Source organism: Pseudomonas sp. C 49-2 (genome assembly GCF_003970195.1).
Lineage (GTDB): Bacteria > Pseudomonadota > Gammaproteobacteria > Pseudomonadales > Pseudomonadaceae > Aquipseudomonas > Aquipseudomonas canadensis.
The window spans coordinates 1-111,882 of sequence record NZ_RXYG01000007.1; the positions used below are offsets into that span (position 1 = coordinate 1).

116 protein-coding genes and 4 pseudogenes (1 of these 120 only partly in view) are annotated in these 111,882 nt (G+C 60.4%); 59 read left to right on the forward strand and 61 right to left on the reverse strand.

Features of this window, described 5'->3' with window-relative positions; genetic code table 11:
* The 3 genes and pseudogenes from EJ576_RS15130 to EJ576_RS15140 form a co-directional block, all read left to right on the forward strand.
* Positions 1-294, forward strand: a 294-nt coding sequence (locus EJ576_RS15130) for a ribonucleotide-diphosphate reductase subunit beta (RefSeq protein ID WP_178083548.1), incomplete at its 5' end; no start/stop codon positions are given.
* Between the two features lie 65 nt (positions 295-359).
* Positions 360-530, forward strand: a pseudogene (locus EJ576_RS15135) (HNH endonuclease); the annotation flags it as partial.
* Between the two features lie 72 nt (positions 531-602).
* Positions 603-1,247 (forward strand): HAD-IB family hydrolase, encoded by a 645-nt coding sequence (locus tag EJ576_RS15140; protein WP_122728393.1) that lies wholly within the window; start codon positions 603-605, stop codon positions 1,245-1,247.
* Between the two features lie 115 nt (positions 1,248-1,362).
* Here the strand turns inward: EJ576_RS15140 and EJ576_RS15145 are convergent, their stop codons facing one another.
* Positions 1,363-2,322: a LysR family transcriptional regulator gene (locus tag EJ576_RS15145; protein ID WP_126570639.1), complete on the reverse strand. Its 960-nt coding sequence runs from the start codon at positions 2,320-2,322 to the stop codon at positions 1,363-1,365.
* A 193-nt stretch (positions 2,323-2,515) separates the two neighbouring features.
* On the opposite strand from EJ576_RS15145, the gene argH reads away from it, so the two are divergent.
* The 7 genes from argH to EJ576_RS15180 all read left to right on the forward strand — a co-directional run bounded on the left by argH (position 2,516) and on the right by EJ576_RS15180 (position 9,374).
* Complete coding sequence (gene argH, locus EJ576_RS15150) at positions 2,516-3,943, forward strand: argininosuccinate lyase (protein WP_126570640.1); 1,428 nt, start codon at positions 2,516-2,518, stop codon at positions 3,941-3,943.
* 136 nt (positions 3,944-4,079) lie between these two features.
* A complete protein-coding gene (locus EJ576_RS15155) occupies positions 4,080-4,958 on the forward strand; it encodes an amino acid ABC transporter permease (RefSeq protein WP_016979819.1) in 879 nt (292 codons plus the stop codon).
* Positions 4,959-4,982: 24 nt separating this feature from the next.
* Positions 4,983-5,747: an amino acid ABC transporter ATP-binding protein gene (locus tag EJ576_RS15160; RefSeq protein WP_010208290.1), complete on the forward strand. Its 765-nt coding sequence runs from the start codon at positions 4,983-4,985 to the stop codon at positions 5,745-5,747.
* Positions 5,748-5,772: 25 nt separating this feature from the next.
* Positions 5,773-6,594 (forward strand): ABC transporter substrate-binding protein, encoded by an 822-nt coding sequence (locus EJ576_RS15165; RefSeq protein WP_126570641.1) that lies wholly within the window; start codon positions 5,773-5,775, stop codon positions 6,592-6,594.
* Positions 6,595-6,743: 149 nt separating this feature from the next.
* Positions 6,744-7,913, forward strand: a complete 1,170-nt coding sequence (locus tag EJ576_RS15170; protein WP_028617629.1) for an MFS transporter — start codon at positions 6,744-6,746, stop codon at positions 7,911-7,913.
* Between the two features lie 54 nt (positions 7,914-7,967).
* On the forward strand, positions 7,968-8,915 hold the full coding sequence (locus EJ576_RS15175) for a hypothetical protein (RefSeq protein ID WP_123474611.1): 948 nt from the start codon (positions 7,968-7,970) through the stop codon (positions 8,913-8,915).
* Positions 8,916-9,008: 93 nt separating this feature from the next.
* The gene (locus tag EJ576_RS15180; protein ID WP_122728404.1) at positions 9,009-9,374 is read left to right on the forward strand and encodes a helix-turn-helix transcriptional regulator; all 366 of its coding nucleotides are present in this window, start codon (positions 9,009-9,011) and stop codon (positions 9,372-9,374) included.
* A 4-nt stretch (positions 9,375-9,378) separates the two neighbouring features.
* Here the strand turns inward: EJ576_RS15180 and EJ576_RS15185 are convergent, their stop codons facing one another.
* A complete protein-coding gene (locus EJ576_RS15185; protein ID WP_126570642.1) occupies positions 9,379-10,317 on the reverse strand; it encodes a GlxA family transcriptional regulator in 939 nt (312 codons plus the stop codon).
* A 114-nt stretch (positions 10,318-10,431) separates the two neighbouring features.
* Here EJ576_RS15185 and EJ576_RS15190 point away from each other — a divergent pair, with 114 nt between their 5' ends.
* Positions 10,432-11,235 carry an SDR family oxidoreductase gene (locus tag EJ576_RS15190; RefSeq protein WP_126570643.1) on the forward strand — a complete coding sequence of 268 codons (804 nt, stop codon included), beginning with the start codon at positions 10,432-10,434 and terminating at the stop codon, positions 11,233-11,235.
* On the opposite strand, the gene EJ576_RS15195 is transcribed toward EJ576_RS15190, so the two are convergent.
* From EJ576_RS15195 to EJ576_RS15205, 3 genes are all read right to left on the reverse strand, one after another.
* On the reverse strand, positions 11,219-12,583 hold the full coding sequence (locus EJ576_RS15195; protein ID WP_126570644.1) for an amidase family protein: 1,365 nt from the start codon (positions 12,581-12,583) through the stop codon (positions 11,219-11,221). The genes EJ576_RS15190 and EJ576_RS15195 overlap by 17 nt on opposite strands.
* 249 nt (positions 12,584-12,832) lie before the next feature.
* Entirely contained in the window at positions 12,833-13,162 is a 330-nt protein-coding gene (locus EJ576_RS15200; RefSeq protein ID WP_256656612.1) for a hypothetical protein, read from the reverse strand.
* A gap of 538 nt (positions 13,163-13,700) precedes the next feature.
* On the reverse strand, positions 13,701-14,750 hold the full coding sequence (locus tag EJ576_RS15205) for an MBL fold metallo-hydrolase (protein WP_126570645.1): 1,050 nt from the start codon (positions 14,748-14,750) through the stop codon (positions 13,701-13,703).
* A gap of 123 nt (positions 14,751-14,873) precedes the next feature.
* Between EJ576_RS15205 and EJ576_RS15210 the strand changes: the two genes are divergently transcribed.
* From EJ576_RS15210 to EJ576_RS15225, 5 genes and pseudogenes are all read left to right on the forward strand, one after another.
* Positions 14,874-15,500 carry a TetR/AcrR family transcriptional regulator gene (locus EJ576_RS15210; RefSeq protein WP_122728418.1) on the forward strand — a complete coding sequence of 209 codons (627 nt, stop codon included), beginning with the start codon at positions 14,874-14,876 and terminating at the stop codon, positions 15,498-15,500.
* Positions 15,501-15,691: 191 nt separating this feature from the next.
* Complete coding sequence (locus EJ576_RS15215; protein ID WP_126570646.1) at positions 15,692-16,750, forward strand: diguanylate cyclase; 1,059 nt, start codon at positions 15,692-15,694, stop codon at positions 16,748-16,750.
* 261 nt (positions 16,751-17,011) lie between these two features.
* Positions 17,012-17,779, forward strand: a pseudogene (locus tag EJ576_RS30245) (PAS domain-containing protein); the annotation flags it as partial.
* A 117-nt stretch (positions 17,780-17,896) separates the two neighbouring features.
* Positions 17,897-18,331: pseudogene (locus EJ576_RS30250) on the forward strand (methyl-accepting chemotaxis protein); the annotation flags it as partial.
* Between the two features lie 75 nt (positions 18,332-18,406).
* Positions 18,407-18,925 (forward strand): DUF1003 domain-containing protein, encoded by a 519-nt coding sequence (locus tag EJ576_RS15225; protein ID WP_122728426.1) that lies wholly within the window; start codon positions 18,407-18,409, stop codon positions 18,923-18,925.
* Here the strand turns inward: EJ576_RS15225 and EJ576_RS15230 are convergent.
* A complete protein-coding gene (locus tag EJ576_RS15230; protein ID WP_126570647.1) occupies positions 18,922-19,800 on the reverse strand; it encodes a LysR family transcriptional regulator in 879 nt (292 codons plus the stop codon). The two genes, EJ576_RS15225 and EJ576_RS15230, sit on opposite strands and share 4 nt — an antisense overlap.
* Positions 19,801-19,880: 80 nt before the next feature.
* On the opposite strand from EJ576_RS15230, the gene EJ576_RS15235 reads away from it, so the two are divergent.
* Both EJ576_RS15235 and EJ576_RS15240 read left to right on the forward strand, forming a co-directional pair.
* Positions 19,881-20,582: a CTP synthase gene (locus EJ576_RS15235; protein ID WP_178083549.1), complete on the forward strand. Its 702-nt coding sequence runs from the start codon at positions 19,881-19,883 to the stop codon at positions 20,580-20,582.
* Positions 20,579-20,902: an antibiotic biosynthesis monooxygenase gene (locus EJ576_RS15240; protein ID WP_122728432.1), complete on the forward strand. Its 324-nt coding sequence runs from the start codon at positions 20,579-20,581 to the stop codon at positions 20,900-20,902. Before EJ576_RS15235 ends, EJ576_RS15240 begins: the two co-directional genes overlap by 4 nt.
* Here EJ576_RS15240 and EJ576_RS15245 read toward each other — a convergent pair.
* On the reverse strand, positions 20,899-21,222 hold the full coding sequence (locus EJ576_RS15245; protein ID WP_028617644.1) for a DUF2025 family protein: 324 nt from the start codon (positions 21,220-21,222) through the stop codon (positions 20,899-20,901). The genes EJ576_RS15240 and EJ576_RS15245 overlap by 4 nt on opposite strands.
* Positions 21,223-21,454: 232 nt before the next feature.
* On the opposite strand from EJ576_RS15245, the gene EJ576_RS15250 reads away from it, so the two are divergent.
* Both EJ576_RS15250 and EJ576_RS15255 read left to right on the forward strand, forming a co-directional pair.
* The gene (locus EJ576_RS15250) at positions 21,455-22,582 is read left to right on the forward strand and encodes a glycerophosphodiester phosphodiesterase family protein (protein ID WP_122728436.1); all 1,128 of its coding nucleotides are present in this window, start codon (positions 21,455-21,457) and stop codon (positions 22,580-22,582) included.
* The gene (locus EJ576_RS15255; protein WP_122728438.1) at positions 22,583-23,236 is read left to right on the forward strand and encodes a helix-turn-helix domain-containing protein; all 654 of its coding nucleotides are present in this window, start codon (positions 22,583-22,585) and stop codon (positions 23,234-23,236) included.
* On the opposite strand, the gene EJ576_RS15260 is transcribed toward EJ576_RS15255, so the two are convergent.
* A complete protein-coding gene (locus tag EJ576_RS15260) occupies positions 23,228-24,091 on the reverse strand; it encodes a sterol desaturase family protein (RefSeq protein ID WP_126570649.1) in 864 nt (287 codons plus the stop codon). The two genes, EJ576_RS15255 and EJ576_RS15260, sit on opposite strands and share 9 nt — an antisense overlap.
* Before the next feature lie 155 nt (positions 24,092-24,246).
* Here EJ576_RS15260 and EJ576_RS15265 point away from each other — a divergent pair, with 155 nt between their 5' ends.
* From EJ576_RS15265 to EJ576_RS15280, 4 genes are all read left to right on the forward strand, one after another.
* Positions 24,247-24,555, forward strand: coding sequence for a PepSY domain-containing protein (locus tag EJ576_RS15265; protein ID WP_126570650.1), 309 nt, complete (start codon positions 24,247-24,249; stop codon positions 24,553-24,555).
* 173 nt (positions 24,556-24,728) lie between these two features.
* The gene (locus EJ576_RS15270) at positions 24,729-25,901 is read left to right on the forward strand and encodes a GAF domain-containing sensor histidine kinase (RefSeq protein WP_126570651.1); all 1,173 of its coding nucleotides are present in this window, start codon (positions 24,729-24,731) and stop codon (positions 25,899-25,901) included.
* Positions 25,902-26,021: 120 nt separating this feature from the next.
* Positions 26,022-27,044 carry a transporter gene (locus tag EJ576_RS15275; RefSeq protein ID WP_016978332.1) on the forward strand — a complete coding sequence of 341 codons (1,023 nt, stop codon included), beginning with the start codon at positions 26,022-26,024 and terminating at the stop codon, positions 27,042-27,044.
* A gap of 102 nt (positions 27,045-27,146) precedes the next feature.
* On the forward strand, positions 27,147-28,763 hold the full coding sequence (locus EJ576_RS15280; RefSeq protein WP_123474625.1) for an inorganic phosphate transporter: 1,617 nt from the start codon (positions 27,147-27,149) through the stop codon (positions 28,761-28,763).
* Between the two features lie 140 nt (positions 28,764-28,903).
* On the opposite strand, the gene EJ576_RS15285 is transcribed toward EJ576_RS15280, so the two are convergent.
* The 3 genes from EJ576_RS15285 to EJ576_RS15295 are packed head-to-tail and all read right to left on the reverse strand — an operon-like array spanning position 28,904 to position 31,569.
* On the reverse strand, positions 28,904-29,878 hold the full coding sequence (locus tag EJ576_RS15285; protein ID WP_126570652.1) for a biotin-dependent carboxyltransferase family protein: 975 nt from the start codon (positions 29,876-29,878) through the stop codon (positions 28,904-28,906).
* A complete protein-coding gene (locus EJ576_RS15290) occupies positions 29,875-30,753 on the reverse strand; it encodes an allophanate hydrolase subunit 1 (RefSeq protein ID WP_126570653.1) in 879 nt (292 codons plus the stop codon). Before EJ576_RS15290 ends, EJ576_RS15285 begins: the two co-directional genes overlap by 4 nt.
* Positions 30,754-30,810: 57 nt before the next feature.
* Positions 30,811-31,569 carry a 5-oxoprolinase subunit PxpA gene (locus EJ576_RS15295; protein WP_122685439.1) on the reverse strand — a complete coding sequence of 253 codons (759 nt, stop codon included), beginning with the start codon at positions 31,567-31,569 and terminating at the stop codon, positions 30,811-30,813.
* Positions 31,570-31,689: 120 nt separating this feature from the next.
* Between EJ576_RS15295 and EJ576_RS15300 the strand changes: the two genes are divergently transcribed.
* Positions 31,690-32,607 carry a LysR family transcriptional regulator gene (locus tag EJ576_RS15300; RefSeq protein ID WP_122728450.1) on the forward strand — a complete coding sequence of 306 codons (918 nt, stop codon included), beginning with the start codon at positions 31,690-31,692 and terminating at the stop codon, positions 32,605-32,607.
* Here EJ576_RS15300 and EJ576_RS15305 read toward each other — a convergent pair.
* Positions 32,604-33,500, reverse strand: a complete 897-nt coding sequence (locus tag EJ576_RS15305) for a LysR family transcriptional regulator (protein WP_126570654.1) — start codon at positions 33,498-33,500, stop codon at positions 32,604-32,606. The two genes, EJ576_RS15300 and EJ576_RS15305, sit on opposite strands and share 4 nt — an antisense overlap.
* Before the next feature lie 106 nt (positions 33,501-33,606).
* Here EJ576_RS15305 and EJ576_RS15310 point away from each other — a divergent pair, with 106 nt between their 5' ends.
* On the forward strand, positions 33,607-34,365 hold the full coding sequence (locus EJ576_RS15310; protein WP_126570655.1) for an SDR family NAD(P)-dependent oxidoreductase: 759 nt from the start codon (positions 33,607-33,609) through the stop codon (positions 34,363-34,365).
* Here the strand turns inward: EJ576_RS15310 and EJ576_RS15315 are convergent.
* Entirely contained in the window at positions 34,264-34,776 is a 513-nt protein-coding gene (locus tag EJ576_RS15315; RefSeq protein WP_068932343.1) for a multidrug/biocide efflux PACE transporter, read from the reverse strand. The two genes, EJ576_RS15310 and EJ576_RS15315, sit on opposite strands and share 102 nt — an antisense overlap.
* Before the next feature lie 88 nt (positions 34,777-34,864).
* Between EJ576_RS15315 and EJ576_RS15320 the strand changes: the two genes are divergently transcribed.
* On the forward strand, positions 34,865-35,719 hold the full coding sequence (locus EJ576_RS15320) for a LysR family transcriptional regulator (protein WP_028617658.1): 855 nt from the start codon (positions 34,865-34,867) through the stop codon (positions 35,717-35,719).
* Between the two features lie 10 nt (positions 35,720-35,729).
* Here EJ576_RS15320 and EJ576_RS15325 read toward each other — a convergent pair whose 3' ends face one another.
* Complete coding sequence (locus EJ576_RS15325; protein ID WP_126570656.1) at positions 35,730-36,572, reverse strand: LysR family transcriptional regulator; 843 nt, start codon at positions 36,570-36,572, stop codon at positions 35,730-35,732.
* A 111-nt stretch (positions 36,573-36,683) separates the two neighbouring features.
* Here EJ576_RS15325 and EJ576_RS15330 point away from each other — a divergent pair, with 111 nt between their 5' ends.
* Complete coding sequence (locus EJ576_RS15330; RefSeq protein WP_122728455.1) at positions 36,684-37,409, forward strand: SDR family oxidoreductase; 726 nt, start codon at positions 36,684-36,686, stop codon at positions 37,407-37,409.
* A 1-nt stretch (position 37,410) separates the two neighbouring features.
* Here EJ576_RS15330 and EJ576_RS15335 read toward each other — a convergent pair whose 3' ends face one another.
* The 4 genes from EJ576_RS15335 to EJ576_RS15350 are packed head-to-tail and all read right to left on the reverse strand — an operon-like array spanning position 37,411 to position 39,933.
* The gene (locus EJ576_RS15335; RefSeq protein WP_126570657.1) at positions 37,411-38,619 is read right to left on the reverse strand and encodes an RNA polymerase sigma factor; all 1,209 of its coding nucleotides are present in this window, start codon (positions 38,617-38,619) and stop codon (positions 37,411-37,413) included.
* Positions 38,616-39,092 (reverse strand): SRPBCC family protein, encoded by a 477-nt coding sequence (locus tag EJ576_RS15340; protein ID WP_122728459.1) that lies wholly within the window; start codon positions 39,090-39,092, stop codon positions 38,616-38,618. The genes EJ576_RS15335 and EJ576_RS15340 overlap by 4 nt, the downstream gene beginning before the upstream one ends.
* A 34-nt stretch (positions 39,093-39,126) precedes the next feature.
* Positions 39,127-39,471, reverse strand: a complete 345-nt coding sequence (locus EJ576_RS15345; RefSeq protein ID WP_126570658.1) for a YciI family protein — start codon at positions 39,469-39,471, stop codon at positions 39,127-39,129.
* Between the two features lie 42 nt (positions 39,472-39,513).
* On the reverse strand, positions 39,514-39,933 hold the full coding sequence (locus EJ576_RS15350; protein WP_122728464.1) for a nuclear transport factor 2 family protein: 420 nt from the start codon (positions 39,931-39,933) through the stop codon (positions 39,514-39,516).
* Positions 39,934-40,082: 149 nt separating this feature from the next.
* Between EJ576_RS15350 and EJ576_RS15355 the strand changes: the two genes are divergently transcribed.
* Positions 40,083-40,583 carry a GNAT family N-acetyltransferase gene (locus EJ576_RS15355; protein WP_126570659.1) on the forward strand — a complete coding sequence of 167 codons (501 nt, stop codon included), beginning with the start codon at positions 40,083-40,085 and terminating at the stop codon, positions 40,581-40,583.
* A 60-nt stretch (positions 40,584-40,643) separates the two neighbouring features.
* Here EJ576_RS15355 and EJ576_RS15360 read toward each other — a convergent pair whose 3' ends face one another.
* Positions 40,644-41,126, reverse strand: a complete 483-nt coding sequence (locus EJ576_RS15360; protein ID WP_126570660.1) for a GyrI-like domain-containing protein — start codon at positions 41,124-41,126, stop codon at positions 40,644-40,646.
* A 195-nt stretch (positions 41,127-41,321) separates the two neighbouring features.
* Between EJ576_RS15360 and alaC the strand changes: the two genes are divergently transcribed.
* Entirely contained in the window at positions 41,322-42,533 is a 1,212-nt protein-coding gene (alaC, locus tag EJ576_RS15365; protein ID WP_122728471.1) for an alanine transaminase, read from the forward strand.
* Positions 42,534-42,688: 155 nt separating this feature from the next.
* Here the strand turns inward: alaC and EJ576_RS15375 are convergent, their stop codons facing one another.
* Entirely contained in the window at positions 42,689-44,041 is a 1,353-nt protein-coding gene (locus tag EJ576_RS15375) for a GntP family permease (protein WP_068932357.1), read from the reverse strand.
* A gap of 84 nt (positions 44,042-44,125) precedes the next feature.
* Positions 44,126-44,659 (reverse strand): gluconokinase, encoded by a 534-nt coding sequence (locus EJ576_RS15380; RefSeq protein ID WP_122728473.1) that lies wholly within the window; start codon positions 44,657-44,659, stop codon positions 44,126-44,128.
* A 213-nt stretch (positions 44,660-44,872) separates the two neighbouring features.
* Here EJ576_RS15380 and EJ576_RS15385 point away from each other — a divergent pair, with 213 nt between their 5' ends.
* The 5 genes from EJ576_RS15385 (at position 44,873) to EJ576_RS15405 (ending at position 49,404) form a co-directional block, all read left to right on the forward strand.
* Positions 44,873-45,904: a LacI family DNA-binding transcriptional regulator gene (locus EJ576_RS15385; protein WP_028617669.1), complete on the forward strand. Its 1,032-nt coding sequence runs from the start codon at positions 44,873-44,875 to the stop codon at positions 45,902-45,904.
* Positions 45,905-45,944: 40 nt separating this feature from the next.
* Positions 45,945-46,577, forward strand: coding sequence for a glutathione S-transferase family protein (locus tag EJ576_RS15390; protein ID WP_122728477.1), 633 nt, complete (start codon positions 45,945-45,947; stop codon positions 46,575-46,577).
* A 16-nt stretch (positions 46,578-46,593) separates the two neighbouring features.
* Positions 46,594-47,331, forward strand: coding sequence for an NAD(P)-dependent oxidoreductase (locus tag EJ576_RS15395; protein ID WP_126570662.1), 738 nt, complete (start codon positions 46,594-46,596; stop codon positions 47,329-47,331).
* A gap of 8 nt (positions 47,332-47,339) precedes the next feature.
* A complete protein-coding gene (locus tag EJ576_RS15400; protein WP_122728482.1) occupies positions 47,340-48,749 on the forward strand; it encodes an MFS transporter in 1,410 nt (469 codons plus the stop codon).
* Between the two features lie 133 nt (positions 48,750-48,882).
* Positions 48,883-49,404, forward strand: a complete 522-nt coding sequence (locus tag EJ576_RS15405; protein WP_126570663.1) for a hypothetical protein — start codon at positions 48,883-48,885, stop codon at positions 49,402-49,404.
* 150 nt (positions 49,405-49,554) lie between these two features.
* Here EJ576_RS15405 and EJ576_RS30255 read toward each other — a convergent pair whose 3' ends face one another.
* The 3 genes and pseudogenes from EJ576_RS30255 to EJ576_RS15415 all read right to left on the reverse strand — a co-directional run bounded on the left by EJ576_RS30255 (position 49,555) and on the right by EJ576_RS15415 (position 51,911).
* On the reverse strand, positions 49,555-50,124 hold the full coding sequence (locus tag EJ576_RS30255; RefSeq protein WP_371923946.1) for a methyl-accepting chemotaxis protein: 570 nt from the start codon (positions 50,122-50,124) through the stop codon (positions 49,555-49,557).
* Positions 50,098-50,874 (reverse strand): annotated as a pseudogene (locus EJ576_RS30260) (PAS domain-containing protein); the annotation flags it as partial. The pseudogene EJ576_RS30260 and the gene EJ576_RS30255, both read right to left, overlap by 27 nt.
* Positions 50,875-51,041: 167 nt before the next feature.
* Positions 51,042-51,911 (reverse strand): LysR family transcriptional regulator, encoded by an 870-nt coding sequence (locus EJ576_RS15415; protein WP_126570665.1) that lies wholly within the window; start codon positions 51,909-51,911, stop codon positions 51,042-51,044.
* 96 nt (positions 51,912-52,007) lie between these two features.
* On the opposite strand from EJ576_RS15415, the gene gstA reads away from it, so the two are divergent.
* Entirely contained in the window at positions 52,008-52,610 is a 603-nt protein-coding gene (gene gstA / locus EJ576_RS15420) for a glutathione transferase GstA (RefSeq protein WP_028617676.1), read from the forward strand.
* 5 nt (positions 52,611-52,615) lie between these two features.
* Here the strand turns inward: gstA and EJ576_RS15425 are convergent, their stop codons facing one another.
* From EJ576_RS15425 to EJ576_RS15465, 9 genes are all read right to left on the reverse strand, one after another.
* Entirely contained in the window at positions 52,616-54,004 is a 1,389-nt protein-coding gene (locus tag EJ576_RS15425) for an aromatic amino acid lyase (protein ID WP_126570666.1), read from the reverse strand.
* Positions 54,001-55,005, reverse strand: a complete 1,005-nt coding sequence (locus EJ576_RS15430; RefSeq protein WP_123474644.1) for an ornithine cyclodeaminase family protein — start codon at positions 55,003-55,005, stop codon at positions 54,001-54,003. Before EJ576_RS15430 ends, EJ576_RS15425 begins: the two co-directional genes overlap by 4 nt.
* Positions 55,006-55,007: 2 nt before the next feature.
* Positions 55,008-55,934 carry an aliphatic sulfonate ABC transporter substrate-binding protein gene (locus tag EJ576_RS15435; RefSeq protein ID WP_068932369.1) on the reverse strand — a complete coding sequence of 309 codons (927 nt, stop codon included), beginning with the start codon at positions 55,932-55,934 and terminating at the stop codon, positions 55,008-55,010.
* On the reverse strand, positions 55,934-56,947 hold the full coding sequence (locus EJ576_RS15440; RefSeq protein WP_123474646.1) for an ABC transporter substrate-binding protein: 1,014 nt from the start codon (positions 56,945-56,947) through the stop codon (positions 55,934-55,936). Before EJ576_RS15440 ends, EJ576_RS15435 begins: the two co-directional genes overlap by 1 nt.
* Before the next feature lie 161 nt (positions 56,948-57,108).
* Positions 57,109-59,745 (reverse strand): TonB-dependent receptor, encoded by a 2,637-nt coding sequence (locus EJ576_RS15445; protein ID WP_126570667.1) that lies wholly within the window; start codon positions 59,743-59,745, stop codon positions 57,109-57,111.
* A 241-nt stretch (positions 59,746-59,986) separates the two neighbouring features.
* Positions 59,987-60,931: a FecR domain-containing protein gene (locus EJ576_RS15450; protein ID WP_126570668.1), complete on the reverse strand. Its 945-nt coding sequence runs from the start codon at positions 60,929-60,931 to the stop codon at positions 59,987-59,989.
* On the reverse strand, positions 60,928-61,437 hold the full coding sequence (locus EJ576_RS15455) for a sigma-70 family RNA polymerase sigma factor (protein ID WP_016975977.1): 510 nt from the start codon (positions 61,435-61,437) through the stop codon (positions 60,928-60,930). The genes EJ576_RS15450 and EJ576_RS15455 overlap by 4 nt, the downstream gene beginning before the upstream one ends.
* A 108-nt stretch (positions 61,438-61,545) precedes the next feature.
* Positions 61,546-62,337 carry a phosphate/phosphite/phosphonate ABC transporter substrate-binding protein gene (locus EJ576_RS15460; RefSeq protein WP_126570669.1) on the reverse strand — a complete coding sequence of 264 codons (792 nt, stop codon included), beginning with the start codon at positions 62,335-62,337 and terminating at the stop codon, positions 61,546-61,548.
* 9 nt (positions 62,338-62,346) lie between these two features.
* Positions 62,347-63,276 (reverse strand): fatty acid desaturase, encoded by a 930-nt coding sequence (locus tag EJ576_RS15465; RefSeq protein ID WP_126570670.1) that lies wholly within the window; start codon positions 63,274-63,276, stop codon positions 62,347-62,349.
* A gap of 301 nt (positions 63,277-63,577) precedes the next feature.
* Here EJ576_RS15465 and EJ576_RS15470 point away from each other — a divergent pair, with 301 nt between their 5' ends.
* Entirely contained in the window at positions 63,578-64,015 is a 438-nt protein-coding gene (locus EJ576_RS15470; protein WP_122728503.1) for a GNAT family N-acetyltransferase, read from the forward strand.
* 59 nt (positions 64,016-64,074) lie between these two features.
* Positions 64,075-64,893, forward strand: coding sequence for a class I SAM-dependent methyltransferase (locus tag EJ576_RS15475; RefSeq protein WP_126570671.1), 819 nt, complete (start codon positions 64,075-64,077; stop codon positions 64,891-64,893).
* Positions 64,894-65,095: 202 nt separating this feature from the next.
* Here the strand turns inward: EJ576_RS15475 and def are convergent, their stop codons facing one another.
* From def to EJ576_RS15490, 3 genes are all read right to left on the reverse strand, one after another.
* Positions 65,096-65,635, reverse strand: coding sequence for a peptide deformylase (gene def, locus EJ576_RS15480; protein ID WP_028617688.1), 540 nt, complete (start codon positions 65,633-65,635; stop codon positions 65,096-65,098).
* Positions 65,636-65,638: 3 nt separating this feature from the next.
* Positions 65,639-66,589: a YihY/virulence factor BrkB family protein gene (locus EJ576_RS15485; protein ID WP_016975971.1), complete on the reverse strand. Its 951-nt coding sequence runs from the start codon at positions 66,587-66,589 to the stop codon at positions 65,639-65,641.
* Between the two features lie 181 nt (positions 66,590-66,770).
* Positions 66,771-66,956: a CsbD family protein gene (locus EJ576_RS15490; protein ID WP_028617689.1), complete on the reverse strand. Its 186-nt coding sequence runs from the start codon at positions 66,954-66,956 to the stop codon at positions 66,771-66,773.
* A 201-nt stretch (positions 66,957-67,157) separates the two neighbouring features.
* Here EJ576_RS15490 and EJ576_RS15495 point away from each other — a divergent pair, with 201 nt between their 5' ends.
* Positions 67,158-67,535: a hypothetical protein gene (locus tag EJ576_RS15495; protein ID WP_010208214.1), complete on the forward strand. Its 378-nt coding sequence runs from the start codon at positions 67,158-67,160 to the stop codon at positions 67,533-67,535.
* 115 nt (positions 67,536-67,650) lie between these two features.
* Here EJ576_RS15495 and fadD1 read toward each other — a convergent pair whose 3' ends face one another.
* Both fadD1 and fadD2 read right to left on the reverse strand, forming a co-directional pair.
* Entirely contained in the window at positions 67,651-69,342 is a 1,692-nt protein-coding gene (gene fadD1, locus EJ576_RS15500) for a long-chain-fatty-acid--CoA ligase FadD1 (RefSeq protein ID WP_028617690.1), read from the reverse strand.
* Positions 69,343-69,735: 393 nt separating this feature from the next.
* Positions 69,736-71,424, reverse strand: coding sequence for a long-chain-fatty-acid--CoA ligase FadD2 (gene fadD2 / locus EJ576_RS15505; protein WP_068932381.1), 1,689 nt, complete (start codon positions 71,422-71,424; stop codon positions 69,736-69,738).
* Between the two features lie 219 nt (positions 71,425-71,643).
* Between fadD2 and EJ576_RS15510 the strand changes: the two genes are divergently transcribed.
* Together EJ576_RS15510 and EJ576_RS15515 are read left to right on the forward strand one after the other, a co-directional pair.
* Positions 71,644-72,588, forward strand: coding sequence for an alpha/beta hydrolase (locus EJ576_RS15510; RefSeq protein ID WP_123474654.1), 945 nt, complete (start codon positions 71,644-71,646; stop codon positions 72,586-72,588).
* A gap of 57 nt (positions 72,589-72,645) precedes the next feature.
* Positions 72,646-73,116: a MaoC family dehydratase gene (locus EJ576_RS15515; RefSeq protein ID WP_010208208.1), complete on the forward strand. Its 471-nt coding sequence runs from the start codon at positions 72,646-72,648 to the stop codon at positions 73,114-73,116.
* Positions 73,117-73,171: 55 nt separating this feature from the next.
* Here the strand turns inward: EJ576_RS15515 and EJ576_RS15520 are convergent, their stop codons facing one another.
* Complete coding sequence (locus tag EJ576_RS15520; RefSeq protein WP_126570672.1) at positions 73,172-73,639, reverse strand: PA2169 family four-helix-bundle protein; 468 nt, start codon at positions 73,637-73,639, stop codon at positions 73,172-73,174.
* A gap of 205 nt (positions 73,640-73,844) precedes the next feature.
* On the opposite strand from EJ576_RS15520, the gene EJ576_RS15525 reads away from it, so the two are divergent.
* Together EJ576_RS15525 and EJ576_RS15530 are read left to right on the forward strand one after the other, a co-directional pair.
* The gene (locus EJ576_RS15525; RefSeq protein WP_010208204.1) at positions 73,845-74,081 is read left to right on the forward strand and encodes a DUF3820 family protein; all 237 of its coding nucleotides are present in this window, start codon (positions 73,845-73,847) and stop codon (positions 74,079-74,081) included.
* Positions 74,082-74,092: 11 nt separating this feature from the next.
* Positions 74,093-75,268: an aminotransferase class V-fold PLP-dependent enzyme gene (locus EJ576_RS15530; protein WP_126570673.1), complete on the forward strand. Its 1,176-nt coding sequence runs from the start codon at positions 74,093-74,095 to the stop codon at positions 75,266-75,268.
* A 202-nt stretch (positions 75,269-75,470) separates the two neighbouring features.
* On the opposite strand, the gene EJ576_RS15535 is transcribed toward EJ576_RS15530, so the two are convergent.
* Genes EJ576_RS15535 through zwf form a run of 3 tightly spaced genes read right to left on the reverse strand, consistent with a single transcriptional unit; the run spans position 75,471 to position 78,320 of the window.
* Positions 75,471-76,136, reverse strand: a complete 666-nt coding sequence (locus tag EJ576_RS15535) for a bifunctional 4-hydroxy-2-oxoglutarate aldolase/2-dehydro-3-deoxy-phosphogluconate aldolase (protein WP_025858441.1) — start codon at positions 76,134-76,136, stop codon at positions 75,471-75,473.
* Positions 76,137-76,153: 17 nt separating this feature from the next.
* Entirely contained in the window at positions 76,154-76,867 is a 714-nt protein-coding gene (gene pgl / locus EJ576_RS15540) for a 6-phosphogluconolactonase (protein ID WP_126570674.1), read from the reverse strand.
* Complete coding sequence (zwf, locus tag EJ576_RS15545) at positions 76,854-78,320, reverse strand: glucose-6-phosphate dehydrogenase (protein WP_025858439.1); 1,467 nt, start codon at positions 78,318-78,320, stop codon at positions 76,854-76,856. The genes pgl and zwf overlap by 14 nt, the downstream gene beginning before the upstream one ends.
* Before the next feature lie 219 nt (positions 78,321-78,539).
* Between zwf and EJ576_RS15550 the strand changes: the two genes are divergently transcribed.
* Positions 78,540-79,400 carry a MurR/RpiR family transcriptional regulator gene (locus EJ576_RS15550; RefSeq protein ID WP_170039859.1) on the forward strand — a complete coding sequence of 287 codons (861 nt, stop codon included), beginning with the start codon at positions 78,540-78,542 and terminating at the stop codon, positions 79,398-79,400.
* A 114-nt stretch (positions 79,401-79,514) separates the two neighbouring features.
* Here EJ576_RS15550 and EJ576_RS15555 read toward each other — a convergent pair whose 3' ends face one another.
* The 10 genes from EJ576_RS15555 to EJ576_RS15600 all read right to left on the reverse strand — a co-directional run bounded on the left by EJ576_RS15555 (position 79,515) and on the right by EJ576_RS15600 (position 90,654).
* Entirely contained in the window at positions 79,515-80,360 is an 846-nt protein-coding gene (locus EJ576_RS15555) for a D-hexose-6-phosphate mutarotase (RefSeq protein ID WP_028617698.1), read from the reverse strand.
* 102 nt (positions 80,361-80,462) lie between these two features.
* Positions 80,463-81,809 (reverse strand): carbohydrate porin, encoded by a 1,347-nt coding sequence (locus tag EJ576_RS15560; protein WP_122728515.1) that lies wholly within the window; start codon positions 81,807-81,809, stop codon positions 80,463-80,465.
* Between the two features lie 85 nt (positions 81,810-81,894).
* On the reverse strand, positions 81,895-83,055 hold the full coding sequence (locus tag EJ576_RS15565) for an ABC transporter ATP-binding protein (RefSeq protein ID WP_016975396.1): 1,161 nt from the start codon (positions 83,053-83,055) through the stop codon (positions 81,895-81,897).
* Positions 83,056-83,057: 2 nt separating this feature from the next.
* A complete protein-coding gene (locus EJ576_RS15570) occupies positions 83,058-83,903 on the reverse strand; it encodes a carbohydrate ABC transporter permease (protein ID WP_016975397.1) in 846 nt (281 codons plus the stop codon).
* On the reverse strand, positions 83,896-84,804 hold the full coding sequence (locus tag EJ576_RS15575; RefSeq protein ID WP_028617701.1) for a carbohydrate ABC transporter permease: 909 nt from the start codon (positions 84,802-84,804) through the stop codon (positions 83,896-83,898). The genes EJ576_RS15570 and EJ576_RS15575 overlap by 8 nt, the downstream gene beginning before the upstream one ends.
* 180 nt (positions 84,805-84,984) lie before the next feature.
* Positions 84,985-86,271, reverse strand: coding sequence for an ABC transporter substrate-binding protein (locus EJ576_RS15580; protein WP_028617702.1), 1,287 nt, complete (start codon positions 86,269-86,271; stop codon positions 84,985-84,987).
* A gap of 104 nt (positions 86,272-86,375) precedes the next feature.
* Positions 86,376-87,635: an AGE family epimerase/isomerase gene (locus tag EJ576_RS15585; protein ID WP_126570675.1), complete on the reverse strand. Its 1,260-nt coding sequence runs from the start codon at positions 87,633-87,635 to the stop codon at positions 86,376-86,378.
* Positions 87,636-87,749: 114 nt separating this feature from the next.
* A complete protein-coding gene (locus EJ576_RS15590; RefSeq protein WP_122728519.1) occupies positions 87,750-88,595 on the reverse strand; it encodes an ATPase in 846 nt (281 codons plus the stop codon).
* 114 nt (positions 88,596-88,709) lie between these two features.
* The gene (locus EJ576_RS15595) at positions 88,710-89,708 is read right to left on the reverse strand and encodes an NAD(P)-dependent oxidoreductase (RefSeq protein ID WP_122728521.1); all 999 of its coding nucleotides are present in this window, start codon (positions 89,706-89,708) and stop codon (positions 88,710-88,712) included.
* Positions 89,709-89,760: 52 nt separating this feature from the next.
* Positions 89,761-90,654, reverse strand: a complete 894-nt coding sequence (locus EJ576_RS15600; protein ID WP_126570676.1) for a LysR family transcriptional regulator ArgP — start codon at positions 90,652-90,654, stop codon at positions 89,761-89,763.
* A gap of 98 nt (positions 90,655-90,752) precedes the next feature.
* On the opposite strand from EJ576_RS15600, the gene EJ576_RS15605 reads away from it, so the two are divergent.
* The 7 genes from EJ576_RS15605 to EJ576_RS15640 all read left to right on the forward strand — a co-directional run bounded on the left by EJ576_RS15605 (position 90,753) and on the right by EJ576_RS15640 (position 98,270).
* Positions 90,753-91,154, forward strand: a complete 402-nt coding sequence (locus EJ576_RS15605; RefSeq protein ID WP_016975404.1) for an ACT domain-containing protein — start codon at positions 90,753-90,755, stop codon at positions 91,152-91,154.
* Positions 91,155-91,159: 5 nt separating this feature from the next.
* A complete protein-coding gene (locus EJ576_RS15610) occupies positions 91,160-91,759 on the forward strand; it encodes a LysE/ArgO family amino acid transporter (RefSeq protein ID WP_126570677.1) in 600 nt (199 codons plus the stop codon).
* 178 nt (positions 91,760-91,937) lie between these two features.
* Positions 91,938-92,534, forward strand: a complete 597-nt coding sequence (locus EJ576_RS15615) for a superoxide dismutase (RefSeq protein ID WP_003175739.1) — start codon at positions 91,938-91,940, stop codon at positions 92,532-92,534.
* A gap of 73 nt (positions 92,535-92,607) precedes the next feature.
* Entirely contained in the window at positions 92,608-92,880 is a 273-nt protein-coding gene (locus EJ576_RS15620) for a hypothetical protein (protein ID WP_240037364.1), read from the forward strand.
* Between the two features lie 161 nt (positions 92,881-93,041).
* Positions 93,042-95,093 carry a bifunctional diguanylate cyclase/phosphodiesterase gene (locus EJ576_RS15625; RefSeq protein ID WP_123478525.1) on the forward strand — a complete coding sequence of 684 codons (2,052 nt, stop codon included), beginning with the start codon at positions 93,042-93,044 and terminating at the stop codon, positions 95,091-95,093.
* A gap of 127 nt (positions 95,094-95,220) precedes the next feature.
* Positions 95,221-96,564: an imelysin family protein gene (locus tag EJ576_RS15630; RefSeq protein WP_028617710.1), complete on the forward strand. Its 1,344-nt coding sequence runs from the start codon at positions 95,221-95,223 to the stop codon at positions 96,562-96,564.
* A 251-nt stretch (positions 96,565-96,815) separates the two neighbouring features.
* Positions 96,816-98,270 carry a TrkH family potassium uptake protein gene (locus EJ576_RS15640; RefSeq protein ID WP_028617711.1) on the forward strand — a complete coding sequence of 485 codons (1,455 nt, stop codon included), beginning with the start codon at positions 96,816-96,818 and terminating at the stop codon, positions 98,268-98,270.
* On the opposite strand, the gene EJ576_RS15645 is transcribed toward EJ576_RS15640, so the two are convergent.
* Positions 98,227-99,285 carry an AraC family transcriptional regulator gene (locus EJ576_RS15645; RefSeq protein WP_122728533.1) on the reverse strand — a complete coding sequence of 353 codons (1,059 nt, stop codon included), beginning with the start codon at positions 99,283-99,285 and terminating at the stop codon, positions 98,227-98,229. The two genes, EJ576_RS15640 and EJ576_RS15645, sit on opposite strands and share 44 nt — an antisense overlap.
* A gap of 161 nt (positions 99,286-99,446) precedes the next feature.
* Here EJ576_RS15645 and EJ576_RS15650 point away from each other — a divergent pair, with 161 nt between their 5' ends.
* The 3 genes from EJ576_RS15650 (at position 99,447) to EJ576_RS15660 (ending at position 101,592) form a co-directional block, all read left to right on the forward strand.
* Positions 99,447-99,758, forward strand: coding sequence for a DUF962 domain-containing protein (locus tag EJ576_RS15650; RefSeq protein WP_016975413.1), 312 nt, complete (start codon positions 99,447-99,449; stop codon positions 99,756-99,758).
* A 350-nt stretch (positions 99,759-100,108) separates the two neighbouring features.
* Positions 100,109-100,291: a hypothetical protein gene (locus EJ576_RS15655; RefSeq protein WP_095017413.1), complete on the forward strand. Its 183-nt coding sequence runs from the start codon at positions 100,109-100,111 to the stop codon at positions 100,289-100,291.
* 104 nt (positions 100,292-100,395) lie between these two features.
* On the forward strand, positions 100,396-101,592 hold the full coding sequence (locus EJ576_RS15660) for an MFS transporter (protein WP_122728535.1): 1,197 nt from the start codon (positions 100,396-100,398) through the stop codon (positions 101,590-101,592).
* Here EJ576_RS15660 and arfB read toward each other — a convergent pair.
* Both arfB and EJ576_RS15670 read right to left on the reverse strand, forming a co-directional pair.
* Entirely contained in the window at positions 101,589-102,002 is a 414-nt protein-coding gene (gene arfB, locus EJ576_RS15665) for an alternative ribosome rescue aminoacyl-tRNA hydrolase ArfB (RefSeq protein WP_122728537.1), read from the reverse strand. The genes EJ576_RS15660 and arfB overlap by 4 nt on opposite strands.
* Positions 102,003-102,111: 109 nt before the next feature.
* Complete coding sequence (locus EJ576_RS15670; RefSeq protein ID WP_095017415.1) at positions 102,112-103,533, reverse strand: amino acid permease; 1,422 nt, start codon at positions 103,531-103,533, stop codon at positions 102,112-102,114.
* A gap of 638 nt (positions 103,534-104,171) precedes the next feature.
* On the opposite strand from EJ576_RS15670, the gene EJ576_RS29790 reads away from it, so the two are divergent.
* A complete protein-coding gene (locus EJ576_RS29790; RefSeq protein WP_003175756.1) occupies positions 104,172-104,309 on the forward strand; it encodes a hypothetical protein in 138 nt (45 codons plus the stop codon).
* A 73-nt stretch (positions 104,310-104,382) separates the two neighbouring features.
* Positions 104,383-105,342, forward strand: a complete 960-nt coding sequence (locus tag EJ576_RS15675) for a leucyl aminopeptidase (RefSeq protein ID WP_122728541.1) — start codon at positions 104,383-104,385, stop codon at positions 105,340-105,342.
* 193 nt (positions 105,343-105,535) lie between these two features.
* On the opposite strand, the gene rluB is transcribed toward EJ576_RS15675, so the two are convergent.
* From rluB to EJ576_RS15705, 6 genes are all read right to left on the reverse strand, one after another.
* A complete protein-coding gene (gene rluB, locus EJ576_RS15680) occupies positions 105,536-106,747 on the reverse strand; it encodes a 23S rRNA pseudouridine(2605) synthase RluB (protein WP_025858414.1) in 1,212 nt (403 codons plus the stop codon).
* Between the two features lie 144 nt (positions 106,748-106,891).
* Complete coding sequence (locus tag EJ576_RS15685) at positions 106,892-107,083, reverse strand: DUF1289 domain-containing protein (RefSeq protein WP_025858413.1); 192 nt, start codon at positions 107,081-107,083, stop codon at positions 106,892-106,894.
* A 65-nt stretch (positions 107,084-107,148) separates the two neighbouring features.
* Positions 107,149-108,081, reverse strand: coding sequence for an SMC-Scp complex subunit ScpB (gene scpB, locus EJ576_RS15690; protein ID WP_122728543.1), 933 nt, complete (start codon positions 108,079-108,081; stop codon positions 107,149-107,151).
* Positions 108,082-108,093: 12 nt separating this feature from the next.
* A complete protein-coding gene (locus EJ576_RS15695; RefSeq protein WP_164365898.1) occupies positions 108,094-108,792 on the reverse strand; it encodes a ScpA family protein in 699 nt (232 codons plus the stop codon).
* Between the two features lie 120 nt (positions 108,793-108,912).
* Positions 108,913-109,542 carry an L-threonylcarbamoyladenylate synthase gene (locus EJ576_RS15700; protein WP_016975422.1) on the reverse strand — a complete coding sequence of 210 codons (630 nt, stop codon included), beginning with the start codon at positions 109,540-109,542 and terminating at the stop codon, positions 108,913-108,915.
* A gap of 13 nt (positions 109,543-109,555) precedes the next feature.
* Positions 109,556-110,419 carry a PHP domain-containing protein gene (locus tag EJ576_RS15705; protein WP_028617721.1) on the reverse strand — a complete coding sequence of 288 codons (864 nt, stop codon included), beginning with the start codon at positions 110,417-110,419 and terminating at the stop codon, positions 109,556-109,558.
* An 87-nt stretch (positions 110,420-110,506) separates the two neighbouring features.
* Here EJ576_RS15705 and EJ576_RS15710 point away from each other — a divergent pair, with 87 nt between their 5' ends.
* From EJ576_RS15710 to EJ576_RS15720, 3 genes are all read left to right on the forward strand, one after another.
* On the forward strand, positions 110,507-111,103 hold the full coding sequence (locus EJ576_RS15710; RefSeq protein WP_016975424.1) for a septation protein A: 597 nt from the start codon (positions 110,507-110,509) through the stop codon (positions 111,101-111,103).
* Position 111,104: 1 nt separating this feature from the next.
* Entirely contained in the window at positions 111,105-111,404 is a 300-nt protein-coding gene (locus EJ576_RS15715; RefSeq protein WP_015885584.1) for a YciI family protein, read from the forward strand.
* Positions 111,405-111,510: 106 nt separating this feature from the next.
* Positions 111,511-111,882, forward strand: partial view of a translation initiation factor 2 gene (locus tag EJ576_RS15720; RefSeq protein WP_028617723.1) — the 5' portion only. The gene runs 36 nt beyond the window's last position; the window shows 372 of its 408 coding nt (coding positions 1-372); it begins with the start codon at positions 111,511-111,513; the stop codon falls past the right edge of the window.

The following is a 111,882-nucleotide window of genomic DNA, read 5'->3' on the forward strand; positions in this document are numbered from 1 at the left end:
GAGATGAAGGAAGAAGCGACCCAGATGATCCTGCAAGGGACTCAGCTGGAGATCGAATACGCGCGCGACACCATGCCGCGCGGCGTGCTGGGCATGAACGCGGCGATGATGGAGGATTACCTCAAGTTCATCGCCAACCGTCGTCTGTCGCAGATTGGCTTGAAGGAAGAGTATCCAGGCACCACCAACCCGTTCCCGTGGATGAGCGAGATCATGGACTTGAAGAAAGAGAAAAACTTCTTCGAAACCCGTGTAATCGAGTACCAGACTGGCGGCGCGCTGAGCTGGGATTGATTCCTGAGTCCATAAACCCCATTAAGCCCTGACACGTTCAGGGCTTTTTTATGCCCGGTGAATGGCCACTTCTTGAAGCACATCAAGCTGACCACCTCGTCCAGAAGGGTTCGGATCGCATCACCAATGCTGTAGCCTTGTGCCCCAATTGCCATCAGCGTTGTCACCGGTCGAGTGACCGGGAGGCTTTCACCGAGAGGCTTTACGCCAAGGTCGGAAGATTGGCACGGGAGTAAACTCCCGCTGTCACACCTGATGAACACTCAAAAAATACCAGATAGGACCGAGGCCAACCCGTGAACCCAGACATGCTCGAAGCCGGCCCCGCTGATGCCAAAGTACTTTCCGTCTTTGACTTCGACGGCACCCTGACCCACCACGACAGTTTCGTGCCCTTCCTCAAGTTTGCCTTTGGCCCCGGTGAGTTCTATGGCCGGATGGTCAAGCTGGCGGTGCCGGGGCTGCGCTTTTTGGTGCGGCAGATCAGCCGGGATGAGTTGAAGGCGCAGTTGATCCGCACCTTTATGACTGGGGTGCAGAAGACGTGGGTGCAGCAGAAGGCCGAGGAGTATTGCCAGCGCAATTGGGCGCGGTTGATGCGGCCCGCTGGGGTGTTGTCGGTGGAGCAGGAGTTGGGCTCCGGTGCGGAGGTCACGCTGTGTTCGGCGTCGCCGGCGTTGGTGTTGCAGCCGTTTGCGAATCGGCTCGGAATCAAGTTGATTGGGACTGAGCTGGAGGTGGTCGACGGGGTGTTGACCGGTAAGCTCACCGGGAACAACTGCCGTTGTGAAAACAAGGTGCTGCGACTTGAAGCGGTGTATGGGGATTTGGGCGAGTATCGGTTGCGGGCCTGGGGCGATACGCGTGGGGATCGGGAGTTGCTGGCGGCGGCGCAGGATGCGCATTTTCGGCATTTTCATGCGAAGAAGAAGCGGGCTCGATTGCAGCGGTGATGCGGGTGGGTGGGCTCGATAGGTAGCCCGATGTGATCCCTTCGCAGCCTCGCTGAAGCTCGACAGCTCCCACATTTGATCTTCGCCGAGCCCAGATCCGTGTTTGGCAGAAGGTCTATGCAGTGGTTTTGAGGTCTATGCCCAGGGCTGTGACGAAGGCTTTTACCATCGGGCTGCGCGGGGCGTTGTGGCGCAGGATGAGGTTGAAGGCCGTGCTCAGGTGAACTTGCTCCGGGCACAGTGCGCGCAGGCGCCCTTCTCTTACCAAGGGTGTGGCGTAGTGTTCGGGCAAGAAGCCGAGGAAACGGCCAGTAAGGATCAGGATCGCGACGGCTTCGACTTGTGAGGCCGAGGCGGACTGGCTGTCATAGTTGACGAAGTTGGCCTTGTCGCGATGGATCGCATACCGATGGTTCACCCCTTCGTATTGGCGCAAGACCTCGGGCGTGATGTCGTTTGCGTCGAAGAGTGGGTGTCCTACGGCACAGTAGGCGTGGGCTTTTTCTTCGTACAGAGGGAAATAATCGAATTCTTCGCGGCGCTGGTACACCGGCACGATGCCTACGATCAGCCGCCCTTCGACCACGCCACGCTCAACTTCATCCAATTGTGAGGCGTGTAGCCGTAATCTGATTTTCGGCGATTTGCTATGTAACTTCCCCAACGCGGCAATTAGCGGGGAATTAACATCGGACACGGTATTATCAATAACGCCCACACTAAGGTCGCCAATAAGCTCGTTTTGCGCCGAACTAAGCTTGTCGCGAAAACTGTCCACCGAGGTAAATAGCTCGATGGATGCCTGATACACCAACTTGCCTTCTTCCGTCAGCCCGAACCCTTCCCGCCCCCGTGTACACAGGCGCATGCCGATGCGAATCTCGAGGTCGGAGATCTGTTTGCTGATCGCCGCCAGGCCCACGTTCAGCTCGTTTTGCGCGGCGCTGAAGCCGCCGGCTTCGACCACGGCCATGAACACGCGCAGCAATTTGAAGTCCAGCCCGCTCAACTGCAGGGGCGGTCTTGTGCCGGGTTTTGGCGGCAGGTTTCCAGAAGTGGAAAGTGGAGTTTCCATAATACGCGTTGACCTCAAGTGCCATATTCAACAGGCTTCAACCCAGTCCTTGAACATAGCCAGGCGGCGATAATGAACATAAACATCCGCCCTTGGCAACCTTGAATACGGCGCGTCAGACGCTGATTCAGTCTAGTTGAAACCTTATTTTTACTGCCTCCGACTCTTCTAAAAACAAGCGTGAGGAATATCCATGTCCCAGCCCACCGACCGCCTTTGGGGCGCTCGTTTCAAGACCGGCCCGTCTGCTGCATTGGCTGCGTTGTCGCGTTGCCCCGAGCGCTATTTCCGCCTGACGCCCTACGACCTGGCCGGCTCCCGTGCCCATGCCCGTGAGTTGCAGCGCGCCGGGTTGCTGGATGAGTCGGAAACCTTACGCACCCTGGCCGCGCTGGACGAGATCGGTGCGGATTTCGCCACCGGCAACCTGCATCCGACCCTGGATGACGAGGACGTACACACCTTCATCGAGCGCGTATTGACCGAGCGCCTTGGCGCCTTGGGCGGTAAGTTGCGCGCCGGGCGTTCTCGCAACGATCAGACAGCTAATGACCTGCGGCTTTTCCTACGTGACCATGCGCGCACCATCACCACTGAGGTGCTGGGTTTGCAGCAAGCGTTGGTGGAGCAGGCTGAGCAGCATATCGAGAGTATCTGCCCCGGCTTTACCCATTTGCAGCAGGCGCAGCCGATTGTGTTCGCCCACCACTTGCTGGCTCACGCGCAGTCGATGTTGAGGGATGTGCAACGTCTGGTGGATTGGGATGCGCGTACGGCGCTGTCGCCACTGGGCGCAGCGGCAATGGCGGGTTCGGCGATTGCGCGCCAGCCGGAGCATTCGGCCAAGGAAATGGGCTACACCGGGCCGTGCGAAAACTCCATCGACGCCGTCGCCAGCCGTGACCATGTGGCGGAGTTTCTGTTTGTGGCGGGCATGCTCGGGGTGAATATTTCGCGCCTGTCCGAAGAGTTTTGCCTATGGTCGTCACGGCAGTTTCGTTGGGTGGTGTTGGATGATGCCTACGCCACTGGCAGTTCGATCATGCCGCAGAAAAAGAACCCGGACATTGCCGAACTGGCACGGGGCAAGGCTGGGCGGTTGATCGGCAACCTGACGGGGTTGATGTCGACGCTCAAGTCGTTGCCGCTGTCGTACAACCGTGATTTGAGTGAAGACAAGCACAGTGTGTTGGACAGTGTGGATACCTTATTGCTTGTGTTACCGGCGATGGCGGGAATGGTTGCGACCATGAAGGTACAGGTGGAAGAGCTGCGGCGTCAGGCGCCGATGGGCTTTACCTTGGCGACAGAGGTGGCGGATTGGTTGGCGACCCGTGGTGTGCCGTTCAAAGAGGCCCATGAGATTACCGGCGCGTTGGTGCAGGCGTGTGAGAAGCATGAGATTGAACTGTGGGAAGCCTCGCCGGCGATGTTGGCAGAGGTGGATGCACGACTCACCCCCGAAGTGCGCGACTGCTTGACCCTGGAAGCGGCGATTGCGGCGCGCAGTGGTTGGGGGGGCACGGCGCCGGAGCGAGTTCGCGAGCAAATTGAGCGGTTGAAAGTGGCGTTGGCGACCCAACAGCAATGGGCCGACAGCTACACCGGTTTTCGAATTTAACCCACACCTATAGGAGCCCGGCTTGCCGGCGATAGCGTCCACAAGATCGCCATCGCAGGCAAGCCAGCTCCCACATTGAATCGGGTTTCAACAGTTGCACCGAGTACAGCGGTAATCGCTTTTTTGGAGAATCACCATGAACCAAACCCCGGCAGAGCGCTTGGAAGCCGAGCGCAAGTTGTCCGAGAACCAGTTCGATATCACGCAGTACGAACACGTGCCGCGTCGTTATTACGGGCGGATGTTTTTTGCCACGCTGATCGTGATCGTGTTGGCCGCGCTGTTGCGCGCATTCGCCAATGGCCAGATCGAATGGTCCTACATCGGTCAGTTCCTCACGTCTGAGGCCATCCTCTGGGGTCTGGTGAACACCATTGTCATGTCGATTTTGGCGATGGCACTGGGTGTGGTGATCGGGGTGATCACGGCGATCATGCGCATGTCGGCCAACCCGATCCTGCGTTATGTGGCAATCACCTACACCTGGCTGTTCCGAGGCACACCGCTGATCCTGCAGCTGCTGCTGTGGTTCAACCTGGCGTTGATTTTCCCGGTGATCGCGATTCCCGGCCTGTTCAGCATCGACACCGTCGACCTGATGACGCCATTCGTGGCCGCCCTGCTCGGTTTGAGTATCAACCAGGGCGCCTACACCGCCGAGGTGGTGCGCGCCGGCTTGCTGTCGGTGGACACCGGCCAGTACGAAGCCGCCAAGTCCATCGGCATGCCGAGCCTTCAGGCGCTGCGTAGGATCATTCTTCCGCAGGCGATGCGAGTAATTATCCCGCCTGTAGGCAACGAGTTCATCAGCATGGTGAAAATGACCAGCCTGGCCAGCGTGATCCAGTACTCGGAGCTGCTGCACAACGCGCAAAACATCTACTACGCCAACGCGCGGGTCATGGAGCTGCTGATCGTGGCCGGCATCTGGTACCTGGCGGTGGTGACTGTTCTTTCATTTGGTCAAAGCCGCCTCGAGCGTCGTTTTGCCCGCGGCGCCGGCAAGCGTTCGTAAGTCTGGGTTGAGGAGATTTGCCCCATGAGAAGCATCGTCAAGGCCGTCAACCTGAACAAGTATTACGACCAGTATCACGCGCTGCGCGACATCAATATCGAGGTCGAGCAAGGCGAAGTCATGTGCATCATCGGCCCGTCGGGGTCTGGTAAAAGCACCCTGCTGCGTTGCGTCAACCAACTGGAAAAAATCGACAAGGGCGGCCTGTGGGTCGACGGCGAACTGGTGGGTTACCGCGTCGTCGGCAACAAGCTGCATGAGATGAATGAATCGCAGATCGCCCGCCAGCGCCTGGCGACCGGCATGGTGTTCCAGCGCTTCAATTTGTTCCCGCACATGACCGTGTTGCAGAACATCATCGAAGGCCCGTGCCAGGTGCTCAAGCGCTCGCCCAAGGAAGCTATCGAAGATGCGTTGGAACTGCTGGCCCGCGTAGGCCTGGCGGACAAGCGCAATGCTTACCCTGTGGAATTGTCCGGCGGCCAGCAACAGCGGGTAGCGATTGCCCGTGCGTTGGCGATGCGACCCAAATTGATGCTGTTTGACGAACCCACGTCAGCCCTCGACCCGGAGCTGGTAGGCGAAGTGCTGTCGGTGATGCGTGATTTGGCCACCACCGGCATGACCATGATCGTGGTCACCCATGAATTGGGCTTTGCCCGCGAAGTCTCAAACCGCATGGTGTTCATGGATGCCGGCCAGATTGTGGAAGCCGGCAGCCCCGAAGAAATTCTAATAAGCCCACAAAACCCGCGTACCCAAAGCTTTATTTCTGCCGTTCGCACTTAACTAAAAAACAAACGAGAACGCCCCCATGAAAAAATTGTTTATCCCAACGTTGCTCGCAGGCCTGATGGCCTCCTCCGCTGTTTTCGCGGCATTGCCGGCGGCAATCAAGGACAAGGGCGAGATCAGCGCGGCCATCGTGCCGAACTATCCGCCGATGGATTTCAAGGACCCGGCCACCAACAAGATCACCGGCCTGGACTTTGACCTGGGCAACGCCCTGGCCGAGCGCCTGGGCGTAAAGATCAAATGGCAGGAAACCGGCTTCGAGCAGATGCTCAGCGGCCTGACCACCAAGCGTGTGGACATCGTGCTGTCGGGCATGACCGACACCGCCGAACGCCAGAAGTCCGTGACCTTCATCGACTACTTCACCAGCGGCCCGCAGCTGTACACGATGGCCAAGCGTGAAGACCTCAAGGAGTTGACTGACCTGTGCGGTAAAAAAGTCGGCACCAGCCGCCGTACCACCTGGCCGTCGGAAATTGCCGCATGGAGCAAGGAAAACTGCGAAGCGGCGGGTAAGCCGGCGATTGTGGTGATTGGGACTGAAGGCTCGGCGGATGCGCGGGCGCAGTTGCAGCAGAATCGCCTGGATGCCGCGATGCAGGGCAGCGAGACCATTCCCTACTTGATGTCGCTGGACAAGGGCAAGTACAAGCCGGTGGGCCTGGCGATTTCCAAGCAATTCACGGGGCTTGGGATTGAGAAGAGCAACACGGAACTGGTCACGGCGATCAGTGAAGCGTTGCAGGGCATGATTGATGACGGCACCTACGGCAAGATCCTGAAAAAGTGGGACCTGGAGCAAGGCGCCGTCGAGAAGATCACCATCAACTCCGGCCAGTAAGTCGATCCAAGTGTGGGAGCTGGCTTGCCTGCGATGGCGGCAGGTCAGCTTGCATCATCATTGCCTGAACCACCGCTATCGCAGGCAAGCCAGCTCCCACATTTGATGTGTATTGTCTTGAGAAAATAACAAGGACACTTGCCCCCACCGTGGCCACCTACTCCCTGGTAATCCGCCGCCTGATGATCTGCTCGGTGACCATCGTGGTCAGCCGCGCCATGACCAGCCCGTTGCTGGCCCTGTTGCTGAGTACCCGTCTGGGCCTGAACCAGCAGGACATCGGCCTGCTGATGGGCATTGCCGTCTTTATCGCGACCTTGCTGGGCCTGTACGGCGGCTACATCATCGACCGCCTGGAAAAGCGCAAGCTGCTGATCCTGGCCATGCTCTCCAGCTCCATCGGTTTTCTGTTGCTGACTTTTGCCAGCAACCTCTACCTCACTACCCTGACCCTGGTCATCACCGAAGCGGCGTCGGCGCTGTTCCTGATTGGCTCAAAAGCCATCATCAGCGAGAACCTGCCGGTGGGTGACCGTGCCAAGGTGTTTTCCCTGCGCTACACCCTGACCAACGTCGGCTACGCCACAGGCCCGATGGTCGGCGTGGTGATCGCCGGCCACATGCAACTGGCACCGTTCCTGATTGCCAGTGCGATCGCCTTTGGCAGCCTGTTCCTGATGATCGGCATCCCGCCCACCCAACGGGATGACAGCAACAAGCCCTTGAGTTTTCTCACCACCCTGCGCACGTTGCGCAGCGACCGCACACTCATCCTGTTCACCAGCGGCAGCTTGCTGAGCACCATTGTCCATGGGCGCTACACCCTGTATCTGTCGCAGTTCTTGCTGGTGGCCTACAAGCCCGCCGAGGCGCTGAAGATTCTGTCTGCGGTGCTGGCGTGCAATGCCATCACCGTAATTCTGATGCAGTACCAGATCGGCCGTTTTCTCAAGCGTGAACAACTGCGCTACTGGATCGTGCTCGGCACGCTGCTGTTCATTGCCGGGTTGATCGGTTTCAGCCTCGCGGACAGCCTGCTCACCTGGTGCCTGGCGATGTTCGTATTCACCCTCGGCGAGATGATCATCTACCCCTCCGAGTTCCTGTTTATCGACACCATCGCGCCGGATGCACTGCGCGGCAGTTACTACGGCGCGCAGAACCTGGCCGCGTTTGGAGGGGCGATGAGCCCGGTGATTTGCGGCTATCTGCTGATCAATGCGGCGCCGGCCAGCATGTTCTATGCATTGGGGGCGCTGACTGCGGTCGGTGGAACGCTGTGCTTCTTGAGCGGGCGACGGGTTGCAGGTTCTTGCTGATATTTACGCAAGATCCCGCTATTAATAGCGAAACCTCTCACGGACCCGAGCCCGATGAAATTCGACACGGCCTACAGCCTGAGTCTCGATGACAAGTTGTCGATCTACGACGTACGAGACCTGAATTTCGACGAAACAACCGACTTTGACTCAGACAAGGACAGCTTCCTCTGCCCTAATGATGAATGTCGTGCGGCGTTTGATACCAGCAACGCACTGAGCACCTTCAACGCCAAAAACGTCAATTACCTGCGTACGCCGCATTTCAAGAACAAGACCAGCACCCGGCATATAGAGGGTTGTCGTTACACCAGTCGCCATAAAACCGCGACAGATGAAAATGACGACGAGCGTGAGGACAATTTCCCATCGGAGTTTGTCCTCACCCGTCGTCAGTACGAACGCAAGACACCAGTTGTGATTACAGAGGGAAGCGTCCCACACGATCCACTGAAAGTGCCTTCAAACCGAGGCTCTGTATCCCATAGTCCCAATGACAGCACTCCAGACAAAACCAGCGTGTTCGCCCACCCGGTGGAATGTTTCGTGTCCAACATCGACGACAAGGACAAGCTCAAGTCCATGCCGTTGAAGATCGGTGACCACACCGCGAGCTACTGGACGTTTTTCAAGAAGATCGAATACCTGCAAGACAACAAGGGCCTGATCTACTGGGGCAAGATCAAGGCGATCAAGGACTACACCAGTAGCTTTCGCATCGACTTCGAAAAGAAAGTGTGGCTCGACAAGAAGCCCTACTCGGTCAACGTCTACCTGAGCAAAAAGCTGATAGAGAACTATCGCAAGCGCAAAGCGTTTTTAGAGCAGATCAAGGCAGCAGTAGACAGTGAGCGAGCGTTGTACTGCTTCTTCTACGGGGTGACGCCGCAGTTGCAACAGGTGCCGAGTAAAAAGAATCCCGAGCAGACGTTTGGGGTATTCAGCGCGAACATCGAGAACCTCGACCACCTGATCATTCGGGAGGCGCCAGGGGTGGAATAGTGGATGTTCGAGAATCCAGTTGATGAGCGGTCAAAACAACTGTACAAAAACACAGTATAGTTTGTCCTCCCCCGTCGAACCTGGAGAAAACCCATGTCCTCTCTGGCAATGAGCTCTTTCGTAGAACAGCAGATCGTCCTGCATCAATTCACCGCCAAGCACAGCGTGCAGGCCCGCGCGATCTTGGGCTGGAGCCGGGAAGACCTGGCTCACCAGGCCGGAGTGGCGGTTGAGGCGGTTCAACAGTTTGAAAACCAATATGACGTGGGTGATGAAACCCGGCTGGCCCTGGCGTTTCGGTTGGAGGCTGAAGGGTTGGTGTTCTTCCCAGGGTTTGCGCCGGGGTGGGGGATGAGTGTGCGCCGGTTCGACACCGAAGAACCGGCGCCTGTGGGGCAAGGCATCCTCTCTCGCTTGATAGGGGCAACGTCGGCACCACTTGAACCTAGTGGTACATAGAGCTTCAAGCCTGCAGTTGCAGCGCCCGACGCATCATTTGCGGCGGTTGGCCAAAGGCCCTTAGGAAAGCGCGGCGCATGCGCTCCGGGTCGCCGAAGCCGGTCTCGCTGGCGATGATATCGATGGAATGATCGCCAGACTCAAGCAACAGGCGGGCTGCCTCGATGCGCAACCGCTCGATAGCCTTGGCGGGTGACTGGCCGGTTTCGGCACGGAACAATCGGCTGAATTGGCGTGGGCTCAAGTGGGCGACTTCAGCCAACTGCTCTACTGAGAGATCGGCCTGCAAGTGTTGTCGGGCGTAGACCAGGGCGGTTTGCACGCGGTCGGATTTGGGGGCGATTTCCAACAGTGCGGAGAATTGCGACTGGCCACCTGCGCGGCGATGGTAGACCACCAATTTACGCGCCACTGCGCGTGCAACCTCAACACCCAGGTCATGCTCGACCAGTGCCAGGGCCAGGTCGAGGGCGGCGGTCAGGCCGGCGGAGGTCCAGAGCGGACCATCGACGGTGAAGATCCGATCTTCCTCCAGCCGTACATTCGGGTAGGCCTGGCGAAACGTGTGTGCGTGGTACCAATGGGTCGTCGCTTTGCGGCCCTCCAGCAACCCAGCGGCGGCCAGATAAAAGGAGCCGGTGCAGGCCGATGTCACGCGACGCGAGGTAAACATGGCTTGCTGCAAGTAGGTCAGCATCCCGGGCGTGGCTTTCAGCAATTCGTTGTCTCCCACCACCAGCAATGTGTCGTAGTGCTGTTGGCCGAAGGGCACGGTATCGATGGCGAAGCCCATGGAGCTTTTGATTGGCCCACCGTGTTCCGACAACAGGTCCACGCGATAGAACGGCTGGTCCAACTCAAAGTTGGCAAATTCGAACACGGTACTGGTGCCCAGGCTGAGCATCTGGAACCCGGGAAACAGCAGAATACCGATTGATACCATGGCGAGAGCTCACGTCCCAAAAGGAGGGATATACGACATTGCAGCCAATACATTACACCCATAATCTTGGCTCCAACAAGGCCGCCCTTCCCCGGCCCTTCTGGAGCAACTGCAATGACTCAATCCAAAGGTTTCGCCCTGATCACTGGCGCTTCGTCCGGGATTGGCGCTGTGTATGCCGACCGCCTGGCTCGCCAGGGTTACGACCTGATTCTGGTGGCGCGCAACCAGCAACGACTGGACCAACTCGCGGCCCGACTGAAAGCCGAGACCCAACGGGACATCCAGACAGTGGCGGCCGACCTCAACTTGCCTGCCGACCTGGCGCGCATTGAACAGATTCTGCTTGAAGATAGCCGCATCAGCCTGATGGTGAACAACGCCGGCGTCGGTGCAACGGCGCCACTGCTGGCCTCGGACGCGGACAAGATGGACGCCATGATCCTGCTCAATGTCCTCGCGCTCACTCGCCTGGCAAAAGCTGCCGCGACCAATTTCGTTGCCCAGGGTCGTGGCACCCTGATCAACATCGGCTCAATCGTCGCGGTCGCGCCTAAGTTGTTGAATGGTGTGTACAGCGGCACCAAGGCCTTTGTGCAGGCGTTCAGTGAATCCCTCGACCATGAACTGAGCGACAAAGGTGTCAGTGTTCAAGTGGTGCTGCCCGGCGCCACCGCCACCGAGTTCTGGGATATCGCGGGACTACCAGTGAACAACCTCCCCGACACCATCGTCATGACCACGGAAAATCTGGTGGATGCCGCGCTGGCAGGCCTTGCCCAGGGTGAGAAGGTGACAATCCCCTCATTGCCCGACCGCCTGGACTGGGACGCCTATGAAACAGCACGCCTGGCCCTGGGCCCCAACCTGTCACATCGCTCCCCAGCGGCACGTTACGGCGTCAAAGTTCCGGTTTAACCGCTACCTGAGCTGCCTGCTCATACCCATGGGCCACTGCCAGCAAGGTAGGTTCGGCCCATTGGGTACCAAAGAAGTGGGCACTGGTGGGTAGGCCATCCTCATCGACGCCAGACTGTACGGCAATTCCCGGATAGCCGGCCGCTGCGACACCGAAGTAACTGTTGGTGTCGAAATCCGACACCATCGCGTCCAGGTTTTCTGCCTTGATCGGGTCATCGATCGTGTTTCTGAAATCCTGAATGAGCGCATCCCAAAGTGGCTTGCGTTCCTCTGGTGTCAGGGTTGTGGCGCTGATTTCCTTGAGCACTGGCTGATGATCCGTCTCACTGCCGTCACGTAAATCGTTGAACCGGATCAGTTCAGTCAGCGACTTGACCGGCAACCCCGAGCGCTTGCCCAGGTAGGTGTTCAGTTCTTCCTTCACATCCGAGAGCAACAGTTCGTCGTAGCGTGAGGCATCGGCCAGGCGCAGGTTGACCGGCACCAACACCGCGCCTTGCTCGCGAAGCACGTCCAGTGTCCGATTGAACTGCGGGCTGTTCTCCACTGACAGGGTTTCGCCATCTTTGGAGAACGTGGCAGGGTAGCCGATACGCTTGCCTTTCAAGGCCCCTGGTACCAGCAACTGCGTGTAATCGATACCTTGGGGCGCTCCTACGCTTGCCGGGTCCTTAGGATCACTGCCTGACATGGCATTGAGCATCAACGCAGCATCAAACACCGAACGCGTCATCGGGCCCGGTGTGTCCTGGTGATGGCTCGCCGGAATAATCCCGTTACGGTCCAGCAGCCCGACAGTAGGCTTGAACCCGACAATACCGTTGCGTGCTGCCGGCACAATGATCGAACCATTGGTTTCTGCACCCACCGCCAAAGGCGCGAAGCCAGCAGCAACCGCTGCGGCGGAACCGGAACTGGAACCTCCCACGTCGGCATCCGCTTGATGAGGGTTACGGGTTTGCCCGCCTCGACTGCTCCAGCCATCGGCCCCCCCACGGAACCCAGCCATTTCAGTCATATTGGTTTTACCGAGGATCACTGCGCCCTGCTTGATCAGGTAGTCCACCAACGGGGCGTTCTTACCGGCCGTTGCACCGACCAACCCAAACGCACCTGCACTGGTTTGCATACCTTCGGTTTCGATCGTGTCCTTGAGCAAGATGGGAATGCCATGCAGCGGCCCGCGCACGTTGCCGCTGGCCCGCTCACGGTCCAGTTCACGTGCGGTTTCAAGCGCATTTGGGTTGAGTTCAATAACAGCGTTCAGTTGCGGATCCAGCCTGCGAATCCGCTCCTGCAGATGAGTGACCAGATCGGCCGAAGTAAGCCCGCCCGGGAGGGCCATTTGCCTGCTTAGCTCGTTGACACTGAGGTACTCAGTACCGGCGGGCAAGGGTTTTGAAGCAACGGGTGAGTAGCCTCCAGCGAAGGACTGTACGACTTGCAGGGCCATGGAGCCCATGCCATATGCGATTCCTACAGATGCGATGCCCAACATAAGACCTCTTGAAGAGTAAGAAATGAAGAAGGACCAACGTTGATCCGTGGCCAGTCTAAAAACTCCACTCCTCATTGGCTGCGCGACGCGGGTGACTCACCGTGTGGGATAGTTCAGCGCTACGGGTGGCTCGTCCTGCCGTTCCATCAGTCGGCGTCCGTTTTGATACCCCAGCACCAAAACCGGCAACCAATCCTTCGCCCATCGCGCACCGTAGAACCACAGCGTCGCGCCATCCTCGAGCGGTGTGCCAAACCCTGGGTAGCCACTCCAGCACGCGCTGTGGAAGGCGCTGTTGCGGCTGTCGGATACCAGGGCATCCAGTCGGAATGCACGCACCAGCTCATCGATTTCGTTGCGGGTGTGAAGGGTGTGATTGGCCCGGTGGGCAGCCACCGGTATCAGCTCAGCTCCGGATCGACGCAATATGTCAAGGCTCTCAGGAAGGATGAGTTGTGCTTGATCCGCCCATGTTCGTGGTCATCTACAAACCGCTCGGCAAACCCCACGCGCCTGCCGCCCAGCGCGTGATCCGCCGTGAAAGCCGTGTTGTTTTCTACTAGGGGGACTTCAACCATCACCGGCCCGGAAGGATCGACTCCACTCAACGCAATCAATGAAAGCGATGGGTCCCGCAAGGGTTTCAGGGGAAGACTCGGAGCGTCATATCCTGGAACGGGGACGCTTCGCCCAGGGTTTTCACGAGCCAGGGGCTCGACGCCGAAATCGATCCCTTTAGGGCTCGCATGATTGTTGGCTATAGTCGCCAGGCCTGAACATTCAGCGAGAACAGGAACAGGTTGGCCCGTCGGGCAAGTCATACCTGCATGCCAATATTTCTGACATTTACCGTCCATAAAATCCGCCCCCGAGAAATGACTTTCCGGGGATCATCGCACCCTTGGCTGGCGTCTGTCGCAGCTCTGAAACAGCTTGAAAACTCCTTTTTCCGACGCCGCTTACTTCAGTTGGCGAGGCGCTCCTCTGCACCTTGGGTTTCTACCTCCAGCCACCACGCATACCCTCGGTCAGGCTGGTGCAAGCTGAACGCCTGCCCCATCTGCGGTGTGGTGATAAACACGTTACGCTCCCAGGCCAGGGCCATAATGCGGTCGAACGGTTCATGCCAGGCATGGAACGCCAAGTCGAAGGTGCCGTTGTGAATCGGCAGCAACCAGCGGCCTTTGAGGTCGATATGCGCTTGTAGGGTTTGCTCAGGTTGCATGTGCACGTGCGGCCAATCGACGTTGTAAGCACCTGTTTCCATCAGCGTCAGGTCAAACGGGCCGTACTGTTCACCGATACGTTTAAAACCGTCGAAGTAACCGGTATCGCCGCTGAAAAAAATCCGTCGAGCACCATCAATCACCACCCAGGAACACCACAAGGTCTGGTTGGCATCAAACAGGCCCCGCCCGGAAAAATGCTGCGCTGGTGTGGCGACAAACCGGATGCCATCCACTTCGGTGCCCTGCCACCAATCCAGTTGCCGCACTTTGCTGGCGTCCACGCCCCATTTCACCAGGATATCCCCGACGCCCAGAGGCGCGAGAAAGTAGCGGGTCTTATCGGCCAATTGGACGACAGCCTTGCGGTCCAGATGGTCGTAATGGTTGTGGGAAAGAATCACCGCTTCTAACGGCGGCAGCTCTTCAAGACTGATGGGCGGTTGGTGGAAACGCTTGGGGCCGGCCCAACTGAACGGCGATGCACGCTCGGCGAACACCGGGTCGGTCACCCAGAATTTGCCGCGCATTTTCAGTAAAACCGTGGAATGCCCGAGACGAAACACGCTGTGATCCGGCGCCGCTAGCAACTGCTCGCGGGTCAGCGGCTGCACCGGAATCTGTCCTACCGGCCGCGTGGTGCGCGGCTTGTTGAACAGCATGTTCCAGAAAATACGCAAGGTCTTGCCGAAGCCACCCTGCGGCACGGGTGCATCGTTGCTGAAGTGCCCTTGGTCTTGCTTGGGCGCTGCCGGCGAAGAATCAACACGGGACGAAATCGTGGCCATTTACAGGTGACTCCTACAGACCGCTCTTGAATTACACTGCACAGTGTAGTTTCAAGATTGCAACAAAATACACAGCAAGTAAACTACAGAGTGTAACTTTCCTTGACGAACCGAGCGCCCTCCATGACTGCCCCTCAACGCCTCACAGACCGTAAACGCGAAGCCATCGTGGCCGCGGCCATCGCTGAATTTCGCGAAAACGGTTTCGAGGTGACCAGCATGGACAAGATCGCCGCCACCGCCGGCGTTTCCAAGCGCACGGTGTACAACCACTTCCCCAGCAAAGAAGAGTTGTTCGCCGAAATTCTCCATCAACTCTGGGCCAGCAGCGTTGCGCAACTCGACGTCAGCTACGCCAGCGACCGCCCGCTGCGCGAACAATTGCGCGGCTTGCTGGAAGCGAAGATGAAGATGATGGCGGATGCCAATTTCCTCGACCTGGCCCGGGTCGCCATCGCCGCCACCATCCATTCGCCGGAGCGCGCGCAAGACATGGTCACCCGCCTGAGCAAGCGCGAAGAAGGATTTACCCAATGGGTACGCGCCGCCCAGGACGATGGCCGGCTCAATTGCAGTGACCCGGCATTTGCCGCCCACCAGATCCAGAGCCTGCTCAAGGCGTTTGCATTCTGGCCGCAGATTACCCTGGGCCAACCAGTCCTGGACGCCGCCTGTCAGGCCAGTGTCATCGAGTCGGCTATCGACCTGTTCCTGGCCGGCTACGAAGTCACGTCGCCCCGGCAGCCGTAAAAACCTGTTGTGTGAACGACATTCCAGGTCGCTTTTGACATATTCGCACGCTGTCCTGAGCAAATGGCTTGGAAGGACACTGATTATTCCCACGCGAATAACTGACAATATTCACAATTATTATCCGATCAACGGTTCAACCCGCTGACGCACCTTGCCGCACCTGCAGAAAAAAACGGCTCCAGGAATTTATGGAAAACAGACGAGGCAAAGGGCTTTCATTTGCCAGACGTATCTACAAGCCAAGGATTATCGGCTTGGGCATCGGCTGCATCAGTGTCACAGGCGCTCTTTATCCGCTCGCAATGCCGGGGTGGGTCTGGGCATTCCTGTTGTTCAACGGGTTCGCCTGGGCACATGTGGCCTACCAACTCTCAGCACGCTCGCAATTCCCCTACCAGGCCGAGCAACGCAACCTGCTGTACGACTCATTGTTCGGCGGGTTCTGGGCCGCCACCACGCAGTTCACACCACTGACAACCGTTACCATCCTTTCCATGATGACCATGAACAACGTGGCGGCGGGCGGCAAGCGGCTGTTCCTGCGTGGGCTACTGGCGCAAGTGGCCGGTATCGGGGTCGCCTGTGCGCTTTTCGGCATCAAATTCAACCCCAACGTCAGCCTCACCCAGGTCTACACCTGCCTGCCGATGCTGACGCTCTACCCCATGGCCATCGGCATGGTTTGCTATCAGTTGGCGATTAAGTTGTCGGAACACAAACGCGCACTCAGCGCCCTCAGCCGAACCGACAGCCTCACCGGTCTGCTGAACCACGGCTCATGGAAAGACTTGCTGCACCTTAAATTTCATAAGTGCCAACAGCAGCAAAGCCATGCCACCATCGCGTTGATCGATATCGATCACTTCAAGCAGATCAACGACACCCACGGCCACATCGTCGGCGACGCGGTCCTGCGTCAACTGAGCCTGGAGTTGCGACGCAACTTGCGTGAAAACGACCTGGCCGGGCGTTACGGTGGCGATGAATTCTGTGTGATTCTTCCGCAAGTTCCGCTGGAAGACGCGGCACAGATGATGGAACGCATGCGCGAGACCTTCAGCAATTACCGCAACCTGCAGATCCCTGAATTGCGCGTGAGCCTGAGCATCGGCCTGGCTGATTTCCAGCCCTTCTTTACCGACGCCGCCATGTGGCTGAATGCGGCGGATCGCGCGCTGTATGCCGCCAAGGACACCGGGCGTAATCGGGTCAACATCAGCGAAGCAGTGATCGCTCATTCCGCCTGAGGTTGTCCTACGACCCTCGTCTGAATCCTCGTGCCTGCACGCCAGGAGAAAGCATAATGCCACCACTTGTCGGCTACCCAAAAAAGGTCCTGCCCCTGAGGCGAACTTCTTGTCAGGCTGATCACTCTGAACCCGTTGTTCCACCCCCGCTGTCGGTACAAGGAAGCTGACAATGAGCAAGTCAACCGTATAGCGAATGCCTTACGGGGGCAGGCGCATACCCAAGGAAACCCAGAAGCTTGCTTGCCCGAGCCCCCGAACATGCTATTTAAAGCCCATAAAAAAACCATCAACGCCCTGCAACACACCGCCGCCCAACAGGCCAGCCTGCTGGATGCCATCGAGCGCTCCATGGCGGTAATCGAATTCGACCTGTCCGGCACTGTGCTGCGAGCCAATGCCAACTTCCTCCAGACCATGGGCTACCGCGCCGAGCAGATCGAGGGCCAGTCCCACCGTATGTTCTGCACCCCCGCATTCGCCCGCAGCGCCGAGTACAACCAGCTGTGGTCGAACCTGCGTAATGGCCAGTTCCAGTCCGGCACCTTTGAACGGGTGGCGGGCGATGGCCAGTCGGTTTGGCTGGAGGCCAGCTACAACCCGGTGCGTGACGAAGCAGGTCAAGTCATCAAAGTGGTGAAGTACGCAATGGACGTCACGCCGCGCCTGCAGGCCGAAAGCGAAGCCAATGCCAAACTGGCCGCCATCGGCCGCGCCATGGCAGTGATCGAGTTCAACCTCGACGGCACCATCATCACAGCCAACGCCAACTTCCTGCAGCGCATGGGTTACACCCTGGCGCAGATCCAGGGCCAGCATCACCGCATCTTCTGCAGCGCGGCCGTGGCCAGCAGCTCGACCTACAGCGACTTCTGGAAGCGCCTGAACCAGGGCGAAATGTTCAGCGGCCAGTTCGAACGGGTGGATAAGAACGGTCAGGCCGTGTGGCTCGAAGCGAACTACAACCCGGTATACGACGCCGGCGGACGCCTGTGCAAAGTGGTGAAGTTCGCCTCGGACGTGACCGCCATGGTGCAACAACATACCGCCGACGCCGCCAGCGCGGCCCAGGCGTACCACATCTCCCTGAACACCCGGGACATCGCCGAAAAAGGCGCCGAAGTGATCCAGCAAACCGCCAGTGGCATGCGCGACATTGCGGCGGACATCGACGGTTCCTCACAGCTGATCGCCAAGCTGGGCGAGCGCTCGCAGCAGATCACCGCCATCGTCAATACCATTCGTGGCATCGCCGACCAGACCAACCTGCTGGCCCTCAACGCCGCCATCGAGGCGGCGCGTGCCGGCGAGCAAGGTCGCGGGTTTGCCGTGGTGGCCGATGAAGTACGGCAATTGGCGGCCCGCACCAGCGGTTCAACGGCGGAAATTTCCAGCATGATCGCGATGATTCAGGAGGAGACCCGCCAGGCCATCCACAGTATGGACGGCACCCGCGACCGCGCCGCGCAAGGGGTCGACTTGGCAAACCGCGCCGGCACGGTAATCCTGCAGATCCGCGAAGGCACCAGTGAGGCCGTGCAGGCGGTGAGTGCATTCGCCAATGAGCGCGGTGGCAACTGACCCGATCTTCATACGGGCGCAGGGGGCTCGGTCTATAGTGCTTGCTTGTTTTCAAGCAAACGATCCGAGCCCGCCATGACCCCAGAAAAGATCGAAACCGCCGCCGTCGACCACCTGCGCTTCCATCGTCCCCATGCCCACTTGGCGCCAACCTTCGGCAATGACACCTTTGCCCTCAAGGCAGAAGCCTTCGCCCGTTTCTTCGGTACGCCCACCTTCCTCGGCGCGCAAACCGCCATCGTCGTGTTGTGGGTGGTGCTGAACATAACCGGCGTCACGCATTTCGACGTGTACCCGTTTATCCTGCTCAACCTGGCCTTCAGCCTGCAATCGGCCTATGCCGCGCCGCTGATCCTGCTGGCCCAGACACGTCAGGCCGCTCGCGACAAAGCGCAGTCAGACGCCGACGCCCAGCACCGCGAAGCGCTGGCGATTGCCAACGCCGAGCGCCAGGCCCAGGCCGCGCAGACCACCAAACAGTTGCTGGAGTTGCTGGAGCAGAACACCCGACTGACGGAAATGACCAAGCAACTGACAGAGCATATCGAAAGCCTGACCAGCGAAATGCACGAGCATTTTGTGCGAAAAACCTAAGGCAACCGCAGGTGTCGCCCCAGCTCGTCAAACAGTGTCACCACCGAGCGCAGCGCCCGACAATCGGGGCGCGTGAGCAACCATAACGCCGTGTCGTGCCCCGCCAATGCGGGGCCCAGTGGTTGCAGGCGGTCCCCGACTAGAAAGTCCGGCAACGCCGCCACCCCCAACCCTGCACGCACCAGTTCGGTCACCGACAACATGCTGTTGCAGCGATAGCTGGGACGCACGCCGGGCAGGTGCTCGCGGCGCCAGGCTACCGTGGGGTGGTCGGGCAGGAAGTCATCCGGGGCGATCCATGGCAGGTCTGCCAGCTCGCGGCCTTCGTGTTGTTGGGCAAAACCCGGACTGGCGCACACCCGATACGCCACATTGCCCAGGCGCCGGCCCACCAGATGCTCCGGCGGCGTGCGAGTCAGGCGCAGCGCGATATCCGCGTCGCGGCGGCTGAGGTTGGCGAAGTCATTCGACGTACTCAGTTCCAGGGTCAACGCCGGGTACTGCGGCATGAATTGCGCCAGGGCCGGCAACAGCAAGCCTTGCAGCACAGAATCGGTACAGGTCAGGCGCACCGTGCCGCTGATCACCTCACCACCTTGCTCCACACCAATGCGCGCGGCCTCCAGCGCTTGCTCGGCGCGTTCCGCCTGCTGCGCCAGGTTGCTCGCCAGGGTGGTGGGCAGGTAGCCGGCGCGGCTTTTTTCGAACAACGTCTGGCCCAGCGCCGCCTCCAGGCGCCGCACCGCGCGGAACACTGTGGACACGTCCACCCGCAACAACGCGGCCGCCCGTGCGAGTGTGCCGCCGCGCACCAGGGCGAGGATCAGCGATAAGTCGGGGTAGTCAATTGAATAGTGCGTGACTGCATTGAGCATGTGCTAAAACGCCAATATTGATTGCGTGAACGCCAATCTATAGTGCGCCTCAGGACACCACAAGCCATGGGATGTACACGATGAAAACCACGCCTCTGCACCTCGCCCTGATCGGCGATTACAACCCCGATGTCATCGCCCACCAGGCCATCCCCGTGGCGCTGCAACAGGCGGCCGAGACCCTCGGCCTGGGGGTTCACGTGCAGTGGCTCGACACCGATAACCTGCCCCAATCACTGCATGACTTCGACGGTTTCTGGTGCGTCCCCGCCAGCCCTTACCGCGACACTGACGGCGCAATGCGGGCGATCCGGTTTGCCCGCGAGCAACGCCGACCGTTCCTCGGCACGTGCGGCGGTTTTCAGCATGCCGTGCTGGAATACGCGCGCAATGTCCTGGGCTGGAAGGATGCCGAGCATGGCGAACTCGCGCCGCAGGCCAAGCGCGCCGTGATCGCACCACTGAGCTGTGCCCTGGTGGAGGCAACCGACAGCGTGCGCCTGGCGCCCTACACCCGGATCGCCGAGGCCTATGGCACCCTGGATGTGCAGGAAGGTTATCGCTGCCGTTATGGCGTGAACCCCGAGTTCCTCGATGCCTTGCTCGAAGGCGACCTGATCCCCAGCGGCCATGACTCGGCCGGCGACCTGCGCGCGGTGGAACTGCTCGACCACCCGTTCTTCGTCGCCACCCTCTTCCAACCCGAACGCGCCGCGCTGCAAGGTACTGCCCCGCCCTTGGCGATGGCCCTGCTCAAAGCTTGCCAGGCGGTGTCCGCATGATCGCCCGCACACCTTCGCCGCCCTACTATGCGGTGATCTTCAGCTCGTTGCGCACCGAAGGCGATCAAGGCTACGGCCAGGCGGCCAGCCGCATGCTGGAACTGGCGCGTGAACAACCGGGGTTCATCGGCGTGGAGTCCGCACGGGAAGACGGTCTGGGCATCACCGTGTCGTACTGGGAGAGTGAAGCGGCCATCCTGGCCTGGAAGCAGCAGGCCGAGCACCGGGCGGTGCGCGAACAGGGGCGCGCCACTTGGTACTCGGCCTTCCAGACCCGGGTATGCAAAGTCGAACGGGCCTACAGTTTTGAAGCGAGCTAGCTCACCAGACTGCGCAACGCGCTGATCTGCGCAATCTCCACCCGGCGCATATACACCCGCAACGGCTCGGTGATGTTGATGCGCTCGTCGATGTTCTGGTCCAGCAGCAACTGGATGCGCTCGCGGGACAGGGTCATGGTCTGCTCCGGGGCGGGCAGCCAGACGAATTCGGCGGTGGGAATGATGCCGTCATCGGCCACGTCCATGCCGAAGGAGTCTTCGCTGAAACGCACGATGTACTGGCCTGTCTTGCGGTTGAGGCCAACAAACCCGTGGAGTTGGTCGGCGGCCTGGCAGATAAGCTCGGAGGTGATGCGCATGGTAAACCTCACTGAAAAGTCCCACAGGGACTGGAAAGATGGTTTACACGCGTGGCGGAAAGTACCGCCCTCTAATGGGGCAGCTTCGGGCAAGAATACTGCAATGCCAGGGAAAAAATCCGAGAAAATTGAAGCCTGCGCACGTTAATGTCGGTTTGGTGATAGCGCCTTTCGCAATCAATTGTTAAAAAGGAGGCCTTCTCAAAGCTACCTCCACGAAAGGACTTCGCATATGCCTGTCACGTTTACCAAGAGCGCCCTGCTGCTCGCTCTGATGCTCGGCCTTGGCCAAGCGCAGGCTGCCGATCCGATCAGTCCGGCTGAATTGGCAACCAATGAAGGCATTCCGTACCCGGCCGTGATCGCCCACCGTGGCGCGTCCTACGATGCACCGGAGTCCACCGCTGCCGCCTACAAGATCGCCCGCGACCTGGGTGCCGACTACCTGGAAATGGACCTGCAGCGCAGCAAGGACGGCGTGCTGTTCGCCCTGCACGACAACAACCTGCAGCGCACCACCGACGTGGCCACCAAGTTCCCTGATCGCAAGGACGCCCCGGCCAACGAGTTCACCTGGAAAGAACTGCAAACCCTCGACGCCGGCAGCTGGTTCAACGCCGCCTACCCGGACCGCGCACGTCCAGGTTTCGTCGGCCTGAAAATCCAGAGCCTGGACGACATCATCAAGATTGCCGAAGGCAACCCACAGCACAAACCCGGCCTTTACATCGAAACCAAGGAGCCCAAGCAATTCCCGGGCATCGAAGCTGACCTCAAGAACAAGCTGCTCGACAAAGGCTGGCTGAGCTCCGCCGGCTCCAAGCTGGGCAAGAGCAACACCGGCGTCGGCCAGGGCAAGGGTCGCGTGGTGCTGCAAACCTTCGAAGTGGCGAGCCTGAAAGAGCTGCAGAAAGAAATGCCCAACACCCCGAAGATCCTGTTGCTGTGGGTGGGTGAAGGCAGCATCGAGCCGAAGAACAAGCAGACATTTGCTGAGTCCGGCGAAACCACCAAGGCCGCCTACTACGCCAAGCAAGAGCCGAAAGACGCGGCCGAGTTCGAAAAGTGGGTCGACGAAGCCAAGAGCCTCGGCGCCATCGGCACCGGTCCCTCGGCTGAGCTGACAGACCATGGCGACCAGAGCTATTCGGACCTGGTCAAACCGGAAATGAACAAGCTGACCCACGACAAGGGTCTGCTGGTGCATGTCTACACCGTGGACGAGCCGGTGGACTTCGACAAAGTGATGAAGGCCGGCGTGGATGGCATCTTCACCAACCGCGCCGCCGAACTGCTGAAGTTCTACAAGCGCTGGCCGTCCTCCAGCGTGCAGGACCTGCTGCACGACCATAAGTACTGAGTGAAGGCCGAATGGTCAGGCCGCCTATGGTTGGGCCGTGACTACGGCCTGATCCTCGGCGAGCTGGGGCGCACCGCGCCCCATGCGCACTACGCCCATCAGTTGATGGTCTCCAAAGGTTCACCGATCACGGTCAGCCTCGATGGCCAGGTCACCACGGCCCATCGCCTGTTTATCCCGTCGCGACAGACTCACGCCATTCTTGAGACTCAAGGTGAGGTCTCGGTGCTGTACGCCGAACCGGCCGTGTTTGATGTCGCCCCTTTGCTGCACCAGGACCTGTCCCTGGAGGCATTGCGCCGACTCCCTCGGCGCAGCCTGGATGATCCACGTCTGGAGCGCGCCCTCGCCGCACTGGATCAACAACTCAACGGCAAAGTATCAGCCCAGGCCCTGGCCAAGGCCGCGCACCTTTCATTGAGCCAACTGGAGCGACTGTTCGCCCATCAACTGGGTTTACCTGTGCGTCGTTTGGTGCTGTGGCGACGATTGCGCGTCGCCCTGCAACTGGCGCTCGCAGGCGGCACGCTGACCGATGCGGCTCACGGTGCGGGCTTTGCCGATTCGGCGCATTTTTCGCGGACCATGAAGCAGCTGTTTGGCGTCACGGCAGCCGCCTCATTGCGCCAGCTGGATGTTCAACTGTTAACGTAAATCGTCCGGCAGTGACGGCTCCTTGCTCAAGCCAACCGCCTTGAAGGGATCACGCAACTGCGCCCCATAGTCCACCGGAAAGTCCGGACGACTGCCAATCCCCAGATCCCCCGGCCCCATGCGATAGCGTTCGCGGTAATACGCCGTGCCCAGCAGCCAATCCCACAGGTTGAAGAACAAACCGAAATTCACATCCCCGGCGCGGCCATATTTCATATGGTGAAACCGATGCACTGGCGCCCAGGCGAACACCCAGCGCAACGGCCCCAGGCGCATCTCCACATTGGAATGCTGCAGCAGCAATTGCAGGGCAATGGCCAATGCCAGCAACTGGGCCACGTCCAGGGGAATGCCCAGCAGGATCAACGGTAGCAAACCGGCCGTGGCTTCCAGCAACTGGTGCAAGGGATGCTTCATCAACCCGTTGAAACCATAGAGCCGCTGCACGCTGTGATGCACCGCATGCAGTCGCCACAGCGGCCGGACGCGATGGCTGGCGTAATGCATCAAGGTGATGCCGGCATCGGCCAGCACAATGGCCATCAGCAGTTGCTCCCACAACGGCCAGCCACGCGGCCAAATGCCCTCAAACGCCAATAACGCCGTGAGCCCTGGCAGGATCAACAAGCCCACAGCGTTCAGGCTTTCGTTGACCAGGGCGTGCAACGTATCGCGCCGACGATCGCCCAGGCTGCGATTCCACTGCGGTTCATAGGGCAACCATTGTTCTGCCAGGAATGACACCACCACCGCAATCACGAACAGCAGAATCAAGCTGTCCGGCTGCCAAAGCCCGTAACCGAGAAACCCCAGCAGGAATGCAGGGGCGTAGATCCAACTCACTAACCGTTTCATGCCGAGTCTCCTTTGAAGTGAGCCTCCAGCATGAAATTCCCCGCGCGTGACGGATTGAACAAACTGCGCAACCGCTTGAAATAATTAAGGGTGAATTAAGTTGCGCTGGTTAATCTGGCCCCACTTAAACAGCTCACCTGAGAAGGATACACACCATGAAAACCTTGACCGCTTTGTTCGCCGCTACCGCCCTGACCCTGACCGCTGGCCTGGCCCAGGCCGATGTTCGCCCAGACCACATTGAAGGTCTGGTCAAGTCCGGCGCAGTGATGCCTTTCGACAAACTCAACGCTGCCGCCGTGGCCAAACACGCGGGTGCCACCATCACTGACACCGAGTTAGACCATAACAACAGCGGCGTACTGGTCTACGAAGTCGACCTGACCGACACCGCCGGCAAGAAGTTTGAAGTGAAGCTCGATGCCAAGACCGGTGCTGTGCTGGAAGACAAGATCGACAGTTGAGTCACCGCTTCACTCATAGCCGCGCGCCTTCGGGTAGCGCGGCTTTTTCATGCCCACGCATACGAAAAATCCCCACTTAACGAATGAAATTACCCTACAACGCACAAGGTCGCTAAAATCCCACTCATTGGCCGGGGCATAACGCTCACCACCTTCCGGATCGAGAGTGCTGCATGGAGCAAAAAGCCGCCGACATCGCCACCATTGGCCGCATAAGTGCCGTCCCCGCGATGCTCAAGGTCATCAGCGACATGACCGGCCTGCGCTTTGCCGCCGTAGCGCGGGTGACCGACGACACCTGGACCGCCTGCGCAGTACTCGATCATCTGGACTTTGGCCTCGGTGTAGGCGCAGAACTGGACCTGACCACCACCCTCTGCCAAGAAATCCGCGGCTCCCATGTGTCCGTGGTAATCGACAAGGCCAGCGAGGACCCGCTCTACCACGACCACCACACCCCGCGCCTCTACCAATTCGAAAGCTACATTTCGGTGCCGGTGTTCCGCACCGACGGCAGGTTCTTCGGCACAATCTGCGCCCTCGACCCCAACCCGGCCCACCTGCGCAGCAGCAGCATCCAGTCGACCATGGAGTCATTCGCCAGGGTGCTGTCCCTGCAGATCGAAGCCGAAGAAGCCGCGCTTCACACCCAAGCGCAATTGCAGGAAGAGCGCGGCACCGCCGAGCTGCGCGAGCAATTCATTGCCGTGCTCGGCCACGACCTGCGCAACCCGCTGTTTGCGATCAATTTCGGTGCCGAGCGGCTGCTGCGCAAATTCCCTGACCCGGCCACCGACACCCTCGTACGCCATATCCTCGCCAGCGGTCGCCGCGCCGCGCAGTTGGTCGAAGACTTGCTGGACTTTGCCCGTGGCCGCCTGGGCGGCGGCATCCGGCTGAACATCAGCGATTGCCTGGATTTGCAGGAAGCCTTGCTGCATGTGGTATCTGAAGTGCAGAGCGTGCACCCGCAACGGCAGATCCACGCAGACATCGGCGACCTGCAGGGCGTGAGCGGCGACCGTGACCGCCTGGCGCAGTTGCTCTCCAACCTGGTCGCAAATGCCATCCACCATGGCCGTCACGATGGGCCGGTGGAAGTCACGGCAAAGATCGAGCAAGGCCATTTCAACCTGACGGTCAAGAACCCCGGGCAAATCGACGCATTGGCCTTGCCCCGCCTGTTCGAGCCCTACTCACGCCCCGCCAAGGACACACCCCAGGCCGGTCTGGGGCTAGGGTTGTATATCGTCAAGCAGATTGCCGACGCCCACGGCGGCGAGTTGAGTATCTCCACCACCGCCGAGCACGGCACTGAGTTCACATTCCGCCTGCCAACCGCCTGACCAAGCGCCCAGGCGCGCTGTCAACTCAACAAACCGTCACAAAACTGTCAAATCCCCTTGCAATGATTCGCGCATGCGAACCTGTGAAATCTCCTACAGGCGCTTTTTCTGCGAGCCCTCATGAACCACAGCATTGACCACAGCCACCAGGACTCCGACCTGTTTGGCTTGCTTTACGGTTTCCGTTTTCGCCCAGGGGAAAAGGGTGAGCAGATAGATTCGGCGGCGGCGCTCCAGGCGTTGCGCCAACCGGGTGACCCGGAAGAATTCTTGTGGCTGCACCTGAACCTAGCCCACGCCGCGTGCGAGCGCTGGATGCAGGCCCACCTGGATCTGCCGGAAGAGTTCTTCGAAGCCCTGCACGAAGGCTCGCGTTCCACGCGCATCGAACACGTCGACTCGGCCTTGCTGGCGGTGGTCAACGACGTGGTGTTCAACTTCAGCAGCATGGTCTCGTCGGACATTTCCACGCTGTGGGTCTGCGCCCGCAGCCGCCTGTTGATCAGTGCGCGCCTGCAACCGCTGCACTCGGTGGATAAACTGCGCTCGTCGGTAAAAGCCGGTGAAAGCTTTCGCTCGCCGCTGGCCTTACTGGTGCACCTGTTACGCGACCAGGGTGAAGTGCTGACCCAGATCGTGCGCAAGACCAGCATCAGCGTCGACCATATCGAAGACCAGTTGCTGTCCTCGCGCCTGTCCACCAACCGCGCCGAACTCGGCGCCGCACGCCGGGTGCTGGTGCGCCTGCAACGCCTGCTGGCGCTGGAGCCGGGCTCGCTGCTGCGCCTGCTCAACCGGCCGCCGCAGTGGTTGCAAAAGGAAGACGTGAAGGAGCTGCGCAAATCCACCGAGGAGTTTGCGTTGATCATTAACGACCTGATGGCCCTGGGCGAACGCATCAAGTTGTTGCAGGAAGAAATCGCCGCCAACCTCAACGAGCAAAGCAACCGCACGCTGTTCACCCTTACCGTGGTGACCGTGCTGGCGTTGCCCATCAACATCATCGCCGGTTTTTTCGGCATGAACGTGGGCGGTGTGCCGCTCTCCCAAGACCCGGAAGGCTTCTGGATTCTGGTGGCGCTCGTCGCGACCTTCACGTTGATTGCCGGGCGCTGGGCCTTCAGAAAGCGCAAGGATTACTGACCAGCGGCCAGCTCAATCACCTAAACACTGATGTATGGCAGCATCTCTGTAACATTCTGCAATGACTATGAACGACATCCTCATCACACTGGATGCTCCGGCATGGCCACCCCTTCCCTGACTGCCTCCACCCACGCCTCACCTGCAGATCCCAAACCCAGGCTGGACAAGAAACCCGGCCTGGTGACGGTAATCATCTTCTTCGCCGTGCTCGCCATGGGCTTGTTGTTCACCGCCTACAGCCTGATGCATGACATGCACGAAATGGGCGCCCAACTCACCACCTGGACGCCCTTCTTGCTGCTCGGGGTGGCGCTGTTGATCGCCCTGGGGTTCGAGTTCGTCAACGGTTTCCACGACACCGCCAATGCCGTGGCGACGGTGATCTACACCAACTCCTTGCCGCCGCACTTTGCGGTGGTGTGGTCAGGCTTTTTCAACTTCCTGGGCGTACTGCTTTCCAGCGGCGCGGTAGCGTTCGGCATCATTGCGTTGTTGCCGGTGGAGTTGATTCTGCAGGTGGGCTCGTCGGCCGGTTTCTCGATGATCTTCGCCCTGTTGATCGCCGCAATCCTGTGGAACCTCGGCACCTGGTGGCTGGGTTTGCCGGCGTCGTCGTCCCACACGTTGATTGGTTCGATCATCGGCGTCGGCGTAGCGAATGCCTTGATGCACGGGCGTGATGGCACCAGTGGGGTGGACTGGAGCCAGGCAATCAAGATCGGTTACGCCTTGCTGCTGTCGCCGCTGATCGGCTTTGCCTTTGCGGCGATGCTGTTGCTGGCCCTGCGCGCGTTCGTCAAGAATCGCGCGCTGTACAAGGCACCCAAAGGCGACACCCCGCCACCGTGGTGGATCCGCGGCCTGCTGATCGCCACGTGCACCGGCGTGTCTTTTGCCCACGGCTCCAACGACGGGCAGAAAGGCATGGGCCTGATCATGCTGATCCTGGTCGGCACCCTGCCGATGGCCTACGCACTGAACCGCACCATGCCCGCCGAGCAGTCGCTGCAGTTTGCGGCGGTGGCCGAAGTGACCCAAGTGGCGCTGGTGAAAAGCGCGCCGCAGGCACTGGCCGGCGACCCGCGCCCGATCCTCTCGACCTACGTGCGCACCAAGGAAGCTACTCCGGAACTGGTACCCGCCCTCGCCGCCCTGGCCGGGCAGATCGGTGATGAAGTCAAAGGCTACGGTTCCTTGGCCAAAGTGCCCGCCGAGGCTGTGGGCAACGTACGCAATGACATGTACCTGACCAGCGAAACCATTCGCCTGATGGACAAGGGCAAAGTCGGCAATTTCGACGCGGATACCCAGGGCAAGCTGCAACTGTTCAAGCAACAGATCGACAGTTCCACACGCTTCATTCCGCTGTGGGTGAAGATCGCCGTGGCCATCGCCCTGGGACTGGGCACCATGGTCGGTTGGAAGCGCATCGTGGTGACCGTGGGCGAGAAGATCGGCAAGACGCACCTGACCTACGCCCAAGGCGCCTCGGCAGAAATGGTGGCGATGCTGACGATTGGCGCGGCGGATATGTATGGGTTGCCGGTGTCGACGACGCATGTGCTGTCGTCCGGTGTGGCGGGGACCATGGTCGCGAACGGGGGCGGGTTGCAGATGCGCACAATCCGCAACCTGGCGATGGCGTGGGTGCTGACGTTGCCAGCGGCCATCCTGCTGTCAGGTAGCCTCTACTGGCTGTTCACCCAACTCTTCTGACACGCTACAAAAGCAAAATTGAACAGAGAATCAAATGTGGGAGGGGGCTTGCCCCCGATAGCAGTGGGTCAGCTACAGATAGACTGGCTGATACACCGCTATCGGGGGCAAGCCCCCTCCCACATTTTGTCCTGCCGTATTCAGTTGCTGAAGAGTCCAGCCATGGCCTTGCTGCGCTTCTTGTACACCCGCCTTGCCTCCAACGCCTCCTCCAATGTCACCGCCACAAACCCCGCCCGCTGGTTCGGCTGCATCTGGCCGATCAGGTCCAGGTCGGCGCTGATCACCGTACCGATCATCGCGTAGCCACCGCCCGACACCGCATCCCGGTGCAACACAATCGGCTCCAGGCCCGCCGGTACCTGGATCGAGCCAATCGGGTAGCAACTGTCGACGATATTCGACGGATCCGACCCCGCGCCAAACGGCTGCTCCCGTGGCTGGAAACTCAGGGCACTACCGCCTTTGAAGCGATACCCGATGCGGTCGGCTTCGGAACCCACGGTCCACGGTTCGGCAAAAAAACTGCTCTTGGCCGCCTCCGTCAGGCGCTCGTAATACAGCCCCGGCACTACACGCAGAGTCACATCACCGCCCACTGATCGGCGCAGTGCCATCGGCAGGCTGTTGCCCGCCCGGCCCACCCCACTGGCGTCACCGATGGGCAGTTCATCACCTTCCTGCAAGCGCCGCCCATGGAACCCACCGAGGGCGCCAAGGGTGTAAGTCGAGCGACTGCCCAGCACCAACGGCACGTCAATCCCGCCGGCCACCGCGAGGTAGGTCCGTGCGCCCGCCTTGGGAAACTCGAAGCGCAACACCTGCCCGGCGCGCACCTGAAATGCGGTGTCCTGGTGCACCACTTCACCGTCCAGGCGCGGCGACATCAAGGCGCCGCTGAGGGCCACCAGCGCGTCCTGCTGAAACTCCAGTTCGGGGCCGATCAGCGTGCATTCCAGGCCCGCCGCACCGGCCGGGTTGCCCACCAGGTGGTTGGCCGCACTCAACGCGTACTGGTCCAGCGCACCTGACGGCGGGATGCCCAAGTGATAGTAACCTTCGCGGCCAAGGTCCTGCACGGAGGTGGCGAGGCCGGGTTTGAGGACCTTGATCATGCCAGTGCCTCCTGCAGGGATTTCGGATAACCGATGGGGTCGGCGAGAAAGGCGTCGAGGGAAAATTCCACGGGACGGATGCGCAGGTCGAAACGTCCTGCATCCACGTCGGCCACCGCCAAGTCGTAGGCTTCACGGTCCATGGGTTTGAACTGCACGATATCGCCAGGACGGAAGAACACCATGTGTTCCTTGAGGTACGCCAGTTGCTGCGCCGGGTCGTAGATCGGTGCTGGAGTCACGCCAAACATCTGGTAACCGCCGGCACCGCGTACCGAGTAGATGCAGCCAAAACAGCCGCCATGGCCGAGGGTGAGTTTCGGCGTGTCAGTGCGCGGGCGCAGATACTTGGGCACCTGCAATTGCCGCTCACGCTCGACCATCTGGAACATGAATGGCAGGCCCGCCACGAATCCGACCATCGACACAAACCACGGCGCACCACTGTGGGCGGCTATAAACGCCTCGACATCGGCCAGCCCGTTGATGCGCGCGGCGTACTCCAGGTCCGTACCGCTGGGGTCTTGGTGGCGGTCGCGAAAACGCATCAGGGTTTCGTGGGTCCACGGGTCGTTGTACAGCACCGGGATTTCGATGATGCGCGTGTGCAAGGTGCGCTCGGCCACGACCTGGGCTTCGGCGGTCTGCACCGCATCGAGCAGCACATGTGGGGCGATGCGGTCGGGGTCAAAGCGGATCTGGAACGACGCATTGGCCAGGCACACATCCAGCACGCCTTCCAGCGCCAGGCGCTCCACGGCACGGGTCACCGCCATGCCTTTGAAAAAGGCCTCCAGGGACATGCTGTCGCTGACCTCGGCAAACAGGTGTTCATCACCGCCGAAGCTGTAGCGGATGGGAGATGTTTCAGCCATGTCTGTTCCTCTTGGAATCATTGTAGAAAGGCAGGCGAAAAAATTGAGGAATCGTTTTTATTGTGGTGTTTTGACGGTGATGCCCGCTCGGTCCAACGCTTCGCGGGTCGCCTCTACCAACTCAAGGGCACCCGGCGTGTCGCTGTGCAGGCAGATGGAATCGAATTCAATAAACAGGTCTTCGCCTTCCACGGTTCGCACCAGCCCGGTCTGACAAGCCCGCAAGACGCGCGCCGCCACCGTTGCAGGATCCAGCGCTCGCACATTGCGGGTAAACACGATGGAGCCGGTCAGATCGTACTCACGGTCGGCATAAAACTCCCGCACCACCGGCTGCCCCAGCTCCTTGGCCACGCGCCAGATCACCGAGTTGGGCATGCAGTACAACAACAGCGTCGGTTCGATGATTTGCAGGTTCTGCACCAGCAGCCGCGCCGCTTCTTCATCACGGGCCAGGTGCATGTACAGCGCGCCGTGGGGCTTGATGTGTTGCAGGGTCACGCCTTGGGCGCGGGCGATTTCCCGCAGGGCGCCGAGCTGGTAGAGCATGTCGTCGACCAACTCCTGGGCCGGGGCGTTGATGTGACGACGACCGAAGCCGACCAGGTCCCGAAAACCCGGATGCGCGCCGATGGCCACGCCCAGTTGCTTGGCGCGCTCGACCGTACGACGCATGGTGCCGGGGTCGCCAGCATGGAAGCCGGTAGCAATGTTGGCCGAGCTGATGTACGCCATCAGCTCGGCGTCGACGCCATCACCGATGGTCCAGGGGCCAAAGCCTTCGCCCATGTCCGAATTGAAATCCACTGCCTGCATCAGAGTCGCTCCGCCAAAGTGATGGAAGAAAAGTAGGCTGCGGCTTGACCCCTTGGGAAGATCTATTATCAGATGGCCCATCTTCTGAAAATCAGATAGCCCTATGTTTTGGAGAGGCCGATGTCCCTCACCTTGCGTCAAATTCGTTATTTCGTCGCCACCGCCGAAATCGGCCAGATTTCTCAGGCAGCCATCCACCTGAACATCTCGCAATCGGCGGTGACCACGGCGATCAAGGAGCTGGAGGCGATGCTCGGCGTACAGCTGTTCGTGCGATCGGCCCAAGGCATGAATCTGACCGACGCGGGCCGGCACTTTCTCAACCGTGCCTACGTGATCCTGCGCAGTGTCGATGACGCGCTGAACAGCCCACTGCCCGACTACCGCGCCCGCGGCGTGCTGCGCTTGGCGGCCAGTTACACGGTGCTCGGCTACTTCCTGCCCCACCACTTGCAACGCATGGAACACTGGCATCCGGACGTAACCATCGAAGTCTTTGAGCAGGAACGTCAGGCCATCGAACAAGGGCTGCTCGACGGCCAGTTCGACATGGCGGTGGTACTCACTGCCAACCTCACTCACCCGGATATCGTCTCGGAAATCCTGTTCAATTCGGAGCGCCGCCTATGGCTGCCCAGCCATCATCCCCTGTGCGAACGCGGCGCCGTGAGCCTGGCGGATGTGGCCCAGGAGCCCTACATCCTGCTCACCGTCGACGAGGCCGAACACAGCGCCATGCGTTATTGGGAACAAGCCGGGCAGACGCCCAAGGTGCGCCTGCGCACCAGTTCGGTGGAGGCGGTGCGCAGCATGGTCGCCAATGGCAGCGGCGTGGCGATCCTTTCGGACCTGGTGCACAGGCCCTGGTCCCTGGAAGGCAAGCGTATCGAAACACTCACCGTCACCGATCCAGTGACGCCGATGAGTGTGGGCCTGGCCTGGCACCGCGAGCACGCGTTTACCCCAGCGATGCAGGCGGTGCGCGATTACTTCCACGACGCGTTCCTGGCACCGCAACAATTGTCGGCGCGGCGTTAAAGGTGGGCTTGCAACGTCGCCGCCAACCAGTCCATGAACACCCGCACCCGCAACGGTAAGTGACGCTGGCCGGCGTACAGCAGTGACACGTCCAACGGCGGCGCCGGGTAATCCGGCAGCACCGACACCAGTTCTCCATTGGCCAACAAGGTGCGTATCCCCAGCAACGGCACCTGGGTAATGCCGAAGCCGCCCAGGCACGCCGCTTGATAGGCATCCGTGCTGTTGACGGTGACACGCCCGGACATCGGCACCCGCAGTACTTTGCCGCCCGACAGGTATTCGAAGCCGGATGAGCGTGCGCCCAACGGCCTTACGTAATGCACCAATTGATGATCCGCCAAGTCCGCCAGGGTCTGCGGCACACCGTAGCGCTGCAGGTAGGCCGGGCTCGCGCAGTTGACCATCGGCATGCTGCACACCCGGCGCGCTACCACGGTTTGATCGGGCTGGGCGCCTACCCGCAACACGCAGTCGAAGCCTTCGGCGATCAGGTCCACCTGGCGGTCCGAGCTGCTGATTTCCATCTGGATCAGCGGATGGCGTTCCATGAACAGCGGCAGGTGCGGCAGAATCATGCTGCGCGCCATCACGTTGGGCATGTCCACGCGAATCCGTCCGGTCAGTTGCGCCTCATCCTGGCGAAACAACCCTTCCAACTCTTCCATGTGCGCCAGCAAGTCCTTGCTGCGCTCATACAGCACACGGCCATCCTGGGTCGCCTGCACCTTGCGCGTGGTGCGTTGCAGCAAACGCGCGCCGAGCAATTCTTCCAGCGCCTGCACATGTTCCGACACGGTAGAGCGCGGCAGGCCCAGGCTCTCGCCGGCCTGGGTAAAACTCGACAGTTCGGTGACGCGCACGAAGGTGCGCAGCAGCTCAAGTTTGTTCATGGGATTGTTCGCCTTATCCGGCCAGTGATTCCGGTATAGCGCTGTTTATCACGTTAGGGGCGAATAAATACACTCGCTGCCACTGATCACCTGAGAGGACTGCACCATGACCCGTAAAATCGCACTCATCACCGGCGCCAGCCGTGGCCTGGGTAAAAACGCCGCGTTGCACCTGGCGGCACAGGGCGTTGACATCATCGGCACTTACCACAGCGCGGCGGCTGAAGCCCAAGCGGTGGTCGAACAGGTTCAAGCACTGGGTGGCCGCGCCGCCATGTTGCAACTGGATGTAAGCCAGAGTGGCAGCTTCGATGGCTTTGTCGGTGAAGTCGGCCGCTTGCTCAAGGATGTATTTGCACAGGATCACTTCAACTTTCTGATCAACAACGCCGGCATCGGCGCCCATGCCAGCTTTGCCGAGACCACCGAAACGCAGTTCGACCAACTGGTGGCGATTCACTTCAAGGCGCCGTTTTTCCTCACGCAAAAACTGCTGCCGCTGATCAGCGATGGCGGGCGCATCATCAATATTTCCAGCGGTCTGGCGCGATTCAGCCTGCCGGGGTATGCGGCGTATGCGTCGATGAAAGGTGCGATGGAAGTGCTGACCCGCTATCAGGCCAAGGAGTTGGGCGGCCGTGGGATCACCGTGAACATCCTCGCGCCCGGCGCCATCGAAACCGACTTCGGCGGCGGCGCCGTGCGCGACAATGCGGCGCTCAATACGATGGTCGCCAACAACACAGCCCTGGGCCGGGCAGGCTTACCGGACGATATTGGCGGTGCCATCGGCGTCCTGCTGGCCGACGGCAGCAACTGGATCACGGGGCAGCGCATCGAGGCGTCGGGCGGCATGTTTCTGTAGAAACTTCTCGCGCAGTACGTCATAGCCCCAGTGATAGACATAGGTGTACGGCAGGAAAAACAGCAGTACACCGATGTCGAGCATAAACGCCTGCATCAGGCTGATGTTCAGCCACGCCGCGATCAAAGGCACCGCGACGATAATCAGTCCGCCTTCGAACATCAGTGCATGCAACACCCGCGTCCAACCGCCGCCCGAGAGTTGCAGGCGCACCTTGAGGCGGTCGAACAGGCTGTTGAAAATGATGTTCCAGGTCAGCGCCAGCAGGCTCAGACCCAAGGTCACCGCGCCCATTTCCAGCGCCGGCCGGCCGGTGATCCAGACCAGCAGTGGTGTACAGATCAACAACGCCAGGCCTTCAAAACCCAGGGCTTGGCAAACACGTTCAGTAATCGACTTGGTGGGGTGCATGACCCTTCTCCGTGAGTGACGATGGTTGCCATGATTACCCTTTGAATCGATACTTCATAACTAATAACCATCGATCAAGGCGATAGTCATGGCCTCCCACGAAGTGTTGCAAGCGTTTGTCCAGGCCGCGACCCAAGGCTCCTTTTCTGCCGCAGCGCGCAAGCTGGGCAAGAGCCAGTCCACTGTCAGTGCGGCAGTGGCGAGTCTGGAGATTGACCTGGATGTGGTGCTGTTCGACCGCAGCAGCCGCAAGCCGACACTGACCCCCGCCGGGCAGGTGCTACTGCAGCGCGCCGAGCAGGTGCTGGAGGCCAGCAGCCGTCTGGAGTTAGCGGCGAGCCAGTTGGCCCAGGGGTTGGAGCCGAAGGTGACGATCGCCATGTCAGACACCTACCAGTCAGAACGCTTTGAGCTCGCCCTCAAAGCGTTCGAACAACGCTACCCGGACCTTGAACTGGAATGGCTGATCGCCGAGTGCGAAGACTTGATCGCCCTGGTGCAGAGCGGCCGCGCACAGATTGCCTTGATCGAAGCCCAGGAGGTTTACCCGCCCGACCTGACGCGCTCGCCTGTGGCCGAACGCACGGAAATCGCGCTGTTCGTCGCCCCCACCCACGCGTTGACCCGCGTCCAAAACATCGACCCGCAAGCCTTGCAGCAACACCGTGAACTGCGCCTGGGGAGCATCATCAGCCCCAACGAAACGCGCCCCTCGGGCCGTGTATGGTCGGCGCCGAGTTTTCTGATGCTGATGGAGATGGCTCAACTCGGCTTCGGCTGGGCGGAATTGCCGCGCTGGTTGGTGGAGCGTTTTGGTAATGCCGGGCTGGTTGAACTCAACGTCCGGGGCTGGCCACGCTCGGTGGCGGTGGATGCACTGTGGTCGCGCCAACATCCACCAGGGCCGGCGGGAAGCTGGATGTTGAGCCAGATGCTCGAATAACCCTACAGGCTTATGCGGCCGACAATTGCGGCGGGCGGTGGGTCTGGAAATACTCGTGCAGCGCACGTAATGCGGGCGACTCCAAGGCTTGCGCAGCGAAACACAAGCCCACCCGACGCGTGGGGGCCGGCAAATGCCACTCCCGAATCACCACACCGGCCCGCTCCGCCGCCAGCGACTGCGGCAACATCGCCACGCCCACACCCGCCGCGACCATATGCAACGCCTGGGTCAGCGAACCGGCATGCCCGGCCACCGCTTGCGGCGAGCGACCATACAAGGCCATCAAGCGTTGATGGGAATCGTGCTGCGGGCAGGTGATCCAGTCTTCAATCGGCGTCCAGGCCTGTTCCTTGCCCGGCTGCGCCATGGGATGCGCGGCAGGCAACGCCATCACGTACGACTCTTCCCAAAGCGGCAGAAACAACTCGTCCTCGCAGCACATTTCCTCCACGGCCAGGCGCCCTTCGCCTTCGCAGCCTTCCTGCAAGGTCAGCAGCAAACCCGGCAGGCCTTGGTGCGCCATGCGCAGGAAGGTTTCGATCTGGCTGTCGGCAATATCGCCTTCCACCCCCAGTTCCAGGGCGATGCGATTTTCGCGTCCGCGAAACAGGCGGCTCAACGCATCGGCTTCAGCCACCATGCGTCGCGCCTGGGGGTACAGCACACGCGCCTCGGCACTCACCTCCACTCCCCGTGGCTGACGCACAAACAACGCCACGCCCAGTTCGTCTTCCAGTTGTTTGATGGTTACCGACAAGGTCGGCTGGCTGATGAACAAACGCTGGGCCGCCGCAGTGATATTGCGCTCTTCAAAAACCGCGAGAAATGCCTTGAGGTGACGAACATCCATAGCTGAATCCGATGGCTGACAGAGAAATAAGGCATTTTTCAGCCTTTGCGACGGTAAATATACTGCGACCACGATTCAGTTATCGGTTTTTCTTATTCCAGGAGTTCATGCATGAGCAAGCCATTGATCATCATCACCGGCGCCAGTTCCGGTATCGGCGAAGCCACCGCCCGCCTGTTGTCGGCCGCCGGCCACCCGCTGTTGTTGCTGGCGCGTCGCATTGATCGCCTTAACGATCTGGGCCTGCCAAACACCTTGAACCGTGGCGTCGACATCACCGACCGCGCGGCCCTGGTCGCCGCCGTGCAAGAAGCCGAAGCCCAGTTCGGCCCAGCCGATGCGCTGATCAACAATGCCGGCGTAATGCTGCTGGGCGCAGTCAGCGAGCAAGACCCGGCGCAGTGGGAACAGATGCTGGATGTGAACGTAAAAGGCCTGCTCAACGGCATCCACGCCGTGGCCGGCAGCATGGTTGCGCGCCGAGGCGGCACCATCATCAACGTCAGCTCGGTGGCCGGGCGCAAGACCTTCCCGAATCATGTGGCGTATGTCGGCACCAAGTTCGCAGTACACGGGATTTCGGAAAACCTGCGCGAAGAATTGTCGCCGAGCAACGTGCGCGTCATCACCATTGCCCCAGGTGCAGTGGAAACCGAATTGCTCAGCCACACCACCGATGAGGCGATCAAGACCGGCTATCAGGCGTGGAAACAGGACATGGGCGGCACCGTACTCAGCGCCCATGACGTGGCCTCGGCGATTGCCTATGCCTACCAGCAGCCGCAGCATGTGTGCATTCGCGAAATCGTATTGGCGGCAACGCGTCAGCAGCCTTGATTCAGAGTCCAGCCAAACGCTTTTCGATAAACCTGCGTTCGGGTGCTTGTTGGGCCAAGGCCAGCGCCCGTTCGTAGGCGACTCGCGCCTCTTCGACACAGCCCAACTGCCGGTAAAACTCCCCGCGTGCCGAGTGCGCCAGGTGATAATCCAGCAACTCGCCACGCGCCAGAATCCCTTCTACCTGCTGCAATCCCGCCAAGGGGCCATCGCGCATGGCCAATGCCACGGCACGGTTCAGTTCGATCACCGCTGACGGCATCATCCTGAGCAACACATCGTAAAGCCCGACGATCTGCGGCCAGTCGGTTTCACCCGCACTGGACGCTTCGGCGTGTACAGCCGCAATCGCGGCTTGCAGGCAATACGGACCAAAGCGCCGTGTGCCAAGTGCATGCTCCACCAGTGCGCAGCCTTCGCCGATCATGGACACATCCCACAGCGAGCGGTCCTGTTCATCCAACAACACCAACTCCCCACTGGCCGTGGTGCGTGCCGGGCGACGGGATTCGTGCAGCAGCATCAACGCCAGCAGGCCCATGACTTCCGGTTCGGGCAGCAGCTCCGTCAACAAACGCCCCAGGCGAATGGCCTCACGGGTCAAATCCTCGCGGGTCATATCGGCCCCCATGGACGCCGAATATCCCTCGTTGAACACCAGGTAAATCACCCGTAACACGCTGTCCAGCCGCTCGGGCAATTCGTCTCGGGATGGCACTTGATACGGGATCTTCGCCTCGCGGATCTTGCCCTTGGCCCGCACGATGCGCTGGGCGATGGTGGCCGGCGTGGCCAGGAACGCCCGGGCGATTTCTTCGGTGGTGAGGTCACAGATCTCGCGCAAGGTCAGCGCCGCCTGGGCGTCGGCCGCCAGTGCCGGGTGGCAGCAGGTGAAAATCAGCCGTAGGCGATCGTCTTCCACGTCTTCATCGCTCCAGTCAGCCGCTTCCAGCGCATCGGCCTGCTCCTGCAACAACGGGGTGAACCGCGCCTGGCGGCGCAAACGATCGATGGCCTTGAAGCGCCCGGTCGACACCAGCCAGGCGCGTGGATTGTCCGGCACACCCTCCTGCGGCCAACGCTGCACCGCCACAAAAAACGCTTCGTGCAGGGCTTCTTCGGCCAGGTCGAAATCGCCCAGCAAGCGAATCAGCGTCGCGAGGACTCGACGTGATTCGCGGCGATAAATGGCCTCGACCGGCTGGGTCAATCGGGCATGCCCTCGGTCACCAGGGTGACCAGCCGATCCAGGCTCTGGCCCCAGCCATCATGAAAGCCCATGGCTTCGTGGGCCTGCTTGTCTTCGGCACTCCAGTGCATGGCGCGGGCGGTGTAAAGCGTCTTGCCGTCGACCTCTTCGAAGGTGACTTCGGCGCTCATGAACGGCTTGCCCGAGGGTATCCAGCCGGGCATGAAGGCGTCGGTAAACACCAGCCGATTGGGCGCATCAATTTCCAGAAACACACCTTGGGTCGGGTACTCGGCACCGTCCGGCGCCCGCATCAAGGTGCGAAACAAACCACCGACCCACAGGTTCATTTCGCACTCGGGGGTGGTCATGCCGTGAGGCCCCCACCATTGCTGGAGCAAGGCGGGCTCGGTCCAGGCACGGAACACGCGGCTGGGCGGTGCATCGATCACACGGCGGATGGACAATTCAAACTCGGCAGGTTGCGTAGACATGGTGTAAACCTCTTGAGTCTTAGGGTTGTTGTATTCAGAGATTCAATTCACGCACGGGGCGCACTTCCACACTGCCGACCCGAGCGGCCGGAATACCACCGGCCACCTGGACCGCTTCATTCAAGTCACGGGCCTTGATCAGGTAGAAACCGGCGAGCTGCTCCTTGGTCTCGGCAAACGGCCCGTCGGTGATCGACAACTTGCCATTGCGCATACGCACGGTGGTGGCGGTGCTCACCGACTGCAGCGGCTCGGCAGCCAGAATGCGACCGCTGGCCTGAACGGACTGCGCGTAGGCGAAGCACTCCGGGTCTGCCGGGCTATCCGGCGAGGTGTGCAGCACCTGTTCGTTGCTGTAGATCAGGCAGAGGTATTTCATGGGCTTCTCCGTTTTCGGACTACTGACTATAGATCGCGCAGGTCAAGGTTTCAGGTCGAACAGACCGGCGCCGGTTTCCATGTCGAACGGCGCGGACCAGTGCTCATGCACCACTTTCCATTGGCCATCGATGCGTTGATAACCGGCGCTGACGCGCATCCAGCACGTCTTGAGCACGCCGTCCGGCCCGGTGCCGCCGCAGTGGGCCAGCCAATGGGCAAAGGCGCTGTCTGCTCCGGCAACGATATGCAGCTCATGAAAGTCGAAGACGCCGGGGCCAGGGCAGAATTCCATGCAGGCCTGCCAATGCGCCTGGTACGCAGCCTTGCCCTTGAACTGCAGGGCGCCAACGGCGTCGAACGCGACGATATCGTCGGCGTAATAGCTGACAATTTTCTCGACATCCTTGGCGGTGACCGCTTGTTTCCATTGTTCGATCAGGGTGTTGATGGCAGTGCTCATGGCGATACTCCTTGGGGTAGAAAACATCACGGAAGACACCCTTAGTCGAATGGCCAACCGGCAAATCGACAAGCCGCTTAAAAATAATTTCGCCCCCGGCAAACCCGCTAGAATCGACGCCTCTTTGTAGGATTTCGGATACGCCCCCGATGGAAACCCGCCTCGCCCTTTATGAGACGCTGAGCCTTGCGCAGAAACAGCAACTCGACACCCTGCAAGTGCACCCCGAACAACTGGCGTATTCCGGCGATATCTACTGTGCGCTGAACAGCCTGCTGGTCAATCCCCATCCCGATGCCATCAAAGGCTTCGCCCTGCTCGCCGACGAAACGCCCGTGGCATTCCTACTGCTCAAACGCCCGCCTTGCCTGCCCCACTGGGCGGATGCACACAGCGCAACCTTGCATGCGTTGCAGGTGGATCGGCATCAGCAAGGGCGTGGGTTTGGCAAAGCCTGCCTGCAAGCGCTGCCCGCAGCGGCATTGCAGGCGTGGCCGCAGATCAAGGGACTGGAGTTGTCGGTGGATGCGCACAATGTGACGGCGATGAGGCTGTATCTGGGGGCTGGGTGGGTGGATGGCGGAGAGGCGTACAAGGGGCGGATTGGGTATGAACGGAGGTTGCGGTGGGTGTTTAACCGGGCCCATTGATGTCACGTAAACATGACCTTCAGACGTCAATGTCCTGTTTACGTGACATCGCCTAGGGCGTCAGCCTCTTTCGCCCACCGGCAACCAGATCTCCACGGTCCCGGTGCCCTTGCGCGCATGGAAATCCGCGCTGTAGCGCTCGAAATCCGCGCCCATCACCTTGTATCCCGAGTGCGGCAGCCATTCGAACATGATGCGCTCGTAGGTTTGCTCAAGCGCCTGCACCGGCCCGTAATGCGGGAACACGGCATAGTTGAGCGGTGGGATTTCGATGCATTCGAAGTTGCCTGGCACATCGGCTTTGGTCGGGACTTCGACACCGGCCATGTAGTCGAATTCGCCATGCTTGGGGTTATAGCAAACGCCATACGTCACACCGCCCACACGCTTCTTGATGCCCTCGATGCAGGTATCGAACAACTCCCACAGTTTGGGGATATCCCCCACGGTGGCCTTCGAATAACGCCCTTGCACCCCGGCGATCACCAGGGCTTTACCGGCTTCCATGCGTGGCTCTAACGGTTGTTTTGTCTGCTGATCCATACGAACAGTCTCCTTCTTATGAGGGAACAAACCCGCAACGAGTATAGGGGCATATCCACGTCGTACTCCATGTAGAAAATTTTTCTGCGCATCTGGACAACGGGCCATCATCGACCGTATTGTCTGCCCCGCAGGCCACCGCAGTGGCCGACGTCGCTCGGACGGTTCCGGGCGCTTACGTACTTCGAGGCAACAATGGCAGACCAAGGTTCGCCGCGCCGCTTTGCGCGCATAGATCGACTCCCCCCGTATGTTTTCAATATCACTGCCGAGCTGAAGATGGCTGCGCGTCGGCGCGGCGAAGACATCATCGACTTGAGCATGGGCAACCCTGACGGCGCCACGCCGCCGCACATTGTCGAAAAGCTGGTGCAAGTTGCCCAGCGTGAAGACACTCACGGCTACTCCACGTCCAAAGGTATTCCGCGTCTGCGCCGGGCGATTTCGCGCTGGTACAAGGACCGTTATGAAGTGGACATCGACCCCGAGTCGGAAGCCATCGTGACCATCGGTTCCAAGGAAGGCCTGGCACACTTGATGCTGGCCACCCTGGACCAGGGCGACACCGTGCTGGTGCCCAACCCCAGCTACCCGATTCACATCTACGGTGCGGTAATTGCCGGCGCGCAAGTGCGTTCGGTGCCGCTGGTGCCTGGCGTGGACTTCTTCGCGGAGCTGGAACGGGCGATTCGCGGCTCGATCCCCAAGCCGAAGATGATGATCCTCGGCTTTCCGTCCAACCCCACCGCGCAGTGCGTGGAACTGGACTTCTTCGAACGTGTGATCGCGCTGGCCAAGCAGTACGACGTGCTGGTGATCCACGACCTGGCCTACGCCGACATCGTCTACGACGGCTGGAAAGCCCCGTCGATCATGCAAGTGCCGGGCGCCAAGGACATCGCGGTGGAGTTTTTCACCTTGTCCAAGAGCTACAACATGGCCGGCTGGCGCATCGGTTTCATGGTGGGCAACCCGGAACTCGTCAACGCCCTGGCACGCATCAAGAGCTACCACGACTACGGCACCTTCACTCCGCTGCAAGTCGCGGCGATTGCGGCATTGGAAGGCGATCAGCAGTGCGTTAAAGACATCGCCGAACAGTACCGCCAGCGCCGCAATGTGCTGGTCAAGGGCCTGCATGAACTGGGCTGGATGGTCGAGAACCCGAAGGCGTCGATGTACGTCTGGGCGAAGATTCCCGAAGCATATGCCGCCATGGGTTCGCTGGAATTTGCCAAAAAGCTGCTGCTGGAGGCGAAGGTGTGTGTGTCGCCGGGCATCGGTTTTGGCGAGTATGGCGATGACCATGTGCGCTTTGCGCTGATCGAGAACCAGGACCGGATTCGCCAGGCGGTGCGGGGGATTCGCGGGATGTTCAGGGCGGATGGACTGGTCACTAAAGCCTGACGCAATCCACCTGTAGAAATGTGATCAAAAATGTGGGAGCTGGCTTGCCTGCGATAGCATCACCTCGGTGTATCTGCTACACCGAGGTGTCTGCATCGCAGGCAAGCCAGCTCCCACACTTGATCGGGTTACCACATGGGTAACGGTGGTGCGGCTTACACCACCAACGACAACAACATGATGAAGATCAACGCCACAATCGACAGAATCGTCTCCATCGCCGTCCACGTCTTGAACGTCTCGGCCACGGTCATGTTGAAGTACTGCTTCACCAGCCAGAACCCCGCATCGTTGACGTGAGACAGGATCAACGAACCCGCCCCCGTTGCCAACACCAGCAGCTCACGGTTAACCCCCGGAATCATCCCCACCACCGGCACGACAATGCCCGCGCCAGTAATGGTCGCCACCGTGGCCGAACCGGTTGCCACACGGATCACCGCCGCCACCAGCCACGCCAGCAGGATCGGATTGATCTGCGCGTTCACCGCCATATGGCCAATCACGTCGCCCACACCGCTGGTCACCAGCATCTGCTTGAAGCCACCGCCGGCACCGATGATCAGGATGATCGCAGCGGTCGGCGCCAGGCTGGCGTCGAGCAATTTGAGGATCTGCTTGGAGTGAATGCCTTGGCGATGGCCAAAGGTGTACAGCGACAGCAGCAACGCCAGCAACAGGGCGGAGATCGGGTGACCGATCATGTCCATCCAGTTGCGCACGATGTGGCCGTCCGGCAAGCCGATATCGGCGAAGGTTTTGAGCAGCATCAGGAACACCGGCAACAGCACGGTAATCAGGGTGATGCTGAAGCTCGGCAGGTTCTTGTGTTCCGACTCGCGGGCCAGTTGATCGACCAGTTCCTGGGACGGGTTGCCCGGGATGTACTTGGCGATGAACGTACCGAAGATCGGGCCGGCGATGATGGCGGTCGGCAGTGCGACGATCAGGCCGTAGAGGATGGTCTTGCCGATGTCCGCGCCAAACACGCCGATGGCCAGCAGCGGGCCCGGATGCGGTGGCACCAGCCCGTGTACCGCCGAGAGGCCGGCGAGCAGCGGGATACCGATCTTGATCAGCGACACGCCGGTGCGGCGCGCGACGATAAACACCAGCGGGATCAGCAGCACAAAGCCGATCTCGAAGAACAGCGGGATGCCCACCAGGAACGCGGCAAACATCATGGCCCACTGGACCTTCTCTTTGCCGAAGGCGCGGATCAGGGTCTGGGCGATCTGATCGGCACCGCCGGATTCGGCCATCATCTTGCCGAGCATCGTGCCCAGCGCGAGGATGATGCCGACAAAGCCGAGCACCCCGCCGAAGCCGTCCTGGAACGCCTTGATGATCTTGTCCACGGGCATGCCCGAGGTCAGGCCGAGGAAGCCGGCCGCGATGATCAGTGCAATGAACGGATGCACCTTGAACTTGGTGATCAGAACGATCAACCCGATGATAGTGACCACTGCATCAAGCAGCAGGTAAGACTCGTGGGACATGCCAAACATGGGGGGTCTCTCCTGTTTGTTGTTGTTATTAAAGCGGGTGTTGAATTTCCTGCCGGGGATAGCGCTATCTTTTCCGGCAAAAAATTAATAAGTAGGTTCAAAGCCGTGTTGCAGCCACCAGGCGTTGGTCTGCTCGGCCAGTTCCTCGATGCTGTCTTCGCTGGCGTTCAGAGCCAGGGTCAGCGGTTCGCCTTTGGGCGATTCAAGGGTGGCAAACTGGCTGTCGATGAGGCTGGCCGGCATGAAATGCCCAGGGCGATGGGACACGCGGTCGGCGGCCACGGCGCGGGTCAGCTCCAAAAAGACAAAACCCAGGCCCGGCGCGGCTTCGCGCAGGTGGTCGCGGTATTTCTTTTTCAGGGCGGAACAGGTGAGCACAGGATGCTCGCCCGCTTTGAGAGAACGGCGCAGTTCATCGCAGAGGATGTCGAGCCAGCCGGCGCGGTCGTCGTCGTTGAGGGGGTGGCCGGCGCTCATCTTTTCGATGTTGGCGGCTGGGTGAAAGCTGTCGCCTTCAATGGCGGTAGCGCCGTTCAGGCGGCACAGGGCCTCGCTGACGCTGGACTTGCCACAGCCGGAAACACCCATGATGACCAGGGCGGTAACAGGTTGACTCATGAAACACCTCAGGACGCAGATAGCGCTACCTTTGCACGCTGTAAGGCTAGTGCAAAAACAGGCTTTTCCCGCGCCGTCTTGTCTTTTTTTATGGAGTGACGCGTGCATCCGCTCCAACGCTTTGAACAGGATCAGGCAACCCTTTGTTCAAGAATTTGCAGCCTTTTGGAGACAGCGCTACCTTAGTGCCTCGATTTTTGTTTGGCAAGCCGCCTGATGACCTCCAAGAACGATAAAAAATTGCGCACCACGGGTCGCCCGACCCTAAACGAAGTCGCCCGCCTGGCTGGCGTCAGCCCGATTACCGCGTCCCGCGCGCTGCGCGGCATCAGCACCGTCGCCACCGAACTGGTGGAAAAAGTGCAGCAGGCCGCCGCCGAACTGAACTACGTGGTCAACCCCGCCGCCCGCGCCCTGGCCTCAGCCCAGAGCCATTCGGTGGTGGTGTTGGTGCCGTCGCTGTCCAACCTGCTGTTTATCGAAACCCTCGAAGCCATCCACCAAGTGCTGCGACCCAAGGGCTTTGAAGTGCTGATCGGCAACTTCCATTATTCCCGCGATGAAGAAGAAAACCTGCTGCGCAACTACATGGCCTACCAGCCACGGGGTTTGCTGCTCACCGGATTTGATCGCACCGAAAGCGCCCGACGGATGGTCGAGGCCAGCAATGTGCCGTGCGTGTACATGATGGACCTGGACCCCAACGCCGGGGTGAACTGCGTGGGTTTCTCGCAACTGAGTGCGGGCGAAACGGCGGCGGCGCATCTGTTGTCCCGTGGGTACAAACGCCTGGCGTATATCGGCGCGCAACTGGACCAACGCACGTTGCTGCGCGGCGAAGGTTTCCGTCGAGCGCTGCAACACGCCGGCTTGTACGACCCGGCGCTGGAACTGCTGACACCCCGCCCTTCCTCAGTCGGCCTGGGTGGCGAACTCTTCCTGCAACTGCTGGCCGCCCATCCCGACGTGGATGCAATCTTCTTCGGCAACGACGACCTGGCCCAGGGCGCCTTGCTGGAAGCCATGCGCCATGGCATCAAAGTGCCGGAGCGCGTCGCGGTGCTCGGTTTCAACGACCTGCCAGCCTCGTCCTTCATGGTGCCGCGCCTGAGCAGCATCAGCACCCCGCGTGAGGCGATTGGGCGGCGTGCGGCGGAGCACTTGTTGACAATCATGGCAGGCAACAAGATCGCCAAGCCGGTGGTGGACATGGGGTTTGAGTTGCAGGTGCGGGAGAGTACCTGACCCTGCTAGATTGGTTGCTCTCCACCGCTAGGAAAGCACCATGGGACACTCACTGAAAATCTTGGGCCGCACGTCCTCCATCAACGTGCGCAAAGTGCTTTGGACCTGCCAGGAACTCGGCATCGACTACCAGCGCGAAGACTGGGGCATCGGCTTCAAGCCCACCCAATCCGCCGACTTCCTCGCCCTGAACCCCAACGCCCAGGTGCCGGTGTTGATCGATGACCACGGCGTGTTGTGGGAATCCAACACCATCTGCCGTTACCTGGTCAGCCTCTATCAACGCCACGACCTGCTCCCCGCCGAACCCGCGCCACGGGCCCGGGTCGAGCAATGGATGGACTGGCAAGCCACCGAACTCAACCCGTCCTGGGGCTACGCGTTCCATGCGCTGGTGCGCCAGAACCCGGACTACCAGGACCCACAGCGCCTCCAAGCCGGCGTGCAGGCCTGGAACGACAAGATGGGCCTGCTCGAACAACAACTGATCAAGACCGGCGCCTACGTCACCGGCGCTGAATTCACCCTGGCGGACATCCTCGTCGGCCTCTCGGTACACCGCTGGCGCAACGCCCCGCTGGAACATCCGCCCTACCTTGCGGTGGAGGCGTATTACCAGCGCCTCAGCCAGCGCCCTGGCTTTAAAACCTTCGCCCTCGACGGCCATAACTAAAAACAAGGACGCCACTGTGAAAGGACTCAACGTACTGCTCACCGGCGCCTGCGGCAGAATCGGCAAGACGTTTTTCGACGCCTCGAAAGACCGTTACCGCTTCACCCTCACCGACCGCATCGCGCCGGATTTCGACTTGGGCGAGCACCGCTTCGTGCACGCCGACCTCAGCGACAAATCCAGCCTGGCGGCCTTGCTCGACAGCATCGACGTGATTGTGCATTTGTCGGGCATTCCCCACGCCAGCGCGTCGTTCGATGAGTTGCTGCCCAATAACATCCTTGCCACCACCTACCTGTTCGAAGCCGCCGCGGCCGCTGGCGTGAAACGTTTGGTGTTCGCCAGCAGCGCGCAAACCATCGAAGGCTACCCGGTGGACCGCCAGATCACGCCCGGCATGCAGGTGATGCCCGCCAATCTGTATGGCGTGAGCAAATGCTACGGCGAAGCGTTGTGCGGCTATTACGCGGCCAAAACCCCGCTGTCGACCATTGCCCTGCGCATCGGCGCTTTCGAACTCCCCGAAACCCACGACCTCAATAACGCCCGCGACCTCAGCGCCTGGCTCAGCCCACGCGATGCCGTGCAGTTGCTGCAACGTTCGGTGGAGGCTGAGGGCGTGAAGCACCTGATCGCCCATGGCATATCCAATAACCGCTTCAAGCGCCTGGACCTGAGCGAAACCACGCGGGTGCTGGGTTACCATCCCCAGGATGATGCGTTTCAGACATTTGAGATTCCGATCACTTATTGAGTTTTCCCATGCCCGCACTCTCTACCACCGACGGCATCGACCCCATCCGCGCCGCCCACATCAGCGCACGTATCGACCGCCTCCCCGCCGTCGCCACCGTCTGGCGCCTGGTGGCGTTACTGTCGATTGGCGGTTTTTTCGAGCTGTATGACCTGTTCCAGACCGCCTACATCAGCCCCGGCCTGATCAGCGACGGAATCTTCCACACCGGCAGCGAGGGCGTATTCGGCTTCTCGGACCAGGCTGCATTCGCCTCGGCAACTTTTCTCGGCCTGTTCCTCGGCGCCAGCCTGCTCAGCCCCATCGCCGACCGCTTCGGACGGCGGGCGATCTTCACCTTTGCGTTGATCTGGTACACCGTCGCCACAGTATTGATGGGCATCCAGACCTCGGCCGTGGGCATTATCTGCATGCGTTTCCTGGTCGGCATTGGCCTGGGCATTGAACTGGTGACCATCGACGCCTACCTCTCGGAACTGGTGCCCAAGCGCATGCGCAGCTCGGCGTTTGCCTTTGCGTTTTTTATCCAGTTCCTGTCGGTGCCGGCGGTGGCGTTGATGTCATGGTGGCTGGTGCCGCAAGCGCCGTTCGGCGTGTCAGGTTGGCGTTGGGTGGTGTTGTCGAGCGCCGTGTTTGCGCTGTTTATCTGGCAATTGCGCAAGCGTTTGCCGGAGTCGCCGCGTTGGCTTGCACAAAAAGGGCGTTTTGAAGAGGCCGGTCTGATCATGGACAACCTCGAAGCGCGCTGCCAGAAAGACCATGGCAAACCCTTGGATGAGCCCGAACCCGAAGCCGTCAGCGTGCAAGGCAGCGGCCGCTTCGCCGATATCTGGCAGCCCCCTTACCGTCGCCGCGCCTTGATGCTGATCGTATTCCATGTGTTCCAGGCCATCGGCTTCTTCGGTTTCGGCAACTGGCTGCCGGCGTTGCTGTCCGGCCAGGGTGTGAGCGTGACCCACAGCTTGCTCTACGCCTTCATCATCACCCTCGCCTATCCGCTGGGGCCGCTGCTGTTCGTGAAGGTGGCCAACCGTTTTGAAAACAAATGGCAGATCGTCGGCTCGGCCCTCGGCGCGATGATCTTCGGCAGCCTGTTTGCCCTGCAAACCACGGCAGTGGGGCTGGTGATCTGTGGGGTGATGATCACCTTCTGCAACGCCTGGCTGAGCTTCAGTTATCACTCGTACCAGAGTGAATTGTTCCCCACCAACATCCGCGCACGGGCGGTAGGCTTCTGTTACTCGTTCAGCCGCTTGTCCACGGTGTTCAGTAGTTTGCTGATCGGTTTTATCCTCGAACACCTGGGCACGCCGGGCGTGTTGGCGTTCATTGCCAGCAGCATGTTGATCGTGATGATCACCATCAGTTGGTTCGGGCCGCGCACGCGGAACCTGGCGCTGGAAAACATCGCCCACTGACGGCAATGGTTGGCCGCCTGCGGGACAATGCTTGCCGCAGCGGCCAAACGATCCCCAATAGAACCGGGCACTTCACGCCCGGCACGCTATTTGCTCCACCTGTGGCACCGAACATTCCCCCAGGTGACCGATCATGCTGGTTAACAACAACACCCAAGCCGTTTCGACTGTTCAACAGATCAAGCGGCCCGACATGGACCCCGCCAACGCCGCCGCCAGCGCGCTGTACAGCGGTGCCCTGCAAGCCGCGCAGCAAAGCGTGACCGTGCCCGCCGCGCAGAAGGAACTGGACAAGGCCGCCGACCGCATCGACGAAGCCTTTGCCAAGACCCGCGTGCAGTTGCAGACCACCACAGAAGCCGTCACTGCCTCTACCACGACGCCGGACGTACCAAAAACCGGTTCGACCGCCAGCTCCGCGCGCTCCGAGTTCACTGACTACATGAATAAAACCCCGGCCGAACGTATCCGTGAGCAGTTGCTCAAGGAGCAGGGTTTGACCGAGGCGGACGTACAGAACATGTCCCAGGAAAAGCAGGACGCGATTTCCAAGCAAGTGGCTGAACGCCTGAAGCAACAACAAGAGCAACAGGTAGCGGCCAAAACCGTTGACCCGCAGGTGCAGGCAGTGAAAGAAACCCTGGCTGCGATCTAAACAGCACCGCACATCAACTGTGAAAACAGCCTTGTGTGGGAGCTGGCTTGCCTGCGATGCGGATCACTCGGTGTTCCTGATGTACCGAGGTGATGCTTTCGCAGGCAAGCCAGCTCCCACCGTGATCGGGTTATCAAGCTGACAATGGGTTTATTGCAGTTGCAGCGTCGAATTGAATTGCCCGATCGCATCCACCACGTGCCGTGACCCTTCCTGAATTTCCAGGATCACCTGCCCCGCTTCATTCGCCAATTCCACCCCCAGCCCCGTGCGGCTCAAGCTCGATTGCATGCTCGACACCGCGCTCAGCGACAGGTCGTGGTTCTTGCGCACCACATCGACAATTTCCACCGTCGCCTGGCTGGTCCGTGCGGCCAGGCTGCGCACCTCGTCCGCCACCACTGCAAAGCCGCGCCCGTGTTCGCCGGCCCGCGCCGCTTCAATCGCGGCGTTGAGCGCGAGCATGTTGGTCTGCTCGGCAATGCTACGGATGGTCTGCACGATGGCGCCGATGATGTCCGATTGTTTACTCACCGCATCGATGCTCTGCGCCGCTTGGTTCAAATCGTGGGAAATTTCTTCGATGATCTGTACGGTTTGCTGCACCACCTCCGAGCCCTTGCGTGCGCAGGCGTCGTTTTGCACCGAGGTGGCGTGGGCCGAGTCGGCGGCGGTGCGCAGGGTGGTGACTTGGTCAGTGATGTCGCTGGCGAACTTCACCACTTTGTACAGGCGGCCATTGGTGTCGAAGATCGGGTTATAGGAGGCTTCCAGGAACAGGGTCTTGCCGTACTTGTTTTTGCGCTCGAAGCGGTGCGAGTGGTATTCGCCACGATTGAGCGACGCCCAGAACGCCTTGTAGGCCGGCGATTCCACTTCATTGCGGTGGCAGAACATGCTGTGGTGCTGGCCGACGATTTCATCCAAGGAATACTGCACGGTCCTCAGGAAGTTTTCGTTGGCGTTGATGATCTGGCCCTGCGGGGTGAACTCGATCACCGCCATGGAACGGCCAATAGCATCGATCAGGCTCTGGTTTTCATGCTCGTGATGGACTCGCGCAGTAATGTCCGACGCGACTTTGATTACGCTCTGAACGTGATTGTCCTTGTCCAGCACCGGCATGTAGCTGGCTTCCAGCCAGACTTCCTGGCCATGCTTGTTCAAGCGCATGAAGGTGCCACTGAGGGCCTCGCCCCGCGCCAGGTCGCGCCATAGCTTGGCGTAGGCATCGGTGTGGGTGTAGGGCTCGTCGCAAAAGAGGCGGTGAGGTTTACCGCGTATTTCCTCGACGCTATAGCCCATGGTTTTGCAGAAATTGTCGTTGGCGTCGAGGATCACGCCACTGGGGTCGAACTCGATCATCGCCATGGAACGGCTGATAGCGGCGAGTTTGGCGTTAGATTCGGTGAGTGCGCAGGAAAAACGTTCGATTTGTTGCAGGTCGGATTTGTGATGGCGGTTGAACATGGTCAGATCACCCTAGATTCCCGGCGCCTGGAAGGCGCATTCCATTCATTTGTTGGCTATTGCTGGCACACCTTCATGGGGAAATAACCATCCAAATCGCTTTATATGCCAAGCGTCATAAACGGTTCCGGGTGAGCATAGACAGGGCTTGGCGCTATGCAAGGCCACTAGTCCGCCAGCATTTTTAACAATGCGAGGGCGGCAGCTGACAGTGGGCGATCCGGCGAGCCGACCAAGGCAAATTCGCGGTGCAGCGGCACATCCAACGCCATCACGCGCAGGCCCTTGCGCTGGGACGGCAAGGCCATTTCCGGCACCAGTGTGACGCCGACGCCCTCACGCACCAGGCTGAAGGCACTGTTCCATTCACGCACCTCAACGCGGACATCACGCAGGGTCAGCCCGGCGGCGGCGCCCAGGCTGCGGGCATTGGCGGTGCAGCCACCGGTAGCCAGCACGAAAGGCTGCTCAAGCAATTCCTCAAGCGACACCGTGGCATCGGCCGAGCGTTGCGCCAGCGCATGCTCCACTGGCAGTACGGCCATCCACAAGTCACGGCCCAACACCGTCGCATTGCGCTCGGGCGGGGGGTTGAGCACCACGCCCAAGTCGATAAGGCCGGTGTCGAGCAAGGTGAGCACTTCGTTGTCAGTGACATCCAAGCTGGTGACGTCGATACCGGGATAGAGCTGCGCAAAACGCTGCAATGCGGGTGTCAGAAATGTCGCCAGCACCATGGGGAAACTGGCGATGCGAATCGTCCCACGCAACATGGGCCTGGCTTCGTCCACGGTGCTACGAATCGCCTGCAACGCCCCAAGCATGACTCGCGCCTGCTCGATCACACTCAAGCCCAGGGCGGTGGGCAAGGTCTTGCGCGGTTCGCGGGTAAACAGCTGCGCGCCCAGCGTCGCTTCCATACCGGCCATGGCTTGGCTGGCGGCGGATTGGGTCATGCCCACGCGCTCGGCGGCGGCGGTGATGCTGCCGTGATCGGCCACGGCCACCAGCAAGCGCCAGTGCATCAGGTTCATCATGGCAGTAGCTGTCCTTATGGCAGGGGTCTGAACGTTTAATTTTACGCACGGTGCCACGCCCGCGAGACTGGCGCAAATTCAACGGAGCTGCCCCAGATGAAACTGTATTTCTTCCCCCACGCCTGTTCTCTCGCCCCGCATATCGTGCTGCGCGAATTGGCGCTGCCGTTCGACCTGGTCTTGGTGGATAACCAAGCCAAGACCACCGCCGACGGCGAAGACTTCCTGCAGATCAACCCCAAGGGCTACGTCGCGGCGCTGAAACTGGACAACGGCCAGGTGCTGACCGAAGCCAGCGCGATCCTGCAATACCTGGCCGACCTGAAACCCGCCGCAGGCCTGGCGCCGGCTAATGGCAGCTGGGAACGCGTGCGCCTGCAGGAGTGGCTGAACTTCATTGCCACCGAGATTCATGGCGGCTTGGCCGTATTCTTCAACGGTGCGATCCAGGGCGAGGTGAAAGCTGCATTCCAGGCCACGCTGTTCAAGCGTTTCACGGTGCTGGTGCAGACGCTGGAGCGCCAGGATTACCTGTTGGGTGCGCAGTACTCGGTGGCAGATGCCTACCTGTTTGTGGTGCTGCGCTGGGCGGCGTTTCACGCGATTGATTTGGATAAGTGGCCGGCGCTGGCGGCGTTTCAGCAGCGGGTGGGTGAGCGGCCGGCGGTGATTGCGGCGTTGGCCGCCGAGAATCCATAAGGCTCCTACAGAGGGAATGGGGTGGATTCGAGGAAGCTGGCCAGTGCCAATACATCCACTGAGCCTGAGCGGTCTTCATCAAGATGAGCCACCTGGCTGCGCACGGCTTGATGGACCAGCCGCACACCTTGCCCCAGCCGCAGCGCCCCCCTTAAATCCACCGCCTGCGCAGCGACGATCAGTTCAATACTGGCCAGCCATAGCACCCGCTCGGTCAAGCGACGAGTCTTGTCGACCACCGCCATGGCCTGGCCCGCATAGTCTTCAACACGGTCCGCCACCGGCACGCTGACCGCCGGCAGCGGATTGGCCAGGTGCCCGATTTCGGCGACCAACGCCGAACTGGTGCGCTGCAAGGCGGCCATGCCGACATGACCGGGTTGAGTGATCAGGAAGCGCGGCAGATCGCTGGAAGCCGGCGACAGCAGCTTGGCAATGCGTTCAGCGCTGCACGCGGCGACACGGGTAAGCGCCAGGCCCAACCCTTCAGTGGCCAGCGCCAAGTGGGTGCTGTCGAAATTCGCCGTGGCCAGCACAAGCGACGCTTCGCTGATCAACGCCGGGTTATCCGCACCGCTGCGCAGTTCCAGTTCAACCAATTCATGCAGGGCGTGCAGCGCCTGCTGCGCCGCACCCTGGACCACCGTGGCACAGCGAAAGCTCAACGGGTCCTGCAAGCGCCGTGCGCTGTCCGCCAACTCACCACCCGCCAGTAATTGCAACAACGCCGCCGACTGCTCGCTTTGCCCCGGAGCCGGCCGCAGACGCGAAGCCCACGGCTGGAACGGACTGAGGTTGGCCCGATAGCCTTCACACGATAACGCCAGCGCCGCCAGCAAAACCTCCAAGGCCCGCTGCGCCTCAGCCACCAGCAACGCGCCCAGCCCAACACTGGCCGCATTCGCAGAGACCAGCGCCAAGCCATCTTTGCCGGTCAGCGGCACTGACAACGCGAGACACAGGTGCGCCAGTGGCGCCAGGTCGCTCTCGCCCAACGAGCCGAGCAACGGTACATCGGGCTCGACGCCGGAATTGAGCAACGCTAGCAGTGCATCCGCCGCCCCCGGAGAAATACCCGAACGCCCCTGAGCCAATCCGGCCAGCCGCGCGGCCGTGATCGCGCGCAGCTCCTGGCGATTGGCAAGGCGCCCGACCCCCACCGCACGCCCCAACGGAATACTCGCCTGCACGGGCGCCACCGCCGTATCCACCGCTGCACCGAGGCCGGTATTTACCCCATAAATTGGCGTGCCTTCAGCCGCCAGTTTCACCAACAACTGGTGGCCTTCTTCAATACGCTGACGGGTCTGCGCAGAGAAATCCGCCGGTACGTCCTGGCGGGCAATCGCCAGCAAATCGACGAGGCTCAAGCCTTCGGGATCGAAGTGAATCATGCCCAGCGCAACCGCTGGCCAATCCCCAGGCGCCCGGCTTTTTCCAGCAGCGCATGGCCCAACGCGATATCACTGAGGCTCAGGCCGCGGTGCCAGAACAGGATGGTTTCCTCGGCGGTTTCCCGGCCTTTTTTCAAGCCGGCAACAATTTGGCCCAGTTCGGCATGCAGGGTCTCGGCACTGAGTTTGCCAGTCTCAACATGGGCGCGCAGCGAGCCAAACAGCCCGCCTTTGCATTGGCCCCAATCATCAACCACCAGCTTGCTCATGATGTCGGTGAGGGACAATTCCACCGCGCTCATGGTGCCGTAGGGCACCACGAAAGCACCGGGTTTGATCCAGTCGGTGCGCAGCAGCGGTTCGGGCTGATCAAGGCGCGACGCCTCGACCACAATGTCGGCGCCACGCACGGTGGACTCCCAATCGTCGGTGACGATCACCGACTTGCCCAGGTCCTTGCGCAGGCGCTCGGCGAAGGCTTCCCGACTTTCGCTGCGGCGTGAGTGCACACGAATTTCGTCGAAGTCGAACAGGTGATCCAGCAAGCGCACGTTCCAATACGCCGTGCCACGCGCGCCAATGTGCGCCAGCACTTTACTGTCAGGCCGGGCCAGGTATTTGGCGCCGATGGCCGTGATGGCACCGGTGCGCATGTCGGTGATCGCCGAGGCATCCAGGATGGCCTTGGGAATCCCGGTGGCGGGGTCCAGCAAGTTGAGGATCGCCAATTCCGAGGGCAAACCCTTGCGGTAGTTGTCGACAAAATCCCCCACCACCTTGACCCCGGCGTAACCGATATCGCCACCCAACACGCCGCGCAATACGTTGAAGTGGCCGTTGATCTCGCCGCCGGGAATCAGGTGGGTGCGCGGTTCGATCACCGCCTCGCCACGGCCCTGGATCGCCAGGCTGGCTTCGATGGCGGTGAGGATTTCATCATTGGTGAGGCCCAGTTCGTCGATGTCGAGGCCGTTGAGAAAATCGATGTAAATCGGTTGCATGGTCATGGCGCCTTGAAGACAGCTTGCTGTACATCGACCTTTTTCGGGATCAGGCCGTTGGCAAAGAACAGGTCGGCGGTGTGTTGCTGGGTGGCGATGTCGGCGGCTTGCAGCGGACGAATCGGCGTGGAGGAACGGTGTTCGAAGTAGCTTTTGACCACCGCGGGTTGCAGGCCCAGGGTCTTGGCCATCAGCGCGATGCTGGCTTCGGGCTGGTCGAGGGACAGGCGCTGCGCCTTGGCCAGTGTCTGGATGATCGCGCCAATGGATTGCGGATATTGCTTGGCAAACGGGCTGCTCACCACGAAGAAACTGCCCGCCGGATTGAGGCCCTGGCCATCGCCCAACACGCGGGCGGAACCGTCGACCACGGCCGCGGAGTAGTAAGGGTCCCACACCACCCACGCGTCGACTTTGCCTTGCTCAAAAGCGGCACGCCCGTCGGATGGCGACAGGTACACCACATTCACGTCTTTCCATTGCAAACCGGCGCGCAGCAGGCTTTTAAGGAACAGGTTGTGGGCGCTGGAGCCCTTGAGCAGCGCCACGCGCTTGCCCTTGAGTTCCGCCACGCTCTGTACGCTGCTGGCTTTTGGCACCAACACCGCTTCGGTCTTGCCCTCGTTGGGTTCTACGGCGAAATACTGCAAGTCGATGCCAGCGGCCTGGGCGAAAATCGGCGGGATATCACCGATATTGCCGATGTCCAGGCTGCCGCCGTTCAGCGCTTCGATCAGCGGCGGGCCGCCGAGGAATTCGATCCACTGCACCTGGGTTCCGGGCAACGCTTCCTCGAAGAGTTTGTGCTCACGGGCCAATACCATGCTCACCGAGCTTTTCTGGTAACCGATGCGTAACGTGGCAGGTTCGGCCGCCAGCACCTGACCGGCGACCAGCGAAAGTACCGCAGCAGCGAAGATTTTAAGCATCAGAGCGCTCCCTTCAGCTTGGCCGCCACATCGACCGGCACCCATTGCTGCCAGACGTCTGGGTGGTCCTTGAGGAACGCTTCAGCGACCTGACGCGGCGGTGTACGTTTCTCGCTCATTTCGCCGAGGATGCCATTGAGCAGATCAATCGGCAGGTCGACCTTTTCAAACACGCTGACCAGTTGCGGGTACTGCGCCTTGAACGGTGCCGACACACCAATCGCCAGCCGCGCCGGCATCGAGCGGGTGCCGATGGGGTTGGGGTTTTTCGCGTCCGACAGGGTCTTCCAGGCTTCGGCGTTGAAGGGCGGCTCTTCCAGCTTGACCAGCTTGAACCGGCCCAGCAGCGGCGTCGGCGACCAATAGTAGAACAGCACCGGCTTGCCACGACGGATCGACGACGCCACTTCGGCATCCAACGCCGCGCCGGAGCCGGTGCGGAAGTTGACGAAGCTGTCGGTGAGTGTGTACGCCTTTAGCTTCTGGCTGTTGACGATCTCCGACGTCCAGCCCGTTGGGCTGTTGAGGAAGCGTCCACGGCTCGGGTCTTCGGGGTCGCGGAACACGTCCTTGTAGCGCGGCAGGTCGGCCACCGACTTCAAGTCCGGCGCCAGGGGTTTGATACCGCGTGCGGCATCGCCCTTGATCACGAACTCCGGCACCCACCAGCCTTCGGTGGCGCCTTTGACCGTGTCGCCCAGGCCAAACACTTTACCTTCGTTTTCCGCCTTGACCCATGCCGGACTGCGCCCGGCCCACTCTTCACCGATCACCTGGATATCGTCCTTGGCCAGGGCGGCTTCCAGGCTCACGGTGCTGCCGGGCAAAGTGTCGGTCGGCAGGCCGTAGCCTTTCTCGACAATCAGGCGCAGTACCTCGGTGATCAAGCTGCCGCTTTCCCAGGTGATGTCACCGAAGTGGATGGGTTTGACGGTTTCAGCGGCGGTTGTGGGTTGCGCTAAAACGGCCAGTGCCAGCAGTGAGCCACCGAGCAGTGTTTTAAGTCTTTTCATGCAGAACCTCGTGGTGAATCATTTTCTAGAACACAGAAGATCCAGTGTGGGAGCGGGCTTGCTCGCGAATGCGGTGGGTCAGTGATGCATGAGCTGGCTGACCCACCGTATTCGCGGGCAAGCCCGCTCCCACATTCGATCTCTGCGGTATTCAAGATCGGTTAAAAGTCATAACTGAGCCGCGTGTAGTAAAACGCCCCTTCCGGCGCCGACGGCGACAGGTAGCTGTACTGCTGGCCCGGCGTCTGGCGCAGGCGGGTGTTGAAGTCGTCGGGCTTGCTGTCGAACAGGTTGTTGGCGCCGACTGACAAACGCAGTTGTTTAGTGAAGGCGTAGTTCACGTCCAGGTCGGTGTTCCACTGCGCGCCGAAGGTCTGGTCGTACTGGGCGTTGGCTTCGCTGGCGGCGTATTTGCGGTATTCGCCGTAGCGGGTTTCGCTGAGGGCGATGGTCCACGCACCGATGCGGTGGGTCGCGCCGAGCACTAGCTTGTCTTCGGGGTAACCGTGTTCCAGGAAGCCACGGGCTTCGCGGGTGAGGATGTCGAAGCCGTTGGGGTTTTCGTGGACCTTCTCGATCGTGGTGCGTGCCTTGGTGTAGCCGGCCGACAGACTCAACGCGCCGTACTGCGCCAGGTCCAGGTTGTACTTGCCGACGATGTCGACGCCACGGGTGCGGGTGTTGGCCGCGTTGGTCATGAACTGCGCCCAGGTGTACTGGCCAAACCCGGCTTGCTGCAGGATCTGCTCGGCGCGCGGCCCGGAAATGCCGCCGCTGTAGAGCAGGCGATCACGAATCGAAATCTGGTAGGCGTCGATAGTCAGCGAAGCGTTTTCAATCGGGCGCAGCACCAGGCCCAGGGAGTAGTTGGTGGATTTTTCCGGTTTGAGCGGCTCAGCACCCAGCGCACGGGCGGCCGGGTTGTCGGCGGGCAACATGCGCGTCAGCACCGGGTTGCCGTTGATGTCGACGTTGGTGGTGGTGGTCCACGACGTGCCGATCTGGCCCAGGGTCGGCGCACGGAAGGAATTGTTCACCGTGGCGCGCAAGCCCACCTGCGGCGTGAAGTCATACCGCGCCGACAGCTTGCCGGTGGTGGCCGATCCAAAGTCCGAATAGTGCTCGGTACGCCCGGCCAGGCCGACCTGGAATTTGTCGGTGAGCTGGTGCTCAAGACCAAAGTAAACGCCGCCGACATCACGCTTGTAGGTGCCGGCGTCGTCTGGCGTGAGACCGGAGGCTTGCACCGCGCCGACCTGCACACCGTTGATGCCGCCAAAGGAGTAGGACTCGTAGTCGCCCTCCTCCAGACGATACTGCTCATGGCGGTAGGCAATGCCCGCCGAGACGGTCAGCGGATGGCTCGACCAGTTGACGTCCAGATCCTTGACGTAATCCAGGCCAAGGTTGGTCTGCTCGTTGACCAGCGTAGCCACATCAAACTTGGTCGGGCTGTTCAGGCCGTAGCTCGGGTTGACGGTGTTGAACGCCAACTCATCGTGCTTGTCGCGACCATAGGTGGCGCTGAGGTCGAAGCGCCCGAGGGCGTCGTCTTCATAGCGGGTGCCGACGGTGAGCGCGCCATCTTCATAGCGGTAGCGGTATTTGGGAATGGTGCCGTTGGGGTAGATGCCCTGCACGTTGTTCGGATTATTCGCCAGCAGCGGTGGCGTGTTGTTCACCGACTTGTCCTGGCCGAAGGTGGCGAAACTGTAGAGGCGCCATTGGTCACTCAGGCCGACTTCGGCATTCGCCGCCAGGTTGAATTTATCGCGCCCTGCACCGCCCCAGCGTGGGTCTTGCAGTTGGCCGTCGGCGACGTATTTGTCGCCAATGTCAGTGGGTTTGTTGTTGAGCGTGTTGAAGCTCAGGGTGAGAAAGCCATCCCCCGGCAAACCCAGGCCGTACCAGCCGTCGGTGGTTTTGCTGAAGCCGTCGCCCTGGGCGTATTTACCCAGTTGGGTGTTGACCTGGCCACCGCTGTCACGCTCCTTGAGCACAATGTTGACCACGCCCGCCACCGCATCCGAGCCGTATTGCGCCGAGGCACCGTCGCGCAGCACTTCGACGTGGTCGATGCTGCTGATGGGGATCATGTCCAGGTCCACCGGCTGCGCGCCAATGAACGGCACGCCACCGGAGATGTTCACCACCGCCGAGGCATGGCGGCGCTTGCCGTTGATGAGCACCAGCGTCTGGTCCGGCGCCAGGCCGCGCAAGGACGCGCCCTTGGGGTTCTGGCCACGGGTGGCGCTCTGGTTCTGCGGAAAGTTGAACGAGGGCAGCAGTTGGAACAGCGCCTGGTTGAGGCTGGTAGCACCGGTCTGCTTGAGTTCTTCGGCGTTGATCACGTCCACCGGGGCCGCACTGGTCAAGGCGGTGGCGTCGCTGCGCCGGGTGCCGATGGCGACCACGCGGTCCAGGGTCGGCGCTTGCGCTGCGCTGGTTTGCGCCTTGACGTTGCTGGTCGCGTTTTTGCTCGCGCCTTCCTTGATGATGAACGCACCGTCCGGACTGACCTGGACTTGCAGGCCGGTGCCCTTGAGCGCGGCGTCCACTGCCTGTTGCGCCGACAGCGAACCGTCCACGCTGGCCGAAGAATAGTTACCCAACTGCGGCGTAAACGAGATCACCTGGCCGCTTTGGCGACTGATGTTCAGCAGCACCTCATCCAGCGGGCCAGGCGCGATGTGGTAGACCTGGCGCACCTCTTCTGCGCTGGCCGCAAACGAGAACAACAGGCTGGCCAACGGCACCAGGGCAAAGGTTCGAAGCGGCACACGGTTGAACTGATTCACTTTGGCTCCCCCCAAGGAAACTCGACAACGCTGCTCCCCGCAGCGCTTACGGGAGTGATGTGGGACGGCGGGGGGAAAACTTGCAGATCGTTTGGTTATGTTCTTAGAACCCACACTTGAAGTGAGAACCCGATCAGTGTGGGAGCTGGCTTGCCTGCGATGAAATCGCCTCGGTAGGGCTGATGCACCGAGTCGCCCGCATCGCAGGCAAGCCAGCTCCCACAGGGACTGCGTGAACCTGCTAGACCGCATTGACAGTCACCCACAAACCGGTGCGGCGGGTGATGTGGATCGGCAAGGTGCGCGCCAGGGTGTCGAGGATTTGTTGGGGGTTGTCCAGCCGATACAAGCCGCTGACGCGCAGGCCCGCCACGGCGGGGTCCAGGCGCAGCACGCCATTGTGATAGGGCCGCAGTGCGTCGATGACTTCAGCCAGCGGGCGGTCGCGCACTTGCAGGAAGCCGTCGACCCAGGCCGTGGCGCCGGAGGAACTGGCCTGCACCGGACCGAATCCAGCACGGTCGTAATGCACTTCATGGCCAGCGGCGAGTTGCAGGCGTTCGCCGTTCTGGCCGTCGATTTCCACCGCGCCGTTGAGGGCGACCACCTGACCCATCCCTTCCCGTTGACGCACCAGGAACCGGTTGCCATAGGCGCGCAGGCGGGTCTGGTCGGTTTGGATCAAAAACGGTCGGATGCGATCACTGGCGACCTTGGCCAACAACTCGCCTTCGCGCAGACGTATCAGGCGGCGTTGCGGATCAAACTGGATGTCGGCCGCGCTTTGCGCGTTGAGCAGCAATTCGCTGCCATCGTCCAACGTGACGGCACGGCGCTCGCCGGTGCCGGTGCGGATATCCGCCGTGAGTTCAGTCAACGGCACGCCGAGCGGCTTGGCCAGCAAGGCCGCGCCAACTGCCACACCAGCTCCGGCCAGAGCAACCTGCAACACATGACGTCGACTGGACGATGCCTCCAGCGCCTGCTGCACCACCTTGCCACTCACCCCTTGCGCCTGGGGAACCTGGAACATGCCCAGGCGGCTTTCCAACTGTCGGCACAAGGCATCATGACGCGGGTCGGCAGCGCGCCATTGTTCATAGCGTTGCCAGTCGCCCGCCGTGGCTTGGCCGGAGCGCAGCAGCACGTACCAGCGCGTGGCGCTGTCGATCAGCTCGTCGCTCATTCCAGGCACAGCCGCAGGCAGCGGTTGAAGGCGCGGGTCATATAGTCGCTGACTGAACGCTGGGAAATCCCCAGTTCGCTGGCGATTTCCGGGTAGGTCAGGCCATTGAGCTGCGAGAGCAAAAAGGTCGCCTTGACCTTGGCCGGCAAGCCGTCGAGCAACTGGTCGATGGCTTGCAGGGCTTCGAGCATTTGTGCCAGCTCTTCGGGAGACGGCGCGGTGGAGGTTTCGTCGTTGTCGAGGGCGTCGAGGTAGGCCCGTTCCAGATCACGGCGCCGCCACAGTTGATACATCAGCCGCTGGGCGATGGTGGTAAGTAGCGCACGCGGCTGGCGGATGGGCACGACACCCGGCGCGCTCAGCAACTGGACGAAGGTGTCGGCGGCGATGTCTTCGGCGTGGGCACGGGAATCGAGGTGGCGGTGCAAACGGCTGCACAGCCAGTCGTAATGACTGCGGAACAATCCGCCCACGTAATCGCTGTGAGAAGTGTCGGCGCCGGACATAGTGGCTCCATCTGAGTAGGTTGCGCGTTATGTCCGGTGTTCCGGTGGAGCGATCCTAGCAAGGCTGCTTATTCTTTAATAATATTTAAAAGGTATTTTTATATAACCTTATTGAAGTATCGGGAAGCCGGCGTCGATGGCCTGTCGTTGGTACTCCAGGAGCACTTCGTAGTCGTCTTCGCTGGCGGGTAGCACGGCCTGCAGGCCCAGCGTCTCGGCGACTTGCGGCAAGTCCTGCAACGCCTGATTCATGGCCTGGCGGAGTTGAATGACCTGTTCATCGCTCAAGCCCAATGGGCCGATATAGGGCAAGGTCGGGCTCGGCGCGCTACGGCTGACGATGCGCAGCCCCGCCACTTCCTGCGGCGCGAAACGGGCCAGGTAGTCGTAGGTGACGCTGTCGATGGCGGCGAGGTCGGCGCGGTCTTCGCGCAGCCAGCGCAGGCTCTCGCGGTGGGCGCCGCTGATGGCGACGCTGGCGAAGAAACGCCCGTCGCGTTGCAAGGGTGCCAGGCGTTCGCGCAGCAGGTTCATGCCGCTGTTGGAGTCGTGACCGTTGATAACGCCACGGCTGTTGTAGAAGTCCGACAGGGTAAATCGAGAGCTGTCATCGCGGGTCAGCAATAGGCTGCAGTGCTCGCCTTGACTGCTGTGGGGCAGCTCGTAGCGCGGGCGGCCAATGACACGGACTTGCCCGCGCAGCTGGGTCATCAGTGGATAACCGCAAGTCTGTGTCAGGAGTAATTCAGGCGCGAGCCACAGACTGTGCAGGTCGAGATGCGCGGCGTCGAGTCGCCCCATGCCCAGGTGGTCGAGGATGCGCGCAATCCACTGCTGGTTGGCCTGCTCGATCGGTGCGGGCGCGACATACATCAACAGCTCAGCATAGTGGTCACTCATGGTCATCTCTCACGCAAAAGGGTGACGGGGGCTGTCGATGGCCTTGAGGCCGTGACGGCTGATCAACTGGCCATAGCCCTGCACCAGGAAGCCGCCGCTGCGCGCCACCCATTGCTCACGCCGGGCGCGGTAGACCGTGGGCAGCAAGTACCAGGGCAGTTTCGGCAGGTCGTGGTGCACCAAGTGCAGGTTGTTGTTGAGGAACAGCCAGGTCCACGGCCAGGACGCTTCGTTGAGCACGGTGCGTTGCTCCGGCTGCGGGTGCGGGCGGTGTTCATAGTAGGAACGGATCGAGGCCAGGGACAAGGCCGGCACGCTGACCAGCAGCAGGTAATGCCACACAGAGAGCGCGCTGTAGTGGGCGATGAAGCCCAGCATCAATACGGTAACGGCGCTGTGGACCAGCCACATCGGCCACACCTGGGGCAGCCGCCGGTATTCGTGACGGGCCAGACGGCCAATCGCCAAGGGTGCCGCCAGCAGGAACCGGCCGAGCACGGTCTTGGTCAGCCAATGCACGCCACGCTCGAACAGCGAGCTGGTGTCCCATTGCTGCTGGTTGAGGTAGCGGCTTTCCGGGTCGATGCCCGGCAGAGTCAGGTCTTCATCGTTGTGGTGCAACAGGTGGCTGTCGCGGTACAGCGTGTAGGGATACCACACGGCAAAGGGCGCATAGCCAAGCAGCTTATTGAGCCGCAGCGAACGGGTGGGATGGCCGTGGAGCAATTCGTGTTGCACCGACAGCCACAGCGTCACGATAGGAATCAGCAGCAAGAGGCTCAACCCCAAGCCTAGCCAATGGCTACCCAGGATCACGGCGAACCAACCGACGTACACGCCGATCAGCAGCAGCCAGGTTGGCCATTCGGTTCTTGCGATAAAGGTGGTGGCCAGGGCTTCGATTTCCCGGCGCTGGGTCAGATCAAGGTAGTTAGCCATCGGCAGCTCAGAGCAGGTGTTTCCTGCTCTGTGCAATGGGGCGGGAAAATCTTGCAGATCGTTTGGTTCTAAGCTTGTAACTCAGTGACCGAACAGGCCTGTTTCAGACTTCTTGGCCTTTTTGTCTGCGCGTTTTTCATCGGCGGTCTTTGCCGGTTTTTTCTTCGCGGCTTTCTTTGAATCCATACCTTTGGCCATGATGCATGCTCCACTGACAGGGGATGTAGCACTGGGTATACCACCTATTGCCCGGTAGAAGGCGCTTATAATCCCCGGCCCTGGATAACGCTGCCTGAACACCATGCCCGAATTGAACATCGAACCGCTGGCAGAGCCGCTGTGGCCGCTGCTGAACAAGTTTTACCGCAACCACAATTCGTCGATGAAGGCGCTCAAGGGTGGGCGTTTGTGGGTGGCGCGGGACGGTGAGATCGTCGCCGGGTTGTGCCTGACACCCGTGGTAGGTGGGCAATGGTTGACCGGGGTGTTCGTTGACCCTGCCTATCGCGGCCAAGGGCTGGCGGCGCGGGTGATCGAGGCAGCGGTTGCCGATGTCGACGGCACCCTGTGGTTGTTGTGTCATCCAGACCTGGAAGGGTTGTATCAACGCATGGGCTTCACTCAGGACACCGTGCTGCCGCAATCCCTCAGCGAACGCTTGGTACGCTACAAGCGCAACAAACCCATGATCGCGATGGGCTTAGATCGTTTGGTGAGGTCGACCGCAAATAATGTGTGATCAGCGCCTGCAGGGCCCATGCTAGCCTCGGCGGCACAGTGGCCCTTTACAGGATGATCATGAAAACGACGCTTGCAGTTCTCTCCCTCACCGCCCTGCTCGTCCCGGTCTCGAGCCAGGCAGCCGACGCAGCCATCACCGCCGAGCAGTACCAGAGCGTACTCGCCGGTAGTTGGCGCGACCCGGCCAACAGCGCCCGCGACGGCTATCGCCACCCGCAACAGACGCTGGAATTCTTTGGCCTGGGCGCCAAGCAGACGGTGATTGAGATCACCCCCGGTGGCGGCTGGTACAGCGAAGTGCTGGCGCCGCTGCTCAAGGATCATGGGCACTACATCGCCGCGGTGCAGGCGGCGAGCAGCAGCGCCTATGCGCGCACGTCCGAAGAGAACCTGAGAAAGAAATTCGTGGCTGATCCGGCTCGGTACGGTAAAGCTGAAGTCGTCGAGTTCGATTCCAAGGCGCCGGTGTTCGGCAAACCCGCGTCGGCGGATGCAGTGCTGACGTTCCGCAATGTGCATAACTGGGTCGAGGCAGGTACTGCGCCGGCCACGTTCAGTGCGTTCTACAAGGTACTGAAACCGGGCGGCGTGCTGGGCGTGGAAGATCACCGGGCCAAGGATGGGGCGGATCTGGAAACGATCAAGGACAGCGGTTACCTGACAACGGCGCAGGTGGTGAAGCTGGCGTCCGATGCCGGGTTCAAGCTGGCGGGACAGAGCGAGGTGAATGCTAATCCGAAGGACACCAAGGACTACCCGGCTGGCGTGTGGACGTTGCCGCCGACCCTGAGATTGGGCGAGCAGGACAAGGCGAAGTATGTGGCGATCGGGGAGTCGGATCGGATGACGCTGCGGTTCATTAAACCGACCCGATAACAATTATTGAAGTATCGCTTTTCTGTGGTGAGCGGGCTTGTCCCGCGCTGGGCTGAGGAGCAGACCCAAACCTTTCACCGCAGTGCGCCTGACGCGCCGCGGTGGCTTGGATAGGGCCGCTTCGCAGCCCAGCGCGGGACAAGCCCGCTCACCACAACAAGCCCGCTCACCACAACAAGCAGCCTTACATTCAGATGCAGGATCAATCGTCGGCCGTGGGATCCAAGTCCGGGAACATCACTTCGATAAAGCCGAACTTGCTGAAGTCGGTGATCCGCGACGGGTACAACCGGCCGATCAGGTGATCACACTCATGCTGTACCACCCGCGCATGGAAACCATCGGCAAAGCGCACGATGGGTTCACCCTTGGGATCAAAACCTTCGTAGCGAATCTGCTGATAGCGATCCACTGCCCCCCGCAAACCCGGCACGGACAGGCAACCTTCATAGCCTTCCTCCAGCACCGGACTCAACGGCGTGATCAGCGGGTTGATCAGGATCGTCTGCGGCACCGGCGGCGCGTCCGGGTAGCGTTCGCTGGCCTCGAAACCGAAGATCACCAATTGCAGGTCGACACCGATCTGCGGAGCGGCCAGGCCGACGCCGCCCACGTGTTCCATAGTCTGGAACATGTCATCGATCAATTGCCACAGCTCGGGGCTGTCGAACATTTCCGGCGGAACCGGAGGCGCGATACGCAGCAGGCGCTCGTCGCCCATTTTCAGGATTTCACGGATCATCGATCAGACTTCATCGGCAGTGGGCTTGGAGTGGTCCCGGCCGAGGCCTGAGACGTGTTGTTTTTCATCGGTGTGGCCGGGCTCATCGAACTCTTTTTCACCCGGATCCTTGCCTTCGGCGGACATGTGCTCAATCACCGCATTCATCTCCGCGCCCAGCAACAGCACGGCGGCGGAAATGTAGAAGTACAGGAGCAACACAATGATTGCGCCGATACTGCCATACATGGCGTTGTAGTCGGCAAAGGTTTTGACGTAGTAGCCGAAACCCAGTGACGCGACGATCCACACCACCACCGCCAACACCGAGCCTGGGGTGATGAAGCGGAACTTCTGTTCGACATCGGGCATCACGTAGTACATGAGGGCCACGGCGAACATCAGCAAAATCACAATCAACGGCCAGCGCAGGATGGTCCACAGGGTGACCACGAACTCCTGCATGCCGATCTGCCCGGCCAGCCACTCCATCACTTGCGGGCCCAGCACCATCAGTGCGGCGGCGGCCAGCAGCATGCCGGCGATGCCAACGGTGTAGAAAATCGACAGCGGGAAGCGTTTCCAGATCGGTCGGCCTTCAACCACGTCATAAGCGGCGTTCATCGCGCTCATCATCAGGCGCACGCCGGCCGAGGCCGTCCACAATGCGATCACGATACCCACCGACAGCAGGCCACCCTTGGATTGCTGCAATTGGTCGATAACCGGGTTGACCTGCTCCAGCGCCTGCGGCGGCAACACCAGTTCCGACTGCAGGCGCAGCCAGGTGAAAAAGTCTGGCAGGTGCAGGAAGCCGATCAGGGCAATCAGGAACAGCAGGAAGGGAAACAGCGAAAACAGCATCTGGTAGGCCAGTGCCGAGGCGTACGTGGGCATTTCGTCATCGACGAATTCCTTGACGGTGCGCAGCAGCACTTTGTGCAGCTTGAGACCATCGAGAACCGGAAAAATCATAGCGTCTCCTTTCGCCGCAAAAAGGTTGGGTTCGTGGGCGACTCAGGGGCCGTTTTCTACATCAAGGTAGCCTATTTGGCGACCTTGAAACAATTTCGAAACTTTAACCGCATCAGGTGACACAAAAACGGCCATCCGTGGATGGCCGTCGGGCTGCGTGTAACCAGCCAGCGATTCAGTGTTATTTGGTCGCTTTTTTGACCGCGTCCTTGGTGTCGCCTACCGCTTTCTGCACTTCGCCTTTCTTTTCCTGGACCACACCTTCAGCGCGCAGTTTGTCGTTGCCGGTGACTTTACCGACACCTTGCTTGATATTGCCGACCGCCTCGTTTGCCACGCCTTTAACCTTGTCAGATGTACTGCTCATGGTATTTCTCCGAAAGAACAATCAAGGGTTTTGGGTCATTACCTAAAGATTGACCCGAGGCCGTTCAGCAGAGTTTCAATTATTTTTGCCCACGCATTTCATCGCCGGCCGCAGGTTTGGCTTTATGTTTTGCCGCCAACCCCTGAGAATGCCCGGCACATTCAGGCTCACACGCTGAATAACAGATCCCGTAGGAAGGTTATGAAACTCAATAAAGCACAGGCCATCGCCCGCCGAAACACCGAACTGGGCGGTGCCGTACTCGGCGTCAACAACTGCCACTTCACCGACCTGGACCGCAAACGCAACATCTGGTGGTTCGACCTGCCGGTGGGCCGGATTGCCGTGGGCCAGTACGAGTGGATCCACCTGTTGATGCACAACGCCGAGACTGACCAGTTGCTGCACCTGAAGGTGCCGACGGCGTTTTTGCGTGAGCACATCGAAGGCTTGGTGGTACGCAATGCCGGCAAGCGCAAGCCGGAGATTACGCTGGAGCTGAGTGCGGACAAGGATTCGTTCTTGAAGGATGTGCGTCCGGCGGGGGCTGGCGTGGGATTCGCGCAGTTCGCCCTATAAAAAACGCGGTTCAATATGTGGGAGGGGGCTTGCCCCCGATGATGGTGTGTCAGCTACAGATTGCTGACTGATACACCGCCATCGGGGGCAAGCCCCCTCCCACATTGGTATAGCGTTACTTTTTAAGACCGAGCTTCTTCAACTCTTCGTCGCGCAACTCACGGCGCAGGATCTTGCCCACGTTGGTGGTCGGCAATGCATCACGGAACTCCACGGCCTTGGGCACTTTGTAGGCGGTGACGTTGGCGCGCATGTGCTCCATCACCTGGTCCTTGGTCAGGGTCGCGCCCGGCTTGACCACGATAAACAGCTTGATATGTTCCCCGGACTTCTCGTCCGGCACACCGATGGCCGCGCACTGCAGCACGCCCGGCAAGCCCGCCAGCACGTCCTCCAGCTCATTGGGGTACACGTTGAAACCCGAAACCAGGATCATGTCCTTCTTACGGTCGACAATGCGCATGTAGCCGTCGGGCTGGATGATCGCGATGTCACCGGTCTTGAGCCAGCCTTCGCTGTCGAGCATCTCGTCGGTAGCGTCCTGGCGCTGCCAGTAGCCCTTCATCACTTGCGGGCCCTTGACGCACAGCTCGCCGGTTTCACCCAGGGCAAGTTCAGTGCCGTCGTCGGCGATGACTTTGCACACGGTGGACGGCACCGGAATGCCGATGGTGCCGATCTGGATGTGCTGGATCGGGTTCACGGTGGCCACCGGGCTGGTTTCGGTCATGCCGTAGCCTTCGCAGATGCCACACCCGGTCACGGCCTTCCAGCGCTCAGCGGCGGCCAATTGCAGGGCCATGCCGCCGGACAGGGTGACTTTCAGCGCGGAGAAGTCCAGCTTGCGGAATGCCTCGTTGTTGCACAGCGCCACGAACAGCGTGTTCAAGCCGACAAATCCACTGAACTTCCACTTCGACAGTTCCTTGACCATCGCCGGCAGGTCGCGCGGGTTGCTGATCAGGATGTTGTGGTTGCCGATCAGCATCATCGCCATGCAATGAAAGGTGAACGCATAGATGTGGTACAGCGGCAGCGGGGTGATCAGGATCTCGCAACCTTCATTGAGGTTGGAGCCCATCAGCGCCTTGCACTGCAACATGTTGGCGACCAGGTTGCGGTGGGTGAGCATCGCGCCCTTGGCCACGCCGGTGGTGCCGCCGGTGTATTGCAGCACCGCCACATCGCCACTGGCCGGGCTGGCATCGTTGACCGGTTGGCCGTTCCCCTTGGCCAGCACGTCATTGAATTTGATCGCGTTGGGCAAGTGATAGGCCGGGACCATTTTTTTCACGTACTTGATGACGCTGTTGATCAGCAGGCGCTTGAGCGGCGGCAACAGGTCGGCGACTTCGGTGACGATCACATGCTTGACGGCGGTCTTGGGCACGACCTTTTCCGCCAGGTGCGCCATGTTGGCCAGGCAGACAAGGGCCTTGGCACCGGAGTCGTTGAATTGGTGTTCCATTTCCCGCGCGGTGTACAGCGGGTTGGTGTTGACCACGATCAGCCCGGCACGGATGGCACCGAACACGGCAACCGGGTACTGGAGGACGTTGGGCAGTTGCACGGCGATGCGATCGCCGGGCTTCAAGTCGGTGTGCTGTTGCAGGTACGCGGCGAAGGCGCCGGACAATTCGTACAACTCACCGTAGGTGATGGTCTTGCCCAGGTTGCTGAAAGCCGGTTTGTTGGCGAAGCGCTGGCAGGACTGCTTCAGTACCGCCTGAATATTCGGATACTCGTCTGGATTGATTTCTGCAGCAATCCCGGCGGGGTACTTATCCTTCCAAAAGTCTTCGTTCATGGAAGCCCACTCCTCAGCGACGTCAGCGACGCGAATTCATCATCGCATTTGATGCGATTATTATTGGTGTATGTTTTTTTAGGTGAATCTGGCGCTTTCAAGCAGGCCGAGACGTCACAAAGCGCGCCGAGAGTAGCAGCTTTGCCAAAGGTCGCCTAGAGCCAAAGATGGGCCCCACGGTCATAAACGCGACTGTCCTACAATATTTGGTCACGGTTTAAATATAGCTGAAATACCTCCATAAAAGGCTCTGGAACAAGCTCTTCAGGCCAACCTAAAACAAATATGGGAGGGGGCTTGCCCCCGATTGCAGTGCCCCAGTCGATACATCTGGTGACTGACTCTCCGCTATCGGGGGCAAGCCCCCTCCCACATTCTTGACCGCATTTCACATCAGGCGATGTCGCGAAGCTCACGCCGCAAAATCTTGCCCACCGGCGTCATCGGCAACGACTCCCGCAACACAATGTGCTTGGGCACCTTGTACCCGGTGAAGTTGGTCTTGCAATAAGCCTTCAGCTCCTCAAGGCTCACCCCTTCGGCACGTGCCACCACAAACAGCTTCACCGCCTCCCCTGTGCGCTCGTCCGGCACGCCGATCACCGCACAGTTGGCCACGGCCGGGTGAGCCATCACCACGTCTTCGATTTCGTTGGGGTACACGTTGAAACCCGAGACGATGATCAGGTCTTTCTTGCGGTCGACGATGCGCACAAAGCCATCTTCGTCGATCACCGCGATGTCACCGGTCTTGAGCCAGCCTTCGGCGTCCAGCGCTTCAGCGGTAGCAGCCGGTTGCTGCCAGTAGCCCTTCATCACCTGTGGGCCCTTGATGCACAGCTCACCACGTTCGCCCAAGGGCAACTCGACGCCCTGATCATCGATCACTTTCATCGCCGTGGCCGGCACCGGGATGCCCACGGTGCCCAGGCGGGATTTATTGCCATAGGGGTTGGTGCTGGCCACCGGAGAGGTTTCCGTGAGGCCGTAGCCTTCGCCGATGGCGCAACCGGTGATCTGCTGCCAGCGCTCGGCAGTGGCCTTGATCAGTGCAGTGCCGCCGGAGTTGGTGAGCTTGAGGTGGGAGAAGTCGAGGGACTTGAAGTCAGGATGGTCCATCAACGCCACGAACAGCGTGTTGAGCCCCAGCAGCCCGGTGAAGCGCCACTTTTTCAGCTCCTTGATAAAGCCGCCGATGTCCCGCGGGTTGGTGATCAGCACGTTGTGGTTGCCCGAGACCATCATGCACATGCAATTCGCCGTGAAGGCATAGATGTGATACAGCGGCAGCGGCGCGATCATCACCTCCTGCCCTTCCTTGATCAACGGGTGGCCGTCCTCACCGGTCTGGGACATACAGGCGCGCACCTGTTGCATGTTTGCCACCAGGTTGCCGTGGGTGAGCATCGCGCCCTTGGCCAGGCCGGTGGTGCCGCCGGTGTATTGCAGCACGGCGATATCGTCCAGGGTCACCGGGTGGCGTGTCACGCCCAGGCCCGCGCCCATGCGCAGTGCGCGCTTGAACGACACCGCGCGCGGCAGGCTGTAGGCTGGCACCATCTTTTTGACCTTGTCGACCAGGGTGTTGACCAGCCAGCCTTTGGCGGCGGGCATGAAGTCGCCCATCTTGGCTTCGATCAGGTAGTCGATCTCGGTGTCGCTGCACACCTCCTGCACCCGCGAGCCGAACAGGTTGAGGTAGACCAGCGCACGTACGCCGGCGTCCTTGAACTGGTGACGCATCTCACGCGGGGTATACAGCGGGTTGGTGTTGACCACGATCAGCCCGGCACGCAAGGCGCCGAACACGGCAATCGGGTAATGCAGCACGTTGGGCATCTGCACCGCAATGCGGTCGCCCGGCTTGAGGTCGGTGTGCTGTTGCAGATAGCCGGCGAACGCCGCACTCTGGCGCTCAAGCTCGGCGTAAGTCAGGGTGATGCCCATGTTGCTGAATGCCGGACGGTCGGCAAAAGCCTTGCAGGAGCGCTCGAAGACCTCGATCACCGACTTGTAGGCAGACAGGTCGATATCATTGGGAACGCCCGCCGCGCGTTTGTCATTCCAGAAATCAGGTTGCATTATTCTTGTCCTCTTACCTGAGTGTGTCCGGCCGCTTTCCTAACGCTATAAAAAGCGGAGCTTTGGGGACGTTAGCAGCTATGACCAAACAGGCAAATACGCTAAATCGTGTCATTGATTGTATGAATCTTGCCCCTGATGCCTAGGATGCATAGACAGATACGCTGCCCTTCAATAGATGAGCTATACACTGCAACGACCCTGAGCAAAGGAAGCGCCATGAACCACAGCACCTTCTGGCTGGCCGCGAATGACCGCAGCCGCCTGTACGTCAATCAATGGATGCCCGACGGCCCGGCCAAGGCCGTGGTAATGCTGTCCCATGGCATGGCCGAACACAGTGGGCGCTATGCACGCCTGGCCGAGGCCCTGTGCGGCGCCGGCTACGGCCTGTATGCGCTGGACCAGCGCGGACACGGCCGTACCGCCGATGAAGGCACCTTGGGCCTGTACGCCGAGAAGGACGGCTGGAACAAGGTGGTGGGCGACCTGGCCAGTCTCAACCAGCATATCGGCCAGCAACAGCCGGGGTTGCCGATCATTCTGCTGGGCCACAGCATGGGCAGTTACATCGCCCAGGCCTACCTGCTGCACCACAGCGCCAGCCTGCATGGGGCGATTCTCAGTGGCTCGAACTTCCAGCCGGTGGCGCTGTACCGCGCCGCACGGGTGATCGCGCGGTTCGAGCGCCTGCGCCAAGGGTTGCGCGGGCGTAGTGCGCTGATCGAATTCCTGTCGTTTGGCTCGTTCAATAAAGCGTTCAAACCCAATCGCACCGCCTTCGATTGGCTCAGCCGTGACCCGGATGAGGTGGACAAGTACATCAACGACCCACTGTGCGGGTTCCGCTGTACCAACCAGCTCTGGATCGACCTGCTAGGCGGCTTGCAGCAGATCAGCAAAGCGTCCAATCTCGCGCAGATAGATCCGGGCCTGCCGATCCTGGTGATGGGCGGCGAATGTGATCCGGTGAGTGAGGGCAAGCGTCTCAACAGTCTGGCCGACGCGTTGCGCGACGCCGGCTGCCAGCACCTGCAACTGGCTGTCTACCCGCAGGCGCGTCATGAAGTGTTCAACGAAACCAACCGCGACGCTGTCACAGCGGATGTGCTGGCGTGGCTCGACCAGGCGCTGACATTACGCAGGCCGACCCGCTGCGAATAATTTTTCGTTTAAAATCAGTCAATTAAATTACCGATTAGCCACAGGATGCACCTTTAGATGACCCAGGTAACCAACACCCCGTACGAAGCCCTCGAAGTCGGCCAGACCGCCAGCTACAGCAAATTGGTGGAAGAGCGCGATATCCAGCTGTTCGCCGCGATGTCCGGTGACCACAACCCGGTGCACCTGGACGCCGAGTACGCCAAGGCGACCATGTTCAAGGAGCGTATCGCCCATGGCATGTTCAGCGGCGCCTTGATCAGCGCGGCCGTTGCCTGCGAGTTGCCTGGGCCGGGCACCATCTACATCGGCCAGCAGATGAGCTTCCAGAAGCCGGTAAAGATCGGCGACACCTTGACCGTGCGCCTGGAAATCCTCGAAAAGCTGCCGAAATTCCGCGTGCGCATCGCCACCCGTGTGTTCAACCAGCGTGATGAGTTGGTGGTGGACGGTGAGGCGGAGATCCTTGCGCCGCGTAAGCAGCAAGTCGTGACCTTGACCGAATTGCCGCCGATCAGCATTGGCTGATCCTTGCGCATAAAAAAGCCCCGCATCAGCGGGGCTTTTCCTATTCAGCTACGCCTCAAGACTGAGCGCGAGCCTGGTTACGCAGGGCTTTCACCTGGTCGTGGTTGCGTTGTACGCCGTGATACTGACGCTCAACCAGATCACGAATGCCCAGCAGGTTGTGCTTGTTGATCTTCTCGAGCGCGTCTTTATAAGCCTTCAGGGCATGGTCTTCACCACGCTCGGCTTCGTTCAGCACAGCCTCTTCATCCTTGCCGGTGAGCATCGACTTGACGTCGACCCAACCACGGTGCAGGGCACCAGCAACGCTGCCGGAATCTTCAGGATCACCGCCCAAGGCACGTACGGCAGTTTTCAGTTCAGCGGCGGCGGTGGCGCAGTCAGCGGAACGCTTGGCAAACAGGGCTTTGAGTTCTGGGTGCTTGATGTCTTCAGCGCACTCCTTGAAACCCTTTTGGCCGTCGATGCTGGTCTCGATCAGGTCGTTCAGTACGGAGATCGATTCTTTATTGATGTCAGTCATTTTTCAATTCCTTGTACGGGTTAGAAGGTTGTCTTAGTAGTTGCAGCGCCCGTGCCAGGTTTTCAAAAACATAATTAATTTTATATTTCAATAACTTACGATAAATTGAACCATCTGTATGTACGTTATTTGCATGATCTGTCATTTGGCCTTCATGCAGAATGCCTGTATTTTCCAAGCTCTCGATACAAACACCTGAGCCTTCATGAATCCCGAAAAACTCGAACTGCTGATCACCCGCGAAATGCCCTTCGGCAAATACAAGGGACGGATCATCGCCGACCTGCCCGGCCCCTACCTGAACTGGTTTGCCCGCGAAGGTTTCCCCCATGGCGAGCTGGGTGGTCTGCTGGCCCTGATGCAGGAAATCGACAGCAACGGCTTGTCTGAATTGTTAGAACCGCTGCGCGCAAAACACGGCAAACCCGCCCCTCGTCATTAAGAGCCCAGCCCATGCCACGGAATGCAGACAACGAACTTCACTGGTACACCATCGCCCAGCGTTACGCGCTGGAGCCCGGCCCGATCAACCTGGAAAACGGTTACTTCGGCCGCATGAGCCAAGCAGTACAGGCGCAGTACCTGGAACACGTTGCGTTTATCAACCGTAGCAACTCGTTGCATGTGCGCCAGCAATTCGAGCGTGGCGAAAACGATGCGATCCGCTGCCAACTGGCCGGGCTGATCGACGCTGACCCCGCCGCAGTGGCCTTCACCCGCAATGCCACCGAAGCCCTGCAATCGCTGATCCGCAACTACAACCGCCTGCAACCGGGCGATCAGGTGCTGATCAGCGACCTGGAGTACGACACCGTTAAAGGCGCGATGCGCTGGCTGGCGGGCTATCGCGGCGTGGAAGTCATCGAACTGTCCCACACGCACCCGGCGAGTTTCGACAGCCTGGTGCAGACGTATCGCGATGCATTCGTGCAGTACCCGCGCTTGAAACTGATGGCACTGACCCACGTGACCCACCGCACCGGCTTGGTCATGCCGGTGGCCGCGATTGCCCAGGCTGCGCGCGAGCAGGGCATCGATGTGATCCTCGACGGCGCCCATGCCCTGGGCCAGATCGAATTCAACCTGGCCGAATTGGGGATCCAGTTTGCCGGTTTCAACCTGCACAAATGGATTGGCGCCCCGCTGACGTTGGGCTTTCTGTACATCGCCCCAGAGCGTCTGGCAGACATTGATCCGGACATGGGCGAGTTCCACTACCCCGCCACCGACGTTCGCGCACGTACGCCCTACAGCACGCCGAATTTCCCGGCGCTGATGACACTGCCATTGGTGTTTGAAGAGCACCGGGAATTGGGTGGCTCGGCGGCCAAGGGTGCGCGGGTTAATTACCTGCGGGATTTGTGGGTGAAACAGGTGCGGGCTTTGCCGGGTATTGAAGTGCTGACGCCGGATGATCCCAGGCTGTATTGCGGGATTACGGCGTTCAAATTTGTCGGAAGGGACCAGCAGGTGATGGTGGATCGGTTGCTCAGGGACTTTGACTTGTTTACTACCACGCGCGTGGGTGCGGCGTTTGGGACGTGCATTCGGGTGACACCAGGGTTGGTGACTTCAGCTGCGGATATCAGCGTGTTGGTGAACGCGATTACCAAACTGAACGCAGATTAAACATGTGGGAGCTGGCTTGCCTGCGATGGCGGTGGGTCAGCAACCTATCTGGCACTGAGACACCGCCATCGCAGGCAAGCCAGCTCCCACATTTGAACATCGGTGTTCTTGAGGTTTTCTACAGGCAAAAAAAAGCGGTACACCGACCAAGTGCACCGCAAAAATGCCGTTAAGCACAGCAACAACGATTCGGTAAATCAGATCAATCCAGCAGCGCCAGCGCCTCAGCGGTGACTTCCTGGATGCGTGCCCAGTCGCCGTTCTTGACCCACTCAGGGTCGAGCATCCAGCTACCGCCCACGCACATCACGTTTTTCAACGCCATGTAGTTTTTGATGTTGGCCGGGCCGACGCCGCCGGTCGGGCAGAACTTCACTTCGCCGAACGGACCACCCAGGGCCTTGATTGCAGCCACGCCGCCGCTGACTTCGGCCGGGAACAGCTTGAAGCGGCGGTAGCCCAGGCCATAGCCTTCCATGATGCCCGAGGCATTGCTGATGCCGGGCAGCAGCGGGATCGGGCTGTGCACCGAGGCTTCCAGCAGGTCGCGGGTGATGCCTGGGGTGACGATGAACTGCGAACCGGCCACTTCGGCGGCTTCAAGCATGTGGCGGTCGAGCACGGTGCCGGCACCGGTGCACAGTTCAGGGCGTTGCTCGCGCAGGACCTGAATGGCCTTGAGGCCGAACTCGGAACGCAGGGTCACTTCCAATGCGGTCAAACCACCGGCTGCCAGGGCATCGGCCAGCGGCAGGATGTCCTGTTCGCGAGCAATGGTGATCACCGGCAGGATCCGCGCCTTGGCGCAGAGGCTGTCGATCAAGGCAACTTTATCCGCCATGGACACGGTCGGTTGAGGGCTTTTCATAGCGGCTGATCCTTGGCTCATGGGCACCAGTAAATCTCTAATGTAGGTTGCAGAAACGCGCGAATCGGCATGGCAGCAACGTCGTCACTGGCCAGCGCGGCGCTCAAGGTGGTCAATTTCGAACTGCCGGAAATCGACAGCACGGTGTACTTCGCCGTGGCCAGCAACGCGCGACTCATGGTCAGGCGCTGGTGCGGCACGGTCGGCGCCAGCATCGGCCAGCAACGGCGGGTACCGTCGGCCTCCAGTGCTTCGCTCAGGTTCGGGCTATTGGGGAACAGCGACGCGGTATGACCGTCATCGCCCATGCCCAGGACCAGCACATCAATGGCTGGTAATTCGGCCAGCAGGCGATCGGCCTGCTCGGCAGCGTCTTCGAGGTTGGCGGCAGCGCTGTAAAGGCTCAGGAACTTGGCCTTGGCCGCCGGGCCTTGCAGCAGGTGCTGCTTCAACAGGCCCGCATTGCTGTCGGCGTGTTCCACCGGCACCCAACGCTCGTCGGCCAGGGTGATGGTGACCTTGGACCAGTCCAGGCCCTGCTTGGCCAAGTGCTGGAAAAACGCCACGGGGCTACGGCCACCGGACACTACCAGGGTCGCTTCGCCACGGGCACTGATGGCCGTGCGCAACTGCTCGGCCACGTCATTGGCCAGCCCTTCCGCCAACAGCACCGGGGTGCGGTACTCATGGGGGGTTACGCCCTGGGGCAGTTTCAAATCAGATATCGCCATACCACGACCTCCCATCCCGCGTGATCAGTGCAATCGAGCTCATCGGCCCCCAGGAACCCGCCGCGTACGGCTTGGGCGCATCACCGGATTTCTTCCACCCGGCGATCAACTGGTCACACCACTTCCACGCGGCTTCGATTTCATCTTTGCGAACAAACAGGTTCTGATTGCCGCGCATCACTTCCAACAACAACCGCTCGTAGGCATCCGGGATCCGGGCGCTGCGGTAGGTGTCGGAAAAATTCAGTTGCAGTGGCCCGCTGCGCAGTTGCATGCCCTTGTCCAGGCCCTGCTCCTTGGTCATCACGCGCAAGGAAATACCTTCGTCCGGCTGCAGGCGGATGATCAGTTTGTTGCTGATCTGCAGGCGCTGCTCGGGAGCGAAGATGTAGTGGGACGGTTCCTTGAAGTGAATGACGATCTGCGACAACTTCTGCGGCATGCGCTTGCCGGTGCGCAGGTAGAACGGCACTCCGGCCCAACGCCAGTTGCGGATATCGGCACGCAGGGCGACAAAGGTCTCAGTGTCGCTCTGGGTGTTGGAATTCTCTTCCTCCAGGTACCCCGGCACAGGCTTGCCGGCGCTGTAGCCAGCGATGTACTGGCCGCGCACCACTTGGGTGGTCAGACCGTCCGGGCTGATCGGCGCCAGGGCCTTGAGCACCTTGACCTTCTCGTCGCGAATGCTGTCGGCGGACAGGTCGGCCGGCGGGTCCATGGCGATCAGGCACAGCAACTGCAGCAAGTGGTTCTGGATCATGTCGCGCAGTTGGCCGGCCTTGTCGAAATAGCCCCAACGGCCTTCGATACCGACCTGCTCGGCCACGGTGATTTCCACGTGGGAGATGTAGTTCTGGTTCCACTGGGTTTCGAACAGGCTGTTGGCGAAACGCAGGGCGATCAGGTTCTGGACGGTCTCTTTGCCCAGGTAGTGGTCGATGCGGTAGGTGCGGTTCTCCGGGAAGAACTGCGCCACGGCGTCGTTGACCTTGCGCGAGGACTCCAGGTCCGAACCGATGGGCTTTTCCAGCACCACGCGGGTGTTTTCCGCCAGGCCGACCTTGGACAGGTTCTCGCAAATCGCGCCGTACACCGCCGCCGGGGTGGCAAAGTAGGCGATCAAGCGTTGTTCGGTGCCGGCGATTTCCGCCAGGGCCACGTAGTCATCGGCTTTCATGAAGTCGACGTGAACATAAGTCAGGCGCGCCAGGAAACGCTGGGCGATGGTTTCGTCCAGTTCCTTGCCGACGTATTTACGCAATTCTTTTTCAATGTGCGCCAGGTGCTGTTGCTCGGAACCGGCTTCACGGGCCAGGGCCAGGATGCGCGTATCGTCGTGCAGGAGCGCGGCGCCATCGAGTTGATAGAGGGCAGGAAATAACTTGCGCAGCGCCAGATCACCCAAGGCGCCAAACAGGGCAAAGGTGCAGGGTTCTACGGTTATCGAAGGCATGATGTTTGTTCTTTTATCAAGTTAAGCTACAAATACCTTTTTTCAAGGCATCACTCAAGGAAAAATGTAGTAATAACCACAACATTTTCCCGAAATACGCATTCCGAGTGGTGGTGTTCAGCTACCCTCAGTAGGATAGGCCACCGCAAAAGACCACTCATCGATTGGTTGCCACCTTTTATTTGCATCGTCGCCCGAAGGAAAGACTGAATGGACCGCGTGCGAAATCTTCTGGAACAGATCCGGAACCGCCTCGAAGAATTGAACAAGGCCGAGAAAAAAGTCGCCGAGGTCATCCTGCTCAACCCGCAGCAGGCGACCCGCTTCTCTATCGCCGCCCTGGCCCAGGCCGCCTCGGTCAGTGAACCGACGGTCAACCGTTTCTGCCGTTCGTTCGGTGTCAGCGGTTACCCTGAACTGAAATTGCAGCTGGCGCAAAGCCTGGCCAGTGGTGCCGCGTACGTCAGCCGCGCGGTGGAGGCCGATGATAACCCTGAGGCCTACACCCAGAAGATCTTTGGCAGCGCCATTGCCTCGCTCGACAGCGCCTGCCAGGCCCTGGACCCGGCCCTGATCAGCAAAGCCGTGGACCTGTTGATCCAGGCCCGCCAGATTCACTTCTTTGGCCTCGGTGCTTCGGCCCCGGTAGCCATGGATGCGTTGCACAAGTTTTTCCGCTTCAACCTGGCGGTGACGGCCCACGCCGACGTACTGATGCAGCGCATGATCGCCTCAGTGGCACACACGGGCGAGCTGTTCGTGATCATTTCCTACACCGGGCGTACCCGTGAACTGGTGGAAGTGGCGCGTATTGCGCGGGAAAACGGTGCGTCGGTGCTGGGCGTGACCGCCGAGAACTCGCCACTGGCCAAGGCCAGTACCGTGAGTCTGAACATCCCGTTGCCGGAAGACACCGACATCTACATGCCGATGACCTCGCGAATTATCCAACTGACGGTGCTGGACGTGCTGGCAACCGGCATGACGTTGCGTCGCGGGGTGGATTTCCAGCCGCATTTGCGCAAGATCAAAGAGAGCTTGAATGACAGCCGGTATCCGGTGGGGGATGAGTTCAACTAAGCCGGCCTTTGTGTTGGCCGTATTAGCCTTATCGGGGGCAAGCCCCCTCCCACAGGGGAAAGCGCTAACAACGTGGGAGGGGGCTTGCCCCCGATGAGGCCTGCAGCCACACCACTAAACCCCAGCCCTGGCCTGCAAACTCAAATGCGCCCGCTCCCCCGGCGCCAGGCTCGCCCCGGCCATCGCCGACTCCACGCACACAAACCCCGACGCCTCATTGAAGCTCACGCCCAACAGTGGCCGGCTGCCTGGGTGCCACACCACCGTGTCGGCGCTGTCGCCCGTATCAATGCACAATTCACGCTGCCAGGCGTGATCCTTGAGCTGTAATTCGCCTTCGTGCTGGAACACCCGTTGGCACCCGCCCTCCACGCGTAGCTCGCCTTCCTGCTGGCAAACCTGGCGATTGAGCTGGTCGTAACCCTGCGCGCCCTCAAGCCCAGACAGCGCTACCTCATCGACGTGACCAATACGCCAGTAAGCATGCAACGCGTGACTCAGTTGGCACGGCAGTTCGTCCTGATGCTCGGTGCTCAGGCGCAGTTCCAGGGTTTCGCCCAGATGCGCGTGCAGGTCGACTTGCCAGTCGCACAACTGCAATTGCCAGTGCAGGCGTACGCCGTCGTCGTCGGTGCTGCTGTCGAGCAGTTTCCAGTCGATCAGCCTCGCCCAGCCATGGGAAGGCCAGGCATTTTCGCTCGGGTGACGGCCATACCACGGCCAGCACACCGGAACGCCACCACGGATGGCGCCGACTTGCGGCCACTTGGCCGCACACCACAACCAAGGCTTCTGACCGGTAGGCTGAAAGTGCAGCAATTGCGCGCCCTGGCGACTGAACACCGCTTGGCACAGCGGATGGTCGATCACCAACACGTCACGCATCTGGAAGCGCTCCCAGGCGAACACCGGGCGCTCGCGCAGGGATTTGAAAAAGCGTTGCAGCGGTTGCTCATGCATGTGCCACAGTCCTGAATGTCTTCACGGTGCCGCCCAAAAAAAGCGGGTAGCCATGGCTACCCGCAAAATGCGCACAGAGAGGAGGAGCTTATCGCAACAGCGTTAGAACGTAGACTGGATTTTCAGGCCGGCCACCAACGCGTTGTCGACTTTGTCCACGCCGCCAGGCTGGACGACGTATTGCAGGTTAGGACGCACGGTCAGCCAGTTGGTCACCTTGATGCCGTAGTTGAGTTCGACGTTGTACTCGGTCTCGCGAATCGGCGTGTACAGCGGGTTGTCATAGTCGCTCACGCCATTGGCGGCGTTGAGCAGTTCAGAGTTTTTCTTTACGTCATCATTCACGTGCAGGCGAGCCACGCCAATACCGATGTCGTCTTTTGGACGCGCGTCGAATGGGCCTTTGTACACCAGCATGATCGACTGGTAATTGTCGACCAGGTTGGTTTCCTTGTCGTGGAAGGTGGCGTTGGCCGCGATGTTCAGGCCGCGGGAAGCGTCGCCGTTATGCGTGGTGAGTTGCTGTTGGGCAACGAACCAGTAGCCTTTCTTGCTGCTGCGGGTACGGAAGCTTTCACCCGTGAGGACCGCATTGCCACCGTTGACGTCTTCACGCACATCCGGAGCATCAGCCGCGCTCTTGTAGTAACCCACACGGTATTCGCCAGGCAGGTTGTTGACCTTCGGCGACCAAACCAATTCCACCGGAATCACGGTGCCCTTGGTGCCACTGCCGCTGAGTTTGAAGCCGTTGCCGTGCTCCAGTTGCGATGGGTTCTGGTTGTACGCACCGATCTGCGCATACAGCTCAGGCGTGATGTTGTACTTCACGCGGATCGCGGCCTGGCTGACGGGCCAGTTGTACCAGGTGTTGACGTAGTTACCCACTTGCGAGCCGCAGAACGACAGGTTCTGGAAGTCGCACGGGAAGGTGTTGAAGTCTTCGCCTTCGCCGAAGTAACCGAGTTTCACGTCCAGCTTGTTGTCGAACATCTGGTGCTGAATCCAGAACTGGGTCAGACGCACCATGTGGCCACGGCCGTAGACTTCTTGAGACGAGCTCAGCGTGCCAGCACGCGGGTCGCCAATACGGTCGTTGGAGATGTTTTGGCCATTACGGTTGGTCAACTGGATCTTGGCCTGGGTGTTATCCCAGCCCCACAGCTTTTGCAGGTCCAGTGCCACACCGAGACCGAACTGGTCAGAGTAGCGACCGGTCTTGTCGTCGTTGTAACCGCCTTTGGCGTTGTAGCCCATCTCCCCAACGTAGTCAGCCTTGATGTCGATACCTTGCTCGATCAGCTTGGTACGCTCGCCACCCCAATCGCCCGTCATCCACTTGGAACTGGAGCTGAATGCATCGTCTGCCATCGCATTGGCGGACAATACCAGGGCTGCTGCAGCTGACAGTTGGCAGATCAGCCGAGTGTTGTTGTGTTGCTTTTTCATCCCTACATCCTCGTCTTTATTGTTATTAAACTGTTTTTATCTAACGCGGTTTACTTTTTTTATCTAAAACAACAAGTTATCTGCTTCAACGGCCTTTGAATTGGGCCACATTGTCGGCATGCCCCTGTGCGGGCAATGAAGAAGCAGTGCCCAGTCGCTCGCCGGTGTTGGCGTCGAACAGCAGTACCTTGGAAGGATCGAATTGCAGGGTCAGGGTCTCGCCCACCTGCGGTGCCACATCAGGCGCCAGGCGGCAGCAGACCTTGGTGTCATTCAGTTGCACGAACACCAGGGTGTCCGGGCCGGTCGGCTCGGTGACCTGCACCTCGGCACGGATGCTCGACGCACTGTCGCCCTCGCCCGACGCCAACATGATCTGCTCCGGGCGCAAGCCCAGGATCACGTCACGGTCTTCAAGGCCGGCATCAGTGGTGTTCAGCGCCAGTTCGCAACGGGCCTGGCCGCTGTCGAGCAGGGCCACCAGGCGACCGTCCTTGCGTTGCAGGCGCAGGGGCACGAAGTTCATCGGCGGCGAACCAATGAAGCTCGCCACGAACTGGTTGGCCGGGTTGTTGTAGATCTCTTTCGGCGTGCCGAACTGCTGGATGATGCCGTCCTTCATCACCGCGACCTTGTCACCCAGGGTCATCGCTTCGATCTGGTCGTGGGTCACGTAGACCGTGGTGGTCTTGAGACGCTGGTGCATCAGCTTCATTTCGGTACGCATCTCGACACGCAGCTTGGCGTCGAGGTTGGACAGCGGTTCGTCGAACAGGTAGATCTTCGGCCGACGCGCCAGGGCACGGCCCATGGCCACGCGCTGTTGCTGGCCGCCGGAGAGTTGGCCAGGCTTGCGGTTGAGCAGGTGTTCGATCTGCAGCAGCTTGGCCACGCGCGCCACTTCGGCGTCGATATCGGCCTGGGGCATCTTGCGAATCTTGAGGCCGAACTCGATGTTCTCGCGCACGCTCATGGTCGGGTACAGCGCGTAGGACTGGAACACCATGGCGATGTCACGGTCCTTGGGGCTCATGCCACTCACGTCCTGGTCGCCGATCATGATCGCGCCGCCAGTGATGGTCTCAAGCCCGGCGATGCAGTTCATCAGCGTGGATTTGCCGCACCCCGAAGGGCCGACCAGAATCAGGAATTCGCCTTCCTTGATCGACAGTTCGATGTTCTTCAAGGTGTCGGGCAGGCCGGCGCCATAGGTCTTGTTTACATTGCGAAGTTCAAGCGTAGCCATGATTACCCCTTGACCGCGCCGGCCGTGAGGCCGCGCACGAAATACTTGCCTGCGATCACATAGACCAGCAGGGTCGGCAGCCCGGCGATCATCGCCGCCGCCATATCCACGTTATATTCCTTGGCCCCGGTGCTGGTGTTGACCAGGTTGTTCAGCGCCACCGTGATGGGCTGAGAGTCGCCGCTGGAGAACACCACGCCGAACAGGAAGTCGTTCCAGATCTGGGTGAACTGCCAGATCAGGCAGACCATGATGATCGGGGTCGACATCGGCAGAATGATCTGACGGAAGATGGTGAAGAAACCTGCACCGTCCAAACGCGCGGCCTTGATCAGCGCATCCGGAATGCTCACGTAGTAGTTACGGAAGAACAGCGTGGTGAACGCCAGGCCGTAGACCACGTGCACAAACACCAGGCCGGTGGTGGTGCTGGCCAGACCCATTTTGCCGAGGGTGAACGACGCCGGCAGCAGCACGGTCTGGAACGGCAGGAAGCAGCCGAACAACAGCAGGCCGAAGAACAGCTGCGAGCCTTTGAAGCGCCAGAACGACAGCACATAACCGTTCAATGCACCGATGGCGGTGGAGATCAGTACGGCTGGAACGGTGATCTTGATCGAGTTCCAGAAGTAGCCGTCCACAGTGGCCCAGGCCTTGACCCAGCCAATGCCGGTAACCACGGTCGGCCAGCTCAGCAGGTTGCCGGAGCTGATATCTTCCGGGGTCTTGAAGCTGGTGAGCAGCATCACCACCAGCGGCACCAGGTAGAGCAGCACGGCAAGGATCAGCACCGCGTAGATCGCGATGCGACTCAGGCTGATAGGTGATTTGGAGGCGAGACTAGTCATTACGTTTGGTCCTCAGCTCGGAGTAGAGGTAAGGCACGATGATCGCGAGGATCGCACCGAGCATCAGGATGGCACTGGCCGAACCCATGCCCATCTGGCCACGGCTGAAGGTGAACGAGTACATGAACATCGCCGGCAGATCGGACGAGTAGCCGGGGCCGCCAGCCGTCATCGCCGCCACCAGGTCGAAGCTCTTGATCGCAATGTGCGCCAGGATCATCACCGCACTGAAGAACACCGGACGCAGGCTTGGCAGCACCACGCTCCAGTAAATGCGCGGCAGGCTCGCGCCGTCGATCTGCGCGGCACGCACGATGGATTGATCCACACCGCGCAGGCCAGCGAGGAACATCGCCATGATGAAGCCGGAGGCTTGCCAGACAGCGGCGATCACCAGGCAGTAGACCACGCGGTCCGGGTCGATCAGCCAGTCGAGACGAAAGCCTTCCCAGCCCCAGTCACGCAGGAGTTTGTCCAGGCCCATGCCTGGGTTGAGCAGCCATTTCCAGGCCGTACCAGTGACGATCATCGAGAGCGCCATCGGGTACAGGTAAATGGTGCGGATAAAGCCTTCACGTCGGATCTTCTGGTCGAGGAAGATCGCCAGGGTCACGCCAATCACTAGCGTGATGCCGATGAACATCCCGCCAAACACGGCCAGGTTCTTGCTCGCTACCCACCAGCGGTCGTTGTCGAACAACCGCGCGTATTGCGCAAGGCCCGCCCATTTGTAGCTTGGCAGGAACGTGGAATTGGTGAACGAGAGTACAAACGTCCACAGGATGTAGCCGTAGAAGCCCACCAACACGATGAACATGCTGGGCGCCAGCACCAGTTTGGGTAGCCAGCGCTGCAGTGCATCGAACGGCGAGGCTTTGCTGAACACAGCAACAGAACTCATGGGAAAATCCAGTACAGGGAAAAAGGACCAGCCAATAAACCTTATGACGCTGGCTTTGTGTGGGAGCGGGCTTGCTCGCGAAGCAGGCGGCGCGGTGTAACCGTTACACCGCGGTGATGCCTTCGCGAGCAAGTCCGCTCCCACACAAGCCCGGCTCCTACAAAAAGCCGTTACCAGACGTTACTTGGCCGATTTGATCGCAGCGCCAAGTTTCTTGGCGGTGTCGGCCGGGTCGGCTTTCGGGTCGTTGATGTAGTTGGTCACGACATCAAAGAACGCACCTTGCACCGCCAGGGTAGTGGCCATGTTGTGCGCCATGCTTGGCTGCAGGCCGCCGGTCTTGGCGTCTGCCAGGAAGTCCTTGGCAGCGGTCTGGGCGCAGGAGTCGAAGCCGTAGGAATCCATTTTGTTCAGCATGTCGTTGCGAACAGGGATCGAACCCTTGTTGATGCTGAACACTTTCTGGAAGTTTTCACCCAATACGACTTTGGCAATGTCCTGCTGACCAGCAGCGGTGCCTTTGTCTTTCTGCTTGAACACCGCCAGGGAGTCGATGTTGTAGGTGAAGGCTTTGTCGGTGCCTGGGAAGGCTACGCACTCGTAGTCCTTGCCGGCGACTTTCTTGGCGGCGGTCCATTCGGACTTGGCCCAGTCACCCATGATCTGCATGCCGGCCTTGCCGTTGATGACCTTGCCCGCTTCGAGGTTCCAGTCCTGACCTTTACCGTCGACGTCCATGTAGGTCGCGACTTTCTTCAGTTCGGTCAGCGACTTGACCATTTCCGGACCGGTCAGCGCAGCGTTATCCAGATCAACCAGAGCTTTCTTGTAGCCATCGGCACCCATCACAGACAGAACGACCGCTTCGAACACGGTGCTGTCCTGCCAAGGCTGACCACCGTGGGCGAGCGGAATGAAGCCCGCGGCTTTCAGCTTGTCGCCGGCTGCGTAGAATTCTTCGAGGGTGGTCGGGTTCTTGGTGATACCGGCTTTCTTGAAGACTTCCGGGTTGATCCACAGCCAGTTCACGCGGTGGATGTTGACCGGTACGGCGACGTAGTCACCGTCGTACTTCACGGTATCGGAGACTTTCTTGTCGAGCAGGGAGTCCCACTTCTCTTCTTTGGCGACGTCTTTGAGCACGTCGGTGTCGAGCAGGCCAGTGGACGCCCATTCCTGAATGTCGGGGCCTTTGATCTGGGCAACACCTGGCGGGTTACCGGCGACCGCGCGGCTTTTCAGCACGGTCATGGCGGTGGCGCCACCGCCACCTGCGACGGCGCCGTCTTTCCAGACGAAGCCATCTTTCTCAACCTGGGCCTTCAGGACATCTACGGCCGCCTTCTCACCGCCCGAGGTCCACCAATGCACAACTTCAACCGTACCTTTCGAGTCGGCGGCAAATGCAGAGAGAGGAAACAACGAGGCAATGGAAATAGCGACGGCGAGGCGATTAATCGCGTTCATCTGAGTACCTTTTCTTGTTGTTATGCATGCAAGTCTTAGGCTTGCGCTGCACGGAGTTTAAACATGGATTTTTCAGGCGCAGGTAACAAAGGGATGCACAAATGTCACCATCTGGTGACATAGCGCCCAGCCCCGATGGCACTGGCCATGCTTGGCGCCAGCGGCAGCGCAGGCAGCAATACCGCTTGCCAGGCATGGTACAGGTCCGGCTTGCCCCCCCAGATGTTGCTGCTGGGTTGGTTGTGTGGACTGAGTTCGTGGTGCCAACTGCCGTGGACACGGTCGATGAAGTGGGTTTCGCAAAACTCCCAGAAACGCCGGTACCAGGTTTCGTAATGCAACTCGCCCGTACGTTTGAGCAGGGCCTGGGCAGCGGCGCTGGCTTCAGCGTGGGTCCAATGCAGACGTTCACGCACCACCGGGCGCTGGTTCCAGTCGAGGGTGTAGACAATGCCGGGGGCGCCATCCACGGACCAGGCGTATTCGCAGGCGCTGGCGAACAGGCCCTTGGCATCGGTCACCAGCCACTCGGGCGTGGCGAGCCCGGCTTGTAGGCGCGCGGCTTCCAGGTGCAGCACCAGCCGCGCCCACTCAAAACCGTGGCCGGGGGTGATGCCGTAGGGGCGAAAGCCGTCGGCGGGGTTGTCTTCGTTGTAACCGAGCAAGGGTTGCCAGTGCGTGTCGAAATGTTCGATCACCATGAACTGGTTGCCGGCGGCGTGGGTGTGGATTACGCGCTCGACAATGCGCAACGCCCGGTCCAGCCAGCGTGTATCGCCGGTCACATCGGCCAGCGCGAGGAAGGCTTCGGTGGCGTGCATGTTGCTGTTGGCGCCGCGATAGGCTTCGATGCCGCTCCAGTCCTGGGCGAACGATTCGAGCATCACGCCTTCCTCCTCGCTCCAGAAAAACTGGTCGATGATATGGATGGCGTCGGTCAGAAGGGTGTGTGCACCCGGCGCACCGGCCACTACCGCCGAGCTGGCGGCCAGGGCAACAAACGCGTGCAGGTAAGCGGCCTTGCCACGGTTGCCATCAAGGGCGTAGGCCGTGGCGAACCAGCCACCGTGTTCACTGTCACGCAGCGGGCCACTGAGGGCTGCAACGCCATGTGCAACCAGCTCGGCATACCCCGGCAAGCCCAAGGCGTGAGCCATGGCAAAGCTGTGAGTCATGCGGGCAGTGTTCATGGTTTCGGCGTGGGCATCGGCCGGTAACTGGCCTTTGTCGTCCAGGTTGCCAAAGCCGTCGGCCAGTCGGGACGCCTTGGCAAACGCCAGCAGGCGCTGACCTTCGGCCGCGAGCCAGGCGTGATGGGCAGGCGCGTTCAGCCAACTGCTGGCAGGCAGCGGTTGCATGGTCATGGGTAGCCCTTATTGTTTTTTGTGGGATGACCGGAGTCTAAACAAGGGCGAGGTGGCGGCAAGTAACGAAGGGGATGGGAAATGTCACCAAGTGGTGACATTTCCATCGCCGCCTTATTGGCCGAGAGGGGTGATCTTCGCCGGCGCATTAAGTTGCTGGTTCAGGTTCTGCACCTGGCTTTGCAACGTGGTGATGTTGCGCGTGGTCTGGATGCGGAACACGTCGAACTCTTTATTGGTCGGTGCATCGCTGTTGGCCGGCTGATTCTCCTGGGCGCTCTTGAGCACCACAAGGTCCTGCTCGATACGTGCAATGGCGGCACTCGGGTTGCCCTGTTTCTTCAAGGCAGCCACGTCAGCGGAAAGCTCTTTGATTTCACTATCACGCTTGCCGACATCACCTTGCGACGCTTTAAGTGTCGCCACGGCGTCGGTCAACGCCTGGACCTGGCCCTGCAGCTTGCTGTTGGCATTGGACAGGTCGGTGGTGCTGGCGGTCATTTGCGCCAGGCGCTTATCCAACTCGGTGGCCTGCCCGGCCACGCCGACTTGCTGCTTGCCCTGCTCCAGCAACTGATTTTCAAGCTGCTTGATCTGCAGTTTCAGCGCTTCACTGCCGTTGTTGACGCTGGCCTCACTGGCCACCACCTTGCCGGAAATGTCCTGCAGGCGCCCCGCCGCTTCCTCACTGATGCGCGCGAAGCTTTCCTGGGTGGCCACCAACTGCTGGCCCATCAGGGAGATCTGCTGGAAGCTCCACCAGGCCAGGCCCGCAAAGGCAATCAGCAGCGCGCCGATCAAGGCCCACAATGGCCCGGTGCTGGCGCTCTTGACCTTGACCACCTTGGTGTTGCGCGAGCGCACCGAGGTGGCTGGGGTCGGTTCGAAATCATCGTCATCCCCGACATCGGCCCGCAGGCTGGGAACGTTGTCGAAGTCGTCTTTAGCATCGTTGCGCATGTATCAACCCTGAATCGGTGAAGTGGCGAGCGACGGGAGTATAAACCGCGTTCCCGGCGCACTGATCGACTCGGAACGCCGGATTCGGTTCCCGAAGTGTTGCCGCTTGTGTGCTTACTTGCCCCCCGGATCCTGGGCTTTCCACCAACTGCAGAACTCGTCCAGGGCAGTCCACAGGCTGACCTTGGGCTCGTAGTCCAGATAATGCCTGGCGCGGCTGATGTCGAGGGTGAAATCTTTGTTCATCACTTGCATGCCTAGGCGCGACAGTGACGGCTCCGGACGCCCGGGCCACATCGCGCAAAACGCCTCGTTGAGCGCCGCCACGCTGTAGGACAAACCGTAGGACCGATACCGCGTCACCTGCGGCATTTCCATTTGACGCATCACGTAGTTCACCACATCCCACACCGGCACCGGCGCACCGTTGCTGATGTTGTAGGCCCTGCCCAATGCCGAGCCCGGCGCGAGCAAACTGCTGAGCAAGGCTTCGTTGAGGTTGTGCACGCTGGTGAAGTCGACCTTGTTCAGGCCGTCGCCGACGATGGCCAGGCGGTTCTTGCGCTGCATGTTCAACAGGCGCGGGAAGATGCTCATGTCGCCGGCGCCCGTGACGAATCGCGGGCGCAGGGCAATCACTTCGAGGCCGAATTCCTGGGCACCGAACACCTTTTGCTCGGCCAGGTATTTGGTGGCGGCATAAGGGTGCTTGAAGCGCTTGGGCACTTGCTCTTCCGTCAGGCCCAGGTGGTCGCGGCCGTCAAAGTAGATGGAGGGCGATGACAAATGCACCAAACGCCCGACGTGCTGCTTGAGGCAGGCTTCGACGACGTTCTCGGTGACCAGCACGTTGCCTTGATGAAAATCCTGATACTTGCCCCATAGGCCGACGGCGCCAGCGCAATGCACCACGGCTTCAACGTCACGGCACAGGTCGCGTACCAGGTCGGCGTCATTCAGATCACCCTGGATAAACTCGGCGCCGCGCCTGACCAGGTGCTCCACACCTTCGGCACGTCGCCCGTTGACCCGCACGTCCAGGCCCTGCTCCAGGGCGAAACGCGCAAAGCGTCCGCCAATGAAGCCGCTTGCGCCGGTGACCAGAATCTTCATGTATTACCCCATGTTCTTTCGTTTTTCATCGCTGTTGCCTTGACGCGCGCCATCACTCCAACGGCACCAACCATTGACCACAGGCCTGGGCCAGATGGTTGGTCAACAACCCCAACAGTTGCCCGCCACTGCGCCAATGATGCCAGTACAACGGCACATCGATGGGCTTATCTGGCAATAACTCGACCAATATGCCCTTTTCCAACTGGTCGCGAACCTGCAATTCCGGCACCAGCCCCCACCCCAGGCCCGCCTCTGTCAAGCGGATGAAGCCTTCGGACGATGGGCATAAATGATGCTCGAAACCGCCGTCCACGCCGAGGGATGCCAGGTAGCGGTGCTGCAGGAAATCATCCGGCCCGAACACCAATGCCGGGGTGCGCGCCAGTTGATCCGCCCGTACGCCCTGGGGAAAGTGCCGGGCGATAAAGGCCGGGCTGGCCAGCGCGCGATAGCGCATGGCACCCAGCAACAGGCTGCGCGCGCCCGCCACCGGACGCTCGCTGGCGCAGATACAAGCCGCTACTTCACCCGCGCGCATGCGTTTGAGACCGACGGTCTGGTCTTCCACGACCAAATCCAGCAGCAGATGCTGCTCAGCGCAAAACCCACTGACGGCCTCGGCCCACCACGTGGCGAGGCTGTCGGCGTTCAACGCGATGCGCAGGCGTTCGGGCATGCCCTCTTCATCCAGCGCTGGCACCTGGCTTTGCAGGTCACGCTCCAGCAGGCGCACCTGTTGCACATGGTTGAGCAGGCGCCGGCCGATATCGGTGGGCGTCGGCGGTGTGGCCCGCACCAATACCGGCTGGCCAATGCGCGCCTCCAGCAACTTGATGCGCTGGGAGATTGCCGATTGCGACAGTCCCAGCACTTGTGCGGCGCGTTCGAAGCCGGCCTGTTCCACCACTGCCGCCAAGGCAGAGAGCAATTTATAGTCGAACATCAGTTTCTCTAATGAGCGATCAGCAATATTGGTTTTTCTTATACAGCCTGCACCCTGAGAATAGCCAGCATCGCTTCTCTCTTTATAAGGAACCTCCCATGGCTGGCGAAACCGCCCTGGCAACCCTGCTGCGCAGCATGAGCCCCCAGCTCAATGACGGCGACTACGTGTTCTGCACCGTGCCCGACAACCGCATCCCGGCTGGCTGCGAGGTGATCGGCAGCTTTCGCGAGCAGGAAGGCCTGACCCTGATCGTTGAACGTCAACAAGCGGAACAGGCCGGCCTGGCGTTTGACTACGTCGCCGCGTGGATCACCTTGAACGTGCATTCGGCCCTGGAAGCCGTGGGCCTCACCGCCGCTTTCGCCAGTGCGCTGGGCCAGGCCGGCATCAGTTGCAATGTGATTGCCGGCTATTACCACGACCACCTGTTCGTCGGACGTGCCGATGCCGAGCGCGCCCTGCAGGTGTTGCGGCAACTGGCAGCAGACGCGGAGTAAATGCTATGTGGCAGAGTTATCTGAATGGTTTGCTGGTGGCACTGGGCCTGATCATGGCCATCGGCACTCAGAATGCCTTTGTGCTGGCGCAAAGCCTGCGCCGCGAACATCACCTGCCAGTCGCCGCGCTATGCGTGGTGTGTGATGCCCTGCTGGTGGCCGCTGGGGTGTTCGGCCTGGCGACGGTGCTGGCGCAAAGCCCGGTGCTGCTGGCGGTGGCACGTTGGGGCGGCGCGGCATTCCTGATCTGGTACGGCGCCTGCGCACTGCGCCGGGCGTTTTCGAAACAAAGCCTGGACCAAGGCGACAATCTCAAGGTGCGCTCACTGCGCGCGGTGCTGCTGAGCGCACTGGCCGTGACCTTGCTCAACCCGCACGTGTACCTGGACACCGTGTTGCTGATCGGCTCACTCGGCGCCCAACAGACCGAGCCCGGCGCCTACGTGGCCGGTGCCGCCAGCGCGTCGTTCCTGTGGTTTACCACCCTGGCACTCGGCGCGGCGTGGCTGGCCCCCTGGCTGGCGCGCCCGGCCACGTGGCGTTTGCTCGACCTGTTGGTGGCCGCGATGATGTTCAGCGTGGCCTATCAACTGATCACCGCCTGAGGAATATTCCAAAACGCTCTGGAACCTCTATCCCACACAGTTGTTGCGTGGTTTTGCCGCACCCCCGGTGCTATGATCCGGACCCTGCGCCGCAAAGAGTACAAACTCCCCGGCGCTTGTTTGGCCGCCCGTGATCGGCCTTGCGCTCACCGCAACTGACCTGATTAGGAGAATCATCATGGCTTTCGAATTGCCGCCGCTGCCCTACGCACACGATGCCCTGCAGCCGCACATCTCCAAGGAAACCTTGGAATATCACCACGACAAGCACCACAACACCTACGTCGTGAACCTGAACAACCTGGTGCCAGGCACCGAGTTCGAAGGCAAGACCCTGGAAGAGATCGTCAAATCCTCTTCGGGCGGCATCTTCAACAACGCCGCTCAGGTCTGGAACCACACTTTCTACTGGAACTGCCTGGCGCCAAACGCCGGCGGCCAACCAACCGGCGCATTGGCTGAAGCCATCAACGCCGCGTTCGGTTCGTTCGACAAGTTCAAGGAAGAGTTCACCAAAACCTCCGTCGGCACCTTCGGTTCCGGTTGGGGCTGGCTGGTGAAAAAGGCTGACGGTTCCCTGGCACTGGCCAGCACCATCGGCGCCGGCAACCCGCTGACCAACGGCGACACTCCGCTGCTGACCTGCGACGTGTGGGAACATGCCTACTACATCGACTACCGCAACGTGCGTCCAAAGTATGTGGAAGCGTTCTGGAACCTGGTCAACTGGAAGTTCGTGGCTGAGCAGTTCGAAGGCAAGACCTTCACTGCCTAAGCACTGCTTGCAGTAAAAAAGAGCCCGGCGAATGCCGGGCTTTTTCATGCGCCATGGAACCGAGTGACAAGCCTTGACCACGCAGTCTCTGGAGAGGAATCAGCCTTTCTTATCTGTCGGAGAAATCACCATGACCATTGGCGCACTCGCAGCTCTGCCTATCGTTGGCGACCTCGTCAAAACCGCTGGCGACATCACCAAGTCCCTCGCACCGCTGGCCCAACCCTTTGCTGACGTCGCAGCCAAGGCTTTGGGCAAGATGCTTGACCAGACTTTCGAACCCACCCAGAAATCGGTGGATTTTTCGAACACACAGGAAATCGGAAAACGCACGCTGACGTTCTAAACGACCCGCCGCTGCGGCCTCGTAACGGGCGGGCGGACAGCAATCCGCCTCGCCTCCCCCTTCAAACCCGGTTTTACCCCAATGTTCCTTTGACTGCCCTCACCAGATTGCCAATACTCATGGCATATTGAGGCCACCCGCATGGAACAAGGAATGACCCTTTGAAGCTGGAACTCAAGAACAGCTTGTCGGTGAAGTTGCTACGGGTTGTGCTGCTGTCGGCATTGATCGTGGGCGTAGCGCTGAGCGTGGCGCAGATCGTTTTCGATGCCTACAAGACGCGCCAGGCCGTGGCCGGCGATGCCCAGCGCATCCTCGACATGTTTCGCGACCCCTCGACCCAGGCCGTCTACAGCCTGGACCGCGAGATGGGCATGCAAGTGATTGAGGGCCTGTTCCAGGATGATGCCGTGCGCATGGCGTCCATCGGCCATCCCAACGAGACCATGCTGGCCGAAAAAAGCCGCGCCCTGCAGCAATCGTCCAGCCGTTGGTTGACCGATCTGATACTCGGCCAGGAACGCACATTCACCACCGCTTTGGTCGGCAAAGGCCCCTACAGCGAGTATTACGGCGACCTGAGCATCACCCTTGACACGGCCACCTACGGCAAGGGGTTTATTGTCAGTTCGGTGATCATCTTTATTTCCGGGGTGTTGCGCGCGCTGGCGATGGGGCTGGTGCTGTACCTGGTCTACCACTGGCTGCTGACCAAGCCGCTGTCACGGATCATCGGGCACCTGACCTCCATCAACCCCGACCGGCCCAGCGAACACAAGATCCCGCAGCTCAAGGGCCACGAGCGCAACGAACTGGGGTTGTGGATCAATACTGCCAATCAGTTGCTTGAATCCATCGAACGCAATACCCATCTGCGCCATGAAGCTGAAAGCAGCCTGCTGCGCATGGCGCAGTACGATTTCCTGACTGGCCTGCCGAACCGCCAAAAGCTACAGGAGCAGTTGGACAAGATCCTCATCGACGCCGGCCGCCGCCAGCGCCGTGTGGCTGTGCTGTGTGTGGGGCTGGACGACTTCAAAAGTGTCAACGAGCAGTTCACCTACCAGGCTGGCGACAAACTGCTATTGGCGTTGGCTGACCGCTTGCGCGCCCACAGCGGTCGCCTTGGCGCATTGGCCCGATTGGGCGGCGACCAGTTCGCCCTGGTGCAGGCCGATATCGACCAGCCCTACGAAGCCGCCGAACTGGCGCAAAGCATCCTCGATGACCTGGAAGCAGAATTCGCTCTCGACCACGAAGGCATCCGCCTGCGCGCCACGATCGGCATCACCCTGTTCCCGGAAGACGGTGACAGCACCGAAAAGCTGCTGCAGAAAGCCGAGCAGACCATGACCCTCGCCAAGACCCGCTCGCGCAATCGCTACCAGTTCTATATCGCCAGCGTTGACAGCGAAATGCGCCGTCGCCGCGAGCTGGAAAAAGACCTGCGCGACGCCCTCAGCCGCGACCAGTTCCACCTGGTGTACCAGCCGCAGATCAGCTACCGCGATCATCATGTGGTCGGCGTGGAAGCGCTGATCCGCTGGCAGCACCCGGAACACGGCCTGGTGCCGCCGGATCTGTTTATCCCCTTGGCCGAGCAGAACGGCACCATCATCCCGATTGGCGAATGGGTGCTGGACCAGGCCTGCCGACAGCTACGCGAATGGCACGACCTGGGTTTCACCGAGCTGCGCATGGCGGTCAACCTGTCCACCGTGCAGTTACACCACACCGAGTTGCCGCGGGTGGTCAACAACCTGATGCAGATCTACCGCCTACCACCGCGCAGCTTGGAACTGGAAGTCACCGAGACCGGCCTGATGGAAGACATCAGCACCGCCGCCCAGCACCTGCTGAGCCTGCGCCGTTCCGGGGCATTGATTGCGATTGATGACTTCGGCACCGGCTACTCATCCCTTAGCTATCTAAAAAGCCTGCCTCTGGACAAGATCAAGATCGACAAGAGCTTCGTGCAGGACCTGCTGGATGATGACGACGACGCCACCATCGTGCGGGCGATCATCCAACTGGGCAAAAGCCTGGGCATGCAAGTGATCGCCGAAGGTGTGGAAACCGCCGAGCAGGAGGCCTATATCATCTCCGAAGGCTGCCATGAAGGTCAGGGTTACCACTACAGCAAACCCCTGCCGGCACGAGAGCTGGCGGCGTTCTTGAAGCAGTCGGAACGCAATAACGCCGCAATTCTTTGACCCGGTAAACCGATACTGAATATTTCCCGCGTTTAACCCTTTACACAAAATGCAAATCTTTCGCATTATGTCGCAGTTTTTGCGCTCCCCCGCGCGCCCCATCAACAACCGAAGCAGGATGTTCGCCATGATTCGTATGCCCCTGGCCACCGCCAGTCTGCTGGCCATTGCCATTTCTCTCGCCGGTTGCGGCGAAGGTAAAGACAAGGCCGCAGCGCCCCAGGCGCCGACCCCGGCTGCCAGCACTACCGCTCCAGCGGCTGCCACGCCTGCCGGCCAGGTCGACGAAGCCGCCGCCAAGGCCGTGGTCGCGCATTACGCTGACATGGTGTTCGCGGTCTACAGCGATGCCGAGTCCACCGCGAAAACCCTGCAAACCGCGATCGACGCATTCCTCGCCAAGCCGAACGACGAAACCCTGAAAGCCGCGCGCACCGCCTGGATCGCCGCTCGCGTTCCTTACCTGCAGAGCGAAGTGTTCCGCTTCGGCAACACCATCATCGACGACTGGGAAGGCCAGGTGAACGCATGGCCGCTGGACGAAGGCCTGATCGACTACGTCGACAAGTCTTACGAACACGCTTTGGGTAACCCAGGTGCCACCGCTAATATCATTGCCAACAACGAAATCCAGGTCGGCGAAGACAAGGTCGACGTGAAAGACATCACCCCGGAAAAACTCGCCAGCCTCAACGAGCTGGGCGGTTCCGAGGCCAACGTCGCCACCGGCTACCACGCTATCGAATTCCTGCTCTGGGGCCAGGACCTGAACGGCACCGGCCCAGGCGCCGGCAACCGTCCTGCGTCGGACTACCTGACCGGCGACGGCGCCACCGGCGGCCACAACGAGCGTCGCCGCGCCTACCTGAGCGCTGTGACCCAACTGCTGGTCAGCGACCTGGAAGAAATGGTCGGCAACTGGAAACCCAACGTCGAAGACAACTACCGCGCCACCCTGGAGGCAGAACCTGCCACCGACGGCCTGCGCAAAATGCTGTTCGGCATGGGCAGCCTGTCCCTGGGCGAACTGGCTGGTGAGCGCATGAAGGTTTCCCTGGAAGCCAACTCGCCGGAAGACGAGCAGGACTGCTTCAGCGACAACACCCACAACTCGCACTTCTACGACGCCAAGGGTATCCGCAACGTCTACCTGGGCGAGTACACCCGCGTCGACGGCACCAAAATGACCGGCGCCAGCCTGTCATCCCTGGTGGCCAAGGCCGACCCGGCAGCCGACACCGCGCTCAAAGCCGACCTGGCAGCCACCGAAGCGAAGATCCAGGTCATGGTTGACCACGCCAACAAGGGTGAGCACTACGACCAATTGATCGCTGCTGGTAACGATGCCGGCAATCAGATCGTCCGTGACGCCATCGCGGCACTGGTCAAGCAGACCGGTTCGATCGAAGCCGCTGCGGGCAAGCTGGGCATCAGCGACCTGAACCCGGACAGCGCTGATCACGAGTTCTGATCAGTAGCGTGTAGAAAAAGGCGACCTTCGGGTCGCCTTTTTTGTGTGCGCTACCTGCTACCACACAACTCCTGTGGGAGCTGGCTTGCCTGCGATAGCGAGCTGTCAGTTGACGAATGTTTCGCAGACCCACCGCTATCGCAGGCAAGCCAGCTCCCACACTTGACCGGTTTCGCCTCGGACGCCCCGGTTTACAAGACCTGCACCGCAGGTAGAATGGCGCCTCTGCCCAATAACCCCGAGCTCACTTCATGGCGTTGCCGACCCTACGCATCATCGGTTTCATCATCGGCATCTTCCTGATCACCCTCGCGATCGCCATGGTCGTGCCAATGGCAACCCTGGTGATCTTCGAACGCACCAGCGACCTGCCCTCGTTCCTGTGGGCCAGCATGATCACTTTTATCGCCGGCCTGGCGCTGGTGATTCCCGGTCGTCCCGAGCATGTGCACTTGCGCCCGCGGGACATGTACCTGCTGACCGTTACAAGCTGGGTGGTGGTGTGTATCTTCGCCGCGTTGCCCTTTTTGCTGACCCAGCACATCAGCTACACCGACTCGTTTTTCGAAAGCATGTCTGGCATCACCGCCACCGGCTCCACGGTGCTGAGCGGCCTGGATGCCATGTCGCCGGGCATCCTGATGTGGCGTTCACTGCTGCACTGGCTGGGCGGTATCGGCTTTATCGGCATGGCAGTAGCGATCCTGCCGCTGCTGCGCATCGGTGGCATGCGCCTGTTCCAGACCGAGTCCTCGGATCGCTCGGAAAAGGTCATGCCCCGCTCGCACATGGTGGCGCGGCTGATCGTGGCGGCCTACGTGGGTATTACCATTCTCGGCAGCCTGGCGTTCTGGTGGGCTGGGATGGGCTTGTTCGATGCGATCAACCACGCGATGTCGGCGATTTCCACAGGTGGGTTCTCCACCTCTGATGAATCCCTGGCGCACTGGAAACAACCGGCGGTGCACTGGGTGGCGGTGGTGGTGATGATCCTCGGCAGTTTGCCGTTCACTTTGTACGTGGCCACATTGCGCGGCAACCGCCGAGCGCTGATCAAGGACCAGCAGGTACAAGGCCTGCTCGGTTTGTTGATCGTGACCTGGCTGGTGCTCGGCACCTGGTACTGGTGGACCACCAACCTGCACTGGCTGGACGCACTGCGTCATGTGGCGCTGAACGTCACGTCGGTGGTGACGACTACAGGCTTTGCACTGGGCGACTACAGCCTGTGGGGCAACTTCTCACTGATGCTGTTCTTCTACCTGGGCTTTATCGGCGGCTGCTCGGGCTCCACGGCGGGCGGGATCAAGATCTTCCGGTTCCAGGTCGCCTATATCCTGCTCAAGGCCAACTTGAACCAGCTTATTCACCCACGTGCGGTGATCAAGCAGAAGTACAACGGCCACCGTCTTGACGAAGAAATCGTACGCTCGATCCTGACCTTTTCGTTCTTCTTCGCCATCACCATCTGCGCCATTGCCCTGGCCTTGTCGCTGCTCGGCCTGGACTGGATGACTGCCTTGACCGGTGCCGCGAGTACCGTCTCGGGCGTGGGCCCGGGCCTGGGCGAAACCATTGGCCCGGCGGGTAATTTCGCCAGCCTGCCGGATGCGGCCAAGTGGATCCTGTCGCTGGGCATGCTGCTCGGCCGGCTGGAGATCATTACGGTCTTTGTTCTGTGCATTCCGGCGTTTTGGCGCCACTGACGCCCGACACTTCCAGCAACCGCGCCCGGTATTCGCCGGGCGTGGCATCAAACCAGCGTCGAAACGCGCGGAAGAAGTTGCTTGGATCGGCAAAGCCCAGCAGGTAGGCAATTTCCAGCAGGGTCATGCTGGGCTGCGCCAGGTATTGCTCGGCCAGTTCACGGCGGGTGTCGTCGAGCAAGGTCTGGAAGCTGGTGCCCTCCTCTTGCAAGCGCCGCTGCAAAGTGCGCTGGGACAAGTGCAGCGTCTGGGCTACCACTTCACGCTTGGGCTCGCCCTGGGGCAACAGGCGGCACAACACCTGCCGCGCCTTATGGGTCACGCGGCTTTCCGAGAAACGCGCCAGGTATTCACCGGCAAATCGATCATGCAGCAGGGCCATGGCCTCATTGGCCGTGGGCAGCGGCGCGTCCATGTCCGCCTGTTCGAAAATCAGCGCGTCATAGGGCGCGTTGAATTCCAGCGGCGCATGGAAGGCTTGTTTATAGGGTGCCAGGTCCGCCGGTTGCTCACCTTGCAACACCACCTTGCGCGGCTGCAGGGTACGGCCGGTCAGCCAGCCACACAGGGCCAGGGCGCTGGCCAGCGAGGCTTCGGCACTTTGGCGGGTGGGGGGCAGATGATCACCGTGCACCGTCAGAATCAACGCATAACCTTCAGGGACCAATCTGAAACTCAGGTCGGCACTTTCGGCGATGATCCGCTGGTAGCGCACCAGGCGCATGAAGCCTTCGGCCAGGGTATTGCTGGACATCAGCGCGTAGCCGGCCACATGAAACGACGCCGGGCGCACCACTTTGCCCATGTTCAGGCCGATCGCCGGGTTGCCCGACAGCTCCACCGCCCGCTGCCACAGGCGGGTCATGGAATCCTGCGGGAACCGCGCATCGGGGTCGTTCAGGGCGGCGTAGTCGAGGCCGAGCTGCTTGAACAAGGCGCGGCAATCCAGGCCGTCCATTTCCAATGCCTTGACTATCCCCATCGCCCAGCTTGCAGAAGTTGTTCGTTCGCTCATGGCGTCTTCTTAATAAAGCAGGCTCAAACGGCAGCCAGGAAGCCAAGGATACTAAAGTGGCATCTATTGTCACTGGCTGTTACCACTGATCACTCTAGACTCAAATAAGCTCCCCGCCGAACATCTGTTGGGCGGCAAAACAATCAAAAGGGCCGGTCACCGTGGAAAACGTCAAGCGATTCAACAGCTTTGCTGAGTTCTACCCGTATTACCTGAGCGAACACGCCAACAGCACGTGCCGGCGCCTGCACTTTATCGGCACCACGCTGGTGATCGGCATTTTGGCGTATGCCATTGGCAGAGGTTCGCTTCTCCTGCTGATCGCCTTGCCGATCGCCGGTTACAGCTTTGCCTGGATCGGCCACTTCTTCTTCGAAAAGAACCGCCCAGCGACCTTTCAACACCCGTTCTACAGCCTGTTGGGGGATTTCGTGATGTACCGCGACATGATCCTGGGCAAGGTACCCTTCTAGCCAAACGACCGTTTAAACGATGAAAGTTCATCCATCTGCCGACATTAAAATCTTTTTGTCATTTGCAGTGCTGTATCCTGCCAAGGCTTTTTGAGAGCGCGGAATCACCTGCGATTGAAAAAACAGACCTTGCGAGGAGCGACGACGATGCACGAGATACCTAATCTCCCCTTCCCAAGCCTGCACCCTACAGAGCAGCCAACACCGCAGCAGGCCAGTGACAAACAGCCTGAGGCCAAAGAAGCAAAACCAGTCGACAGCGAAAGCCAGGACTGACGCCGTACCAGACCGTGTGGAAAGCGCAACATTGAGCGCTTTCCACACTGCCTGAATCAATCGAGACGCCCGCCATGACCGATACCCTCCCCGACAACCCGGACACCGCCGTACTCGACGCTGCCTTGCAGATGGTCGAGATCTGGAACCGCCTCAGCGCCGACAAACAAGCGCTGCTGCTCAAGCGTTTCGGCACCCAGGAAAACGCACTGGCCGCCCTGGTCACCACCCAATTGCTCGCCCCTACCCAAGCCTGACGTCTTTCTGAGCTGAGGTTTTTGCGTTTTACCGCCCTGCGCGAGCCAAACCACCGGTATCATTAGCAGCCTATCTTTACCTGCCGCGACAGTGGACCTCTCCCATGCCCGATACCCAGCGCCCCATGGCGGTCACGCTGCAAGTTGTTTCCATCGTGTTGTTCACCTTCATTGGCTACCTGAACATCGGCATTCCCCTCGCCGTATTGCCAGGCTATGTCCACAGTGAACTGGGCTACGGCGCGGTGATTGCCGGCCTGGTGATCAGCGTGCAATACCTGGCCACCCTGCTGAGCCGCCCGTATGCGGGCAAAATCATCGATAACCTGGGCAGTAAGCGCGCTGTGCTGATCGGCCTGGTGGGCTGTGGCCTGAGCGGTGTGTTCATGCTGTTCGCGGCGTGGTTCTCAAGCCTGCCGGCCTTGAGCCTGGGCAGCTTGTTGATCGGCCGCCTGGTCCTTGGCAGCGCGGAAAGCCTGGTGGGCTCGGGCGCCATCGGTTGGGGCATCGGCCGAGTCGGTGCGGCGAATACCGCCAAGGTGATTTCCTGGAACGGTATCGCCAGCTACGGCGCGCTGGCCGTCGGCGCACCACTGGGCGTGTTGCTGGTGAGGCATTTCGGACTGTGGAGCATGGGGGTCAGCATTATCCTGCTGGCCATCGTCGGCCTGCTGCTGGCCTGGAACAAAGTCGCTGCACCGATTGTTGCCGGCGTACGCTTGCCCTTCATGAATGTGCTGGGCCGCGTATTGCCCCACGGCTGCGCCTTGGCGCTGGGTTCCATTGGCTTTGGCACCATCGCCACCTTCATCACCTTGTATTACACCACCCAGCATTGGGATAACGCGGTGTGGGCCCTGAGCCTGTTCGGCGCCAGCTTTATCGGTGCGCGGTTGTTGTTCGGCAACCTGATCAACCGGATCGGCGGTTTTCGCGTGGCGATTGCCTGCTTGTCAGTGGAGATCCTCGGCCTGCTGTTGCTGTGGCTGGCACCGGACGCAAACCTGGCCCTGGCCGGCGCGGCGTTGAGTGGGTTCGGCTTTTCCCTGGTGTTCCCGGCCTTGGGCGTCGAAGCCGTCAACCTGGTGCCAGCCTCCAGCCGCGGCTCGGCGGTGGGCGCCTACTCGCTATTTATCGATCTGTCACTGGGCATCACCGGACCACTCGCCGGGGCTGTGGCAGCCGGCTTCGGCTTTGCGTCGATCTTCCTGTTCGCCGCGCTTGCCGCCCTCGGTGGTCTGTTGCTGAGCGTGTACCTGTACCGCCAGGCACCCAAGGCCCGTGAGGCGCGTGGCGACTAGAAGTCGACCTTGCCGCGCCCGGCCTTGATACTGCCGCGCTTGGTCTTGGATTCGAGGCGGCGCTTTTTCGACCCCAGGGTCGGCTTGGTCGGGCGGCGTTTCTTCTCCACCTTGGTGGCGCTGAGGATCAATTCCACCAGACGCTCCAACGCATCCGCGCGGTTCTGCTCCTGAGTCCGGTATTGTTGGGCCTTGAGCACCAGCACGCCCTCGCTGGTGATACGACTGTCGCGCAGCGCCAGCAAGCGCTCCTTATAGAACTCCGGCAGCGACGACGCCGGGATGTCAAAACGCAGGTGCATCGCACTCGACACCTTGTTGACGTTCTGCCCACCCGCACCCTGGGCGCGAATGGCGGTCAGCTCAATCTCGGCATCGGGCAGGTGGACGTTGTTGGAAATCACCAGCATAGGCAGCGGGATCCTCTGTGGGGGCAACCAAGGATACGCGAATGCGCGCGGCCATTCCTGAAACAACAAACCCGGCACAAGGCCGGGTTTGGTTTATCTCACGCACGCCTCACTTCACTGCTGGAGCAGCCACCTCCAAGGCTCGCTGCGCAACGCGCTTGTTCTTGATGCCGTAACACACCCACATGAACGCCACCCACACCGGGATCGCGTACACCGACACCTGGATCCCCGGAATCATCAGCATGATCACCAGGATAAACACCACGAACGCCAGGCATACATAGTTGCCGTACGGGTACCAGAGCGCCTTGAACAACGGCACCTGGCCGGTACGGTTCATGTGTTGGCGGAACTTGAAGTGCGAGAAGCTGATCATCGCCCAGTTGATCACCAATGTGGCCACCACCAGGGACATCAGCAGTTCCAACGCGTGTTGCGGGATCAGGTAGTTCATCAACACGGCGACCAGGGTAATCGCCGCCGACGCGAGGATGGAACGCACTGGCACACCGCGCTTGTCGATCTTAGCCAGGGCCTTGGGCGCGTCGCCCTGCTCGGCCATGCCCAGCAGCATACGGCTGTTGCAGTAGGTGCCACTGTTGTACACCGACAGCGCCGCCGTCAGGACCACGAAGTTGAGGATATGCGCAGCGGTGTTGCTGCCCAGCATCGAGAACACTTGCACGAACGGGCTGCCGCTGTAGGCATCACCGGAGGCGTTGAGGGTGGTCAACAGGCTGTCCCATGGGGTCAGCGACAGCAGTACGACCAGAGCACCGATGTAGAAGATCAGGATGCGGTAGATCACCTGGTTGATCGCTTTTGGGATCACCGTGCGTGGCTGGTCCGCTTCAGCGGCGGTAAAGCCGAGCATTTCCAGGCCGCCGAAGGAGAACATGATGATCGCCATGGCCATCACCAGCCCGCCGACGCCATGGGGGAAGAAGCCGCCGTGTTCCCACAGGTTGGTCACCGAGGCCTGTGGCCCGCCGCTGCCGCTGACCAGCAGATAGCTGCCCAGGGCGATCATACCGACGATGGCCACCACCTTAATGATGGCGAACCAGAACTCTGCCTCACCGAAAACCTTGACGTTGGCCAGGTTGATCAGGTTGATCAGCACGAAGAAGGCTGCGGCCGAGACCCAGGTCGGAATCTCCGGCCACCAGTAGTGCACGTACTTGCCGACAGCCGTCAGCTCCGACATGCCCACCAGGATGTACAGGATCCAGCAGTTCCAGCCCGACAGGAAGCCGGCGAAACCGCCCCAGTACTTGTGGGCAAAGTGGCTGAAGGAACCGGCGACCGGCTCTTCGACGATCATTTCGCCGAGCTGGCGCATGATCATGAAGGCAATGAAGCCACAAATGGCATAGCCCAGGATCATCGACGGGCCGGCGGATTTGAGCACCCCGGCCGAGCCGAGGAACAAGCCGGTGCCGATGGCGCCACCCAGGGCGATCAACTGGATATGCCGGTTTTTCAGGCCGCGTTTCAGCTCGCCTGAAGAGGAAGGGGGAACACTCATGAAAAGGCTCTCACGCAAGGTTTGATGATGTTGAATGCAGGTTGCTGCCTTGAATTACCGACTTAAGCAGCGCCGCTCAAACCCCAGCGCAGGCACCAGGAGTACAGCGTCTTTCTAACGGTCATGCGTCACCTGTTTGTTTTTATCTGTGACGAAATCGAACCCGTCCGGCTCGTGGCCAGGCGGAGTGATCAGGGTGGATAAACCCCGAGGTCTTGGCCTTTTGCGTGGTTACGCAAGGGGGTCACAGTAAAACGCGGCGGATTGTACACCGCTCGCCAGCTTGAGGGCGCCCTCGAAAGAAGCGTGCGACGATCTGTCAGGTAATCCTTACAGGGCTGGTTCGACCAATAATGTCGCCATTTACTCGTAAATTAATCGTTACAGCACGGAAAATTAACGTTACAGCCATGATCTCGATAAAAATTGGCGGTAGGAAATCTCCGAAGGATTAGTCGCGCCAGCTCCCTGTATTTATTCAAGAAATAGCCCGCCCCAAAAAACAGAACAAAAAATCCAAATGAAACCGTGTCAATAAAAATTTTGCATTTTGAAACACTCTCTCCTAGGTTCTTCCCACTTGCCAGCGAAGCCCGTTGGCAAGCCGTTCTCAAACAACGTCCTCTAGGAGATACACCATGCAAGCACTGGAAAACGACCTGGAAACCGAACTGCAACTCGACGATTGGTTTGAAGCGCCGACCCATGAGGCCGCCGTTGAAATGATGCAAGCCGATGCCGTCGTGCCCTTCGGCACAGCGATGTGGCCATTCTAAAAACCGGCAGGCATTCGGCAGGTGCCGTGCACGGCACCTGCCCCCTTACCCAAGGCACAGAAGGAAGTACGTCATGGACAAGGCCCGCGCCGTCGAACACTTTCTCTACTACCTCGCGCACCATCCGGCCCTCAATGGCCTGAGCCGCCCCACCGTGCTGCTGGGCCATACCGAGCGCTACGACGCCATCGCCCAGGCGATCACCCACAGCAGCGCCGCCCGCTTCAACTTCCAGCTGCAGCGCCTGGAACTGGCCGCCAGCGACACCCTGACCGAGGCCATTGAAGCCTGCGACCTGTACCTGTTTCTCTACGATTCCTCGACCTTGCCCAACCCAAGCGCCGAAGGCCCGGACTTTATCCGCGCCCTGCAAGGCGTGATGGCTGAGCACTGGAAAAAGTCCCTGCTGTTCAAGGATTACGGCGACTACTTCTACGACACCTTCAGCGTCGAGCCCCAGCGCATTGCCGACCTCAATGCCACGCTGATCCGGCGCATGTCCCAGGCCACGGTGTTGAGCTTTACCGACAAGCACGGCTCACGCCTGGAAGCGCCGATGAGCAGTATCAAGAAGTGGACCAACATCAACGGCATCGGCAACCACGACCTGGCCCCCGGCGAGATCGCCACCCACAGCGAGGCCATCAATGGCCAGGTGCGGTTTGTCGGCACCTTTCTCAGCACCATCCCGTTCGCGCGCAAATATGGCGTGCTAGCGTCACCGCTGGAGCTGTGGATCGAGAACTCGACCATCTGCAGCGTGGCCAGTGACGTGCCGGGGCTGGCGGATGATTTCAATAAGTACCTGAACGCCAACCCGTCGAACCGGCGTGTCGAGGAGCTGGGGATTGGTACCAACGAAGGCGTGAAAGATCTGTATGCGCGCAATGCCGGGTTTGAGGAGCGCCATTGTGGGTTGCACCTGGGCCTGGGGGGCGGGCAGAAAGGCAGTCATCACCTGGATTTGATCTTTGCCAGCGGGGTGTTGGCGCTCGACGACAAGCCGGTGTTTGATGGCACCTTCGCGTTTTAGAAGGAGATCAGGATGACGAGGCCCCCTGTGGGAGCCGGGCTTGCCCGCGATGGCGGTGGATCAGTTGGCATATTTACCCAATGACCCACCGCCATCGCAGGCAAGCCAGCTCCCACAATTGACTGCATTTCAAATCTAGATCCAAAAAAAACGCCAACCCGTGGGTTGGCGTTTTTGTGCAGCTTTTAGCGCATCACTGCGGCTTCTTGCGACCAAAACCCGGACGCTGACCCGAACCGGCCGGGGCGCCACGGCGCTTGCCCGATGGCTCGTCCGCGACCAGTTTCGGGCCAGGGCGCTTGTTCGCCGCTGGCTTGGCTGGACGCTTAGTGCTGGCGTTGTCGGCCGGGCGATCGGCTTCACCACGGTTGCTGCGACCACCCGACGGAGCAGGACGCGGCGCACGTGGCGCGCGCTCGCCTTCCTGGCGCGACGGCGCGGTTGGGCGACGCTCACCTTCAATCTGCGGCTCACGGGAAATACGACCGCCGGTCGCCGGTGCATTCAGCGCCGGGCGCAGGGTGCGGGCAACCCGTTCGGTGCGAGCCACTGGGCGCGACGATTTACGCTGCATACGCTCAAGCTTGTCTTTGCTCTTGGCGTTCATCTGCGGCATAGCGACGGGCGTCAGGCCGACTTCGGCGCTGAGAATGTCGACTTCGTACTGGCTCATTTCGCGCCAGCGGCCCATCGGCAGGTCGGAGTTGAGGAACACCGGACCAAAACGCACGCGCTTCAGGCGGCTGACCACCAGACCCTGGGATTCCCACAGACGACGTACTTCACGGTTACGGCCTTCCATTACCACGCAGTGGTACCAGTGGTTGAAACCTTCACCACCGGGCGCTTGCTTGATGTCGGTGAACTTGGCCGGGCCGTCTTCCAGCACCACGCCAGCCTTCAGGCGCTCGATCATCTCATCATCGACTTCACCGCGTACCCGCACGGCGTACTCGCGGTCCATCTCGTAGGACGGGTGCATCAAGCGGTTGGCCAGCTCACCGTCAGTGGTGAACATCAGCAAGCCGGTGGTGTTGATGTCCAGACGACCGATGTTGATCCAACGGCCTTCTTTGGGCTTGGGCATCTTGTCGAACACGGTCGGACGGCCTTCCGGGTCGTCACGGGTGCAGATTTCGCCGTCCGGTTTGTTGTACATGATCACGCGGCGCACCGATTCGGCGGCCTCTTCACGCTTGATGACCTTGCCATCAATGGTGATTGCATCGTGCAGGTCGACGCGCTGGCCGAGGGTGGCCTCGACGCCGTTGACCTTGATGCGCTTCTGGGTGATCCAGGCTTCGACGTCGCGGCGCGAGCCCACGCCGATACGCGCCAGCACCTTCTGCAGTTTTTCGCCTGCTGGGCCGATTTCCTGGCTGTCGTTCTGGTCTTTGTCGTTCATCTTAAGCACCTCCCGGTGGGTCGATTCAGGCGTGGCCTGAAGAGTGTTGAAAGCGGGGCTTTGGCCGAATAGCTCGGCAAAGGGTCGCGAATCATACGCGCATGGTGCGCGTTGCGCATCAGAGACTAGTCGATAAGGCCGTAATCATTTGCTTTTCCGCCGACCGGTGGCGCCCAGGGCTAACAATCGGAGTTCGGCTTCAGCCAGAACCGTGCGTTTATCGGCTTTGTCGAGTTTCTTCCAGGCGCGGATCTCGCGCTTGCTGCGGCCGCAGCCGACGCAGATGTCATCGCTGAATTTGCAGATGCTGATGCACGGGTCTTTGGTGGAGCTCATGGTTTCTCCCAGACAATGGAGATCAAATGTGGGAGCGGGCTTGCCCGCGAATGCGGCGTATTGCGTCAGTCTTCGAACTGCCGGCGCTCGGCTTCGATGGCTTCGGCCAGGGCCCGGGCTTCGTCTTCTTCGTCGCTCAAAGGCGGTTGTTCGAGAGCGGCGACGGCGGCGAGGAGTTTTTCGCGGGCCTCAGCAACGCCAAGGATGTCTTCCTCTGGCTCAGGTTCTGCTTCGACTTCAGGCTCAGCCTCAACGTTCGATTGAGTTTCAGGTTCGGCGACGCCGTCACGCAGCAGGTCATCGAAGTCAGTCTTGATGCCCTGCTCCATGTCGTCCAATTCCAGCAACAACGTATGGAAACTGGTCTCGTCCTTCGGCTCTTCCGGTTCGGCGCTGGCGTCGGCCAATTCCTGCAGGCTCGCGGGGACCGGCGCGTCGTCGAAATCGAGCACCGGCTCGGCTTCCATCTCGCGCAGTTCGGCCAGCGGCGGCAGGTCGTCGAGGTTTTTCAGGTTGAAATGGTCGAGAAACACCTTGGTGGTGGCGAACATCGCCGGTTTGCCGGGCACGTCGCGGTAGCCGACGATGCGGATCCACTCGCGCTCCAGCAAGGTCTTGACGATATGGCTGTTGACCGCCACGCCCCGCACATCCTCGATCTCGCCCCGGGTGATCGGCTGGCGATAGGCGATCAGCGCCATGGTCTCCAGCATCGCCCGCGAATAACGTTGCGGACGTTCTTCCCACAAACGGCCGACCCAGGGGGAAAACTTCTCACGAATCTGCAGGCGGTAACCCGACGCCACTTCGCGCAATTCAAAGGCGCGGCCATCGCAGGACTTGCGCAGGATCTCCAACGCCTTCTTGAACACCGGCGGCTCAGGGCGCTCGGCTTCTTCAAAGAGCTCGAACAGGCGTTCCAAAGATTGCGGTTTGCCAGAAGCCAGGAGAAACGCCTCCAGCAGCGGCGCCAGTTCGCGGGGTTCAGTCAGATTCATCGATTCAGCTCTTTATTCGGCTCGCGCCCGCACGTGGATAGCCGCAAAAGGCTCATTCTGGACCAGCTCGACCAACGATTCCTTGACCAATTCAAGGATCGCCATAAAGGTCACCACCACCCCCAGGCGCCCCTCTTCAGCGGTGAACAGCTCGACAAAGGGCACGAAACCGCCGCCCTTGAGGCGTTCCAGCACATCACTCATGCGCTCGCGGGTCGACAACGCCTCGCGGCTGACCTGGTGGCTTTCAAACATATCGCCACGGCGCAGCACCTCGGCCATGGACATCAGCAATTCTTCCAGGCTCACGTCCGGCAGCAACTTGCGCGCGCGGGCTTCAGGCGCGTCGAGTTTCGGCACTACGACGTCGCGGCCCACGCGGCTCAAGCCGTCGATGCCTTCGGCGGCGGCCTTGAAGCGTTCGTACTCTTGCAAGCGGCGGATCAGTTCGGCGCGCGGGTCGTCTTCTTCGGCTTCGACCGTCTCCGAGCGCGGCAGCAGCATGCGCGACTTGATCTCGGCGAGCATGGCGGCCATCACCAGGTACTCGGCAGCCAGCTCCAGGCGCACCGACTGCATCAACTCGACATAGCCCATGTACTGGCGGGTGATTTCCGCCACCGGAATGTCGAGGATGTTGATGTTCTGTTTACGAATCAGGTACAGCAGCAAGTCCAGCGGGCCCTCGAACGCTTCAAGGAAGACTTCCAGCGCGTCCGGCGGAATGTACAGATCCAGGGGCATTTCCATGACCGCCTGGCCATACACCATGGCAAACGGCAGTTCCTGCTGGGCGTCCGCCTGGGGATCAACGGTTTCCACGGCTGACATTCAGGCCTCGACCATGAACGGGGCCGGGTCGCCGCAACCCACGCGGATCACCTCGGGTTCGCCGTCGGCCAGGTTGATCACGGTGGAGGCTTTGTTGCCGCCGTAACCGCCGTCGATGATCAGGTCGACATGCTTTTCCAGCAGGCGGCGCATTTCGTAAGGGTCGTACAACGGCTCATCTTCGCCCGGCATGATCAGCGACACGCTCATCAAAGGCTCACCCAGTTCTTCGAGCAGCGCCAGGGCGATGGGATGTTCCGGTACCCGCAGGCCGATGGTGCGCTTCTTGGGGTGCAACAGCAGGCGCGGCACTTCGCGGGTGGCGTTGAGAATAAAGGTGTAGGGCCCCGGCGTGTGCGCCTTGAGCAGGCGGAAAGTGCCGGTATCGACTTTGGCGAACAGCCCAAGCTGGGACAGATCGCTGCAGATCAGCGCAAAGTTGTGCTTGTCGTCCAACTGGCGCAGGCGTCTTACACGCTCCACCGCGCCCTTGTCGCCGATCTGGCAACCGATGGCGTAGGACGAATCAGTCGGGTAGATCACCACGCCGCCGGCGCGAATGATCTCGACGGCCTGTTTGATCAGGCGCGCCTGGGGGTTTTCCGGATGAATCTGGAAGAATTGACTCACGTGTTCTACCTGTTCAGACGGTGGCAGTAATGGGGTCATGCTTGAATCGCCCCGACAAGAGCGGCAGGTCTTCGGGTACCTGGCGATACTCGCCGATTTCGGACCACCCACCTGGACCATGAAAATCACTGCCGGCACTGACCAGCAGACCAAATTCGCGGGCAAGAATCGCCAGGCTGCCAACCTGTTCGGCGGGTTGATGCCCGTTGACCACTTCGATCGCGTGCCCGCCCGCTCCAATATAGTCGCTGATCAGCTTGCGGCGCTTGCTGCGGGTGAAATCGTAATGCCAAGGATGGGCCAGGCTCACCCAGGCGCCGGAGGCACGCAGAGTCCCGACCGTGTCTTCCAGGGTCGGCCAGTGTTGCTTCACATCGCCCAACTTGCCGGCGCCCAGCCACTTGCGAAAGGCTTCGGCGCGATCTTTGACAAACCCTTCACGCACCATCCAGTCGGCAAAGTGCGGCCGGGCCGGTGCATTGCCGCTGTCGCCCAGTTCCTGCTGGATGGCGCGGGCGCCATCCAGGGCGTTGGGCATGCCTTTGAGGCTGAGCTTGCGACTTATTTCTTCGGACCGCAGCCAGCGGCCATCGTGCAAATCGGCGATGGCCTGCACCAGCGGCGGGGCCTGTTGATCGAAACCGTAGCCGAGCACATGAATGGTGGCGCCGCCCCAGGTGCAGGACAATTCCACGCCGTTGACCAGCTGCATGCCTAGGCTGTGGGCCGCGACCCGGGCTTCGTCGAGGCCTTCGAGGGTGTCGTGGTCGGTCAACGCCAGGACTCGCACGCCTTTTTCAAACGCACGCGCAACCAGTACCGCGGGCGCCAGGGCGCCGTCGGAGGCCGTGCTGTGGCAGTGCAAATCAACATTCACGGGGATGTGTAACCTCAAGTCAGCTGGCGCTTTCGCTACCAAGGATGTTTGTTATTATGCCGCCACATCCAGCTTCTGGCTCTTACTGTGAAACAATTCATCGACTTCATCCCGCTGTTGCTGTTTTTCATCGTTACCAAACTCGACCCCAGGGTCATCGATATCGCCGGTCACCCGGTGTCGTTCGGGGGCATCTACAGCGCCACCGCCGTCCTGATCATCAGCTCTATCGTCGTCTATGGCGCTATCTTCATCTCCCAGCGCAAGCTGGAAAAAAGCCAATGGCTCACCCTCATCGCCTGCCTGGTATTCGGCGGACTGACCCTGGCCTTCCACAGCGAAACCTTCCTCAAATGGAAAGCGCCAGTGGTGAACTGGCTGTTCGCGCTGGTGTTTACCGGCAGCCACTTCATTGGTGATCGCCTGCTGATCAAGCGAATCATGGGCCATGCGCTGACCCTGCCGGAGCCGGTGTGGACACGCTTGAACGTGGCCTGGATCGTGTTCTTCTTGTTCTGCGGCGCCGCCAACCTGTTCGTGGCCTTTACCTTCCAGGATTACTGGGTCGACTTCAAAGTGTTCGGCAGCCTGGCCATGACCGTGTTGTTCCTGGTAGGCCAGGGTATCTACCTGTCGCGCCACCTGCATGACGTTGCCCCTACCACGCCTAAAACCGAGGACTGACATGCTCTACGCAATCATTGCCACCGACGTGGCCAACTCGCTGGAAAAACGCCTGAGCGTACGCCCGGCCCATGTCGAGCGCCTCAAGCAGCTGCAGGCCGAAGGCCGTATCGTGCTGGCCGGCCCGCACCCCGCGGTAGACAGCAACGACCCAGGCGATGCGGGTTTCACCGGGAGCCTGATCGTTGCCGAGTTCGCCTCCCTGGCCGATGCCCAGGCGTGGGCCAAGGCTGATCCTTATGTCGCCGCCGGCGTTTACGCTGACGTCGTGATCAAGCCGTTCAAGCAAGTCCTGCCTTGATAACGGCCGCGCCGAACCTTATCGGTTCGGCGTACGCCTAATGGCTCATTATTCTCGGTAACCTGCCGACAACGTTCTGAATATTCGTGTGGAATCAGGAGTTCCGATGCGCTTACGTCAGTTGTGTCTGTTGGCAGTGGTAATGATCGGGGCTTCGGCCCACGCTGAAGAAACCTCGAACACCGGCAGTTCCACGCCCCTGTCCTTGAGTGTCGGCGCCCAGATCACCGAGTTGCAGCAACGTTTGAAAGAAAGCGAACGCCAGCGTGAAGAACTGAGCAAGCAACTGCAAAGCGCAGATGCTGCCCGCGAAAGCGCCCAATTGAGTCGCCTTCGCCAAGAGAACCAACGCCTGGCCCAGCAACTCAAAGAGACACAGGGCGGCGCCTTGACCCGCTGGCTGACCGAGCAACAGCAATGGTTCGTCACCGGCGGGGCCGTCGCACTGATCGCCCTGCTGTGCGGGATCTTCGCCAGT

Bases quoted from the DNA above. Each gene is read 5' to 3' on its own strand.
- EJ576_RS15565 (WP_016975396.1), bottom strand. From the start codon at position 83,055: ATGGCTACGCTTGAACTTCGCAATGTAAACAAGACCTATGGCGCCGGC.
- EJ576_RS15390 (WP_122728477.1), top strand. From the start codon at position 45,945: ATGGGACACTCACTGAAAATCTTGGGCCGCACGTCCTCCATCAACGTG.
- EJ576_RS15530 (WP_126570673.1), top strand. From the start codon at position 74,093: ATGCCACGGAATGCAGACAACGAACTTCACTGGTACACCATCGCCCAG.
- EJ576_RS15145 (WP_126570639.1), bottom strand. From the start codon at position 2,322: ATGGAAACTCCACTTTCCACTTCTGGAAACCTGCCGCCAAAACCCGGC.
- EJ576_RS15290 (WP_126570653.1), bottom strand. From the start codon at position 30,753: ATGGCTGAAACATCTCCCATCCGCTACAGCTTCGGCGGTGATGAACAC.
- EJ576_RS15400 (WP_122728482.1), top strand. From the start codon at position 47,340: ATGCCCGCACTCTCTACCACCGACGGCATCGACCCCATCCGCGCCGCC.
- EJ576_RS15655 (WP_095017413.1), top strand. From the start codon at position 100,109: ATGACCGATACCCTCCCCGACAACCCGGACACCGCCGTACTCGACGCT.
- EJ576_RS15640 (WP_028617711.1), top strand. From the start codon at position 96,816: ATGGCGTTGCCGACCCTACGCATCATCGGTTTCATCATCGGCATCTTC.
- EJ576_RS15285 (WP_126570652.1), bottom strand. From the start codon at position 29,878: ATGATCAAGGTCCTCAAACCCGGCCTCGCCACCTCCGTGCAGGACCTT.
- EJ576_RS15180 (WP_122728404.1), top strand. From the start codon at position 9,009: ATGTCCTCTCTGGCAATGAGCTCTTTCGTAGAACAGCAGATCGTCCTG.
- EJ576_RS15185 (WP_126570642.1), bottom strand. From the start codon at position 10,317: ATGGTATCAATCGGTATTCTGCTGTTTCCCGGGTTCCAGATGCTCAGC.
- EJ576_RS15450 (WP_126570668.1), bottom strand. From the start codon at position 60,931: ATGAGCGACGAGCTGATCGACAGCGCCACGCGCTGGTACGTGCTGCTG.
- EJ576_RS15225 (WP_122728426.1), top strand. From the start codon at position 18,407: ATGACCCCAGAAAAGATCGAAACCGCCGCCGTCGACCACCTGCGCTTC.
- EJ576_RS15660 (WP_122728535.1), top strand. From the start codon at position 100,396: ATGCCCGATACCCAGCGCCCCATGGCGGTCACGCTGCAAGTTGTTTCC.
- EJ576_RS15305 (WP_126570654.1), bottom strand. From the start codon at position 33,500: ATGAACAAACTTGAGCTGCTGCGCACCTTCGTGCGCGTCACCGAACTG.
- EJ576_RS15590 (WP_122728519.1), bottom strand. From the start codon at position 88,595: ATGCGCAACGATGCTAAAGACGACTTCGACAACGTTCCCAGCCTGCGG.
- EJ576_RS15300 (WP_122728450.1), top strand. From the start codon at position 31,690: ATGTCCCTCACCTTGCGTCAAATTCGTTATTTCGTCGCCACCGCCGAA.
- fadD2 (WP_068932381.1), bottom strand. From the start codon at position 71,424: ATGCAACCTGATTTCTGGAATGACAAACGCGCGGCGGGCGTTCCCAAT.
- EJ576_RS15585 (WP_126570675.1), bottom strand. From the start codon at position 87,635: ATGACCATGCAACCGCTGCCTGCCAGCAGTTGGCTGAACGCGCCTGCC.
- EJ576_RS15510 (WP_123474654.1), top strand. From the start codon at position 71,644: ATGAACCACAGCACCTTCTGGCTGGCCGCGAATGACCGCAGCCGCCTG.
- EJ576_RS15645 (WP_122728533.1), bottom strand. From the start codon at position 99,285: ATGAGCGAACGAACAACTTCTGCAAGCTGGGCGATGGGGATAGTCAAG.
- EJ576_RS15340 (WP_122728459.1), bottom strand. From the start codon at position 39,092: ATGTCTACGCAACCTGCCGAGTTTGAATTGTCCATCCGCCGTGTGATC.
- def (WP_028617688.1), bottom strand. From the start codon at position 65,635: ATGATCCGTGAAATCCTGAAAATGGGCGACGAGCGCCTGCTGCGTATC.
- EJ576_RS15485 (WP_016975971.1), bottom strand. From the start codon at position 66,589: ATGATTTTTCCGGTTCTCGATGGTCTCAAGCTGCACAAAGTGCTGCTG.
- EJ576_RS15595 (WP_122728521.1), bottom strand. From the start codon at position 89,708: ATGAAGATTCTGGTCACCGGCGCAAGCGGCTTCATTGGCGGACGCTTT.
- EJ576_RS15475 (WP_126570671.1), top strand. From the start codon at position 64,075: ATGAAAACGACGCTTGCAGTTCTCTCCCTCACCGCCCTGCTCGTCCCG.
- EJ576_RS15325 (WP_126570656.1), bottom strand. From the start codon at position 36,572: ATGGATGTTCGTCACCTCAAGGCATTTCTCGCGGTTTTTGAAGAGCGC.
- alaC (WP_122728471.1), top strand. From the start codon at position 41,322: ATGGCAGACCAAGGTTCGCCGCGCCGCTTTGCGCGCATAGATCGACTC.
- EJ576_RS15525 (WP_010208204.1), top strand. From the start codon at position 73,845: ATGAATCCCGAAAAACTCGAACTGCTGATCACCCGCGAAATGCCCTTC.
- EJ576_RS15685 (WP_025858413.1), bottom strand. From the start codon at position 107,083: ATGAGCTCCACCAAAGACCCGTGCATCAGCATCTGCAAATTCAGCGAT.
- EJ576_RS15520 (WP_126570672.1), bottom strand. From the start codon at position 73,639: ATGACTGACATCAATAAAGAATCGATCTCCGTACTGAACGACCTGATC.
- scpB (WP_122728543.1), bottom strand. From the start codon at position 108,081: ATGAATCTGACTGAACCCCGCGAACTGGCGCCGCTGCTGGAGGCGTTT.
- EJ576_RS15235 (WP_178083549.1), top strand. From the start codon at position 19,881: ATGAAAACCACGCCTCTGCACCTCGCCCTGATCGGCGATTACAACCCC.
- EJ576_RS15435 (WP_068932369.1), bottom strand. From the start codon at position 55,934: ATGCTTAAAATCTTCGCTGCTGCGGTACTTTCGCTGGTCGCCGGTCAG.
- EJ576_RS15155 (WP_016979819.1), top strand. From the start codon at position 4,080: ATGAACCAAACCCCGGCAGAGCGCTTGGAAGCCGAGCGCAAGTTGTCC.
- EJ576_RS15215 (WP_126570646.1), top strand. From the start codon at position 15,692: ATGGAAAACAGACGAGGCAAAGGGCTTTCATTTGCCAGACGTATCTAC.
- gstA (WP_028617676.1), top strand. From the start codon at position 52,008: ATGAAACTGTATTTCTTCCCCCACGCCTGTTCTCTCGCCCCGCATATC.
- rluB (WP_025858414.1), bottom strand. From the start codon at position 106,747: ATGAACGACAAAGACCAGAACGACAGCCAGGAAATCGGCCCAGCAGGC.
- EJ576_RS15230 (WP_126570647.1), bottom strand. From the start codon at position 19,800: ATGCTCAATGCAGTCACGCACTATTCAATTGACTACCCCGACTTATCG.
- EJ576_RS15470 (WP_122728503.1), top strand. From the start codon at position 63,578: ATGCCCGAATTGAACATCGAACCGCTGGCAGAGCCGCTGTGGCCGCTG.
- EJ576_RS15465 (WP_126570670.1), bottom strand. From the start codon at position 63,276: ATGGCTAACTACCTTGATCTGACCCAGCGCCGGGAAATCGAAGCCCTG.
- EJ576_RS15440 (WP_123474646.1), bottom strand. From the start codon at position 56,947: ATGAAAAGACTTAAAACACTGCTCGGTGGCTCACTGCTGGCACTGGCC.
- EJ576_RS15310 (WP_126570655.1), top strand. From the start codon at position 33,607: ATGACCCGTAAAATCGCACTCATCACCGGCGCCAGCCGTGGCCTGGGT.
- EJ576_RS15430 (WP_123474644.1), bottom strand. From the start codon at position 55,005: ATGCAACCGATTTACATCGATTTTCTCAACGGCCTCGACATCGACGAA.
- EJ576_RS15205 (WP_126570645.1), bottom strand. From the start codon at position 14,750: ATGGCCACGATTTCGTCCCGTGTTGATTCTTCGCCGGCAGCGCCCAAG.
- EJ576_RS15375 (WP_068932357.1), bottom strand. From the start codon at position 44,041: ATGTTTGGCATGTCCCACGAGTCTTACCTGCTGCTTGATGCAGTGGTC.
- EJ576_RS15630 (WP_028617710.1), top strand. From the start codon at position 95,221: ATGATTCGTATGCCCCTGGCCACCGCCAGTCTGCTGGCCATTGCCATT.
- pgl (WP_126570674.1), bottom strand. From the start codon at position 76,867: ATGGCGATATCTGATTTGAAACTGCCCCAGGGCGTAACCCCCCATGAG.
- arfB (WP_122728537.1), bottom strand. From the start codon at position 102,002: ATGCTGGTGATTTCCAACAACGTCCACCTGCCCGATGCCGAGATTGAG.
- EJ576_RS15240 (WP_122728432.1), top strand. From the start codon at position 20,579: ATGATCGCCCGCACACCTTCGCCGCCCTACTATGCGGTGATCTTCAGC.
- EJ576_RS15355 (WP_126570659.1), top strand. From the start codon at position 40,083: ATGGAAACCCGCCTCGCCCTTTATGAGACGCTGAGCCTTGCGCAGAAA.
- EJ576_RS15605 (WP_016975404.1), top strand. From the start codon at position 90,753: ATGGCTGGCGAAACCGCCCTGGCAACCCTGCTGCGCAGCATGAGCCCC.
- EJ576_RS15320 (WP_028617658.1), top strand. From the start codon at position 34,865: ATGGCCTCCCACGAAGTGTTGCAAGCGTTTGTCCAGGCCGCGACCCAA.
- EJ576_RS15675 (WP_122728541.1), top strand. From the start codon at position 104,383: ATGGACAAGGCCCGCGCCGTCGAACACTTTCTCTACTACCTCGCGCAC.
- EJ576_RS15580 (WP_028617702.1), bottom strand. From the start codon at position 86,271: ATGAACGCGATTAATCGCCTCGCCGTCGCTATTTCCATTGCCTCGTTG.
- EJ576_RS15715 (WP_015885584.1), top strand. From the start codon at position 111,105: ATGCTCTACGCAATCATTGCCACCGACGTGGCCAACTCGCTGGAAAAA.
- EJ576_RS15460 (WP_126570669.1), bottom strand. From the start codon at position 62,337: ATGAGTGACCACTATGCTGAGCTGTTGATGTATGTCGCGCCCGCACCG.
- EJ576_RS15570 (WP_016975397.1), bottom strand. From the start codon at position 83,903: ATGACTAGTCTCGCCTCCAAATCACCTATCAGCCTGAGTCGCATCGCG.
- EJ576_RS15535 (WP_025858441.1), bottom strand. From the start codon at position 76,136: ATGAAAAGCCCTCAACCGACCGTGTCCATGGCGGATAAAGTTGCCTTG.
- EJ576_RS15165 (WP_126570641.1), top strand. From the start codon at position 5,773: ATGAAAAAATTGTTTATCCCAACGTTGCTCGCAGGCCTGATGGCCTCC.
- zwf (WP_025858439.1), bottom strand. From the start codon at position 78,320: ATGCCTTCGATAACCGTAGAACCCTGCACCTTTGCCCTGTTTGGCGCC.
- EJ576_RS15405 (WP_126570663.1), top strand. From the start codon at position 48,883: ATGCTGGTTAACAACAACACCCAAGCCGTTTCGACTGTTCAACAGATC.
- fadD1 (WP_028617690.1), bottom strand. From the start codon at position 69,342: ATGAACGAAGACTTTTGGAAGGATAAGTACCCCGCCGGGATTGCTGCA.
- EJ576_RS15160 (WP_010208290.1), top strand. From the start codon at position 4,983: ATGAGAAGCATCGTCAAGGCCGTCAACCTGAACAAGTATTACGACCAG.
- EJ576_RS15245 (WP_028617644.1), bottom strand. From the start codon at position 21,222: ATGCGCATCACCTCCGAGCTTATCTGCCAGGCCGCCGACCAACTCCAC.
- EJ576_RS15515 (WP_010208208.1), top strand. From the start codon at position 72,646: ATGACCCAGGTAACCAACACCCCGTACGAAGCCCTCGAAGTCGGCCAG.
- EJ576_RS15280 (WP_123474625.1), top strand. From the start codon at position 27,147: ATGGCCACCCCTTCCCTGACTGCCTCCACCCACGCCTCACCTGCAGAT.
- EJ576_RS15260 (WP_126570649.1), bottom strand. From the start codon at position 24,091: ATGAAACGGTTAGTGAGTTGGATCTACGCCCCTGCATTCCTGCTGGGG.
- EJ576_RS15195 (WP_126570644.1), bottom strand. From the start codon at position 12,583: ATGGCCCTCCCGGGCGGGCTTACTTCGGCCGATCTGGTCACTCATCTG.
- EJ576_RS15615 (WP_003175739.1), top strand. From the start codon at position 91,938: ATGGCTTTCGAATTGCCGCCGCTGCCCTACGCACACGATGCCCTGCAG.
- EJ576_RS15575 (WP_028617701.1), bottom strand. From the start codon at position 84,804: ATGAGTTCTGTTGCTGTGTTCAGCAAAGCCTCGCCGTTCGATGCACTG.
- EJ576_RS15495 (WP_010208214.1), top strand. From the start codon at position 67,158: ATGAAACTCAATAAAGCACAGGCCATCGCCCGCCGAAACACCGAACTG.
- EJ576_RS15345 (WP_126570658.1), bottom strand. From the start codon at position 39,471: ATGAAATACCTCTGCCTGATCTACAGCAACGAACAGGTGCTGCACACC.
- EJ576_RS15455 (WP_016975977.1), bottom strand. From the start codon at position 61,437: ATGTCCGGCGCCGACACTTCTCACAGCGATTACGTGGGCGGATTGTTC.
- EJ576_RS15315 (WP_068932343.1), bottom strand. From the start codon at position 34,776: ATGCACCCCACCAAGTCGATTACTGAACGTGTTTGCCAAGCCCTGGGT.
- EJ576_RS15270 (WP_126570651.1), top strand. From the start codon at position 24,729: ATGGAGCAAAAAGCCGCCGACATCGCCACCATTGGCCGCATAAGTGCC.
- EJ576_RS15190 (WP_126570643.1), top strand. From the start codon at position 10,432: ATGACTCAATCCAAAGGTTTCGCCCTGATCACTGGCGCTTCGTCCGGG.
- EJ576_RS15265 (WP_126570650.1), top strand. From the start codon at position 24,247: ATGAAAACCTTGACCGCTTTGTTCGCCGCTACCGCCCTGACCCTGACC.
- EJ576_RS15555 (WP_028617698.1), bottom strand. From the start codon at position 80,360: ATGCATGAGCAACCGCTGCAACGCTTTTTCAAATCCCTGCGCGAGCGC.
- EJ576_RS15275 (WP_016978332.1), top strand. From the start codon at position 26,022: ATGAACCACAGCATTGACCACAGCCACCAGGACTCCGACCTGTTTGGC.
- argH (WP_126570640.1), top strand. From the start codon at position 2,516: ATGTCCCAGCCCACCGACCGCCTTTGGGGCGCTCGTTTCAAGACCGGC.
- EJ576_RS15490 (WP_028617689.1), bottom strand. From the start codon at position 66,956: ATGAGCAGTACATCTGACAAGGTTAAAGGCGTGGCAAACGAGGCGGTC.
- EJ576_RS15330 (WP_122728455.1), top strand. From the start codon at position 36,684: ATGAGCAAGCCATTGATCATCATCACCGGCGCCAGTTCCGGTATCGGC.
- EJ576_RS15360 (WP_126570660.1), bottom strand. From the start codon at position 41,126: ATGGATCAGCAGACAAAACAACCGTTAGAGCCACGCATGGAAGCCGGT.
- EJ576_RS29790 (WP_003175756.1), top strand. From the start codon at position 104,172: ATGCAAGCACTGGAAAACGACCTGGAAACCGAACTGCAACTCGACGAT.
- EJ576_RS15425 (WP_126570666.1), bottom strand. From the start codon at position 54,004: ATGATTCACTTCGATCCCGAAGGCTTGAGCCTCGTCGATTTGCTGGCG.
- EJ576_RS15380 (WP_122728473.1), bottom strand. From the start codon at position 44,659: ATGAGTCAACCTGTTACCGCCCTGGTCATCATGGGTGTTTCCGGCTGT.
- EJ576_RS15175 (WP_123474611.1), top strand. From the start codon at position 7,968: ATGAAATTCGACACGGCCTACAGCCTGAGTCTCGATGACAAGTTGTCG.
- EJ576_RS15210 (WP_122728418.1), top strand. From the start codon at position 14,874: ATGACTGCCCCTCAACGCCTCACAGACCGTAAACGCGAAGCCATCGTG.
- EJ576_RS15600 (WP_126570676.1), bottom strand. From the start codon at position 90,654: ATGTTCGACTATAAATTGCTCTCTGCCTTGGCGGCAGTGGTGGAACAG.
- EJ576_RS15560 (WP_122728515.1), bottom strand. From the start codon at position 81,809: ATGAAAAAGCAACACAACAACACTCGGCTGATCTGCCAACTGTCAGCT.
- EJ576_RS15670 (WP_095017415.1), bottom strand. From the start codon at position 103,533: ATGAGTGTTCCCCCTTCCTCTTCAGGCGAGCTGAAACGCGGCCTGAAA.
- EJ576_RS15250 (WP_122728436.1), top strand. From the start codon at position 21,455: ATGCCTGTCACGTTTACCAAGAGCGCCCTGCTGCTCGCTCTGATGCTC.
- EJ576_RS15350 (WP_122728464.1), bottom strand. From the start codon at position 39,933: ATGAGCACTGCCATCAACACCCTGATCGAACAATGGAAACAAGCGGTC.
- EJ576_RS15140 (WP_122728393.1), top strand. From the start codon at position 603: ATGCTCGAAGCCGGCCCCGCTGATGCCAAAGTACTTTCCGTCTTTGAC.
- EJ576_RS15415 (WP_126570665.1), bottom strand. From the start codon at position 51,911: ATGATGAACCTGATGCACTGGCGCTTGCTGGTGGCCGTGGCCGATCAC.
- EJ576_RS15295 (WP_122685439.1), bottom strand. From the start codon at position 31,569: ATGCAGGCAGTGGATTTCAATTCGGACATGGGCGAAGGCTTTGGCCCC.
- EJ576_RS15610 (WP_126570677.1), top strand. From the start codon at position 91,160: ATGTGGCAGAGTTATCTGAATGGTTTGCTGGTGGCACTGGGCCTGATC.